Below are 113,755 nucleotides of genomic sequence, written 5' to 3' on the forward strand. Positions count from 1 at the left end.
CGGTTGCTGCAGGTGCGGCCGCTGATGTGGTGGCCGAACCGAGCGCTTCGCCGGTCGTCGACGTCATCGTCGTTGGTGGCGGGCCTATCGGTCTCGCCGCCGCCATCAACGCGCGGATGCACGGCCTCACCGCCCTCGTGATCGAACCCCGCACCGGCACCATCGACAAGGCCTGCGGCGAAGGAGTCATGCCCGGCGCCGTCACCGAACTCGCTGCCCTCGGGGTTCACCCGCGCGGGCGCAGGATCGCAGGCATTAGCTATCAAGACGGCACCCGCATCGCCGAACACCGCTTCGCTTCGGATGCCGCGCTCGGTGTTCGTCGCACCGAACTGCACCGGGCGCTCAGCGAACGTGCGGTCGAGCTCGGCGTCGAGTTCGAGCACGGCAAGGTTGAGGCGATCGAGCAAGAGGATGACGGTGAGTCGGGCGGCGCCAAAGCGAGCGCGGTATCCGCGCACCTCGCTGACGGTCGCACTATCGAGGGACGGTGGATGCTCGGCTGCGATGGTCTGCACTCCACGGTGCGGGAGCTGGTTGGTCTGGCCGCGCGCCCTCGCCGCGTGAGGCGACGTGATTCTCGGCGGTTCGGCATCCGGCAGCACTTTGAGGTTGCTCCGTGGAGTGATCTCGTGGAGGTGCATTGGGCGCCGACCGCTGAGCTGTATGTCACGCCGGTGAGCGACACAGAGGTCGGTGTTGCGGTGCTTGGCCCGCGTGGAACGTCGTTCGAGGAGGCGCTGGCGAGTGTGCCGGCGCTCGCCGAACGACTGCGCGGGGCGACTCCCGCATCGACAGTGCGGGGTGCTGGCCCCCTATTCCAGAACACCACTGGGCAACGTGCGGGCCGAGTGCTGCTCGTCGGCGACGCCGCTGGCTACGTTGATGCGATCACGGGGGAGGGCATCCGCTTAGGGCTGGCGGAAGCGCGCGCCGCGATCGAGTGCATTGTCGCCGGCAAACCCGAACGCTACGAACGCGAGTGGCGGCGAGTGACCCGTGATTTCCGGATGCTCACCACCGGGCTCGTGGCCGCTGCAAACTCACCGCTGCGCCGAGCCATCGTGCCGTTCGCCGCGCGACTGCCGCGCGTTTACGGTCGCGTTGTGGAAAGCCTGGCGCGCTAGCTAGGAAGCAACAGCGGCAGCAGTTCTTCTGCCTTCGACACCACAGCGAGCGATCCCTCGGATTCGCCCGGGTTGCCGTAACCCCAGTCGACATAGATCGTGGGGATGTTGTGCTCGGCTGCGCCCTCGATGTCGTAGAAGCGGTCACCGATCATGACCGGGTTGCTCACGTCGGCACCGATCATCTTCAGGCGCGTAAGCGCTTCGGCCACGATGTCTTTCTTGGCGCTGCGAATCTCATCGATCGAGGCACCGGCCATCACACGGAAGTACTGCGTGAGGTTCGCGTGATCCAGAATCACGGATGCGGGAAACTCGGGCTTCGAGGTCGCCAACGACAGCGGAATTCCTGTTGCGTGCAGAGTCTTCAGGACCTTGGCCATGCCGGGGAAAATGGCGCTGCCATTGGCGCTGTTGCCCTCCATGTAGTGGCGGCGGTAGATGGACATAGCTTGAGTCGATTCCACCGCGGTGAAGCCGGCACGGTCACGGAATGAATCCAGCAGGGGCGGCCCGACGTAGGCGCGCAACTCTTCTGCCGAGGGAACCGGGTAGCCCATTTCCTCAAACATGTAGGTGAGCGACGCCGTGATTCCGGGCGCTGAGTCAGCGATCGTGCCGTCAAGGTCAACGAGAATGCAAGTCCAATTAGTAGCCATCGCTACCAGCCTAGGCCGTGTGCCTGAACACTAGAACAACCGCCGGAAGACTAGAACAATCGCATGTTGGGGTCGTCGAGGCCGCGCATCTCGTCGTAATCCAGCAGCACACAGCGGATGCCGCGGTCCTTCGCGAGCGTGCGTGCCTGCGGCTTGATTTCCTGGGCTGCAAAAATGCCCGTGACGGGAGCCAGCAGCGGGTCGCGGTTCATCAGCTCGAGGTAGCGCGTCAGCTGCTCCACGCCATCGATATCGCCGCGGCGCTTGAGCTCCACGGCAACGCTCGCACCCTTCTCATCGGTCGCGAGAATATCAACCGGCCCAATGGCAGTCATGTATTCGCGGCGCACAAGACGGTAGCCGTCACCCAAAATGTCGATGTGCTCGGCCAGCAACTTCTGCAGGTGAGCCTCGACGCCATCCTTTTGTAGTCCGGGGTCGACGCCTAGTTCGTGGCTGGAGTCGTGCAGGATTTCGTGAATCGAGACGATGAGCATGTCGGCCGATTTCGTGTGGGCGACCTTCCAGATCTCGGTGACTCCGGCATCCGACTGCTCAGCTTGGGGCTCAAGGGTGGAAAGCACACAGGGCGGGCTCATCCAGTTGAGCGGCTTGTACGAGAGCGCATCGGAGTGCACGAGCACACTGCCGTCGGCCTTCAGCAACAGCAGTCGCGTCGCGAGGGGCAGGTGGGCACTGAGACGTCCGGCGTAATCAACGGAGCATTTGGCTATGACAAGTCGCACCGTCCTACGGTAGCTGACCGGAGGCAGGATGATCAGCCGATGAGATCAGCTTCGAGAGAGCATCTGCGGCGCATTCCATCTCGCGGGGCCCGCCGTGGCCTTCGTCTTCGATGACGATGAGTTCGCTGCTCTGCCAGCTCTGGTGAAGACGCCAGGGCGTGCTGGTCGGCCCGCTGATGTCGCGACGGCCGTGGATGAGGGTGGCGGGAATCCCCTTGAGGTCTGCGATGCGATCGTAGATTCGCGAGGCGCCGCCGAGAAAACAGTCGTTTGCCCAATAGTGAGTCACGAGGGTGGCGAAGTTCTCCCGATCACGATCGTTGTCGAACAGGGGGCCGGCAACCCAATTGGGGTCCAACGAGACGTGGGTGCTTTCCCACGCCTCCCACCCTCGGGCAGTGTCAGCTCGAATTGTCGCGTCGGGGTCGCGAAGTAGCCGCGCGTACGCGTCGACGGGTCGCTCCCCATCGATGGCTATTGAAGCGAACCGGGCCCACGCCTCCGGGAAGACCGCGCCAACACCTTCGGTGATCCACTCAACTTCTTCACGCGCCCCGGTGGTCACGGCGACGAGCACAAGGCCGGTCACTCTATTCGGATGCTCGAGCGCGTACGCCAACGCTAACGTGCAGCCCCACGAGACGCCGTGCAGAACCCATGTTTTTATGCCGAGGTGCTCGCGCAAAGCTTCGAGGTCGGCAATGAGTGCTTGAGTTGTATTGGTGTCGAGCGAATCGAGTTCGTCGATGGCGAGTGGGGTGCTTCGTCCGCAGCCGCGCTGATCCAATCCAATGATTCGGTACTGCGAGGGGTCGAAGCGCCGCCGGTATCCTCCGCGTCCGAGCCCGCTTCCGGGTCCGCCGTGGAGGTAGATCGCTGCCTGTCCGTGCGGGTGGCCGGACTCTTCCCAATACAGCCGTGCCCCGTCGGGTCGACTCAACCAGTCGTGGAAATCAGGCGTGATGGGGGCGAACACGTCTCTAGCTTAGGAGCGCAACAGGGAACAGTGGTGTCTTGTTTTCGCAGACACTAATAATGAGAATATGCTCCGTAAAGTTGCCAATTCAGAACGTGTTCGGAATAATTGAGTTATGTCAATCGCCACACCGCATCCTGCGATCACCTCTCAAGTGCAGTCGTCAGAGCTGTCGCGCAACTCTGCCGAGGTTTTTCATGCTGCAGAGCGCGGCCCAGTCTTGGTAACACGGCGCGATGCTGAGCCTTTGGTCCTCACCTCCAAAGCCGCGGCAGACGAGACCGATCAGGTTTTGTCGGCAGCTGCTTCGCTTATCGGGGTAGCAGTCATGGTCGATCCAGAGGTTTTTGCTCAACGACTGACTGATGCGTTCCCCTGGGCAGCAGCGCTTTCAGAGAACGAGCGTGCGCTCTTTGCGGACGAACTCATTGCATCGGCGCGAGCGTGTTTTTCGCTCAAACAGCACAACCTTTTCCTAGGCACGCTGAACGGCTGGCGCGGCACTGCCGAGGCCTACGCTGCTGGGTTGCGAAACGTGTCTAACGACTGGCTCGATGTCGCGGCAGAAGTCACCGACCCGCGCGCGTCTTGAGCCCCAAGAACCAATCGGTGCCGCGACCGATCAAGAGAGCTGAGTTCGCGATCGTTTGTGCGACCGCCTCCGCCGAAAAGGGCTGGCGTGACGTTCGTGCGACCCAACTCAATGCGGTTGTTGACGCGTGGGACCGCCTTACGCGCGATCCGCAGAGCATCGACGGCACTTGTCATCCGCTCAAAGGCGATCTAGCGGTAGTGGTGCGCGCAGGTATAAGTCACGATCAATGGCAGTATGAACTCAAAAATGGCGCGCGCATCTGGTTTTACGTCGAGGGCAAAACCGTAAACCTAGTTGCTGTCCACACAGCGCACCCGAATCAAACGAAGTAGACCCCCGAGAAACATCGAAGAAGCTGCTCCGCGCTATTTGCCGGGGCGCTTGCGCTTGAACTTGCCCAAGCCGCGTCGTTCGTTCTCTCGCTGAGCCTCTTCGATCTGCTCGGGCGTGATCACGAAGTGCATTTCTGTGGTCGCAATACTGACGGCAGCGGATGTTGGACCCGGCGAAGAGAAGTCGATGTAGCTGTAAGCGTGGCGGCCTGCCAGCTCGCGGGCGTACGGCGAAAGTAGCCCAGAAATGATGGCGAGAACAACGATGAGCAGCAGAGCATTCAGCACGCCGACTTGGTCACTGAGTACACCAATCATGGGCGGTCCAATGAGGGTTGACGCGTACGCAATCGTCGCGACGGCGGTGACTCTGGCGGTGGCGCGCTTGGGGTCGTCGGCAGCGGCCGAGATTCCCACGGGGAAACCGAGCGCGGCGCCCGCGCCCCACAGTGCGGTGCCCACAACGGCGAGCCAGACAGCAGGCGAGAAGATGACGAGAAGCAGGCCAGCAGCGGCCAGACCAGCGGATGCGCGCAGCACGGGCACGCGGCCAAAGCGGTCAAGGGCGCGAACTCCGAAGAAGCGGGTTGCGGTCATGGCGGTCACGAAGACACCGAAGATGAGGGTGCCGAAGGCGTTGGAGATTTCGTAGCCATCAACCATGGCGAGCGCGAGCCAGTCAATGGCCGAGCCTTCAGCGAAGGCCATGCCGAGCACGATGATGCCGATCAGGATGGTGCGTGGTTCAAGCCAGACACTCTTGAGCTTCGGTGCGGTCAGCTCTCCGGCGGCGATCTTTATCTCAACCGTGTTCGGCGGGGGATCCGCCAGACGCTCCGGAAGGATGAACGCGGAAACGACCAGTGCGGTGATCAGCACGATTATCGACACCACGATCAGGTGGGTGGCGAGAGGGACGTGCAGAGCTTCCGCCGCCGCTCCAAATCCAGCCCCGGCCATCGTGCCGAGACTGTAAAACCCGTGCAGAGTGGGCATGCTCGAACGGCCGAGCAGCCGTTCATTGGCGGTGCCCGACAGGTTAATAGCGACGTCGTACGTGCTGAAGGCCAAGCCGAACACGGCGAGCGAAATCACGGCGCCAAAGAAGCTTCCGACGAGCCCGATGATGATCGCGGTGGCCGCGAGGGACGCGACAAACAGCAGAACGCACGCCCGCACCACGATCCGAGCGCCGAACCGTTCAACGAGCTTGCCGGCAACGACGAGCCCCAAGAGCGACCCGATGGCGAGCCCAAACAGCAGCACGCCGATTTCGGAGTGACTGGCATCAAAGGTGTCGCGAACGGTCGGAATGCGACCAACCCAACTGGCAAAGGAAAAGCCAGCGAGCGCGAAGAGGGTTGCAATCGCATTGCGCCACGAAAGCACTTGGTGGGTGGTGAGGCCGTGGGGAAGAGATGGTGGTGTGGCGGCCGAGTCAGAGGCTGTCATCAGTTAAGTGTAGGCCTATCCACTGGTCTTCGATTCGCAGCTAATCCTTGTAAAGAACGCTCTAGGCTGGGGTGCATGAGTGCCGAATCGTCATTGCCTTCCGGAATTGCCGTCAACGATCTTGATGAGAAGGTGCGCCCTCAAGACGATCTCTTTCGCCATGTGAATGGCGCCTGGATTGACCGCACCGAGATTCCCTCAGACAAGGCTCGCTACGGCTCCTTCATGGTGCTCGCCGAAGAAGCCGAAGAGGCTGTGCGCGACATCATCATCGAATCGCAGTCCGCTGAGCCTGGCACCGAAGCACGCAAGGTCGGCGACCTCTACGCCAGCTTCCTTGACGAGGCCCGTGCCGACGAACTCGGCGCCACCCCCATCGCACCGCAGCTCGCAGAAGCCGCCGCCGTCGACTCCATCCCCACTTTGCTGAGCACTCTCGGTCGCCTCGAACGCGGCGGCACGAGCGGGTTCTTCCAACTCTTCGTCGACAACGACCCTGGCAACCCCGAGCGCTACCTCGTCTTCCTCGAACAGGGCGGCCTTGGTCTTCCTGATGAGTCGTACTACCGCGAAGAAAAGTTCGCCGAAATCCTCGCCAAGTACGAAACCTTTATTGAGCGGATGCTCACGCTCGCCGGTCTCGATGCCCCCGCTGAGCGTGCCGCCCGCATCGTCGCCCTCGAAACCGAGATCGCGTCGAAGCATTGGGATAACGTCGCCAACCGCGATAGCGAAAAGACGTACAACCCGATGACGTGGCAGGCTGCCAATGACCTCACGGGCGCGATCGACTTGAACGTGTGGCTCGACGCCATCGATGTTCCCGCCCACGCCTTCGACGAGGTTGTTGTGCGTCAACCCAGCTTCGCCGAAGGGCTCGAGGCCGTGCTGAGTGACGACCACCTGCAGGCGTGGCGTGACTGGTTGTCGTGGCAGGTCATCCGCACGAACGCCGCGTATCTTTCTGGCGAATTCGTTGAAGCCAACTTCGACTTCTACGGCCGTACGCTGTCGGGCACGCCCCAACTTCGTGCTCGCTGGAAGCGCGGCGTCTCGCTGGTTGAAGGAGTGCTTGGCGAAGCCGTCGGCAAGATTTACGTTGAGCGCCACTTCCCGCCGACGGCGAAGGCGGCGATGGATGTGCTCGTCGCTAACCTCGTTGAGGCTTACCGTCAGTCGATCACCGAGCTCGAATGGATGAGCCCAACCACGCGTGAGCGTGCTCTCAACAAGCTCGACAAGTTCACTCCCAAGATTGGTTTCCCCGCCAAGTGGCGCGACTACTCCACGCTCGAGATCAGCGCGGATGACCTCGCGGGCAACGTACGGGCAGCCAACGAGTTCGAGTTCCAGCGTGAGCTCGGCAAAATTGGCAAAGAGCTCGACCGCGACGAGTGGTTCATGACTCCCCAAACCATCAACGCGTATTACAACCCCGGCTTCAACGAGATCGTGTTCCCCGCCGCCATCCTGCAGTACCCGTTCTTTGACGAGGGTCGGGATGACGCCGCCAACTACGCGGCCATCGGTGCCGTCATCGGGCACGAGATTGGCCACGGTTTCGACGACCAGGGTTCCAAATACGATGGCGACGGTCGCCTCATCGACTGGTGGACTCCCGAAGACAAGGCCGCGTTCGAAGAGCGCACCAAATCGCTCATCGCTCAGTACGACGCGCTTGCTCCTGCTCAAGTTCCCGAGCACCACGTCAATGGGTCGCTCACGATTGGCGAGAACATCGGCGACCTCGGCGGGCTCGCGATCGCGTGGAAGGCTTACCAACTCTCTCTCGACGGAGCCGAAGCTCCCGTCATCGACGACCTCACCGGCGCGCAGCGATTCTTCATGTCTTGGGCGCAGGCGTGGCAGCAAAAGGGACGCGATGAAGAGGTGATTCGCTTGCTCGCAATCGATCCTCATTCGCCGAACGAGTTCCGATGCAACCAAATTGTTCGCAATCTTGACGCGTTCTATGAGACATTTGGTGTTACGAAATCCGATTCGTTGTGGCTGGACCCGAAAGATCGCGTCACTATTTGGTAGAGATCGAGCAAACCCGAGAACGCCGGAATCGCATTCGCACCCCCCGAGTTGCGAAGCATGCCGGAACTGGAGAAGTACCCAACTTCACCAGTACCTTTGACGCGCTTGGAAAACTGAAGCTTGCCGATCGCAGCGTGCGCGTATCTGCCAGTGCCGTTGACATCAACACTGGCAAGACGATCCTCAGTATCGACGATCGCGTGGAGCTTCCCACGGCCAGCATCGGCAAAATCCTGCTGCTCATCGAAGTAGCGGCGCGATTCGATAGCCGAGACTTTGCGCCCTACGGCATCCTCGACAAAGTGCCCGGCGCATCCGTTGGCTCTGCCGGCCTCTGGCAACACTTGCAAGCACCATCGCTACCTGTTGCCGACTTGGCCGCGCTCGTTGGCGCCACCAATGACAACCTGGCGACCAACATTTTGCTGCGCCAGATCGGTTTGGATGCCGTGCGAGCCCGCACCGAATCCCTCGGTCTCACTAAGACAGCACTCCTCGATCTCGTGCGCGACACTCGCGGACCCGACGACGCACCCCAGCTCTCCGTCGGTTCCGCCGTGGAACTCAGCTGGCTATTTGGTGCGCTCGCCCGCGGGGAAATTGTGAACTCGATCGCCAGTCAGCGCGTGCTCGGCTGGCTCTCGCTCAACGCGGACCTGTCACTCGTGGCGAGCGCGTTTGGGCTTGATCCTCTCGCTCACCGCGGAGCAGACCACAACACTCTGCTCGTGAACAAGACCGGAATCGACCAGGGCGTGCGAGCGGAAGCCGGCGCGCTCAGAGGCAACAAGCGTGCGGTCGCCTACGCGGCATCCATCCAGTTTGATGACAAAGACATTCGGTCACGGTTGCGAGTGATCGAGGCGATGCGCACCTTCGGTTTCGACCTGCTGGAGTACGTGCACTAAGCAGCACCCCGCGGCTAGCGACGGAAGCGTGCTTTAAGCCGCGAGAAAATGCCCTCTTTCGAGGCTTCCGTCTCAGGCAGCCGAATCACGTCTGCGGTCGTATCGACCGTGTGAGTCAGCAGCCCCATCAGTTCAAACGTGGACACCAGCCGGCGCGCTTCATCTTCGGGAACGTGCGCAAGGGAGGCGAGTTCGGTGATGGTCAAGTAGGCGGCGCCGAGCATTGCCGTCATGCTCATCTGGTCTGTGGTGTGGGTGAGCGTGGTGAGGTTCGGCCAGCGACGCAGTTTGAAACGAGCACCGGAGAGGCTGAGCGGATCAAACGACTCGGGCTGAGCTTGCGTGCCGATGAGCCAGATGAGAGGTTCCCAATCGCGGCCGGCCTCACTGTGATGAATGGCGAGCGTGCGCGTGACCGTCTCGACGTCACCGTCGGTGGTCGTTTCGGACAGTTTTTCGAGCGGCTGAGCCCACCAGTAGACGCCACCGCGGGGATCAATGACCAGAGTGGGAGCGTCGGCGAAGCGGAGCTCCACGAGAGGATCCGTCGAAGAGTGGACGGCTTCCGTGATGGCACGGTTGAGTGCATTCCACGTGGCTGCCGGGAGCGCGATGTCGACACTGCCCTTGCGACGCTTGCCAGGCGAGGTCGCCGAAGAGGCGGCATCCGCTCGGTTGTTGTCGTCTTCAATCGGCGTCACGTCGAGGATTTGTGCTGTCGCTCGCCGTGGCGCACTGGGTGCAGCCGTGGCTGTAACGGTGGATGCCGTGCGTGCCATTGCAGGCATGGACGGAGCCGTAGAGGCGCTGGCGTTCGCATGATCACGGGCGCTCTTGCGCGGCGCTGGGTGAATGACGAGTACGTCGGGGTCCGTGGCAGTGGCGGGAGCGCTGACGTTGAACTGTTCTTCATCGATCGTGACGTTCGGTGGTGTTGGCGTGCTGTCGAGAGCCGAAACGTGTTCGGTCCATGCGGTGGAGTCCCACCAGCGAAGCTGCAGACCACCGAGCGGGTCGCGGTACCACCCAGCGGGGATACTGGTTCCGTCGGTCATGATGATTCCTTCTGAGCAGTGAAGCCTGCTGTGGCGGTCATCGGATGACCGCCACAGCGAGTGGATTTTTAGAGGCCGAGGCTGGAGTCGGCGGTCTTGACGTTGATGCGTGCAAGCGCGAGGTTGGACTTCGCCTTGTCGAGCACGAAGTAGATGAAGACCTCGGGGTTCGATGCCAGCGGGCGGATGATGTGGTACTGGCTCGAGAGCGTGATGAGGATGTCATCGATGGAGTCCTTGAGGCCGAGAGCCTTCATGGTCTTGAGCTTCGCGCGCACTACCTCGGTGTTGCCGGCTGCTGCTGCATCGAGGTCGATGCCGCTTCCCGCGCTTCCGAGCAGCATGCCCGAGCCACTGTCGACAACTGCGGCGGCCATGGCGCCGTCGGTCTCGAGAAGCGTTGCGAGGGTTTCGGTGATGTTTGACATTGTGTTCTCCGTTTTTGGTGTCGGGTTGGTGGTACTTCTAGTGGTGCGTGGTTTACGCGATGAGCTCGGCCATGCGACGCGCGGCTATGCGTGCGATCGAGAGGCCCTTGCCCAAAGTTTCGTGAGTGTCGAACAGCGCGGCGAGCACGATGGGGTGCCCTTGTACGCGCAGTTGGATGACGTGGCCGAGTTCGGATGCAATGATCACGTACTCGTTGGTGCCGATTTTCAGTTCGTGGGCGACAGCGTCGCTGAGTGCTTGCACTGAGCTGGACATGCTGGCGAAACGTCCGCCATCAGCGTGGGAGTCGTTGAGGTGAACGATCTCGAAGCCGTCATCGGTGAGCAGCGCGGCGAACGTGAGCGAGCTCGCGAGGTCTTGCATTTCGGCGAGGGTGACATTGCCGGCTTCGATGTGGACGGGGTTCAGGTGCGACGCGATGGCAGCGGTGGGCGCAGGGGTGAGGTTCATTAGATGTTCTCGGAGATCGGTGTCGGGGCAGGTGCAAGGAGTTCACGCATTTCGACACTGGCAACGAGGGTCAGCAGCAGGGTGCGCATCTCTTCGGCATTGCGAGGGTCGACGGTGAACACGGGAATCAGCTGGTCGGGGGACGCAGCGGTGAGCGCGGCCGAATAGTCGGCAACGCTGGGTGTTTCAGAAACGTCAGACTTGGTGACGCCGATGACGACGGCGCCGCGGGCGTGAAGCTCACGGAAGTCGTTGAGGTAGTCGAGAAGCAGCGCGACCGAGTCAGGTGCATCGTTGTTGATGAGAAGAAGGAGACCACGTGCGCGGCCGGCCAAAATTGACCACATGAAATCGAAACGCTTTTGTCCTGGAACGCCGTAGAGGCGAACCTTCGTGACGTCGTCAATGGTGATCTCGCCGTAGTCGAGCGCGACCGTTGTGGTCTCTTTGTCCGCTGTCTCGCGATCAGTGTTGGTAGCCTCAGTGGACACCACGTCGATCTCGCTCAAACTGCGAATAGCGGTCGTCTTGCCGGAGCCCATGGGGCCAGCAAACAAAACGACATGCTCAGACATAGATCTCTTTCGGTTGGTTAGTGGTTCGGAGCGAACGCCCGATCAGATGGGCGTGAAAAATGTGCGAAACGATCGGTCATCGCTTGTGGCGTTAATAGAATCGGCGCTGCTCTAAATCTTCACGAGTCCCCACTTGGGGGACGTGAGAATGGAGCCCGCAGAAAACTGCACCAGAACGTTCTGTCTGTCCCCATCATTGGGTGTAAGTTTTACTCGAAAAACCGGGGGGTTTGCCGACTAGAACGCTGGTGCGAAAGCGCTAGTTGTGCCGGTGTGCGGCCCATTCGCGGTCGAGAATTGCGTAAATTCCGGTGTCGGCCCACGCGGCCTTGAACCACATATCTTCTACGTGATGTGCTTCATGCCGCATGCCAAGGGCGAGACACAAACGAACGGAATCGTCGTTTCGGGGATCCAAGTTGGCGAAAACTCGGTGCAGCTTCAACGTGTCAAAAGCGAGATCGAGCAGAGCGGCTGCTGCCTCCCGGGCATAGCCCTTGCCCTGAAAATCAGGATGCAGAGCCCACCCGATCTCGGCATTCGAATCCTCAGCACTCTCGATCTTGAAATACAGGGTTCCGATCATCACCGGGCGGCGCTCGCGGTAGTGAGCTGAGGGCTCCGCACCCGCAGCAACAGGAGGAACAGCATCCGGCAACTCGATTGCCAGCTGCACATAATCGTCAGTCTCGGCGAGAACTTCGCTCGCTGTCCACTCGGCGATCTTTTTGATTATTGTGGCGCGGTCGCGGGGCTCATAGAGCATGTAGGTGGTGAGCTCGGGGTCTGACTGCTGGGCGTGCAGGTCATCGATATCGTGCTCGCTGGGCGTGAGGCGGCGCAGCACAAGGCGCTCGGTGTGCAGAGGAACTGTTGACTCATACGGTTTCATGCGAGCCCATCATCGTTGTGGGTGGTGCCGAGTTTCGGCGGCGATGCCGTCAGTTAGGCCGTCTGAGGTCGGGCGTGGGCATCGCTTGCCCGCGCTGTGCGCTCGACCGGGATGTTGTAGAGAGCCGAGAGTGCCGCATCAAACTCAGCGACGCGGCCGTCAGCCGCGAACTCGCGGGCCCGCACCGAAGGGCCGTGCAGCAGCACGCCACCGAGGTGACGCAGCGCCGAAATGGTTTCGTCACCGGCTCCGCGGGCAGTGGCGCGAGCGATTTCTGCCTCGAGGAGGGCGAAGTGGTGCTTGCGAAGAGCAACGATGGCTGGCTCCGCCTGGCTTTCGGCAGCGAATTCGTGGGCGGCCGTGCGAACCAGATCGCGAGCATCCGCATGAGCGTTCAGCTCTTCGAGCGGCGCGTGCAGGCTGATGGTTTCGAGGTCAAGCAGGTCAACGCCGTCGAGGTGGCCAACGGCGGGGTCGACGTTGCGGGGGAGGCCGAGGTCAAGCACGAGGCACTTGCTGGCGGCCGAGAAGCGTTCTGTGCCGAGAAGCGCGCTCACGGTACACGTGACGATGACATCGACGTCGAAATCTTCGCTCTGAGTAAGGCCGTGCTTGAGGGCGAAGGCGGCGTCGCGCCCCGAGGGGGAGAAGACGCGCAGGTCGAGGGCTCCCTTGTCGCGCAGAGCATTCACGGTGGTGACGGCGTAGCGACCAGTGCCGACCACAAGCACGCGCGTCGTCGACCAGTCAGCGACGCGGCTTGACGCAAGCTCGAGAGCGAGGCGCACGAGTGACTTGCCCGAACCACCTATGGCGGTGTTGTTCTTGATGCCGCGACTCGTGTGTGTTGCGCGCTGAAAGAGGCGCTCAAGGTCGCGAGTGGTCGTGCCGTCTTTGCGTGCCTGATCGAGCGCGCGGCTGACCTGACCTGAGATCTCGGCTTCGCCGATCACAACGGACTCAAGTCCCGACGTCACCGCAAAGAGGTGAGCTGCGGCATCCGCCCCCTCATGAACAGCGATGGAGGAATGGAGCGTGTCGATGCTGAGGCCGGTGCGCTCGCTCAGTGATTCGAGCAGCGAGCAGACCGTAATGGCCGTGGCGGCAGTGAGTGGTTCCTCGACATCGAGGTAGGCCTCGAAGCGGTTGCAGGTGGCAACCAGAACGGCTCCGGCAACGAAATCATTGTGCGAAACGAGGTCGACGGTGGCCGCCGGGGCGACCTCAGACAGACTTTCGAGTACGTCTAAGCTCGCGTTGCGATGATTCGAGCTAAGACACAGGAGCACAACCTAATGTTAACCCCGTGACTTTGAATTCTGACCACCCACTTCTCGACGGCCGCACAGCTAACTCGCCTATCATCCGGGCCTACCGCGGCGATCGCCCCGAAACCACTCCCGTCTGGTTTATGCGCCAGGCCGGCCGCTCCCTTCCTGAGTACCGCAAACTGCGCGAAGGTAACGAAATGTTGGAGGCGTGCCTCACGCCCGACCTCGCGAGCGAAATCACGATGCAGCCCGTGCGTCGCCACAATGTCGACGCCGCTATTTTCTTCAGCGATATCGTGATCCCCGCCAAGCTTGCCGGCGTTGAGGTCGAGATTGTTCCCGGTCGTGGCCCCGTGTTCGCTAACCCGATTCGTACGGCGGCGGATGTCGCCAAGCTGCACCCGATCGACCCGGCTGCGTTTGCGCCGATCCGCGAGGCTGTCGCGCAAACCGTTGCTCAACTGGGAACCACCCCGCTGATCGGTTTCGCTGGAGCACCATTCACTCTCGCGTCGTACATGGTCGAGGGTGGCCCGAGCAAAGACCAGCAGCGTGCCCGCACGCTCATGTATTCCGACCCGCAGACCTGGGCGAACTTGCTCAATTGGTGTGCCGATGTCGCTGGCGAATTCTTAATCGCCCAGGTTGAGGCTGGTGCCTCTGCCGTTCAACTCTTTGACTCCTGGGTCGGGTCGCTTTCGGAGCAGCAGTACGTGCGCCGGGTTGCCCCGCACTCCAAGCGCGTTCTTTCGCACTTGCGCGGTTACGACGTTCCGAAGGTTCACTTTGGTGTCGGCAGCGGCGAAGTTTTGCAGGCCATGCACGGCGTTGGTGCCGACGTGATGGGCGTTGACTGGCGCATCCCGCTCGATGAGGCTGACCGTCGCCTCGGTGGCGGAGTGCCGTTGCAGGGCAACATCGACCCCGCACTGCTCGGCGCACCGTGGCATGTGCTCGAAGCGCACGTGCGCGACGTCATGAACCGTGGCCGCGTTGCCCCAGCCCACGTCGTGAATCTCGGCCACGGGGTTGGCCCCGACACTGATCCGGATGTGCTCACCAAGATCGTGGAGCTCGTTCACGAGGAAGGTTAGTGAGCGTGAGCACGACAGAATTCACCGTCGTCGGCGGCGGCATCGCAGGGCTCGTCACTGCGCGGCGTCTCGCGATGGCTGGCCGAACCGTGCGCCTCATTGAGGCGAGCGATCATCTCGGCGGCACGGTGGCATCCCACCTGGTTGGCGGTATCAATCTGGATGCCGGAGCCGAAAGCTTTGCCACCCGCGGCGATACTGTTGCCGACCTCGCTCGCGAGCTGGGACTTGTCGATGACATCGTTTCGCCGAGCGACGAAGGTGCCTGGCTGCAGCCCGTGGATGGCGTGGCCCTCCCGTTGCCCAGCACCGGCATTTTGGGCATTCCGGCAACACCGCTCGACGCTCAGACAATCGCCGTAATTGGCTTGGGCGGAGCGATGCGGGCTCAACTCGATTCGCTGATTCCGTGGTTTGGCAAGCGCACCGATATTTCGCTGGGCGCTCTCGTGCGCCGCCGCATGGGTAAAGCGGTCGTGGAGAAACTGGTCGCACCCGTTGTGTACGGCGTGTACTCGCTGCACCCCGACGATCTTCCGCTCGACCGCGTTGTAACGCTCAAGGAACGCCTCGCCCTGCACGGGTCGCTGGCGGCAGCGGTGCGTTCGATGCGCGGCGCGATGCCGGCCGGAACAGCGGTTCAGGGCATCCGGGGTGGCATCAGTCGTCTCGTCACTGAGTTGGCCGCCGACCTGAAGACTTACGGCGTGATTGTCGAGCGCGGGCGCCGCATTGAGAGTGCTGAGGCGCTCGCCGACCTCGACGGCACTGTCATTGTGGCGGCCCCCGGCATCCTTGCCCCGGTTCGTGGCCGCACCGTCACGCTCGCGACTCTTGTGCTTGATACGCCCGCGTTGGATGCCGAACCCCGCGGTTCGGGAGTGCTCGTCGCCCCCGGCTGCACTGCGGTTTCCGCTCGCGCCCTCACCCATGCGACCGCCAAGTGGCAATGGTTGAAAGAGCAAGCGAATGGCCGCCACGTCGTGCGCCTTTCGTACAACGAGGTGCCCGCCGGAGATTTTGCCGACGTCGCTCGTCACGATGCTGAAGTGCTGCTCGGGGTCTCGTTGCCGCCGGAGTCGGTCATTGACTTTGCTCGTCGCGAATGGGTTCGCCCCGCCGCGCTCGCCGCCGCTGAGCGCACGGATGGCGTAGTGGTTGTCGGCGAAACCGTCGGCGGAACCGGGTTGGCTGGCATCGTCACGCACGCCAATGCCACGGCCGATCGCCTGCTGGCGCTCGAGCCCAAGGAGCCTGCTGCGGAACCTGCCGCAGACCCCGCGGACGGCCCCACCACCGAGGCCGACGAAGCATCCACAGAGGTAAGCTAGTTAGGTTCACCTAACTCACGGTATTTTCCCAGTGTGCCCAGAAGGCGCGGGAGAGAATGGAAGACATGACAGACGTCGACGAGTCCACTGAAGTTTTGGGTTACACACTGTGGGCGGTTCTCCGTCGTGATCCGCACCGTCCGGCACTCGCTGGCAACCTCGACAAGGCCGTGGCCGCAGTCGAGGCCCGCGGGGTCACCATCCGTGGTTTCTACGATGTCTCCGGCATGCGCGCCGACGCTGACATCATGATTTGGTTGCACGGCAACAACCCTGAAGACATCCAGTGGGCGTTGCGCGAACTGCGTCGCAGCGACCCGCTCGCCTCACTTCTGCCGACCTGGAACGCGATGGGCGTGCACCGCGACGCCGAGTTCTCGAAGAGCCACATGCCGGCGTTCATGCGCGGCAAAGAGCCCGAAGCGTGGCTCACTGTTTACCCCTTCGTGCGCAGCTACGAGTGGTACTTGCTGCCCGACGCCGAGCGCAGCAAGATGTTGCGCGACCACGGCATGAAGGGCTCCGAAATGCCCCAGGTTCTCGCCAACACTGTCGCGAGCTTTGCGCTCGGAGACTACGAGTGGATGCTCGCGCTCGAAGCTCCCGAACTCGTCGACCTTGTCGACCTCATGCGTCACCTCCGCCAAACGGATGCCCGCCTTCACGTGCGCGAAGAGGTCCCCTTCTACACGGGCCGCCGCATCACTCTCGACGAGATCTCTGAGGTGCTGGCATGACCCACGTTCTTGGTGCAACGGATGCCGCGGCATCCGGTCCCGAACACGTTGAAGAAGCCGTGGCCTACGACGCCATTCTCCTCGCGAGTTTTGGCGGGCCTGAGGGTCAAGACGATGTCATCCCGTTCCTGCGGAATGTCACGCGCGGACGAGGCATTCCCGAAGAGCGCCTCGAAGAGGTCGCGCATCACTACCGCGCGTTCGGTGGCATTAGCCCGATCAACGACCAGAACCGTGAGTTGAAGGCAGCGCTCGAAGCCGAGCTTGCTCGTCGCGGAATCGACCTGCCCGTGCTGTGGGGAAACCGCAACTGGAATCCCTACTTGAGCGATGCGCTCACCGAAGCCAATGAGCGCGGCTACAAGAAGCTCATAGCCGTGGGCACGAGTGCGTACAGCTCGTACTCCAGCTGCCGCCAGTACCGCGAAGACTACGCAATCGCCCTTGAGCAGACCGGCCTCGAAGGCACGATCCAGATTGACAAGGTGCGTCAGTTCTTCGACCACCCCGGTTTCGTTCAGCCGTTCATCGACGGCGTTCGTGACGGTCTCGCTCAGATCGCCGCCAAGGGCATTGCGCCCGAGAAGACGCACGTGCTCTTCACTACCCACTCGATTCCGTCGACGGATGCCGCCAAGAGCGGCCCGGAGTCGCGCGGTTTCGGAGAGGGCGGTGCCTACGCGGCACAGCACCTCGCCGTCTCAGAAGTTGTCATGGCGGCGCAGGCGGAAGACTTTTCCGCCAGCACGCTGCCGGCGCACAGTCTCGTGTACCAGTCGCGCAGTGGCCCGCCCTCGATGCCGTGGCTGGAGCCCGACATCAACGATGCGATTGATGCGCTTGCCGCCGATGGCATCGAAGCGGTTGTCATCGTTCCGGTTGGATTCATTTCTGACCACATGGAAGTGAAATGGGATCTCGACACCGAAGCGCTGGAAACTGCGGGAGGCCACAACATGGTTGCCGTTCGCGTTCCTACGCCCGGCGTACATCCGGCGTTCGTCACGGGTCTTATTGACCTCGTGTTGGAGCGCCGCGACGGAGTGCCGGTGGCAGACCGCCCCGCACTAACAACAATCGGCCCCTGGTACGACGTCTGTCGTCCCGGATGCTGTGAAAACGTGCGGCTCGGCTTCAAGCCGGCAGCCGCGGGGGTAGCACCGTGACCGTAATTCGTATTGGCACCAGAGGCAGCACACTCGCAATGGCGCAGACCACCACGGTGGCACGCCAGCTCGAAAGCAAGACCGGCGTCGAGACGGAAATCATTCCGATCTCCACTCAGGGTGACCGTTCAACAGAATCGCTCTCCACGATCGGCGGGCAGGGTGTGTTCGCGAATGCTCTGCGCGAAGCGCTGCTCGCGGGGGAGTGCGATGTTGTCGTGCACTCGCTCAAAGATCTTCCGACCGCTCCCGTGCCCGGGCTCACGATCGCGGCCATCCCCAAGCGTGCCGACGAGCGCGACGTGGTGTGTGCTCGCGATGAGCTCACGCTCGCGACGCTGCCCGCTGGTTCCACGGTCGGCACCGGTTCGCCGCGTCGCCAAGCTCAGCTGCGTTCGCTCTACCCCGACCTTGAGGTTGTCGACATCCGCGGCAACATCGATTCACGCCTCGACAAAGTCACCAACGGCGAACTGGATGCCGTCATCCTCGCCGCTGCCGGCCTCGCTCGTGCCGGTCGCTCGGCGGCCGTCACCGAGCACCTTGGCATTTCGGGCTGGCCAACGGCTCCCGGCCAGGGCGCCCTCGCGATCGAAACGCGCACGGGTGAAGAGAAGCTCGCGGCAGTGCTCGACCACAAACCCAGCCGCACGAAGACGGATGCCGAACGCTACGTTCTCGCCTTCCTCGACGCCGGATGCTCGGCTCCCCTCGGAGCGCACGCCGTGATCGACGATGGCCTCTTGTTCTTGGATGCGCGGGTCTACGCCCTCGATGGCTCCCGCTACCTCACCAGCTCGCACGCGCTGTACGTCAACGATGTGGACGACCCGGCGCGCGAGGCAGCACAGCGGGTCGCCGACGATCTTCTGGCACAGGGCGCTGGGGAACTCACGGGAGCGCGAGCGTGATCATCCGCCCCCGCCGTTTGCGGTCGAGCCCGGCGATGCGTCGCTTGGTCGCCGAAAACCGCACCCACCCCAACCAGCTCATTCTGCCGATGTTTGTGCGCGAAGGGCTCACGGAGCCTGCCGCGATCAGTTCGATGCCGGGCGTGCAGCAGCATTCGCTCGACTCCATGCGCCGTGCGATTGCCGAAGCCGCCGAGTTGGGCGTCGGTGGCGTAATGCTCTTCGGTGTTCCCGAGAATAAGGATGCCGAGGGCTCGGGGGCGATTGACCCGAACGGAATCCTCAACGTCGCTACGCGCGCGGCTGTCGCCGAGGCTGGTGACGCCCTCGTGGTGCAAACCGACCTCTGCTTGGACGAATTCACTGATCACGGTCACTGCGGTGTGCTGCGCGAGCGCACCAACCTCGCGACCGGTGCGACCGAGCTCATCGTCGACAACGACGCTTCACTCGAGCGTTACCGAGAAATGGGTGTGGCTCAGGCCGAAGCCGGCTCGCAACTGCTCGGGCTCAGCGGCATGATGGACGGCCAAGTTGCCGCCGTGCGCGACGCGCTCGACACCGCTGGCCACTCTGACGCCCCCTTGCTCGGTTACGCCGCCAAATACGCCTCGGCGTTCTATGGACCGTTCCGCGAAGCAGTGCAATCCTCGCTCGTGGGCGATCGCCGCGCCTACCAACAGAGCCCCGCCAATCGCCGCGAAGGCAGCCGCGAAGTCGAACTCGACATCGATGAGGGTGCCGACGTGGTGATGGTCAAGCCCGCCATGAGCTTCCTCGACGTGCTCGCCGACGCCAGCGCCATCAGCAGCGTGCCCGTGTGGGCGTACCAAGTATCCGGCGAATACGCGATGATCGAAGCCGCCGCCGCGAACGGCTGGATCGACCGCCGTCGCGCTATCGAAGAATCAGTACTCAGCATCCAGAGGGCCGGCGCCGAAGCGGTGCTCACCTACTACGCAACAGAACTTGCAGAATGGCTACGCGAATGAGCGACACTACGTCCAACACCCCGTCCGCCCCCGCCACCAACCAACAGTCGTTCGACCGCGCCCGCGGTGTGCTCCCGGGCGGCGTCAACTCGCCCGTGCGTGCGTTCGGCTCCGTCGGCGGAACGCCCCGCTTCTACGTGAAAGCCGCAGGCGCTTACGTGACGGATGTTGAGGGCCGGTCGTACATCGACCTCGTCAACTCCTGGGGCCCCGCCATTCTCGGCCACGCTCATCCCGAAGTGATTGACGCCGTTCAGCAGGCTGCGTCGCGCGGCCTCGGCTTTGGAGCATCCACTCCCGCCGAGACCGAACTCGCCGAACTCGTGCGCTCGCGCATCAGCGTCGGGGGAGTGAGCCCGATCGAACGCTTGCGTCTCGTCTCGACCGGCACCGAAGCGACCATGACGGCCATCCGTCTGGCTCGCGGTGCCACCGGTCGCCGCCTGCTCGTGAAGTTCGCCGGGCACTACCACGGCCACTCCGACGGGCTTCTGGCTGAAGCCGGTTCTGGTCTTGCGACGCTCTCGATGCCCGGCTCTGCCGGAGTCACCGCCGAGACCGCAGCCCAAACTCTCGTGATTGAGTACAACAACGTCGCGGCCCTTGAGCAGGTCTTCGCCGAACACGGCCACGACATCGCTGGCGTCATCTTCGAGGCCGCCGCTGCCAACATGGGTGTTCTTGCCCCGCAGCCCGGCTTCAACGAAACCATCGTGCGCATTGCCCACGAACACGGTGCTCTCGCCATCAGTGACGAAGTTCTCACGGGCTTCCGTGTTGACCCCGCCGGTTACTGGGGCTTGGATGCTCGTGCCGCAGCGGCCGCGAACCCCGACGCCCCTGAGGCGCGCTGGGTTCCCGACCTCTTCACCTTTGGCAAAGTCATTGGCGGAGGGATGCCGTTGGCGGCTTTGGGCGGTTCGGCTCGCATCATGGAGTTGCTGGCTCCGCTCGGTCCGGTCTACCAAGCAGGCACCCTGAGCGGAAACCCCGTCGCCGTCGCTGCGGGCCTCGCTACGCTTCGGCTCGCCGACGACGACGTGTATTCGCGGCTCAACCAGGTCGCCGAAACGCTCTCTGCCGAAACGTCGGCCGCACTCTCCGCCGAGGGTGTTGAGCACGTTGTGCAGCACGCGGGCAACCTCTTCTCATTCGTGTTTAGCCCGACCGAGCCCATGAACTTTGCTGACGTGAAAGCGCAGCAGGGCTACCGCTACGCACCCTTCTTCCACTCGATGCTGGAGTCGGGGGTGTCTCTGCCTCCGAGTGTGTTCGAGGCGTGGTTCGTTTCGGCAGCCCACGACGATGGCGTGGTCTCGAAGATTGTCGATGCACTGCCCGCCGCCGCGAAGGCTGCCGCAGCGGCATCCGCCCCGCAGTAGCCGGGATTGCTAGCGGCGACCTCGCCGTGGGCCTCGAAAGCGATGATGGCTCGACTGTAAACTCTGTGTGAGTTCTTGGGGAAGCACTATGCCAATCTGAGAATATGCTCCAGAATAGCTACCTGCGTTACCAGCAAACCCTGACCGCGGGCTGCAGTTAACGCGAGTATGTTGGAAGAACCAACCGGCAACGAAATGGAGTTCACCATGAAGGGCAAAATCCTCCTAGTAGTAGGACTCGGCATCGGCTACGTGCTCGGAACCCGCGCTGGCCGCGAGAAGTACGAAAAGATCAAGGCAACAGCGGGCAAGCTGTGGAACGATCCTCGAATCACGCAGCAGCGACACAATGCTGAAGATTTTGTAAAAGACAAGGCTCCGGATGTTGCGGAATTCCTTGCAGACGGCGTCAAGCAGGTCGTCAAGCAGGTCGCGTCAAGCAAGAGCGACAAGACGGCGTCAGAAAAAGTGACGACCACCAGCAGCGCACCTAAAAAGAAGCCTGCCGCCAAGAAGTCTTCGTCATCGGCATCCACGACGAAGTCCACCAACTCGAAGTAGGGCTGCCATGTACGGTGAATCACCGAATACAGAACCGCAGCGCGACCCCAAGCGGTCACTCGCTGCACTAATCGCCGACGTCCCTCGCCTTCTCGGCGACCTCGTCCGCGGAGAGATCGAATCGCTCAAGAGCGAGATGATCGGCAAACTCAAGAACGCTGGTATCGGCGTTGGACTGTTTGCGGGAGCCGCGTTCTTCGCGCTCTTCGCTCTCATGGTCCTCATCGCGGCCGCCGTTCTGGGATTCGCCGAAATAGTGCCAGCGTGGGCCGCCGCACTGATCGTGGCCGGCATCCTGCTGCTGATCGTGGCAATCCTTGTTCTGGTGGGCCTAGCGCTCGTCAAAAAGGGAACCCCACCGGCACCCACCGAAACGATTGAAAGTATTAAGAGCGACGTTCGTGCCATCAAAGGCACCCGAAAGCGGAGGTCATAATGTCTGAAGAAACCAGCAAAGACACCAGCAAGACGATCGAGCAGGCTCGTGCCGAACTCGAAAAAACGCTCGACGCCATCGAAGATAAGTTCAACGTCGGCAAGCGCGTCGACGAAGTTGCCGCCAACGTGCGCACTTCCTACGAGAGCAACCCGCTGCCGTGGATTATTGGTGCAGCTGCCGCCGCAGTGTCCGTTGTTGCCGTCGTCGCATGGGCAATTCTCAGCGACGACGACTAGCTCGATTAGCGTCTGACTCCCCAACAGGGGGAGTATAGAGAACATGGCAAGAAAAGCACTCGATGGTTTGCGCGTGCTCGTCCCGCGCGGAGGCAATTGGGGCGACAGCGTTGCGGCACTTTTGAGAGCGCACTCGGGCATTCCCGTGATCGCTCCTCTCATTAATTTCGCGCCCTCAGAAAACGTTGCCGCGCTCGCCAATGCCTTTCATGAACTCAATGATGGGCAGTTTGACTGGATCGCTGTTACGAGCGCGACCACGGTCGATGTGTTGATCGCCAGCGGCGTCAAGATCCCCGAAAGCACCAAGATCGCTGCGGTGGGTGAAACGACCGCCAGCGCACTCACTCTCGCCGGACACCGAGTCGATTTTGTCCCAGAGTTCGACAACTCGGGTCGCGGGCTTGTGAAGGAATGGCCAGACGCTACGCCGAGCCTCCGCGTTCTCGCGCCACAATCCAATCTTGCCGACACGACTCTCGTCGACGGTCTCGGGGCGCTAGGCCACGAGGTTCTGAGCGTATCGGCGTACAGCACCGTGGGCGTGCCCGTTGCCGACAAGGTGCGTGAGGATGTTGCATCCGGCCGCATCTCTGCCGTGCTGATCAGCTCTGGTTCTGTCGCGCGGCAAGTGGCTGAGCAGCTCTCGCCGCTTCCCGAAGGGACAATTGTGGCGTGCATCGGTCCGCGCACTGCGTTCGATGCTCGCGCAGCAGGCCTCACCGTGCACGTGATCGCCGAAGTCCGATCAAGCGAATCGCTTGTCGAGACGCTCGTGGAGTATCTGCGCCGCTAGCGGGCGGTGCGGCCCGCCAGCGGGCGAAGGCGGACGTTAACGCGGGTGTGGAGGTGGCCGCCCGTTCGTGCCCTGTTAGCCGACGTTGAGCGCCAGCACGAGGAAGATGATTCCGAGCAGCGGCGGCGTTCCCTGAACTATCGCGGGACGCATCATCGTCTTGGGCTGCGAAGTGACCAGCACAATCGCGGCGAGCACCATGCTCAGCGCACCAAACATGGCGAGGGCGATGCCGGCTGGCCACAGGTTGGTGGTGCCCATGAGTACGAGTCCCGTTCCGGCGCCGAGGGCGAGGAAGACGTTGTAGAAGCCTTGGTTGTAGGCCCAGGGCTTGACGGCATCCACCTCGTGAGGCTTCACGCCGAAGATTTGCTGCACGCGAGGCGTGTGAAAGAGCACGCTCTCCATGAAGAAAATCATGAGGTGAACGAGGGCGGCGAGAAAGATGAAGGTTGATCCGAAAATGGCCAAGACAATGTTCATGCTCAAAAGTGTGGCACAGTCGCCCTGCTTAACCGTGCACGTCGATGACCGTTCTGCCGCGGATGCGGCCAGCGATAATGTCTTCTCCGGCAGCGATGGCGTCGCTGAGTCCAATCGTAGAGGTGGTGCTTTCGAGCAGGCTGAGGTCGAGATCGCGGGCCAGGCGTTCCCAAGCCTCGAGTCGGTGTGCGCGTGGAGTGAAGACCGAGTTGATGCCAATGAGGCTCACTCCGCGCAAAATAAACGGCATCACGCTCGTGTGCAGCTCGCTCGATTGGGCGTTGCCACACGCGGTGACTGTTCCGCCGTATTCGGTCGCGGCGATCGCCGAGGCGAGCGTCGTGCCGCCGACGGCGTCGATGGCTCCAGCCCAGCGCTGCTTCATGAGGGCTTTGGGTTCGGCGCTGAGTTCGGCCCGGTCAATGATCGTGGTGGCGCCGAGCTGGCGCAGATAGTCGTGTTCGCTTTCGCGACCAGTGGATGCCGTCACGCTGTAGCCGAGCTTGGCGAGCAGTGCGATGGCCACAGACCCCACTCCGCCGGCAGCACCGGTGACGAGTACCTCGCCGGAGACTCCGCCGCGCTCAATCGCGAGCACCGAGAGCATGGCGGTGAAGCCTGCCGTGCCGATTGCGGCAGCCTGATGATTGCTGATGCCGGCGGGCACCGGAACAACCCAATCGCCAGGAACGCGCGCCCGTTCAGCGTAACCACCATGATGGGTTTCACTGAGACCACAACCATTCACCAACACACGCTGACCAGCACTAAAGCGGTCATCCGTCGACTCGGCGACGACCCCGACGAGGTCGATACCGGCGATCAGGCGGGGCGCGCGAACGATGCCAGGTCTGCCCGTGAGTGCGATGCCGTCTTTGTAGTTGAGGCTTGAGAACTCGACATCGATCGTGACATCTCCGGGCATCAGGATGCTGTCATCCAGTTGCTCAGAGAGCTCGACGTGCGCCGGAGCTTGTCGGTCGGACTCGTTCTTGATTACTTCGATTCCACGCCACATACCGCCAGCCTAGAACCGCAGGCTGGGTTGTGGTTCAGCAAATTGAGTTAGCCGAAGAGAATCGCAGCTTCGTCGTAGCGCGACTGCGGCACCGTGTTGAGCTTGCCGAGGGCATCCTCGAATGCGACGTTGGTGATCTCGGTGCCCTGCAGTGACACCATGCGACCCCAGCGACCGTGGATGACCGCGTCGACGGCGGCGAGGCCGTAGCGAGTGGCGAGCACGCGGTCGTAGGCGCTTGGCGTTCCACCGCGCTGGATGTGACCCAGGGTGGTTGAGCGAGTTTCGAGGCCGGTGAGAGCTTCGATTTCGGGCGCAAGCATGTCGCCGATACCGCCGAGCCGGGGGCGACCGAAGGCGTCGAGGCCGCGCTCGGAGTGAGCATCGTCCATGGTGTCGAGGGTGAAGCCTTCGGCGACAACAACGAGAGGGGCGCGGCCGCGGTCGCGAGCTGATGTAACCCACTCCACGATCTGCGCCATGGACGTCTTTTGCTCGGGGATGAGAATCGCGTGGGCGCCGGCAGCCATTCCTGAGTGCAGCGCGATCCAGCCAACGTGGCGGCCCATGACCTCGGCGACCATGCAGCGGCCGTGCGAGTCGCCGGTGGTGCGCAGGCGGTCCATGGCGTCGGTCGCGATCTGCGTGGCAGTGTCGAAGCCGAACGTGTAGTCGGTGGCCGAAAGGTCGTTGTCTACCGTCTTGGGGACTCCGACGATCTTGATGCCGGCATCCGTCAACCGCTTGGCAGCAGCGAGAGTGCCTTCGCCGCCGATGGCGATGAGGGAGTCAACGCCGAGGCGTTCCATGTTTTCGCGCACAGTATCTGCGCCGTCGGTGCCCTCGAAGGGGTTGGTGCGGGAGGTGCCCAGAATGGTGCCACCCTGCTTGGAGATGCCCTGAATGTCTTTGCGGGTGAGGGGCATGGCGTCGCCTTCAACGACTCCACGCCAACCGTCGCGGAAACCGACGAACTCTTTGTTGTAGACCTGCGTGCCCTTGAGCACGATGCCGCGAATAACAGCGTTCAACCCGGGGCAGTCGCCACCGCTGGTCAGGATTCCAATCTTCATGAACCCATCATGGCGCATTTTTGTGCGCTAACGAGCCACGATCTGGTTCGCAGCGCCTCGGCGCTTTAGCGGCTTATTGCTGCTTCGGTGATCGGATGCGCGGCACACGCCACCGAATCTGCGTGCTCATCGCACACCACGAACTGCTCACGGCAGGCCTTGTTGTGGCAATTCTCGACCCGCTTAGTTGCGGCACCGCACTGATAGCAGCGGCCGATCGCTTCGGTGTCTGCCGTGAAGTCGATGGCCATGCGCTTGTCGAAAACGTAGAGCGAACCGTTCCACAAACCAGAGTCGCCGTACTTCTCGCCGTAGCGAACGATGCCGCCCTCGAGCTGGTAGACCTCACCGAATCCGCGGCTGCGCATAAGAGAGGAGAGCACTTCACAGCGGATGCCGCCCGTGCAGTACGTGACGACGGGCTTGTCTTTGAGGTGGTCGTATTTGCCGCTGTCGAGTTCGGCGACGAAGTCACGAGTGGTGGCGACATCCGGAACTATTGCATCGGTGAATTTGCCGATCGCGGCCTCGATGGGATTGCGACCGTCGAAGAAGGTGACCTCTTTGCGAGCCACGAGCTCGTGTAGTTCTTCGGGGCTGAGCTTCGTGCCGCCGCCAACCACGCCGTTCTCGTCAACCTGTAGCTCGCCGGGGGCTCCGAAGCTGACAATCTCGTCGCGCACCTTCACGCTGAGCTTCGGAAAGTCGTCTCCCTGGCCCTCGCTCCACTTGAAGTCGATGTTCTTGAACGCCGGATACTCCCGCGTCTTGCGCACGTAACGCTTAATGTCCTTGAGCTCGCCGCCGACGGTGCCATTCATGCCGTCTTTGGAGAGGATGATGCGACCGCCGAGCCCGAGGGACTCACAGAGGTCGCGCTGCCACAACCGCACAGCCTCCGGATCGGCCAGCGGCGTGAACACGTAGAAGAGAAGGATCTTAGGAACAGCCACAGGGCAAGTTTACGGCTGTTAGGTGGGGAATCCGCGCGGGGCGGGTGGCGGCGGTGGGCTGGCATCCGGATCATCCGTGTCTGGATCGTCCGTGTGCGGATCGTTGGTTGTGTCGCTCGGATCGCCCTCTGCTTCGACGGGTGATTCGGCGTCTGCCGCGAGGGGATCGCCTTTGCGCTCGACGAGCAGTTGCGCATAGGCGATCCGTATCCGGTTCGGCGCGACGAGTTCGTCGAGCAGGACCTGGTGAAAACGCAGCCCGGACTCGGGGAAGATGCGCCCCCAGGTTCTCGCCGTCCACGCCATCTCGGCAAGAGCGAGAGAGCTGGCATAAACAAAGGTGTGCTCTGCCGATGCCGTCGAGTTGAACAAAATGAGTAGAGCGAGGCTGGTGCTGACGGCAGTGACACCGAGGATGCGCGGCAGACTGATGACGGGCGTTCGCGCGCCACTCAGGGCTACACCGGTCGCGATGCCGATTGCGAGAAAGCCCCAAAACCAGAACATGGATCGCTACTGCCGTGGGGAGTTCTTGGCGGTCTTGAGCGTGTCGTTGTCAACGGCGTTGAACTCACCAGCGAGGAAGAGCATCCATTCGTCGTAGATGGCGTCGGTGTGCAAGAAGCTGCGGCCGATTGTCTGCACGGCGGTGCGCCCGGAGTCGGGGAGCAAGCGGTGCCAGAGGAGCCCCGCGACGATCGCGCCCAGAAAGAGAAGCATGAGCGAAGCTTAGCCAGCGGCCGTATTCTGCTCTGCGCGCTCTCCGAGCATCGCCGCGTACTCCTTGCGCAGGTCGCGCGGGTTGGTGAATTGGCGCGCAACAAGCTGCCAGTAGCTGAAGCCGGACTCGGGGAAGACCCGTAGCCAGATTCGTGGGGCGTAGGCGACTTGAGTGATGATGAGGCCGCCGAGGAAGGCGTAGCCCATCATCCCGTGGCCTCCAGTTGTTGCGGTGATGACGATTACGGCGCCCATGCCCATCATGAGAATGACGAGGTTGGGCAGGGGCTTGTAGGTCGGGGTGCGTGCTTCGCACGACAGCACACCCGTGATCAATCCGATCACCGCTGCAACGACCAACCACATCATGAGGCAAACTCTACGTCAGGGGTGGCGCGTAATCTAGGGCTCATGACTTTCGCGCTCGCCGCCGACGAGCCCGTGCGCACCCGGTTCGCGCCCGGGCGGCCCGTCGATGTGCGCGCAACCTTGGCGCCGCTGAAACGCGGTGCTGGTGACCCCACCATGCGAGTGGATGACGCGGGCACCTGGCGCACGATGCTCACGCCTGACGGTCCCGCAACTCTGCGTCTCGTGCAGCACCAATCGCATGTGGACTGTACCGCGTGGGGCGCCGGAGCAGAGTGGGCAATCGCCAGCGTTCCCGAGCTGCTGGGGGAGGGCGACGACTGGAGCGACTTCGATATTTCGGCGCTTCCGTTCGCCGCTGAAGCTCAGCGTCAGAACCCCGGCTTGCGGTTGCCGCGCACCAAGCTTGTGTTCGAGGCGCTAGTGATGGCCATTCTTGAGCAGAAAGTCACGGGCATCGAAGCGAAGCGGGGGTGGCGCATCCTCGTCACCAAGCATGGTTCGCCGGCGCCCGGGCCAGCCCCGACCGGGATGCGGGTGGTGCCGACACCTCAAGGGTGGGCACGAATTCCGTCGTGGGAGTGGCACCGCGCGGGAGTCGGGCCCCAGCGTTCGGCGACCGTGATGCGCGCGACTCAAGTGGCGGCATCCCTCGAGCGCACCGCCGACTGGGGGCGTGGCGGGCCGCGCATTGAGGCCGCGCTGCGATCAGTCGTGGGCGTTGGCGTGTGGACGGCCGCCGAAACCATGCAGCGCTCGCACGCCGACCCCGACAGCCCCAGCGTTGGCGATTACCACCTCGCCGCCGTTGTGGGCTGGGCGCTGATTGGTGAACCCGTCGACGATGAGCGGATGCTCGAACTGCTCGAGCCCTGGCGCGGCCATCGTCAGCGGGTTGTGCGACTCATCACGGTATCCGGGTTTCGCAAGCCAGCCTTTGGGGCGCGGATGACGATCCAGGATCATCGCGGGCACTAGCCGCGAACGTAGACAGCGAGCCGTTCGCCGGTAGTATTTTGCTGCAAGGCAGTCCATCGCCCGTCGGGCCATCTACTGCGTCAGTCACTTCGGCCGAGAGCCGGGATTCGGGAGCGCATGGCTAACGAGCGCGAGTCGGCCGTCACCACTGCACCGGCACCGGCGGCGAAGGTTCGCATCGACGCGCTCGACTGGGCGCGAGGATGGATGCTCGTCGCGAGCTTGGGCGTCAACAGCGCCATCATCTCGATCCCGCTGCTCGGTCATGCGTCGTGGGCAAGCGTCATGCCCATCGACCTCATTTTCCCGCTATTCGTGACCCTCGCAGGGTGCGGAATGGCCTTCGCGTTCCATCGCCGGGTTGAACCGTGGGGTGTGGTGCGGCGCGCACTCGTGCTGCTCGCCCTCGGGCTCGGCTACAACGCGGTCGTCGATGCCACCACGTCTCTTTCAGAGTTGCGGTTCACGGGGGTGCTTCAGCTTTATGCGGTGGTGATCATGGTGATGGCTGTGCTGCATCTGGTCACGCGCAGTTGGCGCGGGTGGGCTGTGCTGACCATCCTGCTCGCCGTCGCGCACACCGCATTGTTGTCACTCTTTGCCCGTTCATGCGTTGCGACATTGCTCACGCCCGAGTGCAACCCATCTGGTCCCCTCGATTCGCTCCTCTTTGGCGCCTCGCACATCTATACGAACGGTGTCGCCGGGCACGACCCCGAGGGCATCATCGCGATCATGGGTGCTCTCGTGTCGACGGCTGCCGGTGCCACTCTTGGCCACCTGATTCTGCATTTCCGCACGAGTGAAGCGACGAGCTCAACGCGCATCCCGATCACGACCGTGCCGATCGCCCTCGCGATCACGGCTCTACTGGGACTCGCAGCGGCGCTGTGGCTCGGCTCCGACCTGCTGGCCGGCGGCCCGGTTCCCCCGATGAAGCGACTATGGACAGCGCCTTTCGCTCTGAGCATCGCGGCAATCGCTGCCTTGCTTCTTTGGTTGGGACAACTGGCTCTGCCATCGAGCAAATTCCGAACCGAACGGCAAAGCAGGGTGTGGATGCCGTGGGTCGCGTTGGGGCGAAACAGCCTGTTGGCCTACTTCGGTTCGCACCTTCTGATGGCGCTGCTCAACCGTCCGCTCTCTAACGGAACGTCGATCACGGGCGCGTTCGCCAGCATGTTTCCGTCGGCACTTCTTGCGCAACTGGTGTGGACGACAGTGTGGGTCGGGCTGTGGGTAGTGCTCGCTGTCGTGCTTCACCGTCGCGGTTGGTACGTGAAACCATGAGCGGTCAGCGCGTGGTGAAGTGGCTGGTGGCTGTCGCGTCGATCGTGGCGGTCACTGTTGGGCTGGGGGCGATTGCGCAGGCGCGGAACGCTATCGAGCCGAGCGCTGTGATCTATGTCGGGCCGCATCCGGATGACGAATTTCAGTACTGGTCGCTGTTCGAGGACCGCGCCGATGTTTACAGCGTGGTCGTGCTCTTGACCCGCGGCGAACAAACCGGTTTCTGCGTACCCGAGGGTCTTGAAGCTGGCTGGCAGGCCGACCTTGAGCCCGCACCCGAGCCTCTTCCCGAAGCGCAGTTCAGCGAATCTTGCGCCGAGGCGCGAGTGAATTCGTTCGTGAATTATTTTGTCGACATGGCTCAAGAGGATGAGACCGTGCCTGGCCGGTTCGCCGCCCCCACGACCTCTGCACCAATGCCCGACCCGGAGGGCGTCGTCTGTCGGCTCGACGACAACGATGACTGCGCGGGCACCACCGCGGTCGACGTCTATCGAGACCTCAACGATCGCGGAGCCCTGCTGGTCTTCGACCTCGGCGATGGCGACCTGAGCGAAGCAGAAGTCGAGTGGGCGCTGCGAGCCACTATCGACACCTTCGTTCCCGAGCTGGTCGGAGACGACGGGCGAATTGCCGGGATCGTCGGCTCGTACTCAACGCCAGAAGGCGGCTACACCGGATGCTTCGCCTACCCGCATCCCGACCACATCGCGATCGACAGCACGCTGTGGGCCACCGACTTCGGTGCCGGATTCCAAGCCAGCGCCACCTGCGCCACCGACCCGCGACGCCAACTCTTTGACCGAGTATCGGATGCCGCCACCGACGCCGCCTTCGCCGTCGAACCGATCGAGGGCTCAGCCGACGTGCGCCGCACCGGCGCCCACACCGCGCACTACGGCTGGCTGCACGGCACGTACTACCCCGTCGCGCGCCATGGCGAGAGCGAGCTGTTCCATCAGGATCAGACCTTCTGGGTTCGGTACTGGTGATGGTTGGCGGCGTCGGCGAGTCGGCAAAGTTCCGGTACTAGCGCGGACTCACGCTGCCGCTCAAGTGGGGATCCGAAAGCGCGCTTTTGAAGGCGCGATTGGGGCGCGCATTCGGTAGCGCTGCCGAGACTTCTGACAGGGCCCGTTCGATCGGGATGTCGAGGTGCCGTGCCGCATAGAGCGCAGCGACGGTAGGAGTGCGGCTCTGCGCCTGCACGCAGTGGAGCAGCACGGTGTGGCCTTCGGCGCGGAGAGTGGCGACGGCATCCGCAGCATCCGCCAGTACGAAGCTGAGGTTGGGGTTCTCGGCGGGGTCGACCTTGTCGATCAGACGGATCTCGAGGCGCTCGCGGATGCGGGCCGGCACCTGCTTCGAGCCGATGCGGCACAGGGACACCACGGCATCCACCTCGGGCGGAAGGTTATCGAGAGCCCCGACTGCGCCGAGCCACACGCCGTCGTCGTGCGGATGCTGCACGAGCGTCGAGATGTCGCCGTACCCGGCGTAGTCGACGCGTTCGTCCGCCGGCTTGCCCCGCAGCACTTCGGTGGAGAAGCGCACGAGGTCGAGGCTGCGCAGCCCGGGCCAGCCGTGCACGATGCGTTGCCAGGCGGCCGGGATCGCGGAGAGTCCCCACTGGGCGCCGACGAGGCCGCCAGCAATCGCGGCGACGGTGTCAGCGTCGCGACCGCCGCGCACCGCCCGCTCGAGGGTATCGACGAGACCCTCGCCGTTCACGATCGCCGACCAAGCCGCCTGCAGCGCTTCGACGACCCAGCCGTTCTTGGTGAAGTCGCGCGGCTGCTTGGTCTCGGCATCGTCGATGCGGTCGGACCAAAGTGCAGCGCGGTCGGGGGCAAGGGTCGAGAGCCCGACCCGAACATCCGTTTCGCCGGTGAGGATCGCGTGACGGATGGCGAGGCACCAGAGCACGCAGGCGTCGCCAGCATCCTCGTCGAAGTGGGTGAGATCGCTGATCGCACGAGCGGCTTCGGCCAGCCCGGCCGGGTCGTTGAGGTAGGCGAGCGCGACCGGCGCAGTGCGCATGAGCGAACCGTTGCCGCCGCTGCGGCCGCGCGCTTCGTGGGTACGTTTGGCTGATGCGTGAGCGGCGGATGCCGTGGGCTCGATACCGCGGAGCACTCCGCTGGTCTGCACCCCGACATCCGGCGCCGTTGTCGCCCAGTCGATCCACGCGGCGACGATCTCGTTGAGAACCGTTTCGTCGCGCAGGTCACGACCGGACGCCGCAGCACGCAGGATCGGGATGGCCATGGACGTGTCATCCGTCCACTCGCCGGGAGCCCAGTTGAAGCCGTTGCCGCCCTTCATGAGCACCTTGCCCTCGAAGGGCGGGCCGAATTCGTAGCCGGCGCCGAGCGCATCGCCACAGGCCATCGCGAGCATGACGCCACTGGCGCGGTCGTTTTGTGCAGAGGTGGGTTTCATGAGTTCTCCGTTTCGTCCGTCGCGGGCTGCAGAAGCTGCCGCGCGTGAAAGTACTTGTTCGACAACCGCACCTGGGTGTCGTAGTCGAGTTTGCGAAAGCGCCAATCGGCGAGGTTGTCGTTGATATCCGCGAGCTTCACCGCGAGAGCGGCAGGGTTCTGGCGGATGCGGTCGTAGTAGTCAGCGTCAGCGACATCTGCCCGTCGGGTCATCAGCCCGACTGCCGTCACGATCTCGGGCAGCATCCCCGCCTTCAGCAGGTCGGCGGCGCTCACGTCGGTGTCTTCAATCACATCGTGCAACCAGGCCGTGCAATGCTCGACTGGCTCGTTAAGCCAATCGAAGCTCTCGGCAACTCGCGCCGGGTGATCGATGTAGTCGTAGCCGAGCTTGTCGAGCTGCCCGCGGTGGGCGATCGTCGCAATGCCGACTGCGATGCCGTGCTGCACCATGGCATCCACTTCGGTCATGAGCATGTCGTCCTCTTCTGCGCCGTCGTCAGTCTCGCTGTCTTGAGCGTCTTTCGCGACGTGGAGGTGTCGCGGGATGCTGTCGACGGCGCCAGGGTGAAGCTGCTCGATGTCGCTGCGGGTGCTTTCGGCGAAGTGGGTATCGTCGTCATCCCGATAGTGCTCGAAGAGGTCGAGGTCGATCTCACCCCACGCGCCGGATTGCCACATGAAGTAGCGGCGCTCGCCGTTGAGGGTGATGCCGGTGAAGGTGCCGACGTGCAGAAAGCCGGTGTCGGTGAAGCGGGTGTAGAAACGTTGCGGCTCGATGGTGGGGCGTTCTGGGGTGGTGTTCAGCTCGTTCATGCGTTCTCCAATAGCGGGTGCGCGTCGTCAAACGCAGTCAGGTGGATGATGCTCGGTGCTGCTGTGCGTGCGTTTGCGTGCACGATTCCGGATGTCCGCAGTCGGCCCTCTTGTGAACGTACCGCTCGGGCCATCCCCGCGTCGCCTCCGTCTTCGAGGGTCACGGACTGCAGGTGGCGGGCGAAGACTCGGGCATCGTGGGCGCTGGTGCGACGGTGTGGTGCGAGCCTGGCGTCGAGGCCGGCTGCCTCGAGGATGCCCTGCCACCGGGTTTTCAGGCCGGTGCTGCTGCCGAAGATTTCTGCGCCAACCACGCGGCCACCGATGCCGATGATCACGCCGCGTTGCCCTTCGAGCAGGTGGGCATCGATCGAGCCGGAGCGGTCGAGGTGGTCGAGCATCGACGAACTGGCGGTAGCGCCGAGGGTGTTCTCGTAGCGGCCGATGCGCCGCCACACCTCGCCCTGCTGGTCGATGCCGCGCACGTTTCCGTGGCGCACGCTGAGGGCGCTGCGGCGTCCGCTGGTCTCGTGGATGCCTTGGGTCTCCGACGTGCGTGAGCCCCACCGTCCGTGCTCGACGCAAAGCGCTGCGACGACTCGCGCCTCGAACGGTTCGAGGAGGAGGCTGGCGGCGAGCATCCGATCTTGCCAACCGCCTTTCAGGAGATCGCCTTCGAGGGCGACGACCGGGCGGGCGGTGCTGTTGTGCAGCACGAGCTCGCCCACGACGGGGGAGCCTTCGCGTTCGGCGGTGTGGATGCTGGTGGCCTTCCAGTCGAGGCCGGTGACTTTGGGCGAGTCGACCCAGACGGGGAAGATACTGAGGCTGCCGTGGTGGCTGCCGTGCCCCACGTGGAGCTGGGGCAATTGTGTGTTGGGGTGCCTGTTCGTGTGTCCGTTCATGGTGCCTCCGATGGTTAGCGCACTGTTGCGCAAATTCAGAGTATGACACCCCACTGACATTTAGCGCGGATCTGCGATAATTGCGTCATGGAGATCTACCGCGACTCGCACGACCGAGCCCTCACCGACTACCCGAGGCCCTCCGTCGCCGTCGACACCGCCGTGCTGACCGTCCCGCCGGGCGCCGCTCTCAGCGTGCTGCTTGTGCGCACCGGCGACGACTGGCGCCTCCCCGGCACCTTCCTCCACGAGGGGGAGAGGCTCGCGGATGCCGTGCTGCGCTCGCTGCAGATCAAGGCCGGCGTCTCAGGGTTGTCGCCCCGCCAACTCCACGTCTTCGACGACCCCACTCGCGACAATCGCGGCTGGGTGCTCTCTGTCGCGCACCTCGATGTGGTGCCGTGGTCGCGCCTCAGCGTCGACGCGGCCTTGGCGCGAGTGGTGCCGGTGACGGATGTTGGCACCCTGCCTTACGGGCACAACGAGATCCTCGACCGCGCGGTGGCCACGCTGCGCTCAAGCTATGCGTCGGCGCCCGATCCGCTCCACCTCTTGGACGGCGCTTTCACGCTCCGCCAGCTCCAGGACCTGCACGAGGCGGTCGCCGGTGAGCCGCTCATGCGCGACAGCTTCCGTCGCGCGATGGAACCCCGGCTCGCGGCGACGGGCGAGGTCGCCGCTGGCACTGTGGGGAAGCCTGCGCGGTTGTTTGTGCGAGCGTCACCGGCCTAGCCCAGACGTTAGAGATTCCAGTTCTCGGGTGCTGAGCGGTCGTAGTCCTCAATTCCAATCGCGGCAAAGTGCTTCTTTGCGGACTTGATCTTGGCAAGCTCGCTCGGCCGCAACTTCGAGTCGTCAAGTGTGCTCTTGGTTTCGCGGATCATGTAGACGCGATCTTCGCCGTCTTCGTGCTTAATAATTGCCCAGTCTGGGTTGTATGGCCCGACTGGCGTATCGATCTTGAACTTACCTGGCAACTTCATAAACATTTTGACGTCCTCCCGAGAATCGAGCTTCTCGGCGAATTGACGTTCGATATCGGAGTCGTAAACGACGTAGTCGAAGTCAGTCTTTTGCGTGTTCTTTACCTGATACATCTGATCAAGGAAGCGTTCCTTCTCCTCAAGGCCATCCGCTTGCAAATCACGCAACTCGTAAACGGAGCCGGCGATCCTCTCGTATTTAATTCCTTCGACGATGATCTTGCCGAGTTCAGCTTTAAGGGCACGTTTGACCATCGCGATGAAGTCATTCGGGTTGTTGATGAACTCCGCTAGACGTCCCGATCCAGCCAGAATGTCAACAATGGTCTTGCGAGTGAGGGAAGTCGCGTCCTGCAGTTCGGTGATGATATCCGGGAGTTCGTAGCTCCCCTTCAGCTCCGCTGACCGAGTACCAAACTCTTCGCCCTTCGCGCCGCCACGGAGCACTTTCACGCCGGCGCGTGTGATCTGAACACGTAGGGCGTCGATCTTCGGTGACTCCTCAATTGCTTTCAACGAGTTCGCGATAATCTCTTCTCGCTTGACACTGACCCGGTAGCTCGTCTTGCGGCTGATGGCATGCCAGAATTCTTCAAAGTCCGTGCTTGCGTAGAGCTGCTTATTGAGCGCGCGCGGGTGACGATTGTTCTTCGGCTTGACGTACCGTTCGATGCTCGTCCGGCGGATGAGGTCGATGATCTGGTTCTCGTAGTCTTCGAGGTACACCGGTAGATCGAGCGAGAACTGGAAAGTATTTGGCAGAAACTTGGACGTCACCTGGCCATCGGCTAGGAAACCGTTCTGGGTGAGGTGGTCGAAGACTTCCTTCGACCGCGTATACCCGAACAATTCGTCGGTGACTGAGCCATCTTGAGCGTGCCGAGGAATCTTAGAGAATTCGCTCACTCGCACGCGCCCGATTTCCACTCCGGCTATCTTGTACTCGTTCTGCAGGCTTTTGGCGAACGCGCGGTACGATTCGTTTGCGATTACGGTGAGCGTTGCGATCCCCTGGTCCGCTACGCGGGTGAAGCCCTCGGTGGTCTTGGCGACTGGCAGCCGGAGTCCACGACCGATGGTCTGTCGCCGCTCAGTTTCGGCACCCATCTCTCGAAGTGTGCAGATCTGGAAGACGTTCGGATTGTCCCAACCTTCACGAAGTGCGGAGTGGCTGAAGATGAAACGCACTGGCTCGGCCTCGTCAAGCAATCGTTCCTTGGCCTGCATGATCAGTTCGTAGGTATCGTCATCTGCCCGGCTAAGGCCGCTGCTGTCCTGAAATCTGGTGGTCTTGCCTCGCTTGATCTGCGAGAAGTACGCCCGTCGAAGTTCGCTTGGTGATTGAGGTAGCAGCTCCTGGTAACGAGCAGATTTGGCCCGTTCCTCGACGAACACCTCATCGAACCATTTAACAAAGTCGCCGTTGGCGTCTTCATTGCTTGCACCGTCGCCGAGAAAACTGGCCACCTTATCGACGAAGAATAGGCTTAGCACCTTGATGCCCTTGTCCCGCAGCATCGATTCCTTTCGCAGATGCTCGCGAACTGTCTCGCGTATCATCTCCTTGTAGATTGCGCCGCTGGAGCCGCCGATGCTTTCGCCTTCATGAAGAAAGCCGTGCGCCGTTAGGTCGACGTAAGCAGGTTCGAGACTTATCTCATTGACACGCCACCCCTCATAAATAGAGTTGTTGGTAAGGCGCTCGTCGGATAGCTCCTGATGCGGTTTCACATTGAGAACGCGACGTTCCAGCGAGCCGTCGGCTTTCCGAGACGACAACTCCAATCGCGCAGTCCACGTCGGCTCCCGCTTGACTTCGATCAGTTTGATGTACGGAGTGGCGTCCGAGCCCTGCTGCTGAACTTCAGCGACCACAATCTGTTTGACTAGCCCGAGGTCGTGAGCGTCTACCGGGTCGAGCCGATAGACAACGTTCCGCTGCGTTTTGTGGGTGGCGCTATAGCGTAGCGTGAAGGCAGGATCGAGATCACCGATAGCCGACTGAGAGAGTTGCGACTCCATGTTCTGTGGCTCATCCATGATCACCACCGGGTGAGTTGCCTTCAGGTAGTCGAGCGGCCGTAGGCCATTCAGTTTGTCGCGAGTCTGGTGAATTATCCGAGTGTTCGCGTTGCCGCGGATCGAGTCGATCGTCATGATCATGATCTGCACATTCGTCGACGTAGCGAAGGGCTGGACTTCTTCCGCGCTCTTCCCGCTGTACACTGACGCATCGAAAGGGTGGCTGGGGTAGAGGCCGTTGAAGTGCTCCCTCATCATTCGAATGCTGGTAAGGACGCCTTCGCGAATGGCGACGCTCGGTACAAGAATTACAAACTTCGTAAAGTTGTACTTCTCTGCCAACTCGAAGATGGTGCGGAGGTAGACATAGGTTTTGCCAGTTCCAGTCTCCATTTCAACATCGAAGTCGAGTGCCTCTCCGAAAAGATCTCCCGAAACCTCTAGGCCGTTGAGATCCTGCACCCGCTGAAGATTCGCGAGTAGCAGGTCGCGATCAAGCACTAATTTATTGCCTACAGCGCCAACCTCCTGTGTTAGATCAATATCGAGCGCCATCTGATCTGACTTCGGTAGCATTGCAGCACCGCGCAAGGTCGTGACGAGCTTCTCTACATCTTTTGGCTGCCCATCGAAGAGATCGACGACCGATAGGATCGCATCGAGCTGGTACGGCTGACTGGCATCGAATTGGAATCCCGGCCGACTCATCACGCTGTCCATAGCTCAATGCCGTTGGTCTTAGCGAGCTGAGCCAAGTTGACCTTTAGTTCGTCGTCACCTTGGAGAGCATTTTCGAGCACGACTATCCGTGTCGGGGATTCCTCGACGAAGGCCTGCAGCTGCTCGAGTCGCGGTTTCGTGTGTTCGTTCAAATAGGCAAGCACGGCGACGTCACCGTCACGGTCTCGAACGATTCGAACATCGAGACCATCGACCTCAGCTGCTGAGATGTTTTCGGTTAAGGAGTACCCCTGCTTTAGCAAAATCTCGGTCAGTAATTCGTCGGCCGTAGCGCTTTCGTTCGCGCTCTGGCGGAGGCTGAACAGATGCTGCTCCAGCTTGCTGGCGTCTATTTCGCTCGAAATCTGCCACTTTTTGAAGTTTGTATCAATGAGACTGTACGCGCGAAATCCGATATCAAGTGCGTGAGAGCCCTCGCCCTGAAGTTGGTTTCTTCGCGTCCCCGTGAGCGCCTCTCCAGCCCGCTCGATGCGAAGACGGGCAAGGTCAGCGATCGTTGTTCCGCTCTTGTCGCTCACAGGCTCAGGCAGCTGCACTTGAATGTGGCGGCGCCTACCGGAGTCGCGCAGGTTCGCCGCCATTACTGCGTGCGCAGTGGTGGCTGAGCCGGAAAAGAAGTCGAGAATCAAGGCGTCCTCATCAGGGCGGGTAAACGCCGTAACGAGGTACTCGATCAGGCCGACTGGCTTTGGATAGGAGAATGCAAGCCCCCAGGAAGCAAGCTGTGCGCTGTTCTGCTTAGTCGTACCCAAGTTGCGGAGTACCGACACCACATGGCCCTGGTCGTCTGCGCGACGCTTCATCATGTAGATGGCACCGGTACCTCTAAGTTCGAACCACGTTTTTCGGCCATCCGAGTCGTCAATGGGAGAACACCCGTTACGAATGAAAAGGTCGAGCAGATTCCGAGAACTCCATCCACTCCGTACGCGTGCAGGCGCCACAACTTTTCCGTCGCCCACGAAAATGTCGTCCAGAACGTGAGGAAACGAGTCATCCCGGGAACTGATTTGGCCAGAGGCGAAGTTCGCGGGGAAGCCGACGGGCAGTTCCACCTCAGACGGCGGATTCGCGGGTCCGTTTTTTGTGATCGAGTTCTCGATCTGAGCGCGGTACAGTTTGCTGTCTTCGCCAATATTTGGGTCAATCACCGACGGACGCACGAACTTGTTGGCGTTCCGAGCGTATGCCATTACGTACTCGTGAACGCCCTTAATCTTGCTCTGTTGGTCGACGTTACCATCGTTAAGCCACACAAATTGAGCGATAAAGTTGCTCTCGCCAAAGACTTCATCGCAAAGCCGACGAAGCTGTGCTTGTTCGACGTCGTTGATGGAAATCAGAATCACCCCGTCGTCCTTGAGGAGATTCCGCGCGAGCTTTAGGCGTGGGTACATCATGTTCAACCAAGCGGAGTGATAGTGCGGATTGTCTGAGGTATTGCTCGCGTTTGTGCTCTTCGGCTTGCCATCCGCATCCACCAGACCCGTGTATTCCAGATAAGTCTTGAGTCCCTCGCGGTAGTTGTCTGGATAAACAAAGTCTTTACCGGTGTTATACGGGGGATCGATGTAGATCAATTTGATTTTTGAGTGATAGTGCTTCTGCAGGATCTTAAGGACCTCCAGATTATCGCCCTCAATGAAAACGTTCTCGGTAGTTCCCCAGTCCTTCGAGTTCGCGAAATCGGGCTTCAAAGTCGCTGAAGTCGACTCCTGTGCTGCGCGAAGAGCTTGCCTCTTGCCCGGCCAAAAGAGGCCGAACCGCTCGCTTGCATCAGCAATGTCAGAACCGAGCAACTCTTTGAGTTTCTCGATATCGATTTTGCCGTCAGTAATGGCTTCAGGCACAAGCTCTGCAAGATCTGTTGCGAGCTTATTTCTGAAATGGGGCGTCGAAGCGGGCGTCGGAGAGTAATCCATAGTCACAGCCTCAGTATTCCACGCACGTATGACTAGCTGTTGCTGTGATCGGCAGCTTAAAGGTCCGTCAAGCTCCAGATAATTTGTCGGGTGTCGCTAGGATCTGAGAATGGCAGTGAATACGCAACCTTGGGCTCCGCAGAGCTATTTCCGCGCTTGGGAACGAACCATTGATAGTTGGGATTCCCTAGTCAGTGAAATTGACCACGGTAAAGCTATTTCAGGTAACCGAAAGCTTGTGTGGCGCGGGGTCCACAATGACTCTTATGGCCTATTGAGCTCTGCGTACCGACGGTTGAAGGATCTGGACCGCGAGGTTCCTCCGGAGCCACGAATGCGACAACTGGAGACAGAGCTCATAGGAGCTGCTCGAAGCCTTTGGCCTGATCGTGGAGGAAGCGCTCTCGAGACGTTGGCCCATATCCAACATTATGGCGGGCCAACAAGGCTCATCGATGTCAGCCACGACCCCATGGTGGCGGTTTTCTTCGCTACAGAGAAGAAGTTCGACAGTAGAACTCATCTCCCGCTAAAAGATAGAGATGGGCGGCTGTTCGCGTTCCAGGCCGACGATAGAATGATCGAACTCGACAACATGTGGGGAACGCGCCAACTGCCCTGGTTGCAGGGCGAGGAGAGCATTCCCGGCTGGGAGACAGACCTTCCATTTGTCTGGGACCCACCGCGCGCCCTCAACGAGAGAATCTCAGCGCAAAGTGGCGCTTTTCTGGTCGGCGGGGTGCCTGCATTCCCCCACGGGCAAAACTCTCGTTATCGAATGCCGGGTGCATGGCAGACGGGTGCTATGAAAACCATGCCTGTCGGCGAGGTAAGGCAGGTATCATCCGTCTCAGTGTTTCTAAAGAGCCTGAACCGGGTGACCCAAGCGGGGTCCCAAGCGGCTTACACGTGGCGGATTGCGGCGGGTGCTAAAGAGGAAATCCGCCAGAAGCTCCATTCGGAATATGAGCTGAATCACGGCTCAATATACCCAGACCTGTTTGGGTTGGCGACTTACGCAGCCGACTTTGCCGCGCTTACGTAGCGCTAGCTTGCTTGGGTCAGTTCCCACGTTGCGCGGCTAACTTAGATTCTGTTGGATAGAGGGCGTAACTCTTGGACCCCTGTATCGGACGCGCGAAGGAATGGTCATTTTACCAAGCGTTTCTCGCGTTGTCTGCTCAGTGACAACCTGTTTTATCGAGCACTAATCGCTCACCTTCCAACGAATCGTAAACAGCTGCTCGGTGTGCTGGGTGCCCTTCAATGACTGCTCAATAAGGTCCAAGTATTTGTCGGCCTCAGCGCGAAGCTTCCTGCGCGTCTCTCGGAAGTCTTCATCTGCATCCTCGACACGCTGCTCCCATCTGCGCGCTTCCTTCTTCAAACGCAACTGTTCCATCGGGTCGTGAGCCTGGCGAGCAAGCCTGCGCGACTCTTTCTCTTTCGCCCGATACTCTCGGATCGAGCTTTCAAGCTCGGCTTTCCGGTCCTGCTGGTTGCGATAAATCAGTTCCTCTTGTTGATCGTAATAGCGAGAGTTGCGTCCCTGGACTTCCTTCTCCAGCTCTGCTCGGCGAGCATCCAAGTGCGGTACAAACTTTGATTCGTCTACCGCAACTGGTGTCTCGCTCAATCCCATGCAAGCGAGATCAAGGATGTCGGCGACATACTCGTGGTCGAGCCAATCCCCATCATCGGTGATGGCTCCCGACAGCATGTACGACTCGGACACGTCGTCGTGTTTGGCCTTCATGCTGAACGTCACCAGCCCGACAGTCAACTCACCGCTTCGACCTTCGAGTGTCTTGACCGCTGCGCTCGCACGGGTTGAAGCACTGAGGCTGAAGACGAGTTCGCGGCCAGGGGTGTCCCGCCCCTTTGCTTCTTCCAGTAGATACTGGGCAAGGGGGCTTGCGTATCGGTACTGGTGAGCGTTGTCGAGGGGCTGTGACTTGAAGTAGTAGCGGCCAGTTGGGGCCTCGCCGACAGGTGAGTTATGCAGTAAGAAATTGCGGCCATCGCCTTCAAAAGTGGCAAGCCCGTCCAGCTCGTGCCGGGTGACAGCTAGAAGTAGTCGTTCGAACTTGTTGAGTACCTCACCGGACTCGGTATCGTACGCTTTCAACCGGTCTTGAACGTGTGGGTCGAGATTGTCGAAAACCTTCGCCTTGGCCTGTGCCATCTCGCCGGAAATCTCGCCGGCATATTCGGTCTCTAGCTGCTTGAATGCTTCGTTGAGTTCACCGGCTGTCCGACAGCTTGTCAGGATGTTGCTGATCGTCTTCTCGAAGTCGAGGCCGTCCTCGATCGCACCGAGGACTTCATCGCTGGCGCCGAACACACTCTCGAAGAGGTGGAACTTATTCGCCAAGAGTTCCAAGATCCGCTGCTCGGCAATGTTGCCCTTGTTCGAGAAGTTCACAACCACAACGTTGTGCTTCTGTCCGAATCGATGTGCGCGACCGATGCGTTGCTCAACTCGTTGCGGGTTCCACGGCAAGTCATAATTGACGACCATCGAGCAGAACTGCAGGTTGATGCCTTCTGCCGCAGCCTCGGTGGCAATCATGATCGTGCCCTCGGTGCGGAAGTAATCGACCAGTGCCTTCCGTCTGTCAGCGGCAGGGATCCCAGTGATCAAGTCCCCGTCTTTATTGGCCTTCAACCACGCCTGATAGATCGCGGTCGACTCTGGCGAATTGTTTGACCCGTTGAACAACACAAGCCCATCGCCACGACCAATATTCTGGAGATGGGCTGCGATGTATTCTTGCGTCTTAGTAGAATCAGTGAAGATGATCGCTTTCTGCGGTGCACCTATTTCTTTAAGTCGGGCGAAGCCCTGATCGAGTGCCTCACCAAGCTTCGCGGCCTTTCGGTTGACCGTGATGGAACGTGCCAAGCGAGCGAATTCACGAAGCTCGGCCACTTCGGCTTCTATTCGCTGCCGCAGAGTGGGGTCGGGTGCAACATCAGAGCCGGGGCCGAATGCGTCCTCGTGGATCTCCTCGGCTTCCTCGATCTCGTCGCTCGTCAGATCATCGTCAAGGAACAGTCCGCCACGCGCGTCGCGTCGCTGTCCAGCCTCAAGCTCACCAGCAAGCCTGTTGGCGATGTTCTCCAAGGTGCTTGCCACCGCGAAGGTCGATGAGCCGAGCCGTTTGCGGATGATTAGGGCAGAGAGGTGACGCTGCGAGCCGGCGAATGCCAATAGCTCCTCGCGCTGCAAGTAGTCGCTGACAAGATCGTACAACCGCACCTCGTCGGGCGACGGCTCAAACTCGACCGTCAGCGGCAGGCGCTTGGTGAAATGGATGTACTTGTCTGCATCCCGACGCAAGGTGCGTTTTGAGATCGTCGCCACGCGGTCAGCCAGATCGTCGCCCGAATGATCTCGGTTCTTTATATATCGCTCACGAAAAGCATCTAGCGAATAGAAGTAGTCCGGGCTGAACACCGAAACCAAGCCATACAACTCTTCGAGCCGATTCTGCAGCGGAGTCGCCGTTAGCAGGACTGTCTTTGACGCGCCTGAGATGAGATGTGCGACTGCTTCCGACACTTTGGCTTTGCCATTCCAGTGGTTTCGTAATCTGTGAGCCTCATCAGCAACGACCAAGTCCCACGACTTCAGAAGCGACTGCTCGTGGCGCAGCACAAACTCATACGAGCAAATCAGCACCACAGGTGAGTGAGTTCCTGCGGGCGAGAGCAGCTTGCCCTTCGACTTGGCATCTAAGAGCGCGGAAGGGATTAGGAACTTCTCGTGAAGCTCTTGTTGCCACTGCTGCCTCAAGCTCGACGGAGCAATGATCAGAATGTCGCGCTTGCGTTCGGCCCAGTACTGCGAAATGACGATGCCTGCTTCGATCGTCTTACCTAGGCCGACTTCATCGGCGAGAATAACGCCCGGTAGGAAAGGGGTCTGCAGCGCAAATAATGCTGCATCGATCTGGTGTGGCTTCGGTTCCACCTGAGCATCGAACAAGAGGCCGGCAAGTTTGCCCACGTGGTCGTTTGCGTAGCTGCGTTGGAGTTCGTGGGCGAAGTACTTTGCCTGGTATTCGTTGAGCGGAACGGTCACAGCGTGCGCTCCGCAACTGTCACAAGCAATCGCCCGGGACTCAACAAAGGAACTTCGCTGAAGTGCGGAAATTTGAGTTGAGATCGCTCGTCCATCGATCCCTCCTCCCCATTGTTGTGACCCGCTGAGAGGCCACAGATATCCTCTCAGGTTATCGGTGCCTGCCGAAGCTGACCTGTCCCACTTCGGGTGGTTTCCGACGATCAACCAGATCAACGCGACGTTGTGAACTGTGCCGGATAAGGTGAATCGAATCACGCGCCTTGCATAGGTCACAGCAGACAACGTTCGGATCCCGAGGAGAGCTCCATGGCAGACAAGATACTTCAAGGTCGACGGATCCAGGCCACGCTGGAACTTCTAGCAGATGCTCAGACGCCGTTGAACCGAAGCACAGTGTGGGCAGCCGTTAGCGAGCGATTCCCGCTCGAGGGCGACGAGTTCGAGCTCAACACCAGCGGCACTCCACGCGGTGAGACGAATTGGGCGTTCGCGACAAGCTACCTCCCAATCGCAGGCTGGATAGATAAGGGGCACAATGCATGGACAATCACAGACGAAGGGCGAGAAGCGCTCTCGAAGTACGCCAATCCGACTGACTTCATCGACGTCCCGCGCCGACTCCACGCGCAATGGCGACGTGGTAACAAACAACAACTTGAGCGCGATCTGTCTGAACGTGTGATGCCCCAAGATGAGGCACAAGAGAAGGTAATTGAAGGTGCGCGCCTCTACGTCGATCGCGCGCTGACCCGCGGAGAGTCAGTTTTCGTGCCAGGGCGTCAGTTGTGGACCGAAGCGGTCACCGGGGAACTTGAGGCCCACTTCGTAGCTGCCGAAGCTATTCCAGGGAAAACCTTCATGGAGCAAGTCGCTATACAGCTCGCAGAAGTGAGTGATGATGCGAAACTTTTGATGGCCGAACTAGTCGCGTTCCAGCTGCTCCCGGCGAGCACGGACTCGATCGGGGAGCAGGCAAAGCGAGCTCGAGTCAACGGCATCCTGCAACTGATGGAGCACCCTGTGCTGATCCCTGCGGAAGTTGACTCCGTATTCCCCTTTGGCTCGTTCAACCCTGGTATGCGCATGGCCAACAACCTCGGTGCTGCAATGACGATTATCGTCAACTTTGCGATTGCTTGGGTCCGAATTCCGGAAGAGGAAAGGGATGAACTGCTGACAGATCCGTGGACTTTCCGGGACTGGATTCTCACAATTCCCGGTGAGCGGTTTCCGTCTCAGCGGCACGCACTTGAGTACCTCATCCACCCTGCGTTTTTCGTCTCGATCGTGTCAAACGACCACAAAGAACTCATTCGTGAGGCATTCATCGGAGAAATCGCGACTAGCACGAACGATCTTGATCGCGACCTACTAGCGATCACAGTTGCTCTCCAGGTGAAGTCCGGAGCGCCGATTAGCTACTACAGCAGCGAACTCCGGCTGATTTGGGACAAGGCCCATGATTCGCAGACCGCGGACTTCAACAATCCAAACGAATCCGCGCCGGATGACGACAGTGCAGACGAACCCCTCGTCGACCCAAAGCAACGAACTCCGTTCGCCGTCGCCGACGAGAAACTTGCAGCCGCAGTCCTGACCGAGCCCAAGTGGCTCCAAAGCGTTCTGGATCTTCTTTGGCGTCAACGCCAAGTGATTTTTTACGGACCTCCCGGTACAGGTAAGACGTTTCTTGCTCGAGCCATCGCAGGGCACATCTCCGACGGCGCTGATCCTGTCATCGTCCAGTTTCATCCCAGCTATTCATATGAAGACTTCGTCGAGGGGTATAGGCCAGTTGTCAAGGAAGACGGACTTGTTTATGAGCTGGTCCCTGGTCCTTTCCTCGAGATTGCGAAAAGTGCAGCCAAGAACCCCGAACTCAACTATGTACTCGTTATAGACGAGATTAATCGAGGCAACATTGCCAAGGTTTTTGGCGAACTCTACTTTCTTCTTGAGTACCGAGACGAGAAAATGAAGCTTCTCTATCGGTCAGAACACTTCGCGCTACCGGAAAACGTTTACATCATCGGCACGATGAACACCGCAGATCGTTCCATTGCCCTACTAGACGCCGCAATGCGACGTCGATTTGCCTTTGTCGAGCTGCACCCTGATGAGAAGCCCACAGCTGGACTTCTCGATCGATGGCTCGATGCGAGGGGGCTTGATCGTAAGGTGGGTCAACTATTGACCTCTCTTAACGCGAGCATTAATCACCGCGACGCAAGGATTGGTCCTAGCTACTTCATGCCTGGAGACGGAGATCTCTCAGAGGATCGGCTTCGCGAGATATGGCGCTACCAACTTTTGCCACTGCTCGAAGAGGCGCACTACGGCGACGGCTTAGATATCGTGGCGCGTTTTGGGTACGACGCCATCAACCGCAAAGCTCAGTCGAGTTCTGTGTCAGTGACTCTTCCCGTTGTCGAAGAGGTGCCGGATGCTATTGCAGGGCCCTGAAGGGCTGCCGTTCGTTCTCAAAGAGGCGCACACAGAGGATGACGTTGACCTCGACAGCGCTACCGCGGCTGCGATCAGCAACCTAGGCATAGCTGCGGTGATGCCGGTGGGCCCAGAGTCGTGGAGAATCACCAACATTCGCAGGGTTGGGACAGTCCGCCTCGGCTCACGCGAAGTCCGCATCGCGTCGAAAGTACCCGTTGCACAGCTTTTCCACCTTCTTGCAGTCGGACAACAGTGGGGGGAGTGGCACCAAGACATAGTTAAACTCGACCAAGCGACGGACCTCTACCCCGCAGTTTCTGAGGCTTTTTCCGCTGTCGCCGCGCAGGCGCTAAGCGGAGGGGTGTTGCGCGACTACTGCGAAGTGCAATCGGCAGAGCCTACTATTCGTGGACGTTGGCTGGTCGGCGAACAGATTAGACGCCGTCACGGCTTGCCGCTGCCCGCCGAACTCCAATACGACGAGTACACGGCGAATATTCCGGCAAACCGTTTGATTAGATCGGCGGCTCGACGTCTTTTGGGCCTCGGTGGTATTTCACTGGCGGCGCGGGCTCGCGTCATGCAAATTGATCGGATGCTCGGCGAAGCGGACCTGCTTATTCGCGGCGACCAGATCCCTGTCGTGCAACACAACCGGAACACCGAACGGTATCGGGCGGTTCTGGGCTTGGCGCGCCTAATTCTTACCGGCGGTTCACTAGACCACCGAGTCGGTGGATTTGCCTCCGCAGGCTTTTTGCTCGATTTGGCGGCAGTCTTCGAGAGCTTTGTGGAGCACGAGATGCGACGCTCCGCTGCACGCTTCGGCGGATCCATCGTGGGCCAAGATGTTACAGGGCTCGATGTCGACGGCAAGGTCGAGATCAGGCCCGACATAGTCTGGAAAATAGACGGACAGGTGCGTGCTGTTTTTGACGCTAAATACAAAGCCGAAAAGCCAGCTGGGTTTCCCAACGCAGATATCTACCAGATGTTGGCCTACTGCATTCGACACAACGTGCAGACTGGCCACCTCGTATACGCGGCGGGCAACGAAATGCCAGCGCGGTACACGATCGCACAGGCAGGAATTACAGTCGTCTGCCACGCGTTAGATCTCGACCGTTCGCCAGACGAATTATCGGCGCAGATTGATCGGATCGTGGAGGCTGCGCTGCCGGCGGGCAACGGAGTAGCTTGATCTTGGTAGCTCTGGATTTCCGGGCCGTGATCGTTCCAAGAGTTCTCGGGCACGCTTGCCCAACGCGCTCGCCCAATTAGTTCCCGACGCTGTGGAATCGATGTTGCCCCGAGAACCAAAGGCCGGTTTCTCGAGAACGCCGGTAACTCCCAAGGAACCCAATCGGCTTGACGAACACCTCGATGTTCCAACTCCGCCCACCGGCGAGCTCGGGCAGTCCAGCTCCTAGCTCGGCAAGTCGCGCGTACCAACCGTTGATCGAATCGGCCACAAAGACTGTTTTGCGATTTTTCTGATCGACGCCAAAGAGTTGGGCTCGGGTCAACGGTTCATTCAGATCGCCAAAGGAGCCGCCAACCGATGGAGCGCCAGCGTGGTGGCCACCCCAAAGGTGCATTGGGTCGCTCCCGCCTGTCCAAGGACTTGATCTAAGCGCTTCGCGGAACTTGTTGGCCCATTCTTCTGGAACCGGCAACGGTTGAAGATCGGGCGCTTTTGCCCAAGAGCGTAAGGGCAGGATTGATTGTTCGGCCAAGTGCTCCATCTGTTGGAAAGACCACGCTAGGTATCCGGTGAGCGTCTCGTCAAAAAACCAAATGTCTTTGATCAGGGCGAAGCGCGGGTCGTCGGTCGGCAACCCCTGCTGAAACCACCACAGCAAACCTTTGTCATGGCGGGTCCACCCGAAGGAGTACGTAAGAAATGACTGGAGTGCGGTGTAGTAGGCCAAATTCTGACGAAAACGTCGATCGTAATTCTGATGGTCGTCCGAGATGGTGTCCGGGGACGCGGGCATGACCAGACCATGCTCAGGGTCCGCCAAACAACGGTAGGGCATTGCAATCGCCCACTCCCAAGGAAAGTCACCCGCTCCGATCGGGACTTCGGCCCGGTTAGTCTGACGTCTCCAGTCAACAGTCACTTCGTTCTCCTCTATTTAACGGGCTGAAATTGAAACGCCGCGTGTTCACGCTTGTATTGACGTTGGGGCAGAAGACCCCTCAACCAACGAGATGAACCGACTCAACGTCGCTACTCCCTCCGCAGACTGCGGCAGCGAGTCGAGCAGCGCTGGCGAGGAGACGAGGTACGCCGCCCACTGGGCGCGCGAGATCGACACGTTGAGGCGGTTGCGGGAGAGCAGGAAGTCGAGGCCGCGGGGCACATCGTCGGCGCTCGAAGCGGCGAGGCTGACGATCGAGATGACCGCTTCTCGGCCCTGGAACTTGTCTACCGTGCCCACGACGACTCGGGTATAGCCGGCAGCGTCGAGACGACCACGGAGCAATTCCACCTGCGCGTTGTAGGGCGTCACCACGATGATGCCGTCTTCAGCGAGCGGCTTTGCCTCGCCGTCGGCTTCGGAAGTCCATTGTGCGCCCAAGTGCTCACGCACCAGCTCAACCACCCGGTCGGCTTCCTCGGCGGAGTACGTGGAGTTGTCGACGTGAGTGGTCGGCACCGAGTGCAGGCCGGGGGCAAAGCCCTCGAGCATCCGCCCCGCCGTCGACGCGTGCGATCGCAGCAAGCCGTCGTAGGAGAGCAGCGAGACGGGGCGCGTGACGGCCTCATCCATGCGGCGACTCTCTTCGAGGAAGTAGCCGAAGTCATCCGGCAGCACCGCCAGCTCGCCGATCACATGACCGAGCGCCGAACCATCAACCGGCGCTGGGTGGATGCCCTGGCTCACCTGGGGGAGCTGCTGCGGGTCGCCGAGCAGCAGAATGCGTTTCGCGCTCGCCGCAACACCGATCGTGTTCGCGAGGGAGAACTGCCCGGCCTCATCGATGACGAGCAGATCGAGCTGGTTGGCCTGCACCCGCTTGCGATTGGTCATGTCCCAGGCGGTGCCGCCGATCACGTAGCCCTCCGAGTCATGCTCGCGCGCAAAGCCCGCGTGACCATTCGCCGGCAACTCGCTAAAAGGACCATCGGCGTAATAGCCAACGCCGAACTCTCCCGGCACCGCCTTCGCCACAAGGTCCCGGTCAAGGCTCGCGTCAAGCACGACAGCATCGAGAACGTTCTCGACCACCTTGTGCGACTGCGCCGTGATGCCGACCTTCCAGTGATGCTTCTCGACCAGCCGCTGAATAACGTGCGCAGCGAGGTACGTCTTGCCTGTGCCGGGTGGGCCCTGCACCGCGAGGTAGCCACTCTCCCGCGAAAGCAGCGAGGCGATCACGGCGCGCACCCCATCATCCGCGCTCTTCATGGGCTCAAGGGCTGCAACCTCAGCGGGAGCCTTGCGCAGCAGCAGGTCAGACATCGCGTCGTCGGGCCACTCCGGTGCGGCGGCCACGACGGTCTCGCCCCACTCCTCGATTGCGGCAACAATGCTGTCCGCGCGCGGTGGCGGTCCCGGCGTGAGGTGCGTGGGGATTTCATCCCACGCCGGAATGTCATCGGGCCGGGTTTCGATGACGAAAATGCCGCCCTCATCCTCGGCGGGGTCAGAGAAACGAACCCCGCGGGCGAGGCGCGCGCCGGCACGATGGCCCGGCGGAGAATAGGGCAGCGGGTCGCCGTAGACGAGAAAAACATCGCCGCCCGGGCGTGGGGCACTGCTGCCCGGCGCCCACTGACCGCGAAGGTAGAGGTGCCGACGCTCGGTGCGCTGCCGCCCCTCCTTGTGCCAATCGCGATCGAGCGAGCCGCTGTCAACGATGAAGATGCCACGAGTGTCTTCCCACAACTCCGACGGCTGCTCGAGGCGGTCGTAGTGCTCCCACCAAAAGCTCTTGACCTCGCGCCGGTGATAATCGATGGCGGCTGCAGCCATGCGGTAGGCGCTCGCAGCGGTGTCATCGCCCACCTCTTCGGCAGAGTCGCCCAGCGCCTGGAGCTGGAGATCGAGCGCACTGGGTTCGAAGGTCTTGCCCTCGAATTCCTCATCCACCGGCTCAACCGTCACGCCTTGCACCTCGGGCAGCGCCCGCAGCCAATCGCGCAGCTTGAGCGTCGAAACGCAGTCGTACTCGTTGTAGCGGGCGATCGCGTCGCGAATTTCGGTCGCGCGCTGCACGTTGCCGTTTGCGGCTGCCACACTCGACTCGACGTACTCACCGATGGAGTCGGCAGCGTTGGTCACGCCGGCGCGCTCGGCCTCGCCCATGTAGAGCGGCTCAAGTTTCTTGATCGAATACGACGGCGTTCCGATGCGCAGCGCGCCCCGCACGATCGGATACAGGTCGACCAGCACGCCATCACGCAGCAACTGGTCGACGACATCCTCACCCTCGCCGTGCCGGGCGGCGATGCTCAGCAGGTGCGTCTTTTCGTAGCTGGCGTAGTGATAAATATGGAGGCCCGGATGCTGCTGCCGCCGCTCCGTGACGAAGTCCAGGAACGAACGCAGCGCGATCCGTTCCTCGGCATGGGAGTGAGCCCACAGACAATCGAACTCGCCCGCGGCATCGACCCAGCCGAAGAGGTAGTCGAGGCCCCAGCGTGGCACCCCGCCGATTCCCGGCTCGGAGTACATCGGGTCGCCCTCGAAGTCGAAGAAGAGGTCGCCGGCGTTGGGCGCGGGCAGGTTCGCGATCGGCCGCGGGTCAACGACAACGACGGGCGGGATGGCGTGGGTGTCGGCCGGATCGACCGTGTGCTGCAGCTTGGCCTGCAGGTGAAGCTTGGCAAAACTCGCTTTCGGGATGGCGAGGTCGTCGGGACGTTCCGAGGTTTCGGCCAGGTCGGAGAGGGTGCGGATGCCCGCCGCCAGAAACTTCGTGCGTTGACCGGCGCGCAGCCCCGCGACGGTAAAGAGGTCATCGGCTTTCTTGGCGGGTTCCGTGCAGAACTTGCACCGGCCATCCCGCGCATACCGCTCATCGTGCCAGTCGACCGGTTTAGCTTCGGCGCGGTGCTCAGTGATGATCGCGTGCATGCGGGCTCGGCGGCGCCGAAAGACGGGGGCGATGTCGGCCACCGCAGCGAGCTCGGAGGCGTCATTGCCGAGAATGAGTTCGACGGTGCCGTCTGCCGGAACGCCGAGCTTCTGAAGTTGCTCGTGATACGCCGCCAGTTGCAGCAGCGCGGTGACCCGCACGTGGCGCGAGAGCTTCGAGTCAACCACCCGATAGCTGCCGTCGGGCTGCTTGACCAGAAAGTCGGCGTAGCCAATGAACGGCGACTCGGGGTCGGTTTCGTCAAAGAAGACGCCCTGAAAAACGACGGGTGCGCCCGCCAGAAGCGCGTCGCGCGTGCGCGCGGCGTAGTCACGCAGAACAGCGGCATCCCGCCCCGGAGGTTTATCGAACTCGACCATCGCATCACCGAACTCGGCGCGATAGCGATCCCGCAGTCGGGCCTCATGAACGTTTCCCAGCTCGGCTGCCCGCTCCAACATCGCATCGTCAGCGGGCAGCGGATCAGTAGAGAACCCCAACCGCTTGTCGAGCACGCGCAAGAACCCAAACTCGCAGTTCGACGCTTGGGTCAGATCGCTGGCGCTCGTCACGAGAGCGGTATCGGTGAGTAGGTACATGTCTCGATCAGAATATGGCCGGGGAGCGACATCGTCGTTGACCCGTGCCGCTGCCGCGCACATCGGTCACGCAGGAACGCAGATCGAGCGTGCAGATCGACCAGTCACTTCGACCAGTCACTTCGACCAGTCACTTCGACGAGACATTTCACGCGCCCGACCCCACCGAAACGCCAGCCCACGCCCTAGGCTTGAACTATGACGGGAATCACCACCCCACGGTCGAAGCACTTTTCTGCGCTCGCCCCGGAGCGTGAGCCCCAGCTGGCGTTCCCGCCCCGCGGTAGCTCGATGATCGGCCCCGTCGATGCCCCCGGCCTGCATGTGATGACCTACAACATCCGTCGTCGCGGTCCAGAACTTTTGCCGCGAAGCCCTGACCTGTGGAGACGCCGCAAGCCGTTGATGGCACGTCTCCTCGCTGCCGAACAACCGGCGTTGGTCGGCGTGCAAGAGGCACTCTTCACTCAGGCGCGGTTTGTCGGCCAATCGTTAGGGGAGCGCTATCGTTCGCTCGGCCACGGTCGCGAGAGGAACACGGGTGGCGAAGGCTGCCCCATTTTTTACGACTCCACTCGTCTGGAGGTGGTCGAATGGCGACAGTCCGCGCTCTCCGATACCCCGAATATTTCGGGTTCGGTCTCGTGGGGCAATCGCACGCCTCGCGTCGTGGTCGAAGCGATTTTCCGCGACCTCGACACCGGCATCCACTTTCAGGCCGTGAACACCCACCTCGATCACCGGTCCCGCACGTCTCGCCTTCACTCCGCTGACGCGTTGAGAAACATCGTGCAGTCGACTCCGTATCCCAGCATCATGACCGGCGATTTCAATACGGATGCTGACACTCACCCTTATGACCAACTCACCGGTCACGGACTGCTCGTAGACACCTGGAACACCGCCGAAGAGCGACTCACCCAAGTGTGGGGAACGTTCCCCAACTACGGCCCGCCGAAGCACAATCGCAAACGAATTGACTGGGTTCTTGCAACGCCCGATGTGACTGTCCTGAAGACAGGCATCAATGTCACGAGGTATTCGGGCGGCTGGCCATCCGATCACGCGCCAGTGCAGGCCGTTGTGCGTTTTGCCGGCGCGTAATAGGTCAACGCGCTAGAGCATCCCTACAAACGATTTAGGGAGCCGATCACGATTCACCTAATCTGGGCGAGTGAATCTGATCTTCCGCACCATCTTGCACCGCATCCTCAGCACGCGACGATCGGCCCTCGGCATCACCGATGTGGGCAGCATGACGATGAAGGTTTTGCCGACCGATGTTGACCTGCTGCGCCACATGAATAACGGCCGCTACTTCTCCATCATGGACATCGGTCGCATGGACCTCCTGATCCGTGCCGGCGGCTGGCAGAAGCTTCGAGCCAAGGGTTTCTACCCGGTGATGGCCAACGAGACCATCAGCTTTCGCAAGTCGCTCGATCTCTGGAAGAAGTTCCAGCTCGAATCGCGCGTCGTCGGCTACGACGACAAGGCTGTCTTTGTCGAGCAACGTTTTGTGGTCGACGGCCAGATTTACGCCCAGGCGATGACCCGCGCCCGCTTCCTGCGGAGCTCTGGCGGCACCGTGAGCGTTGCCGAACTTCTCGAAACCATTGGCTGGGATGACGAACAACCCGTCATGCCCGACTGGGTCCAAGAGTGGGCTGATCATGTTGCGCTGCCCGTCAGTCGCGCCGATGCGCCAAGCACCTGGGAGTAAGCGCCTCCAGCAAGCGTTTGCAGTGACTTGTATGACTTTCAGCTTTGTGAGAGCGCTCTCTTGACAATCGAGAGAGCGCTCTCATAAGATCAGTCTGCAATCGTGAGAGCGCTCTCATTTCTGATGGGGGTCTCTTTCGGACACCAATAACCCTCATTCACAAGGAAGTGACCGTGAAATCTCAACGACGCACCAAGATGGTTGCAGCCGTCGCCGGCGCAGCATCTCTCGCTCTTCTCGCCACCGGTTGCTCGGCAACTGACGGTGGAGACAGCGATGGCCCCATCACCCTCACCGTGACCACCTTCGGCACGATGGGACTCGACGGACTGTACGAAGCGTACGAAGCCGAGAACCCCAACATCACGATCAACGCGACCAACATCGACACCGGTGGAAACGCATTGACCGACTGGAAGACCAAGCAGGCAGCAGGCGCCGGTCTCGCTGACGTTCAGGCCGTTGAAGAAGGATGGCTCGGCCAGGTCATGCAAGTCTCCGACACCTTCGTTGACCTCAGCGAATACGGCGCAGACGACATCAAGGACCGCTGGGTCGACTGGAAGCTCGCTCAGGGCACCGACGCGGACGGCCGCATCATCGGTTACGGAACCGACATCGGCCCCGAGGGCCTCTGCTACAACGGCGCCCTTCTCGAAGAAGCTGGCATGCCGTCTGACCGCGACGCCGTAGCCGAACTCTTCGGTGGCGACAGCGCAACGTGGGAAGACTTCTTCCAGGTTGGCAAGGACTACAACGCCGCAACCGGCGCAGCCTTCTACGACCACTCCGGCTTCGTCTGGAACGCCATGGTCAACCAGCTTGACGAGGGCTACTACACCGCTGACGGTGAGATCGACATCGAAGGCAATGCCGACCTCAAGTCGCAGTGGGACCTCCTCGCCGACGGTGCAGCATCCGGCCTCTCGGCTGAGCAGAGCGCGTGGGACTGGGGCGGGGGAAAGGCCTTCACTGATGGCTCTTTCGCTACGTTCATGTGCCCCGGCTGGATGCTCGGTGTTGTCAAGGGACAGGTTGAAGCAGCAGGCGGAGACGCTAGCACTGGCTGGGACTTCGCAGACGTCTTCCCCGGTGGAGCAGCAAACTGGGGCGGCGCCTTCCTGACCGTTCCGACCCAGTCGGAGCACCCTGCTGAGGCAGCAAAGCTCGCCGCTTACTTGACCTCGGCTGAGTCCGAAGTTGCCGCCTTCCAGGCTGCAGGAACCTTCCCCAGCGTGATCGAAGCTCAGACGGATGACGGAGTAACCGGCACCAGCGAGCTCAGCACCTTCTTCAACGATGCTCCCATCGGCACGATCCTCGGATCGCGTGCAGAAGGCGTGACCTCGCAGTTCAAGGGCCCGAACGACTCAGTTATCCAGGAGCAGGTCTTCGGCCCCGCTACCAAGGAACTCGACTCGGGCGTTGATGGTGACACCGCGTGGAACAACGCGCTTGAGGTTCTGAAGAACCTCGACCTCAACTAGTCCACAGCAGCAATTGAGGCCCCCGGTCATCCCCTGGCCGGGGGCCTCACTTCTTGAAAGCGATATCTCATGACGACGATGACGAGCCCGCCCCGACCTGATTCAGGGGAGGCGAAGAAGCGCTCCGAGCGCAACGCAACACAGCTCACCCGGCGGCAGCGTCTGAGTCGCCTCGACGTGAAAGCGTCCCCCTACCTCTACATCGCCCCCTTCTTTGTGCTCTTCGCACTCATCGGGCTCTTCCCCCTCGTCTACACGTTCGTTGTCTCGCTCAACGACTGGGACATCCTGAGTGGCGCAGGGGAGTGGATCGGCTTCGAGAACTACGTCGCTGAACTGAACGACCCCTACTTCTGGAACTCGCTCTTCAACACCATGAGCATCTTCCTACTCAGTGCGATTCCGCAGCTTGTCGCCGCCGTCTTCATTGCGGCCCTTCTCGACCAGAACCTGCGCGCCAAAACCTTCTGGCGCATGAGCATCCTGATCCCGTACATCGTGACCCCGGTCGCAGTCGCCATCATCTTCTCGAGCGCGTTCGGCGAAAAGTACGGGCTCATCAACAACATCCTGACCTCGTTCAACATTGAGCCCGTGATGTGGAAGAGCGAAGTCTTCGCAAGCCACTTCGCGATTGCAACGATGGTCAACTGGCGCTGGACCGGCTACAACGCGCTCATCCTGCTCGCCGCGATGCAGGCAGTTCCCCGCGACATTTACGAATCGGCATCCCTGGACGGAGCGGGCGCCGTGCGTCGCTTCTTCTCGATGACGCTGCCGAGCATCCGCCCGACCATGATCTTCGTGATCATCACCGCCACGATCGGTGGGCTGCAGATCTTCACCGAACCGAAGCTCTTCAACCCCACCAGCGCGAACCTCGGCGGTGCCCATCGCGAGTACCAGACGACCGTGCTGTACCTGTGGGATATGGCCTTCAACCGCGGAGACTTTGGCAAGGCTTCGGCGATTGCCTGGCTGCTGTTTTTGATCATCGTCGGCATTGGACTGCTGAACTTCATGATCTCGCGCAAGATTGCCTCCACAGAAGTGAAGGTCATCTCCAAGCGTCGAGCGAAGAAACTTGCGCGCTACCGCGCCACCACCGCGGCCAACCCCACCGGCGTGCCAGCGGCATCCGTCGTAGACGAGGAGAAGAGCTCATGAGCACCACGAGCCCCACACGAACCCCCGATCGCGCCGCCGACAAGCAGGCCGTAGCCGACGAGAAGCGTCGCGGTCGTGCCCGCGCCCGCGGTCTCGCTGAGCGCCCCGGTTTCTTGGTTTATGGCCTGCTTATGGCACTCTTCCTCGGTGGTTCTTACCCGCTCTGGTGGTCATACATTGTTGGCTCGAGCGACAACACCGCCATCACCGAGACCTGGCCGCCGCTGCTGCCCGGTGGCCGCTTCTGGATCAACGTTGGTGAAGTTCTCTCCACCGTGCCCTTCTGGCAGTCACTGCTGAACAGCATCATCGTCTCCACGATCATCACCACCTCGGTGATCTTCTTCTCGACTCTGGCCGGTTATGCGTTCGCGAAGCTGCGCTTCAAGGGCCGCGAAGGGCTCATGATCTTCGTGATCGCGACGCTCGCAGTGCCCACCCAGCTCGGCATCATCCCGCAGTTCATGCTCATGAAAGAGCTCGGCTGGACAGGAACCCTCGGCGCCGTTGTCGTGCCAACGCTCGTGACAGCATTCGGGGTGTTCTTCATGCGTCAATATTTGGTGGATGTCATTCCCGACGAACTCATCGAAGCGGCCCGTGTCGACGGGGCCAATATGTTCCGCACCTTCTGGAACGTCGGAATCCCCGCCGCCCGCCCCGCCATGGCCATCCTTGGACTCTTCACCTTCATGACGGCCTGGACCGATTATCTCTGGCCTCTGCTGGTTGCTCCGCAAAACCCGACCCTGCAGGTTGCGCTGAGTCAACTGCAGAGCGCAAAATACGTGGACTACTCGGTCGTGCTTTCGGGAGCAGTGCTGGCGACGCTACCGCTGCTCATCATCTTCATTCTCGCGGGACGGCAACTCGTCTCGGGCATCATGGCAGGAGCAGTAAAAGGCTAATGAACACTCTCACCACTACCTGGCCGGAAGGCTTCCTCTGGGGCTCCGCCACCGCGGCTGCCCAAATCGAGGGAGCAGCTCACGAAGGCGGCAAAGAGGATTCCATTTGGGATTACTATGCCCGCCAGCCCCTCGCCGTCGCCAACGGAGACACCCCCGAAATTGCGGTCGACCACTACTACCGCATGAACGATGACGTGCAGTTGATGAAGAAGCTGGGGCTCGATTCCTACCGCTTCTCCACCAGCTGGGCCCGTGTTGTTCCCGGCGACCGCGAGCCCAACGCCGAGGGCCTCGACTTCTACAGTCGTCTTGTTGACTCGCTGCTGGAGGCCGGCATCCTTCCGTGGCTCACGCTCTACCACTGGGACCTGCCGCAGGCGCTTCAGGAGAAGGGTGGATGGGCCAACCGCGAAACCGCGTACCGTTTCGCTGACTATGCCGAAGCTGTCTACACCGCGCTTGGCGATCGCGTCAGCCACTGGACAACCTTCAACGAGCCGCTCTGCTCTTCGCTGATTGGCTACATTGCGGGGGAGCACGCTCCCGGGCTCACTGACCCGAATCAGGGTCTCGCTGCGTTGCACCACCAGCACCTCGCGCACGGTTTGGCTGCCGAGCGCCTGCGCAAGCTGGCCGCCGAGAAGGGCCGCGAAATTGAGCTCGGCATCACGTTGAACCTCACGAACGCCGTGCCCAACGACCCGAACGATCCTGTTGATCTCGACGCTGCGCGCCGTATCGATGGCATTTGGAACCGCATGTTTCTCGAGCCGCTCGTGCTGGGGGCCTACCCGGCTGACGTGCTTGACGACATGCGCGGCTACAACTTCGAGCAGTATGTGCGGGAGGGCGACCTTGAGATCATCTCCGCCCCCATCGATTTCTTGGGAGTGAATCACTACCACGACGACAACGTGAGTGGGCATCCCGCTCCCGCTGATGCAGCACCCGGACTTCGGCCCACCACAAAGCCCGGGCGTTCCATGTTTGTCGGCAGCGAGTTCGTGACGATGCCCCCTCGCGACCTTCCGCGCACGGCCATGGACTGGGAGGTCAACCCGAGCGGGCTGCACCACCTTCTGGTGCGCCTCGGCAAGGAATATCCCACTCTGCCGCCGCTGTATGTCACCGAGAACGGTGCCTCCTACGACGACACCCGCGTTGGCGACACCATCGATGACCCGAAGCGTGCCCTCTACATCGCCGAGCACATTCAGGCGGTCGCGGATGCCATTGCTGACGGTGCTGATGTGCGTGGCTACTTCGTGTGGTCGCTCCTCGACAACTTCGAATGGGCGTGGGGCTACAACAAGCGTTTCGGTATTGTCTATGTCGATTACGACACTCAGGAGCGCATCCCGAAGCGCAGCGCCACGGAATATGCAGCCCACATCGCTGCCACGAAGAAGGCTTCCTGATCGTTAGGGTTAGGCAAGACCTTCTAATAGAGAGCGAGCTCGTGGCGGAGAAACTACGCAGCGGGGCCATGCCGACACTCGAAATGGTGGCGGCCCAGGCGGGCGTTTCGCGCGCCACCGTATCGCGCGTGGTGAACGGTTCTCCTAAGGTGAGCCCGGATGTCACCGCTGTCGTTCAGGCCGCAATCGACGAGCTCAACTACGTGCCCAATCGCGCTGCCCGTTCGCTCGTGAGTCGCAAGACGCAGGCCATCGCGATGGTGGTTCCGGAATCGGCAGCCAAGGTCTTCGATGACCCCTTCTTCGCGGCGGTCGTGCAGGGCGTTGCGCTCTATCTCGAAGACACCGATTACACGCTCAACATGATCATCGAGTCAGGGGCCGCATCACACAAGACGCGGCGCTACTTGCTCGGCGGCAACGTCGATGGTGCTCTCGTGGTGTCGCACCACACGGGCGACCACTCCTACTCTGAGCTCAGCCGCACCCTGCCTGTCGTGTTCGGTGGGCGCCCGCTCAGCGACGTTGGCGGCGATAACTACTACGTGGATGTCGACAACTTCGCTGGGGCCTGCACTGCCGTTGAGCATTTGATCGCTTCCGGCCGCACCAAGCTGGCTACGATCGCCGGCCCGCAAGATATGCCCCCGGGCGTAGACCGCCTTTCTGCCTTCCACGCCACTCTCGGCAAGCACGGACTCACGAGCGATCTGGTGGAAGTCGGCGACTTCTCTCCGCCCTCCGGAGCAGAAGCAATGCGTCGACTGCTTGCCCGCGGCGAGCCGATCGACGGAATCTTCGCCGCCAACGACCAAATGGCTATCGGCGCCTATTCGGCCATCCGCGAAGCCGGGCTCTCTGTGCCCGACGATATCGCCGTGGTCGGTTTCGACGACGACAACTACGGGAGCACCGCGACTCCACCACTGACGACAGTGCGTCAACCCTCCGTCGAGATGGGCCGCCGCATGGCCGAAATGATTGTCGGCCTGATTGAAAATCGACCAGTCGACACCGTGACGACCCTCGATACTGAGCTCGTCATCCGCGATTCTGCGTAGCTAGGTTTCGCCACTGCAGCAGCCGCGGCTACTCCGGCGCGAGCGCGAGCACGACCCGCTCAAGCACTTCTCGGCACGCCACAATCGATGGCCGGCTGACGCTCGAGTCGCGCACCGACGTAAAGACAGTGCGTCGGGGCAGGCCGGGCATTGGCCGCAACGCGACGGTCGGCGTGCGTGTTCCCCAGACCAGGCCGGGCAAGATTGCGGTCGCGTGACCTGATTCAACGAGCCGGATGTGGGCCTGAAGGTCGGCGGTTTCGAAGCGTACGTCGGGCTCGATCCCTGCGCGCCGGCACTGCTGTTCTGCCCAGTGACGTGATGCGGTGCCTCGGGGTTCCATTACCCACGCGCTCTGGGTGGTGTCGGCGAGGCTCATGATTCCGCTTTCGTGGGGAACGGCGAGCGAGAGTTCGTCGGCATAGAGGGGGAGCATGTCGAGGTCGGGATGCCGGGGTGCGGCATGACCGGGATACTGTTCGGCGATCACGAGGTCGAATTCGCGCGTCCAGGTTTCGAAGAGGGCGCTTTCGGGTTCGCGCTGGGTCATCTCGATGCGCAGTTGGGGATGTTCGTTGGCGATGATGCTGAGCGCTTGCGGAATGATGCCGAGCGCTGCCGATTGGAAGACAGCGAGACGCACCTTTCCCCGCACTTCGGTGAGGGAGGAGTGGATCTCCGCTTCCATGAGTTCGAGGCGTTCGAGGAGGGCGACGGTGTGCTCAACGAGGAGCTCGGCTTCGGGGGTGAGCTGCACGCGGCGACCCGCTTTAACGAGCAGCGGAACCCGCGCTTCTTCTTCGAGAAGAGCGAGCTGTTGGGAGACCGCAGACGGCGTGTAACTGAGGGCATTGGCCACTGCGGCGATGGTGCCGCGAAGCTTGAGTTCTCGCAAAAGTCGCAGCCGTCGTACGTCGAGCATTTCTCCGCCAATCGTTAACTAATTCTAACTGAAACCATGCGCTTTCCGTCGCTTTTGCTAAAGGCACTCCCGGGCGCACACTGAGAGTTCCAGCCACAACCCCGTTCGGAGGCCTATTCTCGTGAGCATGTCAACTCATACCGACAACCTCGATGCTTCACACCAGCAGATTGCCGACCAAACGGTAGCCACCGTTCGTCGCTGGCTGGCTGAGAGTGAAGAGTTTCCCACCGATGCGAGTGCCACGCGCCTCGCCGGTGTACTGAAAGATCCGAACGGTCTCGAGTTCACTCTCGGGTTCATCGACACCGTCGTTCGGCCCGAAGATTTGCGGGTCGCCGGCCGCAACCTCGAGCGCCTCACCCACATCATCCCGGCGTTCCTGCCGTGGTACCTCCGCTTCGCCATCCTCGTCGGCGGCGGCTTCGCGCCTCTGCTGCCGTGGATCATCGTTCCTATTGCTCGGCGGGTACTTCGCGGCATGGTCGGCCATCTCATCATCGACGCAACCCCGGCCAAGCTCGACAAGGCTCTCGTGCACTTGCGTCGTGAGGGCGTCAACCTGAACCTCAACCTGCTCGGTGAAGCAGTGCTCGGTGATGACGAGGCAGACAACCGCCTCGCCGGCACCCGTGCGCTCCTGAACCGGGATGACGTTGACTACGTCTCCATCAAGGTGTCGTCGGTTGTTTCCCAACTTTCCATGTGGGCCTTCGACGAGACCGTCGACCGTGTTGTCGACCGCCTCACTCCGCTCTACTTGGTTGCCCTGCGCTCGCCGCAGAAGAAGTTCATCAACCTCGACATGGAAGAGTTCAAAGACCTCGACCTCACGATCGCGGTTTTCGAGAAGCTTCTCGACCAGCCAGAGTTGCTCGAACTCGAAGCTGGCATCGTGCTTCAGGCCTACCTGCCCGATGCCCTCGACGCAATCAAGGAACTCACCGCGTGGTCGATGGCTCGTCGCGCTCGCGGCGGTGCCAACATCAAGGTGCGCGTTGTTAAGGGTGCCAACCTCGCCATGGAGCACGTTGACGCGGTAACCCACCATTGGCCAATGGCTACGTGGGGAACCAAGCAAGACACCGACACTCACTACAAGCGTGTGCTCGACTGGGCATTCACCCCAGAGCACGTCGACGCTGTGCGCATCGGTGTTGCCGGCCACAATCTCTTCGACATCGCATTCGCGTGGCACCTCGCTCAAGAGCGCGGCGTCACCGAGGGAATCGAATTTGAAATGCTCCTCGGAATGGCTACCGGCCAGGCCGAAGCGGTCAGAAAGGATGTCGGCAGCCTGCTGCTGTACACGCCCGTCGTTCAGCCGAGCGAGTTTGACTCCGCTATCAGCTACCTCGTGCGTCGCCTCGAAGAGAACGCCAGTACCGAGAACTTCATGTCGGGCCTCTTCGAGCTCTCCAGCAACGAACACATCTTCGTGCGCGAGCAAGACCGCTTCTTGGCGTCGCTCGCCAACCTCGACCTGCCGGCGCAGACATCCAACCGTGTTCAAGATCGCACCCAGCCTGCAGCACTCATCGGTGCTCGCCCATTCAACAACGTCGCAGACACTGACCCCGCCATCGGTGAAAACCGCACCTGGGGCCGTGCGATCTTGGCACGCAGCGGTAACTCTTTGCTCGGCGTAGACACCGTCAAGGCTGGCGCTGTCACGACCCCTGAGCAGATGGAGGGCATCCTCGATTCCGTCACGGCCGCCGGAGCGAACTGGGGTGGCATGCCCGCCGCAGAACGCGCCGCGATCTTGCACCGCGCCGGCGACGCGATCGAAGCCTCACGTGCCCGCCTCATCGAGGTTATGGCTACCGAAGCCGGTAAGACGATCGCCGAAGGTGACGTAGAGGTCAGCGAAGCGATCGACTTCGCGCACTACTACGCCGAGCGCTCTCTCGACCTTGAAGCGATCGACGACGCTACGTTCGTGCCGTCAAAGCTCATCATTGTTACTCCGCCGTGGAACTTCCCGGTTGCCATTCCCGCGGGCAGCGTGCTTTCGGCACTCGCCTCGGGCAGTGGCGTCATCATCAAGCCAGCGAAGCTTTCGCAGCGCAGCGCCGCCGTAATGGTCGAAGCGCTCTGGGAAGCGGGCGTGCCGCGTGAAGTGCTCGCGTTCGTTGACCTAAAGGATCGTGAACTCGGTCGCATCATGATTGCCGACCCCGCTGTTGACCGCGTCATCCTGACGGGGGCGTGGGAGACTGCCGCGCTGTTCCGTTCCTGGCGCAATGACCTGCCGATTCTGGCGGAGACCAGTGGCAAGAACGCGATCATCGTCACGCCAAGCGCAGACCTCGACCTCGCCGTCGCCGACGTCACCAAGAGCGCCTTTGGGCACGCAGGGCAAAAATGCTCGGCCGCATCCCTTGTGATTCTGGTCGGCTCGGTCGGGAGGAGCGAACGCTTTGAGCGTCAGCTCGTTGACTCGGTACGCACTCTGCGCGTTGGCCTCCCTCAGGACCCTCTCACCATGATGGGCCCGATTGTTGAGCCTGCTCAGGGCAAGTTGCTTAACGCCCTCACGACTCTCGCTCCCGGCGAGAGCTGGCTCGTGAAGCCACGTCAGCTTGATGACGAAGGCAAGCAGTGGACCCCCGGAGTTCGCACCGGTGTCGCGCCGGGCAGCGAATTCCACATGACCGAATACTTCGGCCCCGTTCTTGGCGTCATGCGGGCCAAGAACCTCACCGAAGCGATCGAGATGCAGAACGCCGTGGACTACGGACTGACAGCGGGCATCCACTCGCTCGATCCAACCGAGGTTGCTCGCTGGCTCGATGAAGTTCAGGCCGGAAACGCCTACGTCAACCGGGGAATCACGGGCGCCATTGTTCGCCGCCAACCCTTCGGCGGCTGGAAGCGTTCAGCCGTCGGCTGCCACGCCAAGGCTGGCGGACCCAACTACCTGATGACACTCGGGCAGTGGAAAGCCGTTGAACAGCCCGCCGCTCGCGACATTCAGGTCCGCGGTCTCAGCGACCAGGTCTCTTCGGTTATCAAGAAGGCACAGTCGGGCATGGAGTTCGACGAGTTCGACCGTGTACGTCGTGCTGCCGAAAGCGACCAGCGTGCGTGGGAGACAGAATTCGGCATCAGCCGTGACGTGTCAGATCTCGGCGTCGAGCGCAACGTCTTCCGCTATCGCCCGGTGCCCGTCACCATTCGCCTCTCCGAGGGCGAACCAATGGGTCACCTGGTGCGAATGATCGCCGGCGCCGCTCGTGTTGGCGCAACTATTCACATCAGCTCCGCTACGCCATTGCCGTCGCTGCTCACCGAATCGTTCGAGTCGGGAAATGTAGGCGTCTCAGTTGCTGAAGTTTTTGTTGAATCGGATGCTCGTTGGAACGAACGCGCAGCCAAGGGTGAGCTCAACACCAATCGGGTGCGCCTCATCGGCGGTTCCTCTGTCGATCTCGCAGAAGCCGTTGGCGGAAACCCTGACGTCGCGGTGTGGTCGGGCGAGGTCACGACATCCGGTCGCGTTGAATTGCTGATCTTCGTGCAAGAGCAGTCGCTGTCGATCACGGCACACCGCTTCGGAAACCCCGATCCGGCCATGGCTGCGCTCGAGGTCTAAAGAACTCACAGGGTGTGTGGGGATTCGCTACAGCGAGTCCCCACACACTGCTCTGAGCGTCGTTTAGCCTAAGAGGATGATCCCCTCGATTCCCCTCAATGATGGCCACAGCATCCCCCAGCTTGGTCTTGGCACGTGGCCGCTCAGCGATGCAGAAGCTGCGGTCATTGTTCCGACTGCCATCGAGCTCGGGTACCGCCACATTGATACGGCTTTCAAATACGGCAATGAAGTTGGCGTTGGCGAGGGCATCCGGCGAAGCGGAATTGACCGCGATGAACTCTTCGTCACAACGAAGCTCAACGGCGAATCTCAAGGCAATGACCGAGCGATCGATGGGCTGAGGGAGAGTCTGGAACGCCTCGACCTCGACTACGTTGACCTGTTGCTGATCCATTGGCCACTGCCCGCCCGCGGCGAATTCCTCTCGACGTGGCGCACGTTTGAGAAGCTGAAGGCCGACGGCTTTGTTCGCTCGATCGGTGTCTCCAACTTCAAGCCGGCCCACCTTGAAGTGCTGGCGGATGCTGGCACAACAGTTCCGGCAGTGAACCAGATTGACCTTTCGCCGACCAATGCTCGCCTAGCGGAGCGGGCTTATCACGACTCCCGCGGAATCGTCACGGAAGCGTGGAGCCCGATCAAGAGCGTTCTTGAGCAGCCGGTATTGCAGGAGATTGCGGCCAAGCACGAGCGCTCAGCGGCTCAGATTGCGCTGCGTTGGCACCTGCAGAACGGGCTCGTCGCCATTCCGAAGTCGGCCAACCCCGAGAGACTGGCCGACAACATTGCGATCTTCGATTTCGAGCTCGACTCCCGTGATCTGGAAGCGATCGCGGCAATCGATGTGCCGGGGTCTGGCGTTGACTCCGACGAGATCGGGCACTAGCTCGCGCTAGTTGGCGGCAACGAGCGCTTCGGCGCGCACCGTGTCGAGCTGGCCATCGACCATGTTCATGACGGCGTGCATCCGCGGCAAGTGAACGAGGTCATGGGTCACCAGCAGCGTCGACGTGTTGCGTTCGTCTGTAAGGCGCAGGATGAGCTCGATAATGCTCGCACCGCGCTCCTGGTCGAGTGCACTCGTGGGTTCGTCAACGAGCAGCACCTTCGGGTCGTTCATGAGCGCCCGCGCGATGTTGATGCGCTGACGCTGACCGCCCGAAAGCTGGTGGGGGCGCTTGTGCATCTGATCGCCAAGACCCACCGAGGCGAGCAATTCGGCGGCGTGCGTGCGCACGGCGGCACGACGGCCGCGGCTGTGCGGCGCACCCAATTCGTTCATGACGGCGAGTTGTTCGAGCGCGGTCAGCGACGGCAACAGATTGGCCTGCTGAAAGACGATACCGATTGCGTCGCGACGCAACGCTGTCGCCTCGGTGGCCGACAGCTGGGCGGCATCCACCTCATCGATCATGACCTGACCGGAGTCGGGGTGGATGAGGGTCGCGGCCACCGCGAGCAGGCTCGACTTGCCAGATCCGCTCGGCCCGGTGATGCCGGTGACCGTGCCGGGGCGGGCACTGAGCGTGACGTGGTCGACCGCAGTGACGCGGCCATCGCCGTCGGGGAAGGTGAGCGTGACGTTGTTGAGCTGAATCATCGGGTGCTCCCAAGGGCGGTGAGGGGGTCGGCGGTGGTGACAGAACGCAGCGCGAACGCAGCGCCGGCAAGGCCTAGGGCAATCATGATGAACCCTGGCAGCAGGGTCGTGTACGGGCTCAGGATGAACGGCAAAGCGTCGCCCAGGAGGGCCCCGAGAATGGCGGTGATGCCGATCCCGATGCCAACACCAATCAGCAGCACGATGAGAGCTTGACCCAGCGCGTCGCGAACGAGGGACGAGGTGGATGCTCCGAGCGCCTTGAGCACGGCGATGTCAGCCTTGCGCTGCATCGTCCACACCGTGAAGAACGCGCCGATCACGAGAGCAGAAATTCCGAAAAGCATCGCGACCATGAGCAGCAGCGAACCGATCTCTGAGCGGAACGAGCTGACGGCAGTGAGAGACAACAGCACCGAATTGCTGAGGGTGTCTGCTTCAGTGTTGATGGCATCCCAGTCAGCGTCACCGGTGACCGCAATGGCGGTCGCATACGCGTCGGGGCTTCCGGTCGTGGCCGAGTAGCCCTGCCAGTCTTCGAGAGTCATCTGCACGACGGGTGTGTGGTTGTACCACCAGTTTCCGCTGATCTTCTCGACCGTGTAGTCGGTGCCGGCGATGGTGATGGTGTCACCGGTGGTGACGTCGAGGCCGGTGGCGGCATCCTCAGACAGGCCCACCTTGCCGTCGGCGCTCGGGGCCGTCTCATCGAAGTCGGAGACAACGCCGAAGATAGCGATGGCGGTGCTGGACTCTGGCGATTCTGCCTTCGTCTGCGAGACACCGATCGGGTAGGCCGATTCGACACCGTCAGCCGCAGCCCAGATGGTCGCCTGCGTCTCGGTAACGTCGGAGTCAGAGAAGCTCGCCTCATCGGCGCCCTTGCTGCTGGGGGTCGCGAACACGAGCTGGTCGGCGGGGAGCGAGAGCACTCCCGAAATGTTCTGGGCAGCGAGGCCCCCAGTGAGGCCGCTCAGGAACCCCACGAGCAAAGTGATGAGAGCGACGACAGTGCCAATGAGCACAAATCGTCCGCGGGCGAAGCGCAGATCGCGCCAAGCAACAAACATGGGGAGTCCTTTCGGCGTCGACGAATGCGACAGTAACTAGCCTCCTCTCGTGAGGGCCTTCGGGCATCGGCCGGGAGAGTACCTTTCGTGGCGCGTAGTACGGAGGGCACAATCATCCTTTCGATGGATAGAAGCAGTCGTGCACGGCAGTAGGGTCGAATTATGAGCCACACTGCGTTGACCCCCGTTTTTGTGGGGTTGCGCACCAGTTTGCACATCCTCTTTGTCGCTTTGACTGTGCTCGTTGTCGTGCGGGCGTTCGTCGACGGCAACCCGAACACGGTGGCGGTGATTTCGCTCGCGGCGCTGCTGCTCGTCACCTACGGCTTCGGCGGTTATTTGGCGCGCCACGCGATGAGCTCGGGGGCGAGCGCGCAGTCGGTGACGGCCTACCTGTGGGCGCTGGTCTTGTCGGCCGAATGGCTCGTGCTGGTGTGGTTGAGTTCGGATGCCGCCTACCTCGTGTTCCCCCTGTTCTTTCTTTATCTGCACCTGTTGCCGCGCGGCTGGCGCACCCTCGCGGTGCTGGGGTCGACGTTGCTGGCCATCGCGGCGCTCGGTTTGCACAGTGAGTGGACCGTGGGTGGCGTTGTCGGGCCACTCGTCGGAGCGGGCGTCGCGATCGTGATTGGTCTTGGCTACAAGTCACTCGCCGCTGAGGCTGCAGACCGCGAACTGTTGGTGAAGCAACTCCTTGAGACGCGCGACCAGCTGGCGCAGACCGAGCGCGAATCCGGGGTGCTAGCGGAGCGAGCGCGACTTGCGCGCGAGATTCACGACACCGTCGCGCAGGGGCTGTCGAGCATCCAACTGCTGCTTCATGCTGCGGAACGTGCCGACCCTCATGCTGCGGGCCTTGAGCACGTGCGCCTTGCCCGCGAGACAGCGGCCGCCAATCTCGCCGACACTCGTAATTTCATTCGCGAGCTTGCCCCGGCGGCACTCGTAGAGCAGGGGATGGGCGCGGCTTTGCGTCGTCTCGCTGAAACCCAGTGGCAGACGCCCGAGCGTGAGATCCGGGTGCGGGTTGCGGATGCTCTTGACCTGCCGATGCCCGTGCAGACCGCCCTGCTGCGCATTGCTCAGGGGGCGATGGCGAACGTCGTGCAGCACTCGGACGCAACGCAGGCCACGATCTCGATCGAGCGCAATGATTCGGATGTGCGGCTCACGATCGCCGACAACGGCCGAGGGTTCGATCCCGAACGCGCGGAGGCAGCATCGGCTCGAGGGTTCACTGATTCTTTCGGACTGACGGCAACCCGCGAACGTGTCGAACAGCTGGGTGGCAGGTTGACGGTTGAATCGAGCCCCGGCGCTGGTACCACGGTGACGGTCGAGCTGCTGCTAAGACCAACGGCGGGGGAGACGGCATGATCCGCGTGGCGATTGCTGACGATCATCCGGTCGTCCGCGCCGGCTTGCGTGCCTTGCTCGAACACGAAACTGACCTCACGGTTGTGGGGGAGGCGGCCACGCCGGATGAGGCTTTTGCGCTCGTGCAGTCGGCGAACCCGAGCGTGATATTGATGGATTTGCAGTTCGGCGAGCTGGAGTCGGGCGCGGATGTCACGCGTCGCATCCGCACGCTCGATGCTGCCCCGTACGTGCTGGTTCTCACCAACTACGACACCGATGGCGACATCCTGGGTGCCGTAGAGGCCGGCGCTAGTGGCTACCTGCTCAAGGACGCCCCGCCGCATGAGTTGATCGCGGCCGTTCGTGCTGCGGCTGCGGGCGAGAGCGCTTTGGCTCCCGTGATCGCTGGCCGATTGCTGGACCGGATGCGGGCTCCGCAAGTGAGCCTGAGCAAGCGCGAGATTGAAGTGCTGGAGCGCGTCGCCGCCGGAATGTCGAACGCGGTGATTGCCGGAGAAATCTTTGTCTCGCAAACGACAGTGAAGTCGCACCTGGTGCACATTTTTTCGAAGCTGAACGTGTCATCGCGAACCGCTGCAGTCTCGAAAGCGCGCGAACTTGGAGTGCTGCGATAGTTCGAGCTGCTGCGTCAGTTCGGCGCGCTGCGGTTGGTCTGGCCGACTAGCCCTTGAGGGCGATAGCGACGAAGCGCTGTGCTTCGTCGGTGCTGATGCCGAGCTCGGCTGCGCGGTTGGCGTAGGCCCTGGCCTCAAGTTGGAGAAGCGCTGCGGCATCGCCGGGTTGAGCCTTTACGACGGTGCCGTTGCGGCCGCGCGAGTGCAGAAAACCGTCGGCCTCGAGTTCGCGGTACGCCCGCGCCACAGTGTTGGGGGCGATGCCGAGGTCGGTGGCAAGCTGACGCACCGTCGCAAGTTTGGTGCCCGCGAGAAGCTCGCCGCTCGTGATCTGGGCGATCGCCTGAGCTTTGATCTGCTCAAACGGAGGAATGGATGCTGCGGTGTCGATCTCAAAAGTGACAGGACTTTCGGTCGGTGTGCGACGCCACGATTCAGCCATGGTTGATTCTCTCACACGGGGTTTGGCGGCATCCGAAGCTCTTCACAGCACCCCATCAATCGCTTTACCGCTCAGTCTGTGGACGTCGTCAGATCAACGGGAAATGGTTCGGCTGCGACACCGTTCGCATCGGCGCTGAACTCGGCGACCAAGTCCCACGACGCGGGAGGCGGTCCAAGAATAGTTTTAGCCGCCTTAATATTCAGGTGGCCAAATACATTGTTCCCGCCGGCCCCGATAGCGACGCCAATGGCTAAGGGCACTTGTTTCCCGAGTACCAGAATTCCCTGTCGTGTGCCGTACTTTGTGATGAACCTCGGCCCGAGGATCTTGTTCGCAGCATCGATTGTCGCCATAGGAATTGACGACACAATTTTTTTCCCCCAGAAGGGGACTGTGCGACCGAGCAAGGACTCAAGGGTTGCAGAGACGGCTGTGTTGCCTACGAGTACGGCTGTCACTAAAAGCCTGCGGCGTTCGATGTCTTCTAGATGTAACCCGTGAATCTCGGCGACGGTAAGCGTATATAAAACGGAGGCTTCCAGGAACGTGCCTAGCTCGACTATCGCGACCGGAACTTGCACCGCGAGGTTCGGCGTGATTGCCGCTGCGCCAGCGCCTGCACCGGTTGCCGTTACAGCGCCAAGATAGTATTTGTTGACTACTTTGATTAGCTCAGCGGGTGATTTGTCAGGATGAACTCGCCGCAGCCGTTCGACAGTCGCGATTGCAAATGGTTGTTGAGACTCGAGAGCCTTATCAAAGGTCGCGTTGACCACAGCTCTGAGATTGAATTTCTTAACTTCTGACACAAAATCATCATACGGACGCTTATTCGCGCCGTGGCGTCTATCGCTGTCCCAGTTAGGGGGTGGACAATTCGGGATCCTCTGGGTACTCCTATTTCCATTTTGATGATCCCGTCCGGCGATTATCATTTCTGCTGAGAATTCGAACTGCGCGCTTACCGTGCGAGGAAGCGGTGAAGTTCGCGCTCCTTATTGCCCGTCCGTGAGTGTCAGTTTCTTGTTTTCCAGAATCCGCCCATTTCAGGATCTCTCGTGCTTACGCCGAACCGATCCGGTGCCTTCGGTAGTGCCAGATTTGCACAACTGTCAGCCGGCCCCTCATCGCAGAAATCACAGCTAGAAGCGAGTCGCAACCGGCAGCAGTTTTTCGAGCGTTTCCACTTCGGCGAGGGCACACATCTCGGTCGCCGGCTTAGCTGCGGTTGCGCTTCCCGCAGCGACCGCAGAGCGGAACGCGGTCTCAGGATCTTGCCCCTGTGACAGTCGCCACACAAACGCTCCCAGGAATGCATCGCCAGCACCGACAGCACTCTGCACCCGCACCGTGGGCACTGGCAGCCGGATGACGCCGGAGGCGGAGGCGAGCACGGCGCCGGCCTCGCCAAGAGTCAAAGCAACGAGTTGGGCAGAGCCGCGAGCGACAAGCTCGGCGGCGGCATCCACTTCACTCTGTTCGGTGGTGAGTTCTCGGCCGACAAGTTCGCTCAGTTCGCGCAAGCTCGGTTTCACGAGGTAGACGCCCTCGGCAAGGGCATCCTTGAGCGCTTCGCCAGAGGTGTCGATGATCGAGCGTGCACCCTTCTGGTGCGCCAATCGTGCCACTTGAGCGTAGAAATCTGTCGGCACTCCGGGCGGCAGACTGCCGCTGGCCACAACATAGCCACCGGGAATGATCGCTGCTTCTAGCGTTGCAAGGCAGCGTTGCCACTCGGCTTCGCGAAACTCTGGGCCCTGCAGCACGAACCGAAACTGTTGGCCCGAATCGTTTTCGTCAACGGTGAAGCTCTCCCGAGTCGTGCCAGCAATGGGCACCGCGAGGCTGGGAACGCCTTCTGTCTCGAGCAACTGTTGATAGGTGGCTCCCGTGAGGCCACCGGCCGCGTAGATGGCAAGGGCGTCCCCGCCGAGTTTGTGGATGGTGCGCGCCACATTCACGCCGCCTCCGCCAGGGTCGATGCGGCTGGGGCCACAGCGCAGCTTGTGATCCTTAATCACCCGTGGAGTCGACGTGCTGATGTCGAGCGCAGGGTTGATCGTCAGGGTCACGATGGGCCGCCCTGTCGTGGACAGCGGGGGAGTAACGGATGCCATAATCCCCACTTTATGGCGTTGTTACCGCCCCATCGAGCGGTTTAGCTCTCGGTGGAGGGGATATCCATCCCGAGTTCATTCAGCGGTGAGTTATCCACCGGCTCCGGTTTGTGCGCAATAGGGCAATTGAGAATTGTGTTCGGTGTGGAATGGTCGATGAAGTGTTCAGATATGGGCCTTCCACACACGGGACAGACTGCATCAGCCACCTTTTCGACGACGGCCTCGTAGGGACCCAGATCGGGTGTGCCCAAAATTGGGAACAGTTTTTCGTTCAGCCATTCGATGAATCCGACGTAGCCTCCAGGGGCAGACGTCTCGTCTTCGCCTTTCGTGTGCTCGTGTTCGCTCATAACTTCAGCGTAGCCACGGGTCTCAACCAGCGTAAGGGGGTAGGAAGGGTCCAGTATTGCCGGGCATCCGCACAGGATCGCACTCCTCTGCAGGGGCAGCAGCAGCCCGCTCGCCGGGCGTTGGGTGGTGCCGGTGCCTCCGGGTGCCTATGCTGTGGAACAGTTGCCCGCTTTAGGTCAGCGATAAGGCTGGGGCTCCATGGAGATCGCACTTTTCATCACACAATTGCTCGTAGTGCTCGGCTGCATCATCATGGGTACACGATCGAGCGGGGTCGGGCTCGGCCTTTGGGGCGGAGCAGGTGTTGCTATTCTTGTCTTTGGTTTCCGTCTAGCTCCTGGCTCGCCGCCCGTCGACGCCCTCCTCATCGTTCTCGCCATCGTGCTCGCATCCTCAGTGATGCAGGTTGCCGGTGGAATCGATTGGATGGTGTCAATCGCCGCTACTCTCATCAAGAAAAATCCGAAACAGATCACTCTTGTTGCCCCGCTTGTCTCCTTCGTATTTGCGGCCGGCGCCGGCACCTCGAACATCCTCTACCCGCTGCTGCCAATCATCCAAGACCTCTCCTACCGCAACGGCATCCGTCCTTCTCGACCGCTTTCGCTTTCCGTTGTCGCGACAGGAATCGCACTCGCTTGCAGCCCGGTCTCGGCAGCCATGGCAGCGATGATTACGCTCACCGACGTATCGCCCTTCAACTATGAGCTCATCGACATCGTCAAGGTCACCTTCCCGGCTGCGGTGGTCGGCATTGTTGCGACGAGCTTCTTCGTGCAGCGCCTCGGCAAGGACATTGCTGATGACCCCGAGATCCAGGCAAAGATCGCCGCCGGAACGATTCCTGCACCGGACGGGGTGCAGGCTAGTGGCGCAAAAAAGACGAAGCGTGGCACCCAGCTGGCACCCACCCCGGTTCAGACCGCTGTGACGACGTCCGGGAGAAATGCCGCGATTATTTTCCTTCTTGGCGTCGTGGCGATTGTCGTGTTTGGTCTTTTCAAGGCCATTCGGCCGTTGGATGCGGCTGGCGACCCCGTTGGGATGACGCCAATCATTGAGATCGTCATGTTTGTCACCGGCACGGTAATCCTGCTAGTTTCGCGTCCCACGATCGCCGCTGTACCCAAGACGACTGTTTTCCGGGCCGGGATGGTCTCCGCCATTGCTCTGTTCGGCTTGGCCTGGCTCACGGATACTTTCCTTGGCGCCCATTCCGAGGACATCGCCTTGACTGTTGGCAACGCCGTACAGGCGGCACCGTGGATCTTCGCGCTTGGCGTATTCGTGGTCTGCGTTCTCACCACGAGTCAGTCGACCGCGACTAGGACGATCGTGCCGATTGGTCTGGTTTCCGGGATCCCGCTCGGGCTACTCTCTGGCATGTGGGCGGGCGCCTTCGCTGGAATCTACTTGCTTCCTACCAACGGATCTCAGATCGCCGCGGCCAACTTTGATGCAACGGGGAGCACCAAGCTGGGCACCAAGCTTTATGATCACTCCTTCTTTGTGCCTTCGCTGCTGCTGGCAGGCACGACGATCGCTGCCGGAGCGCTGTTCGGCGTGCTCTGGGGATAATTGAGGCCGACAGCGGCGGGCTACCTGGCGTGGAAGGAATCCCACGCTGCCTTGCACGCCCGGGCAACCCGGTCGACGTGCTCCGGGGCGGGGGCAACCCAGCCCGTCCCCGGCTGCGACAAGATCGCCGTGTTGTTCTCGCCGAGCAGGTATTCGCGCAAAAACTCCGCCTGCACGGCGCTGAGCGAAAGGCCGGCTGTCTCCGCATCCTCCCTAACGCGCTCGAAGTGCGCCGCGGCGTCGATGATTTCTTGACCGCCGAGGTAGGGGATGTTGAGCCCGACATCGCTGGGTGAGTGTGCGCCAAAGGCTGTGCGGTGCGCATCTGCCAGCCGCCGAAGAGTGACCGGCGCCATCGTGACGGGCTCGTCGCCGCGAGGGTCGCCTTCGTTATCACCTCGGTTGGAGAGCGCCACTATCTGCGGCAACCGATCCTTGGGCGCACGCGCGACGCACACGGCACCATCCCTAGCGGCGGTGTGGTTCATCGTGTCGTGAAAGGACAGCGCCGTAAAGTGATGGGGTTGGGCGGAGGTGCGCGCTTGCTCAAGTTTGATCGCTATGAAACGAGCCCGGAGCTCGTCGCGGGTGCGTTCGTAGACGCCAAGTCCGCGTTCGGCGACAGCCGCAAAGGTGTCAGTGAGGTGGCGTAGCTGCGCCTCATCCTGCGGAACGAGAAGCAGCGGATAGAACGCGAAGGTCACGGGGCGCACGGCATCCACACCGCTGAGATCGACGGGTTGATACGGTCCGGCTGCTCGCACCCGCTCCAGTGCGGCGGCGAGGCTGCCGGCGAGATCGCTCGGTTTGGCGCGATTGGGGTCGCGGATCATGCGCGGATGCGGGTTCTCCACATAGACGATGCGAGGATCGATTTCTGCCCAGCGGCGCACAACGGCGCTCGTCGAGACGTCACTGAAGTCAAACTGGAGCCTGCGAGTGAACTCAGGTGCAAGGAATTCGGAAAGTTCCTCCGGGATCGCCGCGCCCGAGTGGGGGCAGCTCACCAGCAGATCAGCTTCGCTCAATGCCTCATTGAGCGTTCGGTTCTCAGGGTCTGCGTAAAACGTAATATCTGCTGCGGTGAAGTGTGTTCCCGCCGGGATTAACGTGGGGGAGGCGCCGTCGCTCATGTTCCCATCATGGCGAACTAGCTGAGCAAGCCCTAATGGGCAGAGCTGCAGAACCGGTCCAGTGGGCGCTAACTGCGCAGGCGAGCCCGCACGTATTTTGAGGCCGAACGAAAATGGCTGGGGCCAGCGGCTTCGCCCCAACGCCCCGGGGTCCAGTTGTTGTTCCCGCCGACCATCGGCCGACCATACAGTTCGGCATCCGATTTGCTGTCGATCCAAGCCACAAACTCGTCATAGCGACGGTGCAGAAGCTGGGTTGCTTCCTCCCACCCCAGCTGCATCTGTTGGGCACGCAGGTGTGCGTTGTACTGCTTTAGCTCGTTCCACTTCACGCCCTCGGCGGGGATGTGGACGGCCCTGCCGTCTTGTCCGGCGGCGTACCAACCGAAGAACAACTCAAGCCAGTGTGCTCGATGACCGATCACATCCTTGATAGAGGTATCGTCGGCATCCTTGGCGAGCGCAACCTCGGCATCCACCTGCTCGAGTAGGCGAATTAGTTTGTCGAACTCCTTAGCGGAGACCGCGACGAGTTCTTCTTTTGTCGATGCAGCCATGATCTAACGTGCTCCTTCTTCTCGTTTCGCTCCTACTTGTTGGCGCGGGCGCTGAGGCACGTCGCCCAGTGACTTGGACATCCGAAAGTTGTTCAGCTGAACGCCGTTCAGCACGGGATGCTGTTCGGCCTCCACTTGGAAGCCCCGCTTCTCGAAGAACGGCCGGGCGGTGACGCTCACGTTGGCGGAAAGTGACGGGCACGCTCGCTCGCGGGCGATGACCTCGATGAAGTCGAGTAGCGCAGCGGCGACGCCCTGGCGCGAGTGCTGGGGAGAAACGAACATCATGTCGATGTAGCCATCCGAGCTCACATCCGAGAAGCCCGCTATCTCACCGTCGACCAGGGCGACGAAACTGTTGCGGGCGCTCATCGACTGATCCCAGACAGGTATCTCGCGTTCCTCTGCTCGCGCCCATGCCGCAATCTGCTGCGGCGAGTAGTCAGCGGATGCCGTGATGGTGACCGCAGAAAGGAACACTGCCAGCGTCGGCGCCGCATCCGCTGGCCGATAGGGGCGCACGTCGACGCGAGTCGAACGCCGGCGTGGGTTCATCTCCTCATTATGCAAGGCAAACGCCCGCCTCCTTCAGCCGAGGTAGCGGTGTGGCTGAAGGAGACGGGCGAACTTCTGCTCCGTCGAAACGTCTAGGCGTCGCGACGCTTAATGAGCGCGGATGCGGCGATGAGCAGTACAACAACCCAGGCGAGCAGCACCAGGAAGCCCTGGGTCGGATCGAGGGTGAGTACTTCGTCGGCGATCCCTCCGAGGGGCGGACCGCCCGCGGCGGAGTCGCTGCCGATGGCATACATTTGGCTGCCAGCGGATGACGGCAGTAGCGCCGAAAGGTTGTAGAGCCACGCCACTTGCGCCACGCTCGCGAGGATGGAGAGCACGGTGGGCACCACCAGGAGTAGTCCCAACACAGTCGCAATGCCACCAGCGCTGTTACGTAGAATCGCACCGAAACCGAAAGCCAGAAGCGCAATGAGGGTCAGGTAACCGGCGCCGCCTACGAGAGCACGCATCACGTCGCCATCCAGAAGCTGCCCTTCAACGCCCTTGCTCGCAAGTATCGGCGCGGTGACCAGTGCTGTGAGGGCGATTGAGAGGAGACCGACCACGAACGTGGCTACCGCCAGCACTAGCGCTTTCGCAAAGAGGGCCGGCAATCTTTTGGGCACCGCCGCGAACGTTGAACGGATCATGCCCGTCGTGTATTCACCGCTAATGATGAGCACACCAAGCACGGCGGCGACAAGCTGCGTGAAGTTCACGCCAAGCGTTGCCACCATCACTGTGAATGATTTCTGCGTTTCGACGTCAAGGGCAGGGCCTGCCGAGGTGTCGATGGTGGCTGTCATGAGGAGGCCAAATCCGACAGTGAGCAGCACGATGATCGCAAACGACCACACGGTCGAGCGAAGCGTGCGCAGCTTGATCCATTCGGAGCGCACAACGCGCAGGAAGCTCAAATGGGTGGAGCGTTGACCTGCTGCGGCCGGGGAAGCCTCGAGGGTGGAGTTGGTCATCGGGAAACCTCCGAGTGGTATTCGACGTCGTCTTGCGTGAGCTCTAGGTAGGCGTCTTCTAGCGAGGCGGACAGTGGGGTTAGTTCGTGAAGCACGATGCCCGCTTGTGCTGCGACCTCACCAATCTGGGCGGATGCCAGACCGGCGATGGTCAGAAGGTCACCCTCCACTCTGGTGACGGTGACGTCGCCGCTAGCGAGGCGGTTGGCGAGGTCAGCGGCCTGCGGCGTGCGAACCCGCACTGCGGTTCCGGTTGCTAGTGCCAAAATCTCGCCGACGGGGGCATCCGCAATGATGCGACCGCGCCCGAGCACGATGAGATGGTCGGCCGTCTGTGCCATCTCGCTCATGAGGTGAGAGGAGAGGAAGATTGTGCGGCCCTCTGAGGCGAGTTGTCTCGTGAGCTTGCGCACCCACATGACGCCTTCGGGGTCGAGGCCGTTTACTGGCTCATCGAGGATCAGGGTTTGGGGATCACCGAGGAGCGCTGCGGCGATCCCGAGGCGCTGGCCCATGCCGAGCGAGAAGCCGCCGACGCGCTTCTTGGCAACAGACTCGAGGCCGGTCATCGCAATGACTTCGTGCACGCGTGCTTTGCCGATGCCGTGGGTGGCGGCCATGGCGAGAAGGTGGTTGTAGGCGGTGCGCCCGGTGTGGATTGCTTTGGCGTCGAGCAATGCACCCACTTCGTGCATGGGGTTGTGGTGTTGGGCGTACCTTTTGCCGTTCACGGTAACCGAGCCAGAATCGGGGCGGTCGAGGCCGATGATGGTGCGCATGGTGGTGGACTTGCCGGCACCATTCGGGCCGAGGAAGCCGGTGACGAGACCGGGACGGATGGTCGCGGTGATGTTATCGACGGCGGTTTTGGCGCCATACCTCTTGGTCAATCCTTGAATTTCAATCATGTCTTAAGTGTACGAGCGCGCTCGCGTGGCGGGGTCCGCCGTAAGGATGACTTTGCGGACCTCGCGAGGGAGATTCCGATGCACCTGCCGTTGTTATATTCCAGTTGCAAGAGTATCTTGGAGCAATGGCAACTGAAATGCGAGAGCCGACGTTCTGGGTGTTAACCGTTCTGATGGGTGGGCGCCGACACGGCTACGCGCTGATCGAGGAGGCGCGCATCCTGTCTGAGGGCAGGGTCAACCTGAAGGTCGCGACTCTGTATGCCTCGCTTGATCGACTGGGGCATCAGGGCTGGGTGATTCTCGACGGAGACGAAGTTGTTGACGGGCGGTTGCGTCGGTACTTCCGGATCACCGATGAAGGTGCGGCGCGGCTCGAAAGTGAAGTGAATCGACTTGAGGCCAATGCGCGTCAAGCCCGCGCCCGTTTGGACAAGCACCGCGCCGCGAGGCCAGCCACCGCGCGTCTCCAGAGCGCGACCTAAAGCACCGCCGCCCCTCTCATCCGCGAAGGACATCTCATGAACGACGAAAGAACCTCCCGATACCGCAAACTCATCCGCTGGTATCCCGCAGTGTGGCGCGCCAGAAACGGCGAAGCTGTTGTCGCCACGCTGCTGGATGCCGACGATGCTGCGGGCCGAACGTCACCGAACACCGCAGATCGAAGCGCGCTAGTGGTTGGCGGTCTCTACGAGCGCTTGATCGCGCCGGAACGACTCAACCGCTTCAACCTCACAGCCCTTATCGCAGCCGTAGTATTCGCGCTCTGGTACGCCGCTGTGATCACATGGTCGCCTGGCCTTGACTATGTAGGCACGTTTGGCCCGTTCTCTAACCCGATGGTTATTGTCAGCGTTTTGCTGTTCAGTGCGCTTGTTCTCGCTCTGTGCGGGCGAGTCAAGAGCGCGCGCTTGGTGGCATTGCTCAGCGTTGTTTCAGTGATCGTCATTGGGGTGTTGTCAGCCACGTTTTCGTGGCTTGGTCCGAGTCTTCTGGCCATCGCCATTTTCGCGGGATTCGGCTTGATCGCGGCATCACCCTTAGGTTCGAAGGCTGACCTCGTTCGAGCGGGCGGTGCACTCTTCCTGGTCGCTATCGGCTTCTTTGCGTTGGCAGTACTGCGCCTGCTTCCCCTGGAATACCTGCTCTACGACTGGTCGAGCTATCTAAAAATACAAGTTGCGGGCGCGGCTTTTGTCGGCGCTCTCATTCTCATGTGGCCGAGAATTCGCCCTGTGCGCGCACGGCCATGACCTGAGCGAGCCGCGCAACGGAACGAGTGCCGCGCGGGCGCTCTCACTGCCGAAAGCACGAATTTCGTTCCCGAGTAAAGCTTCATTCTGCGGGCTTCGAGATTTAGGCTGACGTCATGCCTTTGGATGCTCGCACGCTTCTGTCTGGACCGCGAGGCCGTCGTCTTTGCGTTGCCGTGGCTCAGCACGACCCTCATCAGTCAATCCCGGCAGCGGCATCGCTCGGATACCTTCTTGTCTATGCCGCCCATCATCGAGAGAAGGCGCGAGGGCAAGGGGGAGCTATCTTCGGCTGGGGCCTTCCCAATCCGCTTCCCGAGCCCAGTGTCGAGGACATTGCCGAGGCCCTCGACAGGATCCCTCTGACGTCGATCGGTATCCCTGATGCTCTTGAAGCCTGCGCCGCTTCTGTGGATAGCGCACGCTATTGGCAAGAACCCGATGGCAGAGACGAACTTTTAGCGGATGCCCGCCTCGAGCATTCGCTGATGCGCGTCGCGGAGCACATCGTGAGGTCGCCGACGACCGAGTGGTGGAGTGACCCCGTGGCGCCGCAGCAGTGGGCGGTCAATTTTCGAGATCGCCCGGCAGATCCCACCGCTGATGATTCGGGCGGCTGGTGGTCGCGGCCACCGTTCGGGCTTACCGCGACAACGCGGGCGCTGCCCGATCTAGGCCCGGTCGGGCTCTGGCTGGTCGAAGACCGCTCTGACGAAGAACCGGCGGACATACACTCGGTGGCCTACGAAGGCACTCCGCGTGTGTTCGAAATTGTTGCTGCAGAGTCGTGGGCCGAACTTTGCCGGCGGTACCCGCTCGAGATCACCGCTACCCGGCGCCACGACTGGTACCGCACCACAGGCCGTAGCGGCAAATGGATGATGCCTGACTGGTCGCGGGTCGCCCACGATTTCGATGCGGTGCACCTTACTCTCGCGGCTTATCTCTCTGCCGCCGGAGTCGTTATCCCGCTCGACGACGGCTTCGCGAGTGTCATTGCCGGGTGGAATCCCGACGAAACCTACTGGTTCACCGATGTTGTGACGCATCCCGTTGCTGATGCCACGTGGATGCGAGACGAACAAACGGGCCGGTGGCGGCAGCTCGGGTTCGCGGGTTGATTGAGGTAGCCGTCCGTCGTGCTCCCTGACTTCGGGTATCGCCGTCCCGTGACAGCGAATAACCTGAGCACATGTCTGATTTCACAGGAAAACAAATAGTTGTTGTCAAAGTTCCCGGCAGGGACATGGAGCGAGCGGCAGTCGCTCTGCGCGAAAAGCTCGCTGAGTTCCCCAACGCTCGCGTTACCGCTGTCACGCAACGTTCGGCCGGCTGGAGGGACTGGTCGGACACGATCCAACTGCTCGCAGCCATCGAATACACCGCCGAGTAAAGTAACCGCGCTGTGATTGTGGTGCCGCGCTCTGCACAAGCAAAAGGAGTGTGACCCGCACTGGTGCGGACCACACTCCCTCTACTGGTTGTGCGGTGTTAGCTGCAGACCTTCAGGCTTGCCACTGACGAGGTGAGCACTCCCGTGCCACCGAGCAGTACTACCTTCGGGTTGTCGAGATTGGTGATCGCTGTCAGGACTGACTGCGGCACGCAATTTGATGGAGTGATGAAGAGCGGAGCCTTTTGCGATCCTGCGAGAGCGGCACCGGCGAGAGCATCCGCAAACCCGGAGCCTGTAGCGAGATAGACGGTGCTCGCTGATGAGAACTCGTTCGCATTGATCGCAACTGCGGTCGCATAGCGGTCGGAACCACTGTTGCGCTTGACGGTCGAGAAGTTCGTCTTCAGGTTGGTCAGGATGGCGCTAGAGACCGCACCACTGCCGCCGGCGATCTTCACCGAGGTCACTCCCAGAGACTTCAACAGCGTTACCGTTGCCGCGTCAACCTTGCTCGCGTTGCCAGGAATCAGCACGACTGGGCCGCCGAAGTTGGCGGCAGCAGGGGTTGCTGTGAGCGCATCGGGGAAGTCGCTACCGTTGGCAACATAAGCGGTGGTCACGGCTGAGGCCGGGAACGTTGCTTTTACCAACAGTCGCGATGTCTCGTAACGGTCACTGCCGCCGATGCGACTCACCGACGGATTGAACGACAGCGCCTGAAGGCTCGACTTCACACTGTTCGAGACGGCCCCGCTTCCTCCGACGATAATGATCTTGCTCGGCTTCAATCGCTGTAGTTCTGCTTTAGTCGCGGCCGACAGAGACTTCGGGTCAGTCAGCAGCAGCGGTGCATCCTTGTAGGCGGCAGCAGAGCTTGCGCTCAGAGCATCCGCAAAACCGGTGCCTGTCGCAATGTAGACAACGGAAGCGCTGTCCCACTCTTGAGCAATCTCAGCAGCAGTCGCGTAGCGGTCGGAGCCGGAGAGGCGTGAAACGACAATGCGGTCGTTGACTACGGAGCTCGTTGTCGGCGACGTCGCGGCTGCGCTGGTGTAGCCCGCGAGGGAGCCAGTGACAGTGACCGAGATCTTCTTGCCAAGCTCAGCTGCCGCGACGTTGTATGTCGAGCCGGTTGCTCCCGAAATTGCGGTGCCGTTTGCTTTCCACTGGTACGTGAACGTCACGCCAGTGGATGGCAACCAGGTAGTAGCTTTCGGCTGCGCCGTGAGCGTCTCACCAACCTTCGCGGTTCCGGAGATCGCAGGGGCGGCGGCAACTACCTTGAGGCTGAAGCTGTACTCAGCGGTTCCCCACGTCAGGCTCGATACCTGTGCAGCGTGATCGGCCTGAATGCCGAAGGCCGTGCCCATCGCATTGCCTTGATCGTTCAGAGCATCGAGGATGTCGCCGAGCGCGTACTCAGTGTTCGCCACAATTGCAGTGCCGATGTTTTTGCTCGACTTCCACGGATCACTGAGGTTGAACGTGTGTTCTCCGGCGGGCAGGCTTGCGGAACGCATGGTTCCCCAGCCGATAGTTCCGTGCGTGAAAGCAACCTGGTAGGTGACGAGGCCACTATCCACGGTCACCGCAGCGTGGCGGGTGAGTTGCGCGTAGAGGTCGCTGCCGTCAACCGGAGTCTCTAGACCCTTAAGAATCTGAGAGTGTGACGGGCTGCCGAACGAAAGCACGTCAGTCGCAACGGAGAAGGACTTAGTCGCATTGGCATAGCCCTCATGCCAAGTGGTGTAGTTCGCTGGGGTCTCATTGAGCGCAATCTCGTCGTACGCGACCACAACGTGATCAGTGGTCGCCACCGCAGAGGTAGGTACGAAGCTGTAGTTCGTGTCGTTGAAGACCAAGTCCTGAACGACAGCCGAACTATCTGCCTGCACGCCGAAGCCCAGCAGGGTGATGTTCCCTTGAGCGCCAAGGAAGGCGACGAGGTCCGCGATGGTGAAAGGGTTCTCGGGGGTGAACGTCGAGCCGTTAGCCAGCTTGAGTGGTCGAGAGGTAACCCACTTGTCAGTCACATCAAAGTGATATTCGTTGCTGGACACCAACGAGGTTGAGCGAAGCGTCGTGAAGTTCGCGGCGGTGCCATACGTAATGGGAATCTGGAAAGTCACCTTCCCCTCAAGAACGTCAATGCTTGCACTCGTGATCAGTGCTTCGAGCTCTGTGGCGGTAACAGCGCCAGGGGTTCCCAGCATCACCTGCGACGGAGTGCCATCACCCAGGTGCAGTCCATCAGTCTCGGTCGAGTAGGCCCGCACAATGTTGCTGTTGTAGCCCTCATGCCAGGTCTCGTAGTTGTAGCTGGCGGATGCGGGATCGGAATCCTCGAACGGTGCAATCTCGGAGTCGTCAACGGTAATGGTGCTGGAAGTCGAATACACATCATCGGAAGTGAAGCCGTAGCTCACGCACCCGACTTCGATCGATTCGATTACGGCATCGCCCAGAACGCCCGAACCGAGGCTGTAGCCGATCTGCAGTACGCGAGCATCGGGGAATTCAACGAGCCACTCATCGAGTGTGCCGTGGTAGGCGCTCCCGTGACCGCCCGAAGTGTCGGGGGCGTTGTCTTTAACGAAAGCTGCCGCGCTGTTCGGCACCCAGAAATCGCTGCCGTAAAACGATGGTTCGCCGACCAAGATTCCATCCGCAGTGCCATCGTTGTCGAAGTCCGTGATGAGCTGGAGGCTAGGAACGCCACCCGAGTTCGACACAAAGTTGACCACCGGCACTCCGGCATTCTTCAGTGCAAGATCAACCGCCTTGTAGCCGGCAGCTTTGTCAGCGGAGGTCGTACCTTCAGTCCACACATGGAGGCCACTGGTTGTGAACTCGGCGTGGCCCTTAGCGCGAGTGTCGGTAAAGGTCCAACCCTGAGCGTTCTGGTTGGTAGCAATAGGGCTCTGGGTTACCGCAGCGCACGCCTCCGTGACGGGCGCGACTGCTGCGGTGGCTGGCAGCGCACCCGTTACAGAAACTCCGATCGCCAACAGCGCTGTGGAAGTGACGGCAAGGAGCTTCTTCGCGCTCGCCGTCGTGAGGGCTAGCCGTTTTTCGGCAGGCGGATTTTTTTGGGTCAACAACATGAAACTCTCCAATTCGGGTTAGGAGGGTGAATGGGTAAAACGGCTCGTGCAGGTAGGCCGGGTAAGGCTGGTGAATCGGGTAAGGCTGGTCAATCTGATGAAGCCGGGTAAATCGGGTAAGAACATCGCAGCGCAGTGATCAGCCAGGCACGATACGGCGAAACACTATCGGCACGGTGTCTGGGGGGATAGGGGCACACAAAGTGGTATCGAGGGAAACTCCGGAAAACCAGGGGCGTTTTCGAAGTGGTATTTTCTCAGGAGACTCAAAGGTCAGCACAAGTGGTCTAGCAGTCGTCATACGTGGACAAACTGGTCTACCTCGATTTTTCCACTCCCCTTACGGGGGTAGACAAAATGGTTCCATGTGGTCTACAGCGGTCACGAAGAATTTGCCGCGCGAACTGAGCTGGTTGTTTGCGAGCTTCGAGGCCAGTGCCGCGTATCCGCAGCCTTCACTACCGGCAGTGAGCGCTTTTGTCGGCTCCTAGCGAACGCTAATCACACCGATGACCACGCCGTAGAGGCCTAGCGCGCGTCTTCACAAGTCGAACGGATGAGTGGTTCAGCGAAGCTGTTGCAGGGGTAGACAATGTGGTTGAATCATTCTCAAAGCTCAAGGTTCCCTCGCGGGCGCGCACTCACCAGGCCGCCGCAGCGGGAGACAAAGTGCCGGGCGTAACCACCTCGGCACAGTGCAAATCGCACAGGGGTGAAGCAGATCGGGGCAACTTCATGGACGAAAAAATCAGCGACACTGTCGCAACGAGTCAAACTCGTAGCCAACGCAGTCGCAAAATTCGGGCAATCCTTGCCGGGGGACTCGTGCTCGGTGTCGGGGCAGCAATCACCTTGGCAGCGTGGAACGACTCCGAGTTTGCGCAGGGAACATTCTCTGCCGGTACCTTCAACTTGGTTGGCAGTACCGACGGCACAACGTATACCGAGCACGCTACGGCGGGCGCTGCGGCAACGCTCCCGTTTACGGTAAATCCCACTGAGCTATCGCCCGGTGATGTCGTGTACGCACCTTTTGCTGTTCAACTGGCTGCAGCGACGACGGATGATGCGGTCGTGACGATCTCGAACGAAGCCACTACCGGCGTCGTCACCAATCTCACTTATACATTGATCCAGCCGACGACCTTTGGTTGCACAAGTGCAACGACCGGCACCGAATTGGTTGCTGCCGGAACAGCAGTGAGCTCAGTGCCGGCCGCCACAACGTTCAGCCTGACCAAGGGCGCTACCGCTGCCGTCGCTGGTGCTCCCGTGTTCTTGTGCTTCAAAGTGACGGCGGGCGCTCTTATTGCGCAGGGCCAAAGTGGCACTGCAACGTGGGAATTCGCCGCCGTCTCGCAATAAGACCGTGTCGAGCGATACCCCGCTTGAGAATTCGCTCGAGGCGAAGAGGAAGTCGACTCTTCGCCTCCGAGCGGTCTTAGCAGGCGGGCTTGTGCTCGGAATTGGGGCAACCGTGACTCTCGCGAGTTGGCAAGATTCCGAATATGCATCGCACCAGTTCGAAGCGAGCACTTTTGGTACCGAGTCGAGCACCGTGACCGGTGGGTGGGCGAGCAACGATTCTGCGCCGGGCGCCGCGCTGGTCTTCACAGGCGGAGCAGCGTTGCCGATGGTCTCTCAGTACGCGTGGATCAACATCCGCACCACGGCGAACTCGACCACCAACGGAACGGTGACACTTGCCAGCTCAAGTGCTTCGGGCACCCTCGCGCCCGAACTCGAGTACCGAGCTGTGCGCACTCCCTCTAGCGGAACTGCCTGCGACGCCACCGTATTTGTCGGCAGCCCGACGTTTATCGCAGGCGGCGCAGCCACGTACCTTCCGGTGACTAGCGTGCCGGCATCCGCTGTGGCATCGGCGATTACCTCCCCGAGCGGTCAGTTGCGGTACTGCTTCGATATTCGAGTTCGCGCCGCCGCCAACAACAACAAACAGGGAACCACAGGCCAAGTCACCTGGCTGTTCTCTGCGATCTCGAACTAGGGGGGGTGAGCGGATGAGCGCGCCAACAACCACCCTGCGTAGTGTTCGCGGTCGTGTCGGGGATGCCCTGCTCACGGTTGCTGCCGTTGGTGGCGCGCTGTGCATCCTCCTCGTCGTAATTGCAGCGGTCTTCAACATCACGCTCATCATGTTCGCGACAGGCTCGATGAGTCCAACGATTCCTGCCGGGTCGCTCGCCGTCGTGAAGCAGATTCCGGCCTCCGAGGTGCAGGTGGGTGACATTGTCACTGTCGACCGAGTGGATGCTCTGCCGATAACTCACCGCGTGACCTCCGTCTCCGCGGCCGCCGACAACGATGCACGAAGCATCACGATGCGCGGGGACGCCAACGAGCTCGCCGACCCCGCGCCGTACATCGTGACCAGCGCGCGGATTGTGCTCTTCTCCGTGCCGCAACTTGCCTATGCGGTGACGGCGATCTCAAGCCCGCTCGTGCTTGGGTTGATTACACTCGCCGCGACCACGCTCGTGACCTGGGCGTTCTGGCCCAGAGACGAGGTGCCACCGCGCCGCCGACAGGGGAAGTCGCACGAAGACCGGTCGCCGCAAGATGACTCCGGCCAGCACTGGCCGCGCCACGACACCGACGGCCAAAGGGCAGGGCGGCATCGCGTTCCCGCCGGACCTCTCGCGCTGCTCGCGCTCGCTGCCGTCGCCAACCCGCTGTGGGGTGTGGTGCCGTCTGCGCAGGCCGCGGAGACGGAGTCCGTGATCGAAGGAACTGCGCTCAGCCTGACGTCGATCGGCGATGGAGCGCTCATGGCGCAGCTGCGACCGACCGTGCCCGTGCCGTGGCAGGTTGGCGTGGTTCCGCACGCCGCAGAGCCCGGCATCGTTCACCTCTCACTCGCAAGCGAGGGCGGCCTCGCGATGGATCCGAACGGTGTGCAGGTGACTGTAAGTAGTTGTGCTGTGCGATGGATCGACGGAGTCTGTGCGCAGGGTGGTGCAGTGATATTGGGGCCGGGGCCCGTGTCAACCTTGGTGGCTGATTCCGTCGAGCTGGGATCGATGCCCACCGATCGCGAGCTCTGGATTCTCATCGATGTCAGCGTGCCCGCGAACCCCGCGAACGTGCGGGGCGAGTCGGCAACGCTGACCTTCACCGCTGACGGTGTTGGTGACGCGGTCTCAACCGGTGGCACGGTTGGGGCTATTGCGATGACCGGCACTGACCTGCGCACGCCGTTCGTGGCGGCGCTGATCGCCGTGTTGACCGGGCTCGGGCTTGCCGGCGTGGCGCGACTGCTGAAGGCTCGGCAGCGCGCAAGCAGAAAGTTGCAGGGTTCAGACGGCGGTGATGACGCACTGCGGGTTCGCGCCGCCGAATCCCATTGATGCTGTCGCGGACGCCGGGGCCGAGGTCCAGCCTGATGGATCTTTCGTTTGCACGAACACACCGTAGGAACCGCTGAGCAGTCCGCCGAGGATCCCGGACTTGAATTGGGTTGTGTAGGTTCCAGAAACAGGGCCGGAGGTGCTGAGGCTTGTGCCTAAGACCGCAGAGGTGAGCGAGCCAAGAAGTCCGCCTGAAGCGACAAAGTATTCGACGTTGCTGGGGGCGGTGTAGTTGCTGCCCGCGGGAAATCCCCACTTCATAGTGACAACGGGATTGAGGCCTGCGAAGCCGGGGGAGAGCGAGCAGGTATCGATGACGGGAGGCGCAATGGTGGCGGCAGTAATGCTGGCCTGAGCGTATTCACCGTCGACCCAGGCGGCTTCGGTTACGTCGGCACGGGTCTGGGTAACAAGAACGACCGCGGTAATGGCTAGAGTTGCGACTGCCACTAGCGTTCGACGTCGCGCTGGGTTCGAGATTGTCGCTGTGTTGCTGACCACGTCACGACCCCCTCCCTGCGAATGGAAAAGGCACCCCCTGCGATCCCCACGTAGGAAACATAATAGCGTGAGCGCGACTGAAGCAAGAAGAAACGGTTTTTGATGACCACGAGTCACCCAGACAGCAGCCAACAACTCAGGGTCGCACTCACGGCAACCGTGATCGTGTTTGGAATCAACGGCGTGGTGTTCGCCAGCTGGGCTGCTCGCATCCCCGCCGTCACGGACATTCTCGATCTCACGCCCGGGCAGATGGGCAGCTTGCTGCTCTGTCTGGCGGTCGGCTCACTCATTGCATTACCCACTGCCGGGTTTGTGACGAGCAAGATTGGCACAGCGCACTCGGTACGGCTCGCGGGAATGATTTCTACGTTCGCCTGCCTGGGCGTCGCGCTGTCGCTCTCCGCGGCATCCACGGTCGGCACTGCGCTCTCGTTGTTCGTCTTTGGCATCGGTATTGGGCTCTGGGATGTCGCCATCAACATCGAGGGTGCCGACGTCGAGCACAAACTGGGCCGCACTGTCATGCCGCAACTTCATGCGGCCTTCAGCGGAGGGGCGTTCGTCGGGGCGATCATCGGCGCGGGGCTCGCAAACATTGGGGTGGGGCTTCCGGCTCACCTCTTTGTGATTGCTGGTGTCGTGGTCGCGGCAACGCTGTGGCTTCCGAAGTACTTTTTGCCGCACATCCCGGAGCCAACTCAACTAGCGAACGAGCCTGCTCCGCCGAAAGTGCGCAGCGCCTGGAAGGACAGCCGTACTCTGCTGATCGGAGTCGTTGTGCTCGGCGCGACTCTGACCGAAGGTGCCGGCAACGACTGGATCGCGAAAGCCGCCGTCGATGGGCTCGGCGTCACCAATGCCAACGGTGCGTTCATGTTCGCCACCTTCGTGCTGGCAATGACCGCGATGCGATTCTTCGGCGGCAAAGCGATCGATGCGTTTGGTCGAGTTCCTGTGCTGCGCGGCAGTATGGCCGCCGCCGCGATCGGTCTCACCGTGTTCGTCTTCGCGCCCACCCTGTGGCTAGCGCTGATCGGTGTCGCCCTGTGGGGGATTGGTGCAGCGCTCGCGTTCCCGATGGGGATGTCGGCAGCAGCCGATGACCCCAAGCGGGCTGCGGCCCGAGTTTCCGTGGTTGCCACCATCGGCTACGTCGCATTTCTTGCCGGACCGCCACTGCTGGGGTTCCTTGGCGATGCTGTCGGAATCCGGTTTGCGTTGCTCGCCATCGGAGTGCCGATTGTGGTGGCGCTCGTGCTCGCGGGGGCAGCGAAGCCGCTACGCGACCGCTAGCCGAGCAGGTAAGAGGCTCGATAAGTGTGGGTTAAATCCACTCATACCAACACTTAACTCCGTAAGTGTTGGTACGGTGTAGTTATGACCACAGTTAGTGAGCGCACACCTCACGTAATCGTTCCGGTACCACCGGTCGCTTACGAGGCTCACGAGTGGGTTCCGAGATTCCCGCAGATGTACTCACGCGCTGAAAATGAACGGCAGACTGGAACCTACGAATCGACCGTCGTTCCCCCCATCGCCGGCTGGTCGCCTCTACTGGACAGCGAGACGAGTGCGAACGTGGAGGAGGCGGCACTCGCGCTCCGGGAGTTCGACCTGCACTCCCGCGCCGCGTTAGGCACCACCGACCCTGCGTTGGCGCCGATGTCAGCGATCCTGCTGCGCACGGAGTCCGCATCCAGTAGCCAGATTGAGAACCTCACTACCTCAGCAAAACAACTCGCTCTTGCTGAGATCAACGAAGGGCAGAAGCATAACGCTCTGACCGTTGTCGGCAACGTGCGTGCGATGGAAGCGGCACTTCAGTTATCAGACAGTCTCGACGCGGCGAGCATCCTCGCGATGCATCGCGAACTTCTTAGTCGTCAATCAGGGCTCGAACATGAGGCAGGCAGGTTTCGCACAGAACTGGTGTGGATCGGGAACAGAGATAGCGCTGGGCCGCGGCAAGCCTCATTCATTGCACCCCAGCATCCGCTCATTCCTGACGCCATCGACGATGTTGTTGCTTTCGCGCGGCGTCACGATGTGCCGACCCTCGTGCAGGTAGCCGTTGCGCACGCACAATTCGAAACCATTCACCCTTTCGTCGACGGAAACGGCCGAACCGGTCGCGCCATCGCGCAAGCAATGCTGCGCAATAAGGGACTTTCTACCCACACCACCGTGCCCCTCTCCGCCGGCCTACTGGTAAACATCAACTCCTACTTTGACGCGCTAACGCAGTACCGGGCCGGCGACGCCGGCCCCATTGTGCGCCGCTTCGCGGATGCTGCACGGTATGCCGCTGTGACTGGGCGCGAGCTCGTCGACAACCTCGCGAATGAACTAGCGGCATCGAGGCGTGCCCTCGCCGGCATCCGCTCGGACTCTGCCGCGTGGAAGATTCTGCCGCGGCTCATCGGGCAACCGGTGGTCAACACTCGCTACCTTGTGAGCGCGCTCGGGCTGAACGATATGACGGTAGTGCGCGCTTTAGACGTACTAACCGCTCGTGGGATACTCACCGAGCGCACGGGCTTTTCCCGCAACCGGGTGTGGGAACAGCGAGAGATTCTTGGCGTGCTCGACGCCTATGCGGCGCAGATCCGTCGGGCGAGCTGAGCCGCAGATCGCGCTGAGTGAGCAGCCGAACTGGTCCGCAGGCTACCCCGGAAGTTGCCTCGTTAAACCTTTTCGTCGACGATGCCCACAAAGCGACTACCAATGCCGTCGACCTCGGAGCGGAACACGCCCTCAGCGGGAGCGGGAAGCTCATCCGCGTCATGCCAGTCGCACGTCAGGTACATGAATGCTGGCCACCACTTCTTGGGGCGGGCCGCCTCCGTGAAGCCGCAGACCGTGCAGGTGAGCTGCATCCAGACGGGGCGCTTGCCGGTGCGGTTGGCGAGCGACTGGACCAGCCACGCTGGCGGGTTGGCTTGTAGTTCTTCGAACTCGGCATCCGACATGCGACTCGGGAGGTCATGCCGTCTCGCCATCTCCAAAGGAATGTCGAGGCGGAGTGCAGCTTCCCGTCGTGTAATCATGCTCCTACGGTACGCGACGCTGACGGCCCCACGAATCTGCAGGAGTGATTGCCCGCGCTAAGGCAGCCCGCTAGCTGATGTAGATCTTGCGCAGCGTTTCGGTGATCGTCCAGCGGGTCTGCATGCCCGCGGTGAGCCGCACAACATCGCCGGGGCCTACAACGACGGTGCGATCATCCGCAGCGAAGTGGATGCTGGCGCGCCCGCTAATGACCACAAAGACCTCATCGACCTCGGTGTCTGTTGCGGTGCCCACGGTCATCTCCCAGATGCCGATCTCGCTGTCGCCGAGGGTGTCGAGCACGGCGTAGCCCGCGGTCGGAGTGCCCTCCACCACCTCGTCTGCCTCAAGGGCTTCGTGGGCGACGGGAACGGCGCTCGCCGCGAGGGGCGTGCCGGGGCTGAGGAGTGCTGCGGGTTCGGTCATGGGCTCAGCCTATGAGACTGGGCTGCAGATCGCGCAGGGTGCGGCGGTGGGTCATGCGGGTCACGCCGATGGCGGAAAGGATGAGCGCGCCACCGAGCCAGGCGCCGAGCACGAGAGCGTCGGTGCCGACTCGGGCGATGTCGCCGCCGTACATGAACTGGCGCATGGCATCCACAACGTAGCCCATCGGCAGCACGTGGTGCAGGGCAGCCAGTGGTGCGGGCAGGGTTTGCCACGGGAAGGTGCCGCCGGCGGTCACGAGTTGCAGCACCATGAGTACGAGCCCCAAGAATTGGCCGACTGACCCGAACCAAATGTTGAGGGCCAGAATGATGGCAGCGTAGGTGAAGCTTGCCGCGATCATCACCCCGAGGGTGCCGACGGGATGCGTGAAGTTGAAGCCGAGAGCGATGGCGAGAATGCCGAACAGCGCCACCATCTGCAGCGCGCCGAGCACCGCGGGGGTGAGCCAGCCGGCCAGGGTTACCCGAATCGGTGATCGCAGGGCGGTCACGGCACGCTTGGAAACGGGCTTCACGATGAGGAAGAGGGCGTAGATGCCGATCCAGCCCGCCAGCGCTGTGAAGAATGGGGCAAGGCCGGCACCATAGTTGCCGGCGGTCGTCACAGCGCTGGTCTCGACCGCGACCGGGTCAGCAATCGTTTCGGCCTGAAGAGCGCGTAGTGTCTCGCTCGAATCGGGCAGTTCCTCGACGCCGCTCGCAAGGCCGTCGCGCAATTCGGCGGTTCCGTCGGCGAGAGTGCCGAGGCCGTCTTTGAGGGTGCTCACTCCATCGCTGAGTGTTGATGCTCCGGATGTTGCGGAGCCGGTCGCTGTGGCGATCTGCTGCGCCCCCGAGGCGAGCTCAGCTGCACTACTCGCGAGCGTGTTTGCGCCGGCGGCAAGTTCATCGACCTGCGACACCGCGGACTGCACGGTGCCGTTTCCCTCCGCGATGCGATCACTGAGCGGGTCGAGTGCCGTGAGCACGTCGTCAATCTCGGTCGCGTCGAGTCCCTGCTCGGTGAGCGCGGTGATGAGGTCGGCGCGAGCGGTGGGCAGAGCATCCGCAATGGTTTGGGCAGCGGTTCCCGCTTCATCGGCGTAACCAGCAAGCTCGGTGTTGCCGGCAGCGACCTGCGCTGCGCCGGCGGAGAGCTGGTCGGCTCCGCTCGCGAGAGTGTCGGTGGCGGTGCTGAGCTCGTTCAGCCCCGAAGTCAGAGTGCTCGCGCCATCCGACAGTTCACCGGCACCAGAGACGGCATCCTGTGAGCCGTCGAGAAGTTGGGAGGCGCCATCGGCGGCATCCGCCAGCTCAGAGCGGATGGCAGAGATCGCCGTCAGCAGAGTGCCGGCCGCTTCTTCTCCCACGAGTTCCGCTACCGACCGCCGGATCTGTTCGACGGCCTGTTTGCCGATCGTGGACGCCAAGTAGTTGTTGGCATCGTTGGTTTCGAGGTCGATCTCAGCCTGATGGGGATCGGTGTCTGCGATGGAGGTGAGGGCATCCGAGAAATCGTGCGGGATGGTCACCGTGAAGTCGACATCGCCGTCGGCCAGCGCCGTCTCAGCGTCAGCGGCGGAGAGCACGTGCCACTCGAAGTCGTTGCCCTCGAGTAGATCGTCGGCGACTTGCTGGCCGTAGTTCACAGCCTCGTCGTCGCCGTCTGCGGGCACGCCATCGTCGTTGACGACCAACCCGACCGGCACTTCGGCAAAGCTGCCGTAGGGGTCCTGGTTGGCCCACAGGTACACGCCGCCGTAGAGCACGGGCACGAGCATGAGCGCGAGCAAAGCGAGCATCGCCATGCGTGACGAAGTGAGTCGCCGCAGTTCAGCGGCGATCATTGCGGGAACCTTCATACGTTGTCTACTCCTACGCCGCCGCCACTTTGGGCCCAGGCAGCGCTACGTTCGTCAAAAGCGCCCTGGCTGTTGCGCAGGGATGCTTCGGCAGATTCGGCACGCTCGATCACATCGGCGTGGGTAATGGCCCATTCGGAGGCACGGCCGGCGACCGCGAGAACGGCGAGACCACGATCAGCAAATTCGCCGAAGAGGGTCCACCAGTCCAGGGGCTGGCCACCGTGGCGGTCGGGCGCGGTCACGACGAGGGCTTCGACGTGGGGGCGGAGAACGGCGAGTTCACACAGCACGCGCAGTCTGGTGATCGGCTCGATATCGGCGATCGCGGTCGAGGCAAGCGAACGAAAGCCTGCCGCGTCGAGCCAGCGCCGGGCCGAGATGGGGTCGGCGCGACGGCCAGCGAACATCAGCTCTTCGGCGACGACCCCGACGAGCGGCACTCCGGCATCCGGGTCAGAAACTCCGGGCGCATCAACGAGAGCGACGCTGCGGCGGAGAGCACGGGCATCCGCTCGACCATCGATCGTGACGGTGCCCGAGTCTGGCCGCATGCGACCCGAGGCAATGAGCCCAAGCACGGTCGGGCGCTGTTCGGTCTCGGCAACAGCCAGCGTGACTGTTCCGCTTTCAAAAGTGGTGGATGTCGCGGGCAAGTCTTCGGCGTCGTGACCCTTCGTCACTCCGCTCAACTCGACGCGCATCAGCGTTTGGCCCCGGCAGTCGCAGTGTCGCCGGTTACGGGAGCGGCGTCAGCAGTCGCAACATCGCCAGCCGCCGGAGCGCCGAGAATATCGGGATGCGCTTCGAGCAGCGCGACCGTCTCGCGCCACGAGAGCCCAGCCATGCTGAGCGTGGTGCGCACGGCGAGGGAACGGGCTTCGGGCAGTGTCGCATCGACGCGAGTGATCGCGGCGCGCGCAGCTTCTTCAACGAGGCGGGCGAGGGTGGTGACATCCACATCGGTGCGGAGCGTGCCGTCGTTCTGGCCGCGCTGGAGGATAGCGGCAACAGCGGCACGGAGAGGTGCGAGAGCTTTGCCGGTGGATTCGAGGTGAGCGTCATCGAGGGCGATGGAGGCGGCAACCTGCACGTGGGCGGCCTGTTGCCACAGCAGTGAGGTGAGGCGGGCAAGTGCGACTTGAGCATCGGTGTCGGTGACGTCGCTGGCGATGCGGTTGAAACGTTCGGCGCCTGCATCGATGATTTCGGCGAGAAGCGCGTTGCGGTCGGCGAAGTGGCCGTACAGGGCGCGGCGAGAGAGCCCGGCACTGCGGGCGATGGTGTTGATCGACGCCTGGGGGTCGTGGGCAATAGCGGCGGTGGCGGCACTGAGAATGCCGGCGCGGTTATCGACTGCGTCCTGTCGCGGGCGACGGGGAGCGGAAGTGGTCATGCAGCCACTGTAATAACTTGCACAGTGATGTGCAAGTTATTACAGGCGACTGACAGGTGCGGTCCAGCGGCGCGGGTTGTTGCGCGACCGGAGCCGCGAAAGCTCCGGCCGCGCGCCCAGTGCTAGGAGTCGAAACCGAGCCCCAGCGCATCCAACGTTTTGAGAATCAGGTTGCGACGACCCTGGTTGTGGTCGGCACGATTGAGCGACCAGCGCGTGGCCTGAATGCCCACGGAGGCAATCGGCTCGGGCGGGAACGGGAGCGGCATCTTCTTCACCATCTCCAGCTCGGTGCGCTCGGTCGTGAGACCGTCGAGCTTGTCGAGCATCACCTGCGCGGCGAAGCGAGTCGCTCCGACACCCAGCCCCGTGAAGCCAGCCGAGTACGCCACGCGACCGTTGCGAGCCAGACCGAAGAACGCACTGAACTGAGTCGACGCATCGATGGCGCCCGCCCAGCGGTGGCTGAACTTGAGACCCTCCAACTGCGGGAAGGTGGTGAAGAAGTGACTCGCGAGCTTCTCGAAGCTTTCGGGACGGTTCTCGTACTCATCGCGAACCTTGCGGCCGTAGTGGTAAATCGCGTCGTAGCCACCGAACAGAATGCGGTTGTCAGCGCTGAGGCGGTAGTAGTGGAACTGGTTCGCCATATCGGCGAGACCCTGACGGTTCGACCAGCCGATCGAGGCGAGTTGCTCGGGGCTCAAGGGTTCCGTCATGAGCACATAGTCATAAACGGGAACCGTGTGCAGGCGCGCACGCTTCAGCAACGACGGAAAAGCGTTAGTCGCGAGCGCAACTCTGGCCGCTCGAACGCGACCCTTCTTGGTGTGCACGACTGCGGCATCCGTTGGCCCGCCGGATGTCTCGACCTCGCGCACCGGAGAGTGTTCAAAGATCTCGACGCCGAGTTCGCTCGCGACTCGGGCGAGTTCACGCACGAGCTTGGCGGGGTGGATGATCGCATTGATGCGCTTATTCCAGACGCCGGCGAGGTAGGTGGGCGAGTTGACCTGGGCGCGAATGGCAGCCTCGTCAAGAAAGACAGTGTCGTCGTTGGTCTCGGCCTCTTTCAACCACGCGATCTCGTGCTCTTCAATAGCAAGGTCGAGAGAGCCGGTGCGTTCGAAGTCGCAGTCGAGCTTCAGCGACTTAACTGTCGCTTCAATCTCGTCAAGGTTCTGCAGGCCAAGGCGGTCAAGCTGGTCGTACTCTTTCGGCCAGCGGCTGAGCCCGTTTTCTTCACCGTGGGTGAGGCTCGCTTCGCAGAATCCACCGTTGCGGCCCGATGCTGCCCAGCCCAGTTCGCGGGCTTCGAGCAGCACAACACGAGCATCGGGGTTGCGTTGCTTCGCGAGCACCGCGGTCCAGAGGCCGAGATATCCTCCTCCCACAATGGCGAGGTCGGCAGTCACGTCGCCAGCCAGCGCGGGGAAGGTGCGGGCATCCTTCACGTCATCAATCCAGAACGGCTTGTGCATCGAGCCCTCAAGGGAGTGGCTGATTACGGATGCCGCTGGCACATTTCTTTCGAACACTATCTTGCCCATGGGGCACTTTCCTCTCTCGCCGTAGCGGCGAGTTTTATGGTTGGGCGGGCGCGCGGTACACGCGTTCGCCTTCGACGAAGGTCTGTTCGGTGCGGGTGCGGCCGATGTCGGCGGAGCGGCCCGCGAAGGGATTGCGATCGAGAACGACCAGATCGGCAAGCTTGCCGACCTCGATCGTTCCTGTCTCATCCAAGTGGTTGGTGAAGGCCGAGCCCGCGGTGTACGCGGTCATCGCGGTCAGCAAGTCGATGCTCTGCTCTGGCAAGAACGCGTCGTAATCGCCTTCTTCGTGGCCGGGAGCCGCCTTGCGGTTGACAGCAACGTGGATGGCCGCCATCGGGTCAGGGCTCGACACCGACCAGTCGCTGCCGGAAGCCAAGTGCGTTCCGGCGCGGTGCAGGTCAGCCCACGGATACTGCCACGAGCTGCGCGGGTCGCCCAAGAATGGCAGCGTAAGGTCGACCATCTGCGGCTCGAGCGCAGCCCAGTAGGACTGCAGATTGGCGGTCACGCCCAACTCAGCGAAGCGGTGAACGTCATCCGGATGCACGACCTGCAGGTGCGCAATGTGGTGACGATTGTCGTTGGGGCCGTTGATCGCTCGCGCTGCTTCGACCGCGTCGAGGCACTCGCGAACGGCGCGGTCGCCGATCGCGTGAAAGTGCACTTGGAAGCCGAGCGCGTCGAGTTCGGTGACGTTCGAGATCAGCTGGGCGGCATCCACAAAGGAGATGCCCGAGTTGTCGGTGTGGTGGCCGCAACCATCGAGATAGGGCTCCAGCATCGCGGCCGTGAAGTTCTCGGCAACGCCGTCTTGCATGATCTTCACACTCGTCGCGGCAAAGCGGCCAGCGGCGTTCTTCTCCCGGCGCATCACGAGCTCAGGAATCTGCTCGGGGCCGCGCGTGCGATCCCACCAGAGGGCTCCGACCACGCGAGCGGTCAAGTCGCCAGACTCGGCCGCGGCCATGTACGCGGGAGTGGCATCGCCGGCATCCCCGTAACCGCCCAAGATGGCGTCTTGCCACGAGGTCACGCCGAGCGAGTGCAAATACTCTTGGCCGATCAGAAGCGCGCGAGCGTAATCTTCGGGCGAGGTCTCGGGCAGCAGCGCATTCACGAGTGACATCGCGCCCTCGTGCAGCGTGCCCGTCGGGTTGCCGTCGGCGTCGCGTTCGATGCGGCCATCGGCGGGGTCGGGTGTCTCGGCGGTGATGCCGGCAAGTTCAAGCGCGCGCGAGTTCACCCAGGCACCGTGACCGTCGCGGTTCGGAATGAACGCGGGCCGGTCAGCAACAGCCAGGTCGAGATCGGATGCTGTGGGCGTGCCCCCGGGGAAGGCCGCCATGTTCCAGCCACCGCCCAAAATCCACTCCAACTCAGGGTTCGCCGCTGCATAGTTCTTCAACCGCGCTACATACTCATCGCGCGTCGAGTCCCCAGAGAGATCGCAGCGGATGAGGTCGAGCCCACCCCACACGGCGTGCACGTGAGCATCCTGAAATCCGGGAATCAGCAGTTTGTTCGCGAGATCGACGACCTCGGTATCGGGCCCAATGAGTTCGCGCACAGCAGCGTAGCCCTCAGCGTCATTGCTGACGGCGACGATGAGACCGTCTGTGACGGCGACACCACCCAGAACTGGTTCGTTTCCGGTCGCCGTGAAGACAGCGCCGCCAGTGAATACGAGGTCGGCAAACGTCATAATTTCAAGCACTTTCTGGTTCGTTCGGTGGTTCGTTCGAAACGAGGCAGGGAGGAGAGAGCGGGGCGGAGAGGTTTAGCCGCCACCCACGGTCTTAGCGATGTCGGTGGCAGAATCGCCAGCTCGACGCAAGACATAGGCCACGAGACCGAGAGCCACCAGCGTCAGCAGCAGCATGATCGTCGAGACGGCCGCGATTTCGGGGCGCAGCCCGGTGCGCACGGCGCTCAGCACGTAGACAGGCCACGGAGTGGAACCCGAGACCTGAACGAAAGCCGAAACGATCGTGTTGTCGAGGCTCAACGTGAACGAGAGCAAGCCACCCGCGAGAACGGCGGGCATCACCAGCGGAAGAGTGATCTGCGTGAAGCGCTTGAACGGGGGAGCGTAGAGGTCGGCCGCGGCCTCCTCCAAGCTCTCATCGATACCAACCAGGCGCGAGCGCACAATGTAGGCCACAACGGCGGTCGCGAACAGAGAGTGACCAACGACGAGGCGCACGATTCCGTTGTCGAACATGCTGAGGCCGACATCCTGACCGAGGAAGACCATCCACGGCAAGAGCGAAACGGCATCCACAATTTCAGGGGTGACGGTGACAAGCACGAGCAGAATCAGGAACGCGGGTGCCCACTTGCCGGCCCGGCGAGCGAGCGCAACACCAGCCATAGTGCCGAGAGCGGTCGCGATGAGTGCCGCAATGAAGCCGGTCTGGATCGACACGAGCACGGCATCCGTGATGGCTGGCTTGGTGACGATTGCCGCAAAGGAACCGAAACCGAACTGGTCCCACGAGACCAGAAGGCGACCCTCGTTGAACGAGTAGATGATGATGACGGCGATGGGCGCAAAGAGGAACACGAAAACGATCACGGCCCACACCTTGAGCGACACGTCAGTAAGTGTCAGGCGGTTCATGATTTGTCTCCCAACACGAGGCGCTGGTTGGCGCGAAGCGGCCACGCCGCAAGCCACGCCACAAGCGCCGCAATGCCGACGGTGGTCAGAATGGTGAGCACGAGCACGACAGCCATGGCAGAACCGAGTGCCCAGTTCTGGGCGGTCTGGAACTGGTTAGCGACCATCTGGCCAGCCATGTTTCCCTTTGCTCCACCAAGAACGGTTGCGGTGATGTAGTCACCCATGAGCGGGATGTAGACGAGCAGGATGCCGACGACGATGCCCGGCTTTGCCAGCGGCAACGTGACATTGAAGAAGGTCGAGAAGCGCCCGGCGCCGAGGTCTTTGCTCGCTTCACGCATCGGCAGCGATACGCGGTCGAAGGCCACGAACATCGGCAGGATCATGAGCGGCAAGTAGTTGTACACGACACCGATGAGCACGGCGGTGCGCGTGTAAAGGATTTCGAGGGGCTCGTTCAGCATGCCAATTGACTGGAGAGCTTCGGAGAGAATGCCGCTCGGCGCGAGGATGATCTGCCAACCGATGGTGCGAACCAAGAAGTTCGTCCAGAACGGAATCATGACCATCGCGAGCAGAATTCCGCGGCGAGCGATGGGGGCCTTGAACGCGAGCCAGTAAGCGAATGGGATGGAGATGGCCAGGCATATCAGGGTGCCGACCACCCCCACCCACAGTGTGTTTTGGAACGTTGTAAAGAACGTCGGAGACAATGCCTCGGCGTAGCGGTCAAAAGACAGCACGTCATTGGCGTGGGTTCCGAAGATGCCCGGCTTGTATCCGAAACTAAACCAGACCACGAGCGCGACGGGCGCTACGAAGAAGGCGAACAGCCAGGCCCACGCCGGGATGGCGAGGGCAAAGCTGGGCAGCTTCAACCAGCGAGGGCGCTTCGATGGCGCCTTTCGCGGTGGGGCCGTTTGGCCTTCAACGGTAGTGGTCATAGTAAAATCCGGATGGTCGCGGGTTAGGCGCCGGCCGACGCCTTCGTCTTGTCCCAAATTTCAACGATGCGCTGCTGCGCCTCGCCGATGGCCTGGGTGTGCATCGTGCTGATCTGATCTTCATCGAAGAAGACGAGGTCGAGCATTTCGAGGCCCTCGGCACGCGCTGTGTCCTCGATGCCCGTTCCACCGGTGTGGTAGCCGATGTAGTCGAGTTCGCGCAGCGATGCCTCGGGGGTGAGCACGTAGTTAATGAAGGCGTGAGCCGCTTCAGGGTTGGGTGCACCCTCGGCGATAGCCCAGTTATCCATCCAGAGTTCGGTGTCGGGCGAACCGAGCACCCACTGCCAGCGGTCGGGGTCTTCGCTCTCCATGATGCCGATGCGAGCGTCACCGTTCCACGACTGCATGAGCATGTGCTGCGCCTGCGGAATAGCGGCTCCACCGGGGTAGGAGTCGAAAGCGGAGATGTGCGGCGCGAGCTGCGTGGTGAGGAACTCTTCCGCGGCAGCAAGGTCGGCTTCGTCGGTGGTGTTCCAGTCGATGCCGTTAGCCCAGTAGTAGATGCCGAGCAGGGGAGCGGGATCGTCGAGCACCGAAGTCTTGCCGCTGGCCTCATTCTGGGCCGCGTCGATGAAGTCGGACCACGTGGTGAGTTCGCGGGTGATCTTGGTCTTGTCGTAGACGAAACCAGTCGTGCCCCACGCCTTGCAGATGGAGTACTCGTTGTTCGGGTCCCAGTCGCGACCAAGGAAGTCGGGATCCATGTCGGCGATATTCGGGATGAGGTCGAGGTTGAGCTTGCTGAGCAAACCGTTCTCGATCATCTGCGGGATGAACGGGCCGGTCGGAACGACGATGTCGTAGCCACTGGTGCCGCGCGCAGCAACAAGCTTCGAGATGAGTTCTTCGTTGGAGTTGAAGGCATCGAACGTGACAGTCGGGCCCAGCTCGTCAGTGAATTCACTGACCAGATCGGGGTCGTCATAGTCGCCCCAGCTGTAGACCGAGAGTGAACTTTCAAGATCACCGCCGGTCGCCTGGGTCGCCGAGCCAGTGTCGGAATCTGTGCTGCACGCGGCTAGAGCGGCAGCGCTGGCTGCTGCACCCGACAGCGCGAGAAAGCGACGACGGTTCAGTTCGCTCTTCATGATCTTCGTTGCCGAGGTAGAGGCAAGAATGCGAATGGGCTGTTCGTGGGACATCGGGCTGCTCCTTCTAGAGAGAAATTGAACTGGTTGGTGGGGCTGGGTTGGAGACCGCGCGAGCAATATCGGCCTGAGCCTGACTCGCCTGATCGCTCGGGAAAAGATGAACGGATGCGGTATCCCAGGTGCACAGCACCGAGTCGCCGACAGCCAGACGTGGCGCGTTCGGGCGCGGAACCCGAGAGAGCAGCGTCTGGTCGTTTCCGATCGACACCAAGAACTGAAGCGTCTCTCCCTGATGGGACACCCCAATAACCTCGCCGCGAATCTGGTTCGCAGTAGTGCTCGTTGATTCTCCGGTGGCGAGCGCAACAGCAACAGCTTCGGGGCGCACAGCGGCCTGAGCATTCATGCCGGCCTCGAGTTCTTCATGGGGACCCGAAGCGTTAATGATTCCGAACGGCGACTCCATGACCGACAGATCGTTAGTCATCGTGCCAGCGATAAAGTTCTGCTGGCCAATGAAGCCAGCAACATAGGCGCTCGCCGGCGAATCGTAGATCGAGTCGGCGTCATCCAGCTGCTCGATGCGTCCCTTGCGCATGATCGCGATGCGGTCACTCATCGAGAGTGCCTCACCCTGGTCGTGCGTGACAAAGATGAAGGTGATACCGAGGCGCGACTGCAGAAGCTTGAGCTCGATCTGCATTTCTTCGCGCAGCTGGCGGTCGAGAGCACCCAGCGGCTCATCGAGGAGGAGAACGGCAGGGCGGTTGATGAGGGCCCGCGCCAGCGCGATGCGCTGCTGCTGGCCGCCTGAAAGTTGAGTGGGCTTGCGGTCGGCGAATGAGCGCATCTGCACGAGATCGAGTGACTCAGTGACGCGCTCGCGAATCTCCGACTTGGGCGTGCCCTTTTGGCGAAGCCCGTAGGCCACGTTCTCGGCGACACTCATGTGAGGGAAGAGAGCGTAAGCCTGGAAAACTGTGTTGACGTTGCGCTTGTGGGGCGGAATGCCCACGACATCCTGACCAGAAATGCGGATGCTGCCCGAGGTTGGCTCTTCGAAGCCGGCGAGCATGCGCAACGTTGTTGTCTTGCCGCAGCCCGAGGGGCCGAGCAAGGAGAGGAACTCGCCGGGGCGCACGTGCAGGCTGATGTTGTCGACAGCGACAGCGCCACCAAACTTCTTAGTCACGCCCTCAAGGACAACCGAACCCTCTGGCTCGCTAGCGCTGGTCATTTCTGCACTGGACCTTCCCGCGGCTGAACCTGCGGGAGCTGTGTTCTGGGCTGACTCTGTCACGACGCTACGTACCTCCAAGATCGCGAAAAGTTATTCGCAACTGTTGGTGTAGTCAACCGGAAAAACCGGCGAGACGCAACGGTATACATGGTTAAGTTCGTGTTACAGAACGGATTTCGTTGTTATCGGGCACTTTTAGTGCGTAAATCTATGAGATTCCCCCGAACCACGACAGGGCAAATCGTTACTCGTAGCGTCGGTGAATCAACCGCGACAAAACGATGGAGCTGCGAGTGTTGTCGATGTTCGTGGCAGTGCGCAGTCGCTCGAGGGCGATCTCAAGCGAGTGGATGTCGCGCGAGCGCATATGAACGACTGCGTCGGCAGACCCACTGACTGTTCCGGCATCCACCACTTCGGGAATGGCGCTGAGGATGCGTTTGAGTTCTTGCGGAGCCACGTTTCCGCGGCAAAAGAGCTCGACGTACGCTTCGGTTCCCATGCCGTCAACGGCGGGATCGACCTGCACGGTGAAGCCGCGGATGGTGCCGTTGGCAACCAAGCGGTCGACGCGCCGTTTAACTGCGGAGGCTGAAAGCCCCACGGCTTCTCCTATATCTCCATAGCCTGCGCGGGCGTTGAGGCGGAGCATGTCGATGATTCCTGCGTCCAGCTTGTCCATGCCCTCAGGGTACGGCGAATTATTGTGCCTTGGCTAGGGATTGCGCCGAATTAGTGCGCACATTACCGAGACATTGCGGATAGGTGCGTGAAACACTGGGGCTATGACGATCACTGACACCGAATCGACCACGCCTGCCCGCCAGGCCACCGCGAAGACTGTGCTGATGTGCCGTCCCGACTTCTTTACAGTCACCTACAGCATCAACCCGTGGATGAATCCCAACGATCCCACAGACACCAGCCTCGCCGTGAAGCAGTGGCAGACGCTCTACGACACCTATATTGACCTCGGCTTCACCGTTGAACTCATCGACCCCATCGATGGCCTGCCCGACATGGTCTACGCCGCAAACGGCGGCTTCGTGATCGACGGCAAAGCCTACGGCGCCCTCTTCACCTATGACGAGCGCAAAGCAGAAGGCCCCGCCTACATGGACTGGTTCGGCGCCAACGGCCTCGACGTTGCTTCCCCCGAGAACGTTAATGAGGGTGAGGGCGACTTCCTCCTTGTCGGCGACAACATCCTTGCAGGCATGGGCTTCCGCACCTCGGTCGAAAGCCACCGAGAGCTAGCAGAGCTTTCGGGCCGCAATGTTGTCTCCCTCAACCTCATTAACCCCAGCTTCTACCACGTCGATACCGCCATCGCGAAGCTCGACGAAACCAACATCGCCTACCTCGAGAGCGCGTTTGACGAGCCCTCGCTTGAGAAACTCCGTGCGCTGTATCCCGACGCCATCCTCGCTACTGAAGAGGATGCGGCAGTGCTCGGACTCAACTCCTACAGCGACGGCTACAACGTCGTCATCGCTGCCCGTGCCAAAGACTTCGAGCGCCAGCTCAAAGAACGCGGCTACAACCCCATCGGCGTCGACCTCTCCGAGCTGCTGCTCGGTGGCGGTGGCGTGAAGTGCTGCACCCTGGAACTTCGCCGCTAGCGCTCTTCGCAGATCACGACCGGGATGTCACGGGTCGTCTTGGTCTGGTACTCGGCGTAGCGCGAGTTGGCGGCCACGATCTGCGGCCACAACTCGGCCTTCTCGGCGGCATCCGCGGTGTGAGTGTGCACGGGCACGGTGCGTCCGCGCACGGTGAGTTCGGCATCCGGATTCGCCTGCAGGTTGCGGTACCAGAGGGGGTCGCGATCGTCGCCGCCCTTCGACGCCACGATCACCCAGCGGCCCTTGCTGTGCACGGGAGCAGTCAGCATCGTTGACCGCCGGATGCCTGACACCCGGCCCGTCGTGTGGAGCTCGAGTGAGGGCATGCCCCCGAGAGTCCAACCCAGGCGACCGCCCGAAACGGCAAGGATCGCGCGGTGCACGCCGTTCATGAGTTTCATGCCGAGGTCGCTGAGGCGGTTACTGGTGCTCATAGGTCTATTCTCGCGCGTCTGGTGGGATGCGGCTGGCTCGCGTCAGGCGTCTGCCGGAGCCGAGCGCGTTCAGACGTTCAGACAGCCGCGCGGCGCTGCGGCGGGCGCACGAAGAGTGCGAGCACGGCGACGGCTATCGGAAGGCTCGCGAACCAGAAGGCCGGCTCGGTGAAGTTGCCGCTGACGTCGACGGCAAGGGCGAGGGCGATCGGGCCGAGAGCCGTGGAGCCCAGGGCGATCGCGGTCGTGACGCCACGAATGGAGCCGATATGGGCGGTGCCGTAGTAGCGCACGTAGGCGGCGGCTTCCATCCCGCGCAGGCTTCCGCCGGCAGCGCCGAGCACGAGACCGTAGAGAATGGCGGTGCCGTCGGGGCCGACGGCGGAGAGCAACAGCAGCGAGCCGGCGAGCGTGAGCATCGAAAAGATGACGAACAGCTTGGGGCTCACGCGGTCGACGAACGCTCCAACAATCAGGGTTGCCGCGATGCCGGTGACGGTTTGCGGCAGAAAGTTGGCGGCCGCTTCGAACGGGGTGAGGCCGCGCTCGCCGAGAATCGCGATCTGGTGGAAGGCGAGGCCGGTGCTCAGCATGCCCGAGACGGCGAGGGAGGAGGCGATGACCCAGAACATGCCGGTGCGGGCTGCTTCGCCGAGCATCCACGATTCTTTCTGGATGACGATCTGCGCCGTCGAGAGATCTTCGGTCTGGGCGGCAACCTGGCTGCGCTTCGGCAGGATGAACGCGAGCGGTACGACGACGGCGAGCACAATCGCGGCTTCCCAGCGCCAGGCGGCGTGGATGCCGACAGCTGAGATGAGTCGTTCGAGGCCGACGGGGGCGAGGGAGATTCCGGCGGATCCGATGGCGGCCGTGATGCCGAGCGCCAGACCGCGGCGGTGGGTGATGGCGCGGGCTACAGCCGTGGTGGCGGCGAGGCTGAGGGCACCCTGGCCGAGCATCCGCACGCCAACGAAACCGGCGGTGAGACCAGCGATGCCGTCGACGAAACTCAGGGCAAGCAGCACGCTTGCGAACAGGGCGCCGATGACGATGGTGACGTAGCGGGCGCCGAAGCGGTCGAGGGCGCGGCCGACGAACGGTTGCGCGGCGGCACCAACGATCGTGCCGAAGAAGTAGCTGATCGAGATGCCGGTGCGCGAGACGTCGAGTTCAGCGATGAGCGGGTCGGTGAAGACGGAGATTCCGGCGGTCTGGCCCGGAGCGGTCATCACCGAGAGGACGCCCGCGGCGGCGACCAGGCTCACCCACGGCAACCACCGCGCGGGCGACCGCTGTGCCGGAGAACGTCGGCCCGTCTGCACCACGTTCATGTCAGAGGAAACCACAACCACTCAACCCTTCGAACCCACCGTCGGGCCAGCGCTTGGCTCCGCGACTCCTGCCGCAACGCATAGCCAAAATCGTACTCGCCTCTGGCCTGCCGGGATTCAGGCGCGTTGCGGAGCAGTTGCGTAAAGTTGGGACATGAACGCACTGCGCTCGCGGGTGGTGGCTCGCGACATCGACGAGCCGCACCGCAAAACGACTCCGCTCGAGCTGCTCTTTGATCTGACCTTCGTGGTCGCGGTCGCCTCGGTCGTGCGGCAACTGACGCACGCCGTCGAGGTGGGGCACGCTTTCGAAGCCATCGCGCCGTTCCTGATGGTCTTCTTCTCCATCTGGTGGGCGTGGAACCAGTTCACCTGGCTAGCCTCGGCGTACGACACGGATGACGTTCCCTATCGTCTGTTCACCATGCTGCAGATGGGCGGCATCCTCGTTCTCGCCGCCGGAATTCCCTTGGCCTTCGACGACGGTAACTTTGCAGCCGTCACCGCTGGATACCTGATTTTGCGAATTGGGCTTATCGCTACCCTGCTGCGCGCCGTGAAAGACGACCCCAAAACGCGCGCCACCGCCGGCCGTTACGCGCTCGGTATCGGGGTCGTGCAGGTTGGCTGGTTGTTGCGGCTGTTGCTGCCCGCCGAGCTGGCCATGGTGTCGTTCGTCATCATCGTGCTCGCCGAACTGGCCGTGCCTCTCTGGGCTGATCGTGCACAGCGACTGTCCTGGCATCCGCACCACATCGCGGAGCGCTACGGAAAGTTCACGATTTTGGTGCTCGGCGAAAGCGTGCTCGCCTCGACGTTCGCGGTGCAGGAGGCGCTCGAAGAGGGGCTGTCACCGTCGCTCATTGTGGCGTCGGCTGCTGGCCTCGTGCTGCTGTTCGCACTGTGGTGGCTGTACTTCTCTGAACCCGCCGCCGAGGGCCTAGAAAACAGGCGCGATCGCTACCTGTTTTGGAACTACGGCCACTACTTCTTGTTTGCGGCGCTCGCCGCCGTCGGAACCGGCATTGAAGTGGCGGTGCGATCCGTCACGACAGACCTCGAGTCGAGCGAGCTTGTGGTCGGCTACTCTCTGGCGCTGCCCGTCGCGCTCTTCATTCTGCTGCTGTGGCTGCTGCACGCGCCCATGGTGGAGCGGGTGTCGATTCCGCGATCGGCAACAATCGTTGCGGTGCTCGTCATGCTTGCGCTGCCGCTGACGGCATCCGCCATCGGCACTATCGGCGTAGCCGTGGCTATTGCGGTGGTCTCGGTAACTCTGCTGGGGGTCGCACTATTGACGGGACGGATGCGCGCCGCGAAGCTTGAGGCCAAGCAGGACTAGCGAAGAAAGAGTGGTGCACGATGTTTGCTCCGAAGAACGCATTCTCTGGATTCAGCGTCAACGATCTGGAAGCCGCTGCAGCCTTCTACCGTGACACCCTCGGCCTCGCGGTCGCTGATGGCGGCATGGGCACGCTGCGGCTCACGCTGCCCGGCGGCGCCGAAGTGACCATCTACCCGAAGGAGAACCACGAACCGGCGAGCTTCACCATCTTGAACTTTGCGGTCGAGGATGTCGAAGCTGCCGTCGACGCGCTCAACGAGCGTGGCGTGGTCACCAAGATTTACGACGACTCGAGGCCGATGGGTGCCCTCGGCACTGATGCGAAAGGCATCATGCGCGGGCACGGCTCCGAGATCGCGTGGTTCACGGACCCTGCGGGAAACGTGTTGTCGATCATTAAGGCTTGAGGCCACAAGTATCCGAATGCCGAAATGCCAAAACTATACCAATTTTGGTATAGTTTTGGCGCGGAGGAAATATGACATTGCGAACAGAGCTGTGGCCAATCGCTGCTAGCCAGTACGGATTCGTAACTACTCGGGATGCACGAGACTTGGGCTATTCGGCGGTGGAGCTAGCGAAGCTTGCTTCCAGGGAGAAGCTGGAACGGATCTCTCAGGGCCTCTACCGGTTTCCAGAATTACCTCAAACAGAGCGCGACGACTACATGCGCGCAGTGTTGGCAACCGGGGCACCCGACGCGATCCTCTCCCACGACACGGCGTTGCTCGTGCACGACCTTTGCGACATCAATCCAGAGATCATCCATGTGAATGTGGGAAAGCATCGCGTCCGTAGAGCCATCTCTGGCGTACAGCTGCATAGCGATCACATTTCGCCCCGCGAGCGAAGCTGGTGGGAAGGAATTCCTGTGGTCACAGTTCTCGCAGCGATTGAGCAAGGCATCGCTACAAAAGTGCCCAGACATCTTTTGCAACAGGCGATCGAAGCGGCGCGCGCGAGGGGGCAATTGACTGCTCTGGAGCTGAGCGAGCTGGAGAGCAACCTGTGACGCATGCTTTCGACGGTCTGCCGCCGCGGGAGGCGCCGCCCAAGAACACAACAGCTCTCAATTCCTTTCTCAACGCAGCCGCAAAGAAAACGGACCAAGCGGTCGACCGTCTTGGCTGGCTAACTGGTTCGGTCATTGTGATGGCGGTACTGCAACGAGCCTTGGGCCCTGACGGTCGGCCAGAATTTTTGATCAAAGGTGGCGCCTACCTTGAGCATCGCTTAGAAGCCGGAGCGCGAGCAACAAAAGATGTGGACACCGTTTACAGGGGCGCCATTGCAGGATTTGAGACTGCGCTGGATTCGGCCCTCGCGCAACCATGGGAACCGTTCGAGCTAGCGCGAACGGAGATCGAGGTTGTCGAGAACGCACGCACCACCAACAAGCCGCGGCGTTTATACATCCAGCTCAAAATTCGCGGTCAGGTTTTTCGCAAAATCAAAGTGGAGGTGTCTTTCTCCGAAGGAAGGATCGGCGAGGAGGATGAGCGCTTCGCTGCGCCTGACCTGAGCGCGCTCGGGCTTGGTGCGCCTGATGAAATTGCTGGAATCACCATGGCCTACCAGGTCGCACAAAAACTTCATGCCTGCACTGACCCGGATGCCCCCGCTCCGGAAGGCGACGGCAAACCATTCTTTAACGACCGCGTGCGTGACGTCGTCGATTTGCTGTTGCTGCGCGGAGCTTTCTTCCCAGAGGGCAGTGAGCTAGGCGCTGTGAGGGTGGCCGCAGAAGACGTGTTTCGGGCCCGCGCGCTGGAAGCCGAAGCGCTAGGGCTCGTGCCCCGAACTTGGCCACCGGAACTAACTGCCTGGCAAAGTTGGGCTGACGGCTGGCGAAAACCGGCCGATCAAGCCGGGATCGAAATCGGCCTTGATGAAGCGCTGGGCGAGCTCAACGAGTGGGTCGCAGAGATAGCACGAAGCGCGGCGCAGTAGCGTTGACCCATGACGGTACTCACCCCAGCCCTGCTCGATCGCATCCGGTCGCGGGCCGCGCGCTACGACCGCGAGAACATCTTCTTCACCGAAGACCTGCAAGAGTTGCGTGCCGTTGGCTACTTGAAGCCGCGCAGTTTGCGTGAGCTGTCGGATGATCAGCGCCTGCTCGCCGCGTACGCTCCGGCCACGGCGCTCGCCATCAACATGCACCTCGTGTGGATCGGCGTCGCTTGGGCTTTGCGTGAACGCGGCGACTCGAGCCTCGACTGGCTGTTGGCGGATGCCGAAGCTGGCGAAGTCTTCGCCTTCGGCCTGAGCGAACCCGGCAACGATCTCGTCATGTGGGACTCCCTCACGACCGCCGAAACCGTCGAGGGCGGTTACGCCTTTACGGGTACCAAGATCTTCACCTCGCTGTCTCCCGCGTGGACCCAGCTCGGCCTCTTCGGCAAGCACACCGCAGACGACGGCACCGAAACCCTCGTGCATGGTTTCATCTCTCGGGATGAGCCCGGATGGCGTTCGCTCGGCGACTGGGACACCCTCGGCATGCGCGCCACCCAAAGTCACACCACGGTGCTGGATGGCGCTTTCGTTCCCGCAAACCGGGTCGCCCGTGTGCTGCCCGTCGGCCCCAACGCCGATCCGTTCATCTTCGCGGTGTTCGCCAACTTCTTGCCGCTCATCGCCTCCGTCTATGCGGGCCTCGCCGATCGCGCCCTCGAACTCGGGGTCGAAGCACTGCAGCAGCGCAGCTCGGCCATCAGCGGTGAGGCGTACTCCGAGCATCCGGATCTGCGCTGGCGCATGGCAGATGCCGCCCTCGCGCTCGATGCGATCGAACCCCAGCTGCACAGCATCGTCGATGACGTTGATGGACGTGTGGATCACGGGGCTGGCTGGTTCCGCAAACTGACCGGGGTGAAGCACCGCAGTATCGAAACCGCACGCCACGTCGTCGACCAGGTGATGCGTTCAGCCGGGGGAGGAGCGTTCCGCAGCACGAGCGAACTCTCGCGCCTGCAACGCGATGTGCTCGCCGGCATCTACCACCCCTCGAACCCGGAATCGGTGTACAAGACAGTCGCGAGCGACCTGTTCGGGAGTTAGGCGCGCGAGCTCAGGGAATGTAGTTGTCGGCTGCGTAGGCCGCGGTGATGACGAGAAGCTGACCCTGAGTTTCGGCACTCAGCTCGGTGGTGAACGGGGTCCAGAATGAGCCGGCGATGTATTCTCGCGGCGTTGTGCCCAGCTCGCTGGAGAGCTCGTCAGGTGTCATCCCATCCGGTGGACGCACCGAGACTAGAGACCAACATCCGCCCGAGGCGCACTTTTCGTCGACCGCAACGATCTCGCTTCCCTGAGGGAGGGGGATTGAGGAGGCCGGGGGAACGGCCCACTCTGAGACAGCAACGGTCAGATAGGCGAGACGCAGCAAATACACGATGACGAATGCGGTGACGACGACGCTCGCGCCTATCCACACCCATTGTTTACGAGTTATCCTCATAAGGATCGACGGTACCATGACCGGCGGATGCAACGTCAGCGTCGAGCACGAGGCCGAAGATCCCCGAAGTAATGATGAGCCAGGCCGCGAGGATAATGATCGCCAGAACGGCCACGAGAAATACGAGCGGTTGGGTGCTGCGTTTCATTCTGGCCCCGATCTCGCGTTTGTCGTGATGGCTGCAACTCGTAGATGGAACCCACTGTGACACCTGCAAGCGAACTGCTCACCGCTGTTGAGGCGCTTTTCGTCCAGCGCGCCATCGGCGATGCTATGGCGTCGATGGAGACGCGATTCGTGGCGGGGCGCACCCTCAGCCAAACACGCCTCGTCTTACTTTTCCGCTGGCGGGAGAGCGCAACGGTCTTCGGCGCTGTGTTCGACACCGAAGAACTCGCCGCACTGTTCGAGCCGCACGATCTCGAGAGTATCGCGGATGCCATCGTGAGCAACGATCTAGCTGGCCCGCCCGGTGCAGGCATCCGGCTGGATGTCGACTGGGCAGTCGGGCTGGTCTCCGCACCGCACGACGTGCAGTGGGTACTCGGAAGCGAACGCTAGACCGCCGCGACCTCGCGCACCCCGAGCCGCAAGCTCACATCGCCGTCGCGACGCTCGTCGTCGTGGTGGCTGACGAGCACCACGATCTTGTCGACGAGAGCCGTGCGCAGGTCGGTGATGAGTTGCTCGGCACTCGCGGCATCCAAGTGGGCGGTCGGTTCGTCGAGCAGTACGACATCCGCGCGCGTTAGCAGGGTGCGGGCAACGGCCAAGCGCTGACGCTCGCCGCCCGAGAGGCTTTCGCCCGCCGAGCCGACGCGAGTGTCGAGGCCGCGCTCGAGCGAACCGAAGAGCGGGCCAAGACCTACCTGGCGCAGCACCGCGACGAGCTCCTGCTCGGTCGGCTGATCATCGTGGGCGCGGCCCAACAGCAGGTTCGCGCGGATCGTCGAATCGAAGAGGTGCGACTCCTGTGGGCACCACGTGACCGCCGTGCGCAATTGCTCGGGCGAGAGCTCGCGAGCATCCACGCCATTGAGGCTCCACGAGCCAGTGGCCGCCGGAAGATACCCGAGCAGCGCCGCCAACAACGTCGACTTGCCCGCGCCCGACGGACCTTCCACGACAAGCCACTCGCCACGCTCAACCCGAGCGGTCGCGCCCGAAAACGCCAGCATCGGGCTCGAAGGCCAGCGGATGCCGAGCTCGCTCAGTTCGAGAACAGTCACGTCACCGAGTGGCTGGTCTGCGCTCGCGGCTGCGGTGTCAGCGCGGTTAGCGTCATGGCGCGCGCCGCGGCGGCCAGCCGGTGAGCCAGTGTTGTCACGCACGCTCGCAGCCGAACCGCCAGCATCCGCCCCAGCATCCGCCCCAGCAGTAACCTCACGCACCTTCGCAAGCGCAGCACTGAGCGCCGGCCACTGCTGCACGGAGTCGACGAAGGCGATCAACGAGTCAACGAGCCCGATAGGGATGAGTACGAGCACCGCGACGATGGCGATTGGGAGGGTGCCAGCGATGACGGCGGGCGCGGCGACGGGCAGCATCGCGACGGCGGTCACCGAGCAGGCGAGTACGACGACGGCGTTGCCGATTCCGAGGGCGCGAGCGCTGCGGCGGGAGAGTGCGCCGGCTTCGGCGTCGATGTGATCGAGGCGGGCGAGCATCCGCCCACCAACACCGTTGGCACGAAGGTCGGTGGCTGCACCGGTCATGGCGGCAAAGGCGCGCACGACGCGGGACTGCACTTCGGCGATGCCGTTGGCGGCCGAGCGGTCGATGATCACGGCGATGATGGGCGCCGCAATAAGCCCGACGGCGAGACCGGCGAGCAACACGGGAACAGCGGGCGCGTGCAGCAGGCCGACAGCGATGAGGGCGGCAAGAGAGGTGCCGAGAGCAACGGCGGGAGGCAGCACGACGCGGGGAACGAGATCGCGCACCCGGTCAGAGGCGGCAACGAGGTAGTCGAGGGCGACCCCGCCATTGGCGAGAGCGCGCGAACCGAGCGCCCGAGCGCCCAGACCATTCCACAGGGCCACCCGCAGTTCGATGACCGAGCCCAAAACAGCGCGGTGCGTCGCGAGCCGCTCGGCGTAGCGCAGGGCGGCACGGCCAATGCCGAAGAACCGCACGCCGACGATCGCGACGAGCAAGAACATGATCGGTGGATGCTCGCTCGCCCGCACAATCAGCCACCCCGAAAGGGCGGTGAGGGAGAGCGCGAAGAGGCTCGCGCCCACACCGAGAGCGATCGCTCCGACGAGAGTTCCGAGGGTGGGGCGCACAAACTCGAGCAGACTGGCGATCGTCGCGCGGGTTGTGCTGCGCTCGGCGAGAGCGTCAACATCCATGTCGCCTGCAACCGTCAGCGGATCAACCCGAGACTCGACCGCACGAGTCCCGCCCGAGGCGCCAACGACGACCACTTGATCGGCCAGCGCCGCAATGCCCGCTTCGTGCGAGGCGACCAGCACGGTGACGGGGCGACCGCGCAGCTCAGCAATCGCGGCTTCAACGCGGGCAGCGGATGCCGGGTCGAGGTGGGCGGTCGGCTCATCAAGCAGCAACAGGGTGGCGCCCGCTTCGACGCGCAGCAGTCCGCGCGCAACGGCAATGCGGCGCAGTTCGCCGGGGCTAACCTGGCGCGGATCGGCCTCGGCAACCCCGGTGAGCCCGAGGTCGAGCAGCACAGACTTGATGGCCTTTTCGTCGTTGCTGTAGAGGCGCAGTTCGTCGAGCACGGTGTCAGCAACGGTGTGCGGATGCTGCGGAACCCAGGCCACCCGGGAAACGTCGATGCCCCACACGCTGCCGCCGCTGGGCTCGCGATTGCCCGCCAGCACCTCAAGAACACTGGATTTTCCGCTGCCGCTTGGCCCATCCAGGGCAGTAATGGTGCCGGGGGTTGCCCGGAAGTTCAGACCGTCGACCGCGGGCAAAGCGCGGCCGTCGTAGGCGATTGTGAGGTTCACGACACGGAACGCGCCAGCACTCTGGCGGTGTTCCCGTGCCCGCGGCACATCGATGATCGCGCGAGCGCGGCGTAGAGCGGTGAGCCCATTCTCGGAGGAGTGGAACGCGGCGCCCAGCTCGCGAAAGGGTGCGAAACACTCCGGGGCGAGTACGAGCGCGATAAGGCCGACGGTGAGGGAGAGCTGATCATCCACCAGCCGTACGCCCACAAAGACAGCAACGACCGCGACCGAAATGGTGGCGATGAGTTCGAGCACGAGCGCCGAAAGAAACGCGGTGCGCAAGGTTTCCATCGTCTTCGTGCGGTTCTCGGCAGAAATCGCGCGCAACGCTTTCGACTGCTCGCCAACTCGACCAAGCCCGACAAGCACGGGCAGACCGCGGGCCAACTCGACCAAATGATCGGAGAGGCGTTCGAGGCTCGCGCTTGCCGCATCGGCCCGCTCGCGCGTGTGGCCGCCGACCAGAATCATGAACACCGGAACAAGCGGGACCGTCAACACAACGATGAGCGCGCTCACCCAGTCGACCGAGAGGATGCGCAGGCCGACCAGCAACGGAACTGTCGCCGTCATCACGATCGTCGGCAACACCACACGGAAGTAGTTGTCGAGCTCATCGAGCCCCACCGTTGCAATCGCGGTGCTTGCGCCCGGGCGAGCATCGGAACCGGTGAGCACTCGCTCCGCGAGTTCGTGGCGCAGAGACTCCTTGGCGCCTAACGCGGCGCGGGTCGCGAAACTCTCCGTTGCCCAAGCGGTGGCCGCGCGGAGGAGGCCAGCCGCAATGCCAAGGCCGATCGCGAACTGCCACGCCGCGGCATCCCCGTCAATGACGCCAACGACACCGCGCGCGACCGCCTCGGCCATGAGCACGAGCGCCAATCCCTTGAGAGAAGCAAGCAACCCCAACCCGAACAGTGTGTGAACACCGCCCGGGCCGAAGCCTGCTGCGAGTCGTTCGTGGAGTTTGGCTCTCATGCCCTCCATCGTGCCCTAGCTCGCTGAAG

The 113,755-nt window shown here is 61.8% G+C and carries 108 protein-coding genes (2 of these 108 only partly in view); 51 read left to right on the top strand and 57 right to left on the bottom strand.

Annotated elements, in window-relative coordinates:
* Positions 1-1,127: the 3' portion of an NAD(P)/FAD-dependent oxidoreductase gene (locus tag I6E56_RS09110; protein ID WP_231606295.1), read on the top strand. 22 nt of this gene lie to the left of the window's left edge; only the last 1,127 of its 1,149 coding nucleotides appear in the window; its start codon lies off the left edge, out of view; it ends in the stop codon at positions 1,125-1,127.
* Here I6E56_RS09110 and I6E56_RS09115 read toward each other — a convergent pair.
* The 3 genes from I6E56_RS09115 to I6E56_RS09125 are packed head-to-tail and all read right to left on the bottom strand — an operon-like array spanning position 1,124 to position 3,508.
* Positions 1,124-1,786, bottom strand: a complete 663-nt coding sequence (locus tag I6E56_RS09115) for an HAD hydrolase-like protein (RefSeq protein WP_197137497.1) — start codon at positions 1,784-1,786, stop codon at positions 1,124-1,126. The two genes, I6E56_RS09110 and I6E56_RS09115, sit on opposite strands and share 4 nt — an antisense overlap.
* 50 nt (positions 1,787-1,836) lie before the next feature.
* Positions 1,837-2,532 (bottom strand): endonuclease NucS, encoded by a 696-nt coding sequence (gene nucS / locus I6E56_RS09120; RefSeq protein ID WP_197137499.1) that lies wholly within the window; start codon positions 2,530-2,532, stop codon positions 1,837-1,839.
* Between the two features lie 4 nt (positions 2,533-2,536).
* Complete coding sequence (locus I6E56_RS09125; RefSeq protein WP_197137502.1) at positions 2,537-3,508, bottom strand: alpha/beta fold hydrolase; 972 nt, start codon at positions 3,506-3,508, stop codon at positions 2,537-2,539.
* Between the two features lie 115 nt (positions 3,509-3,623).
* On the opposite strand from I6E56_RS09125, the gene I6E56_RS09130 reads away from it, so the two are divergent.
* A complete protein-coding gene (locus I6E56_RS09130; protein ID WP_197137504.1) occupies positions 3,624-4,100 on the top strand; it encodes a hypothetical protein in 477 nt (158 codons plus the stop codon).
* Positions 4,101-4,117: 17 nt separating this feature from the next.
* Entirely contained in the window at positions 4,118-4,435 is a 318-nt protein-coding gene (locus tag I6E56_RS09135; RefSeq protein WP_197137506.1) for a hypothetical protein, read from the top strand.
* Between the two features lie 33 nt (positions 4,436-4,468).
* Here the strand turns inward: I6E56_RS09135 and I6E56_RS09140 are convergent, their stop codons facing one another.
* Positions 4,469-5,887, bottom strand: coding sequence for an MFS transporter (locus tag I6E56_RS09140; RefSeq protein WP_197137508.1), 1,419 nt, complete (start codon positions 5,885-5,887; stop codon positions 4,469-4,471).
* A 75-nt stretch (positions 5,888-5,962) separates the two neighbouring features.
* Between I6E56_RS09140 and I6E56_RS09145 the strand changes: the two genes are divergently transcribed.
* Positions 5,963-7,930, top strand: coding sequence for a M13 family metallopeptidase (locus I6E56_RS09145; RefSeq protein ID WP_197137510.1), 1,968 nt, complete (start codon positions 5,963-5,965; stop codon positions 7,928-7,930).
* Complete coding sequence (locus tag I6E56_RS09150; RefSeq protein WP_197138278.1) at positions 7,924-8,838, top strand: serine hydrolase; 915 nt, start codon at positions 7,924-7,926, stop codon at positions 8,836-8,838. Before I6E56_RS09145 ends, I6E56_RS09150 begins: the two co-directional genes overlap by 7 nt.
* A 14-nt stretch (positions 8,839-8,852) precedes the next feature.
* Here the strand turns inward: I6E56_RS09150 and I6E56_RS09155 are convergent, their stop codons facing one another.
* From I6E56_RS09155 to I6E56_RS09180, 6 genes are all read right to left on the bottom strand, one after another.
* The gene (locus I6E56_RS09155) at positions 8,853-9,893 is read right to left on the bottom strand and encodes a DUF2510 domain-containing protein (protein WP_197137512.1); all 1,041 of its coding nucleotides are present in this window, start codon (positions 9,891-9,893) and stop codon (positions 8,853-8,855) included.
* Between the two features lie 68 nt (positions 9,894-9,961).
* Positions 9,962-10,321 carry a hypothetical protein gene (locus tag I6E56_RS09160; RefSeq protein WP_197137514.1) on the bottom strand — a complete coding sequence of 120 codons (360 nt, stop codon included), beginning with the start codon at positions 10,319-10,321 and terminating at the stop codon, positions 9,962-9,964.
* 52 nt (positions 10,322-10,373) lie between these two features.
* On the bottom strand, positions 10,374-10,793 hold the full coding sequence (locus I6E56_RS09165; protein ID WP_197137516.1) for a roadblock/LC7 domain-containing protein: 420 nt from the start codon (positions 10,791-10,793) through the stop codon (positions 10,374-10,376).
* Complete coding sequence (locus I6E56_RS09170; RefSeq protein WP_197137518.1) at positions 10,793-11,368, bottom strand: ATP/GTP-binding protein; 576 nt, start codon at positions 11,366-11,368, stop codon at positions 10,793-10,795. The genes I6E56_RS09165 and I6E56_RS09170 overlap by 1 nt, the downstream gene beginning before the upstream one ends.
* A 259-nt stretch (positions 11,369-11,627) precedes the next feature.
* Entirely contained in the window at positions 11,628-12,260 is a 633-nt protein-coding gene (locus I6E56_RS09175; RefSeq protein WP_197137520.1) for a GNAT family N-acetyltransferase, read from the bottom strand.
* Between the two features lie 53 nt (positions 12,261-12,313).
* Entirely contained in the window at positions 12,314-13,549 is a 1,236-nt protein-coding gene (locus I6E56_RS09180) for a glutamyl-tRNA reductase (protein WP_197137522.1), read from the bottom strand.
* A gap of 17 nt (positions 13,550-13,566) precedes the next feature.
* Here I6E56_RS09180 and hemE point away from each other — a divergent pair, with 17 nt between their 5' ends.
* From hemE to I6E56_RS09235, 11 genes are all read left to right on the top strand, one after another.
* Positions 13,567-14,625: a uroporphyrinogen decarboxylase gene (hemE, locus tag I6E56_RS09185; protein WP_197137524.1), complete on the top strand. Its 1,059-nt coding sequence runs from the start codon at positions 13,567-13,569 to the stop codon at positions 14,623-14,625.
* A gap of 5 nt (positions 14,626-14,630) precedes the next feature.
* Positions 14,631-15,956, top strand: coding sequence for an NAD(P)/FAD-dependent oxidoreductase (locus tag I6E56_RS09190; RefSeq protein WP_197137526.1), 1,326 nt, complete (start codon positions 14,631-14,633; stop codon positions 15,954-15,956).
* A 56-nt stretch (positions 15,957-16,012) separates the two neighbouring features.
* A complete protein-coding gene (gene hemQ / locus I6E56_RS09195) occupies positions 16,013-16,693 on the top strand; it encodes a hydrogen peroxide-dependent heme synthase (protein WP_197137528.1) in 681 nt (226 codons plus the stop codon).
* A complete protein-coding gene (locus tag I6E56_RS09200) occupies positions 16,690-17,859 on the top strand; it encodes a ferrochelatase (protein ID WP_197137530.1) in 1,170 nt (389 codons plus the stop codon). The genes hemQ and I6E56_RS09200 overlap by 4 nt, the downstream gene beginning before the upstream one ends.
* Positions 17,856-18,770 (top strand): hydroxymethylbilane synthase, encoded by a 915-nt coding sequence (hemC, locus tag I6E56_RS09205; RefSeq protein ID WP_197106940.1) that lies wholly within the window; start codon positions 17,856-17,858, stop codon positions 18,768-18,770. Before I6E56_RS09200 ends, hemC begins: the two co-directional genes overlap by 4 nt.
* Complete coding sequence (hemB, locus tag I6E56_RS09210) at positions 18,767-19,762, top strand: porphobilinogen synthase (protein WP_197137532.1); 996 nt, start codon at positions 18,767-18,769, stop codon at positions 19,760-19,762. The genes hemC and hemB overlap by 4 nt, the downstream gene beginning before the upstream one ends.
* Positions 19,759-21,144 (top strand): glutamate-1-semialdehyde 2,1-aminomutase, encoded by a 1,386-nt coding sequence (locus I6E56_RS09215; protein WP_197137534.1) that lies wholly within the window; start codon positions 19,759-19,761, stop codon positions 21,142-21,144. The genes hemB and I6E56_RS09215 overlap by 4 nt, the downstream gene beginning before the upstream one ends.
* 207 nt (positions 21,145-21,351) lie before the next feature.
* Positions 21,352-21,705, top strand: a complete 354-nt coding sequence (locus I6E56_RS09220) for a YtxH domain-containing protein (protein WP_231606297.1) — start codon at positions 21,352-21,354, stop codon at positions 21,703-21,705.
* 7 nt (positions 21,706-21,712) lie between these two features.
* The gene (locus I6E56_RS09225; protein ID WP_197137538.1) at positions 21,713-22,141 is read left to right on the top strand and encodes a phage holin family protein; all 429 of its coding nucleotides are present in this window, start codon (positions 21,713-21,715) and stop codon (positions 22,139-22,141) included.
* Positions 22,141-22,380: a DUF3618 domain-containing protein gene (locus tag I6E56_RS09230; protein WP_197137540.1), complete on the top strand. Its 240-nt coding sequence runs from the start codon at positions 22,141-22,143 to the stop codon at positions 22,378-22,380. The genes I6E56_RS09225 and I6E56_RS09230 overlap by 1 nt, the downstream gene beginning before the upstream one ends.
* A 43-nt stretch (positions 22,381-22,423) precedes the next feature.
* Positions 22,424-23,176 carry a uroporphyrinogen-III synthase gene (locus tag I6E56_RS09235; protein WP_197137542.1) on the top strand — a complete coding sequence of 251 codons (753 nt, stop codon included), beginning with the start codon at positions 22,424-22,426 and terminating at the stop codon, positions 23,174-23,176.
* A gap of 75 nt (positions 23,177-23,251) precedes the next feature.
* On the opposite strand, the gene I6E56_RS09240 is transcribed toward I6E56_RS09235, so the two are convergent.
* From I6E56_RS09240 to I6E56_RS09270, 7 genes are all read right to left on the bottom strand, one after another.
* Positions 23,252-23,659 carry a DUF1304 domain-containing protein gene (locus I6E56_RS09240; RefSeq protein WP_197137544.1) on the bottom strand — a complete coding sequence of 136 codons (408 nt, stop codon included), beginning with the start codon at positions 23,657-23,659 and terminating at the stop codon, positions 23,252-23,254.
* Between the two features lie 28 nt (positions 23,660-23,687).
* On the bottom strand, positions 23,688-24,677 hold the full coding sequence (locus tag I6E56_RS09245) for an MDR family oxidoreductase (protein ID WP_197137546.1): 990 nt from the start codon (positions 24,675-24,677) through the stop codon (positions 23,688-23,690).
* A 47-nt stretch (positions 24,678-24,724) separates the two neighbouring features.
* Positions 24,725-25,750 (bottom strand): 6-phosphofructokinase, encoded by a 1,026-nt coding sequence (locus tag I6E56_RS09250; RefSeq protein WP_197137548.1) that lies wholly within the window; start codon positions 25,748-25,750, stop codon positions 24,725-24,727.
* Positions 25,751-25,815: 65 nt separating this feature from the next.
* Entirely contained in the window at positions 25,816-26,703 is an 888-nt protein-coding gene (locus I6E56_RS09255; protein ID WP_197137549.1) for a rhodanese-related sulfurtransferase, read from the bottom strand.
* Positions 26,704-26,721: 18 nt separating this feature from the next.
* Positions 26,722-27,210 carry a hypothetical protein gene (locus I6E56_RS09260; RefSeq protein WP_197137550.1) on the bottom strand — a complete coding sequence of 163 codons (489 nt, stop codon included), beginning with the start codon at positions 27,208-27,210 and terminating at the stop codon, positions 26,722-26,724.
* A gap of 6 nt (positions 27,211-27,216) precedes the next feature.
* Positions 27,217-27,423, bottom strand: a complete 207-nt coding sequence (locus tag I6E56_RS09265; RefSeq protein WP_197137551.1) for a hypothetical protein — start codon at positions 27,421-27,423, stop codon at positions 27,217-27,219.
* Positions 27,424-27,432: 9 nt separating this feature from the next.
* Positions 27,433-27,792, bottom strand: a complete 360-nt coding sequence (locus I6E56_RS09270; RefSeq protein ID WP_197137552.1) for a hypothetical protein — start codon at positions 27,790-27,792, stop codon at positions 27,433-27,435.
* A gap of 42 nt (positions 27,793-27,834) precedes the next feature.
* Here I6E56_RS09270 and I6E56_RS09275 point away from each other — a divergent pair, with 42 nt between their 5' ends.
* The 3 genes from I6E56_RS09275 to I6E56_RS09285 all read left to right on the top strand — a co-directional run bounded on the left by I6E56_RS09275 (position 27,835) and on the right by I6E56_RS09285 (position 31,052).
* Positions 27,835-28,770 (top strand): DNA-3-methyladenine glycosylase, encoded by a 936-nt coding sequence (locus tag I6E56_RS09275; protein WP_197137553.1) that lies wholly within the window; start codon positions 27,835-27,837, stop codon positions 28,768-28,770.
* A 117-nt stretch (positions 28,771-28,887) separates the two neighbouring features.
* Positions 28,888-30,060, top strand: a complete 1,173-nt coding sequence (locus I6E56_RS09280; protein ID WP_197137554.1) for a heparan-alpha-glucosaminide N-acetyltransferase domain-containing protein — start codon at positions 28,888-28,890, stop codon at positions 30,058-30,060.
* Entirely contained in the window at positions 30,057-31,052 is a 996-nt protein-coding gene (locus I6E56_RS09285) for a hypothetical protein (protein ID WP_197137556.1), read from the top strand. Before I6E56_RS09280 ends, I6E56_RS09285 begins: the two co-directional genes overlap by 4 nt.
* A 37-nt stretch (positions 31,053-31,089) precedes the next feature.
* Here I6E56_RS09285 and I6E56_RS09290 read toward each other — a convergent pair whose 3' ends face one another.
* From I6E56_RS09290 to I6E56_RS09300, 3 genes are read right to left on the bottom strand one after another with little or no spacing between them, the layout of a single operon-like run.
* Positions 31,090-32,502: an ADP-ribosylglycohydrolase family protein gene (locus I6E56_RS09290; RefSeq protein WP_197137557.1), complete on the bottom strand. Its 1,413-nt coding sequence runs from the start codon at positions 32,500-32,502 to the stop codon at positions 31,090-31,092.
* On the bottom strand, positions 32,499-33,317 hold the full coding sequence (locus tag I6E56_RS09295) for a hypothetical protein (protein WP_197137558.1): 819 nt from the start codon (positions 33,315-33,317) through the stop codon (positions 32,499-32,501). The genes I6E56_RS09290 and I6E56_RS09295 overlap by 4 nt, the downstream gene beginning before the upstream one ends.
* A complete protein-coding gene (locus I6E56_RS09300; protein WP_197137559.1) occupies positions 33,314-34,222 on the bottom strand; it encodes an ARPP-1 family domain-containing protein in 909 nt (302 codons plus the stop codon). The genes I6E56_RS09295 and I6E56_RS09300 overlap by 4 nt, the downstream gene beginning before the upstream one ends.
* Positions 34,223-34,309: 87 nt before the next feature.
* Here I6E56_RS09300 and I6E56_RS09305 point away from each other — a divergent pair, with 87 nt between their 5' ends.
* Entirely contained in the window at positions 34,310-34,954 is a 645-nt protein-coding gene (locus tag I6E56_RS09305; protein ID WP_197137560.1) for an NUDIX hydrolase, read from the top strand.
* A gap of 8 nt (positions 34,955-34,962) precedes the next feature.
* Here the strand turns inward: I6E56_RS09305 and I6E56_RS09310 are convergent, their stop codons facing one another.
* Both I6E56_RS09310 and I6E56_RS09315 read right to left on the bottom strand, forming a co-directional pair.
* Positions 34,963-37,947 (bottom strand): DEAD/DEAH box helicase family protein, encoded by a 2,985-nt coding sequence (locus I6E56_RS09310; RefSeq protein ID WP_231606298.1) that lies wholly within the window; start codon positions 37,945-37,947, stop codon positions 34,963-34,965.
* Complete coding sequence (locus I6E56_RS09315; RefSeq protein WP_197137568.1) at positions 37,935-39,890, bottom strand: site-specific DNA-methyltransferase; 1,956 nt, start codon at positions 39,888-39,890, stop codon at positions 37,935-37,937. Before I6E56_RS09315 ends, I6E56_RS09310 begins: the two co-directional genes overlap by 13 nt.
* A gap of 109 nt (positions 39,891-39,999) precedes the next feature.
* Between I6E56_RS09315 and I6E56_RS09320 the strand changes: the two genes are divergently transcribed.
* On the top strand, positions 40,000-40,935 hold the full coding sequence (locus I6E56_RS09320; protein ID WP_197137570.1) for an FRG domain-containing protein: 936 nt from the start codon (positions 40,000-40,002) through the stop codon (positions 40,933-40,935).
* 162 nt (positions 40,936-41,097) lie between these two features.
* Here I6E56_RS09320 and I6E56_RS09325 read toward each other — a convergent pair whose 3' ends face one another.
* A complete protein-coding gene (locus tag I6E56_RS09325; RefSeq protein ID WP_197137572.1) occupies positions 41,098-43,977 on the bottom strand; it encodes an SNF2-related protein in 2,880 nt (959 codons plus the stop codon).
* 309 nt (positions 43,978-44,286) lie between these two features.
* On the opposite strand from I6E56_RS09325, the gene I6E56_RS09330 reads away from it, so the two are divergent.
* Positions 44,287-46,443, top strand: coding sequence for an AAA family ATPase (locus tag I6E56_RS09330; RefSeq protein ID WP_197137579.1), 2,157 nt, complete (start codon positions 44,287-44,289; stop codon positions 46,441-46,443).
* The gene (locus I6E56_RS09335; RefSeq protein ID WP_197137580.1) at positions 46,424-47,629 is read left to right on the top strand and encodes an McrC family protein; all 1,206 of its coding nucleotides are present in this window, start codon (positions 46,424-46,426) and stop codon (positions 47,627-47,629) included. The genes I6E56_RS09330 and I6E56_RS09335 overlap by 20 nt, the downstream gene beginning before the upstream one ends.
* A gap of 76 nt (positions 47,630-47,705) precedes the next feature.
* Here I6E56_RS09335 and I6E56_RS09340 read toward each other — a convergent pair whose 3' ends face one another.
* Both I6E56_RS09340 and I6E56_RS09345 read right to left on the bottom strand, forming a co-directional pair.
* Positions 47,706-48,551, bottom strand: a complete 846-nt coding sequence (locus tag I6E56_RS09340; RefSeq protein ID WP_197137582.1) for a hypothetical protein — start codon at positions 48,549-48,551, stop codon at positions 47,706-47,708.
* A gap of 45 nt (positions 48,552-48,596) precedes the next feature.
* Positions 48,597-52,115, bottom strand: a complete 3,519-nt coding sequence (locus tag I6E56_RS09345) for a bifunctional RecB family nuclease/DEAD/DEAH box helicase (RefSeq protein WP_197137584.1) — start codon at positions 52,113-52,115, stop codon at positions 48,597-48,599.
* Positions 52,116-52,313: 198 nt separating this feature from the next.
* Here I6E56_RS09345 and I6E56_RS09350 point away from each other — a divergent pair, with 198 nt between their 5' ends.
* The 7 genes from I6E56_RS09350 (at position 52,314) to I6E56_RS09380 (ending at position 59,882) form a co-directional block, all read left to right on the top strand.
* Positions 52,314-53,219, top strand: coding sequence for an endonuclease/exonuclease/phosphatase family protein (locus I6E56_RS09350; RefSeq protein ID WP_197137586.1), 906 nt, complete (start codon positions 52,314-52,316; stop codon positions 53,217-53,219).
* Between the two features lie 70 nt (positions 53,220-53,289).
* Positions 53,290-53,838, top strand: coding sequence for a thioesterase family protein (locus I6E56_RS09355; protein ID WP_197106961.1), 549 nt, complete (start codon positions 53,290-53,292; stop codon positions 53,836-53,838).
* Positions 53,839-54,011: 173 nt separating this feature from the next.
* Complete coding sequence (locus tag I6E56_RS09360; protein ID WP_197137588.1) at positions 54,012-55,325, top strand: extracellular solute-binding protein; 1,314 nt, start codon at positions 54,012-54,014, stop codon at positions 55,323-55,325.
* A gap of 69 nt (positions 55,326-55,394) precedes the next feature.
* A complete protein-coding gene (locus I6E56_RS09365; protein WP_197137590.1) occupies positions 55,395-56,492 on the top strand; it encodes a carbohydrate ABC transporter permease in 1,098 nt (365 codons plus the stop codon).
* On the top strand, positions 56,489-57,400 hold the full coding sequence (locus I6E56_RS09370; protein WP_197137591.1) for a carbohydrate ABC transporter permease: 912 nt from the start codon (positions 56,489-56,491) through the stop codon (positions 57,398-57,400). Before I6E56_RS09365 ends, I6E56_RS09370 begins: the two co-directional genes overlap by 4 nt.
* Positions 57,400-58,821, top strand: a complete 1,422-nt coding sequence (locus tag I6E56_RS09375; protein WP_197137593.1) for a GH1 family beta-glucosidase — start codon at positions 57,400-57,402, stop codon at positions 58,819-58,821. Before I6E56_RS09370 ends, I6E56_RS09375 begins: the two co-directional genes overlap by 1 nt.
* Before the next feature lie 68 nt (positions 58,822-58,889).
* A complete protein-coding gene (locus I6E56_RS09380; RefSeq protein ID WP_197137595.1) occupies positions 58,890-59,882 on the top strand; it encodes a LacI family DNA-binding transcriptional regulator in 993 nt (330 codons plus the stop codon).
* Positions 59,883-59,910: 28 nt separating this feature from the next.
* On the opposite strand, the gene I6E56_RS09385 is transcribed toward I6E56_RS09380, so the two are convergent.
* The gene (locus I6E56_RS09385; RefSeq protein ID WP_197137597.1) at positions 59,911-60,804 is read right to left on the bottom strand and encodes a LysR family transcriptional regulator; all 894 of its coding nucleotides are present in this window, start codon (positions 60,802-60,804) and stop codon (positions 59,911-59,913) included.
* Between the two features lie 127 nt (positions 60,805-60,931).
* On the opposite strand from I6E56_RS09385, the gene I6E56_RS09390 reads away from it, so the two are divergent.
* Positions 60,932-64,402, top strand: a complete 3,471-nt coding sequence (locus tag I6E56_RS09390; RefSeq protein ID WP_197137598.1) for a bifunctional proline dehydrogenase/L-glutamate gamma-semialdehyde dehydrogenase — start codon at positions 60,932-60,934, stop codon at positions 64,400-64,402.
* Positions 64,403-64,478: 76 nt separating this feature from the next.
* Positions 64,479-65,291, top strand: coding sequence for an aldo/keto reductase (locus I6E56_RS09395; protein WP_197137599.1), 813 nt, complete (start codon positions 64,479-64,481; stop codon positions 65,289-65,291).
* 6 nt (positions 65,292-65,297) lie between these two features.
* Here I6E56_RS09395 and I6E56_RS09400 read toward each other — a convergent pair whose 3' ends face one another.
* Together I6E56_RS09400 and I6E56_RS09405 are read right to left on the bottom strand one after the other, a co-directional pair.
* Positions 65,298-66,005 (bottom strand): ABC transporter ATP-binding protein, encoded by a 708-nt coding sequence (locus I6E56_RS09400; protein ID WP_197137600.1) that lies wholly within the window; start codon positions 66,003-66,005, stop codon positions 65,298-65,300.
* Positions 66,002-67,075, bottom strand: coding sequence for an FtsX-like permease family protein (locus tag I6E56_RS09405; protein ID WP_197137601.1), 1,074 nt, complete (start codon positions 67,073-67,075; stop codon positions 66,002-66,004). Before I6E56_RS09405 ends, I6E56_RS09400 begins: the two co-directional genes overlap by 4 nt.
* Before the next feature lie 162 nt (positions 67,076-67,237).
* Here I6E56_RS09405 and I6E56_RS09410 point away from each other — a divergent pair, with 162 nt between their 5' ends.
* On the top strand, positions 67,238-68,452 hold the full coding sequence (locus I6E56_RS09410) for a sensor histidine kinase (protein WP_197137602.1): 1,215 nt from the start codon (positions 67,238-67,240) through the stop codon (positions 68,450-68,452).
* Entirely contained in the window at positions 68,449-69,069 is a 621-nt protein-coding gene (locus tag I6E56_RS09415; RefSeq protein WP_197137603.1) for a response regulator transcription factor, read from the top strand. Before I6E56_RS09410 ends, I6E56_RS09415 begins: the two co-directional genes overlap by 4 nt.
* 46 nt (positions 69,070-69,115) lie before the next feature.
* On the opposite strand, the gene I6E56_RS09420 is transcribed toward I6E56_RS09415, so the two are convergent.
* From I6E56_RS09420 to I6E56_RS09435, 4 genes are all read right to left on the bottom strand, one after another.
* Entirely contained in the window at positions 69,116-69,511 is a 396-nt protein-coding gene (locus I6E56_RS09420; RefSeq protein ID WP_197137604.1) for a GntR family transcriptional regulator, read from the bottom strand.
* Positions 69,512-69,582: 71 nt separating this feature from the next.
* Entirely contained in the window at positions 69,583-70,323 is a 741-nt protein-coding gene (locus I6E56_RS09425) for a hypothetical protein (RefSeq protein ID WP_197137606.1), read from the bottom strand.
* Positions 70,324-70,656: 333 nt separating this feature from the next.
* Positions 70,657-71,631: a 1-phosphofructokinase family hexose kinase gene (locus tag I6E56_RS09430; RefSeq protein ID WP_197137608.1), complete on the bottom strand. Its 975-nt coding sequence runs from the start codon at positions 71,629-71,631 to the stop codon at positions 70,657-70,659.
* A 41-nt stretch (positions 71,632-71,672) separates the two neighbouring features.
* Entirely contained in the window at positions 71,673-71,984 is a 312-nt protein-coding gene (locus I6E56_RS09435) for a hypothetical protein (protein WP_231606299.1), read from the bottom strand.
* Between the two features lie 199 nt (positions 71,985-72,183).
* Here I6E56_RS09435 and I6E56_RS09440 point away from each other — a divergent pair, with 199 nt between their 5' ends.
* The gene (locus I6E56_RS09440) at positions 72,184-73,563 is read left to right on the top strand and encodes an anaerobic C4-dicarboxylate transporter (RefSeq protein ID WP_197137609.1); all 1,380 of its coding nucleotides are present in this window, start codon (positions 72,184-72,186) and stop codon (positions 73,561-73,563) included.
* Between the two features lie 20 nt (positions 73,564-73,583).
* On the opposite strand, the gene I6E56_RS09445 is transcribed toward I6E56_RS09440, so the two are convergent.
* From I6E56_RS09445 to I6E56_RS09465, 5 genes are all read right to left on the bottom strand, one after another.
* On the bottom strand, positions 73,584-74,696 hold the full coding sequence (locus I6E56_RS09445) for an N-formylglutamate amidohydrolase (RefSeq protein WP_197137610.1): 1,113 nt from the start codon (positions 74,694-74,696) through the stop codon (positions 73,584-73,586).
* Positions 74,697-74,764: 68 nt separating this feature from the next.
* Positions 74,765-75,253: a ClbS/DfsB family four-helix bundle protein gene (locus I6E56_RS09450; RefSeq protein ID WP_197137611.1), complete on the bottom strand. Its 489-nt coding sequence runs from the start codon at positions 75,251-75,253 to the stop codon at positions 74,765-74,767.
* Between the two features lie 3 nt (positions 75,254-75,256).
* A complete protein-coding gene (locus I6E56_RS09455) occupies positions 75,257-75,808 on the bottom strand; it encodes a GNAT family N-acetyltransferase (protein WP_197137612.1) in 552 nt (183 codons plus the stop codon).
* Positions 75,809-75,900: 92 nt separating this feature from the next.
* Positions 75,901-76,785: an ABC transporter permease subunit gene (locus tag I6E56_RS09460; RefSeq protein WP_197137613.1), complete on the bottom strand. Its 885-nt coding sequence runs from the start codon at positions 76,783-76,785 to the stop codon at positions 75,901-75,903.
* Complete coding sequence (locus tag I6E56_RS09465; RefSeq protein WP_197137619.1) at positions 76,782-77,693, bottom strand: ABC transporter ATP-binding protein; 912 nt, start codon at positions 77,691-77,693, stop codon at positions 76,782-76,784. The genes I6E56_RS09460 and I6E56_RS09465 overlap by 4 nt, the downstream gene beginning before the upstream one ends.
* 125 nt (positions 77,694-77,818) lie before the next feature.
* Here I6E56_RS09465 and I6E56_RS09470 point away from each other — a divergent pair, with 125 nt between their 5' ends.
* From I6E56_RS09470 to I6E56_RS09485, 4 genes are all read left to right on the top strand, one after another.
* Entirely contained in the window at positions 77,819-78,178 is a 360-nt protein-coding gene (locus I6E56_RS09470) for a PadR family transcriptional regulator (protein WP_197137621.1), read from the top strand.
* 36 nt (positions 78,179-78,214) lie between these two features.
* Positions 78,215-78,949, top strand: a complete 735-nt coding sequence (locus I6E56_RS09475; protein ID WP_197137623.1) for a hypothetical protein — start codon at positions 78,215-78,217, stop codon at positions 78,947-78,949.
* Positions 78,950-79,065: 116 nt separating this feature from the next.
* Positions 79,066-80,070, top strand: coding sequence for a hypothetical protein (locus I6E56_RS09480; protein ID WP_197137625.1), 1,005 nt, complete (start codon positions 79,066-79,068; stop codon positions 80,068-80,070).
* Positions 80,071-80,141: 71 nt separating this feature from the next.
* Positions 80,142-80,342 (top strand): hypothetical protein, encoded by a 201-nt coding sequence (locus I6E56_RS09485; RefSeq protein ID WP_197137627.1) that lies wholly within the window; start codon positions 80,142-80,144, stop codon positions 80,340-80,342.
* A 98-nt stretch (positions 80,343-80,440) separates the two neighbouring features.
* Here I6E56_RS09485 and I6E56_RS09490 read toward each other — a convergent pair whose 3' ends face one another.
* The gene (locus I6E56_RS09490; protein WP_197137631.1) at positions 80,441-83,449 is read right to left on the bottom strand and encodes a cell wall-binding repeat-containing protein; all 3,009 of its coding nucleotides are present in this window, start codon (positions 83,447-83,449) and stop codon (positions 80,441-80,443) included.
* 735 nt (positions 83,450-84,184) lie between these two features.
* Between I6E56_RS09490 and I6E56_RS09495 the strand changes: the two genes are divergently transcribed.
* Genes I6E56_RS09495 through I6E56_RS09505 form a run of 3 tightly spaced genes read left to right on the top strand, consistent with a single transcriptional unit; the run spans position 84,185 to position 86,817 of the window.
* Positions 84,185-84,814, top strand: a complete 630-nt coding sequence (locus I6E56_RS09495) for a SipW-dependent-type signal peptide-containing protein (protein WP_197137632.1) — start codon at positions 84,185-84,187, stop codon at positions 84,812-84,814.
* Between the two features lie 4 nt (positions 84,815-84,818).
* Entirely contained in the window at positions 84,819-85,457 is a 639-nt protein-coding gene (locus I6E56_RS09500; RefSeq protein ID WP_197137633.1) for a SipW-dependent-type signal peptide-containing protein, read from the top strand.
* 13 nt (positions 85,458-85,470) lie between these two features.
* On the top strand, positions 85,471-86,817 hold the full coding sequence (locus I6E56_RS09505; RefSeq protein WP_197137634.1) for a signal peptidase I: 1,347 nt from the start codon (positions 85,471-85,473) through the stop codon (positions 86,815-86,817).
* Here I6E56_RS09505 and I6E56_RS09510 read toward each other — a convergent pair.
* A complete protein-coding gene (locus I6E56_RS09510; RefSeq protein WP_197137636.1) occupies positions 86,767-87,267 on the bottom strand; it encodes a hypothetical protein in 501 nt (166 codons plus the stop codon). The two genes, I6E56_RS09505 and I6E56_RS09510, sit on opposite strands and share 51 nt — an antisense overlap.
* Before the next feature lie 153 nt (positions 87,268-87,420).
* Here I6E56_RS09510 and I6E56_RS09515 point away from each other — a divergent pair, with 153 nt between their 5' ends.
* Together I6E56_RS09515 and I6E56_RS09520 are read left to right on the top strand one after the other, a co-directional pair.
* The gene (locus I6E56_RS09515; RefSeq protein ID WP_197137638.1) at positions 87,421-88,614 is read left to right on the top strand and encodes an MFS transporter; all 1,194 of its coding nucleotides are present in this window, start codon (positions 87,421-87,423) and stop codon (positions 88,612-88,614) included.
* 84 nt (positions 88,615-88,698) lie between these two features.
* Positions 88,699-89,943 (top strand): Fic family protein, encoded by a 1,245-nt coding sequence (locus I6E56_RS09520; protein ID WP_231606301.1) that lies wholly within the window; start codon positions 88,699-88,701, stop codon positions 89,941-89,943.
* 62 nt (positions 89,944-90,005) lie between these two features.
* Here I6E56_RS09520 and I6E56_RS09525 read toward each other — a convergent pair whose 3' ends face one another.
* The 12 genes from I6E56_RS09525 to I6E56_RS09580 form a co-directional block, all read right to left on the bottom strand.
* Positions 90,006-90,368: a hypothetical protein gene (locus tag I6E56_RS09525; RefSeq protein WP_197137640.1), complete on the bottom strand. Its 363-nt coding sequence runs from the start codon at positions 90,366-90,368 to the stop codon at positions 90,006-90,008.
* Between the two features lie 70 nt (positions 90,369-90,438).
* Complete coding sequence (locus tag I6E56_RS09530; RefSeq protein WP_197137641.1) at positions 90,439-90,795, bottom strand: cupin domain-containing protein; 357 nt, start codon at positions 90,793-90,795, stop codon at positions 90,439-90,441.
* Positions 90,796-90,799: 4 nt separating this feature from the next.
* Positions 90,800-92,659, bottom strand: coding sequence for a YhgE/Pip domain-containing protein (locus I6E56_RS09535; RefSeq protein WP_197137643.1), 1,860 nt, complete (start codon positions 92,657-92,659; stop codon positions 90,800-90,802).
* The gene (locus I6E56_RS09540; protein ID WP_307842817.1) at positions 92,656-93,342 is read right to left on the bottom strand and encodes a hypothetical protein; all 687 of its coding nucleotides are present in this window, start codon (positions 93,340-93,342) and stop codon (positions 92,656-92,658) included. The genes I6E56_RS09535 and I6E56_RS09540 overlap by 4 nt, the downstream gene beginning before the upstream one ends.
* A gap of 20 nt (positions 93,343-93,362) precedes the next feature.
* Complete coding sequence (locus tag I6E56_RS09545) at positions 93,363-94,055, bottom strand: TetR/AcrR family transcriptional regulator (protein WP_197137647.1); 693 nt, start codon at positions 94,053-94,055, stop codon at positions 93,363-93,365.
* Between the two features lie 122 nt (positions 94,056-94,177).
* Entirely contained in the window at positions 94,178-95,605 is a 1,428-nt protein-coding gene (locus tag I6E56_RS09550) for an FAD-binding oxidoreductase (RefSeq protein WP_197137648.1), read from the bottom strand.
* 34 nt (positions 95,606-95,639) lie between these two features.
* Entirely contained in the window at positions 95,640-97,310 is a 1,671-nt protein-coding gene (locus I6E56_RS09555) for an amidohydrolase (RefSeq protein WP_197138285.1), read from the bottom strand.
* Positions 97,311-97,385: 75 nt separating this feature from the next.
* Positions 97,386-98,228: an ABC transporter permease gene (locus I6E56_RS09560; protein ID WP_197137649.1), complete on the bottom strand. Its 843-nt coding sequence runs from the start codon at positions 98,226-98,228 to the stop codon at positions 97,386-97,388.
* Entirely contained in the window at positions 98,225-99,175 is a 951-nt protein-coding gene (locus I6E56_RS09565) for an ABC transporter permease (RefSeq protein WP_231606302.1), read from the bottom strand. Before I6E56_RS09565 ends, I6E56_RS09560 begins: the two co-directional genes overlap by 4 nt.
* Before the next feature lie 23 nt (positions 99,176-99,198).
* Positions 99,199-100,380 carry a spermidine/putrescine ABC transporter substrate-binding protein gene (locus I6E56_RS09570; RefSeq protein WP_197137650.1) on the bottom strand — a complete coding sequence of 394 codons (1,182 nt, stop codon included), beginning with the start codon at positions 100,378-100,380 and terminating at the stop codon, positions 99,199-99,201.
* Positions 100,381-100,393: 13 nt separating this feature from the next.
* The gene (locus I6E56_RS09575) at positions 100,394-101,566 is read right to left on the bottom strand and encodes an ABC transporter ATP-binding protein (protein ID WP_197137651.1); all 1,173 of its coding nucleotides are present in this window, start codon (positions 101,564-101,566) and stop codon (positions 100,394-100,396) included.
* 247 nt (positions 101,567-101,813) lie between these two features.
* Positions 101,814-102,251, bottom strand: coding sequence for an Lrp/AsnC family transcriptional regulator (locus I6E56_RS09580; protein ID WP_197137652.1), 438 nt, complete (start codon positions 102,249-102,251; stop codon positions 101,814-101,816).
* Positions 102,252-102,354: 103 nt separating this feature from the next.
* Here I6E56_RS09580 and ddaH point away from each other — a divergent pair, with 103 nt between their 5' ends.
* Complete coding sequence (ddaH, locus tag I6E56_RS09585; protein WP_197137653.1) at positions 102,355-103,191, top strand: dimethylargininase; 837 nt, start codon at positions 102,355-102,357, stop codon at positions 103,189-103,191.
* Here the strand turns inward: ddaH and I6E56_RS09590 are convergent.
* Entirely contained in the window at positions 103,188-103,628 is a 441-nt protein-coding gene (locus I6E56_RS09590) for a nitroreductase family deazaflavin-dependent oxidoreductase (protein WP_197137655.1), read from the bottom strand. The two genes, ddaH and I6E56_RS09590, sit on opposite strands and share 4 nt — an antisense overlap.
* A gap of 77 nt (positions 103,629-103,705) precedes the next feature.
* Positions 103,706-104,977, bottom strand: coding sequence for an MFS transporter (locus tag I6E56_RS09595; protein ID WP_307842818.1), 1,272 nt, complete (start codon positions 104,975-104,977; stop codon positions 103,706-103,708).
* Positions 104,978-105,116: 139 nt separating this feature from the next.
* Here I6E56_RS09595 and I6E56_RS09600 point away from each other — a divergent pair, with 139 nt between their 5' ends.
* From I6E56_RS09600 to I6E56_RS09620, 5 genes are all read left to right on the top strand, one after another.
* Positions 105,117-106,304, top strand: coding sequence for a low temperature requirement protein A (locus I6E56_RS09600; RefSeq protein ID WP_197137657.1), 1,188 nt, complete (start codon positions 105,117-105,119; stop codon positions 106,302-106,304).
* A gap of 20 nt (positions 106,305-106,324) precedes the next feature.
* The gene (locus I6E56_RS09605; RefSeq protein WP_197137658.1) at positions 106,325-106,714 is read left to right on the top strand and encodes a VOC family protein; all 390 of its coding nucleotides are present in this window, start codon (positions 106,325-106,327) and stop codon (positions 106,712-106,714) included.
* A gap of 71 nt (positions 106,715-106,785) precedes the next feature.
* Positions 106,786-107,319: a type IV toxin-antitoxin system AbiEi family antitoxin domain-containing protein gene (locus I6E56_RS09610; RefSeq protein ID WP_197137659.1), complete on the top strand. Its 534-nt coding sequence runs from the start codon at positions 106,786-106,788 to the stop codon at positions 107,317-107,319.
* Positions 107,316-108,257, top strand: coding sequence for a nucleotidyl transferase AbiEii/AbiGii toxin family protein (locus tag I6E56_RS09615; RefSeq protein ID WP_197137660.1), 942 nt, complete (start codon positions 107,316-107,318; stop codon positions 108,255-108,257). The genes I6E56_RS09610 and I6E56_RS09615 overlap by 4 nt, the downstream gene beginning before the upstream one ends.
* Before the next feature lie 9 nt (positions 108,258-108,266).
* Positions 108,267-109,370 (top strand): acyl-CoA dehydrogenase family protein, encoded by a 1,104-nt coding sequence (locus I6E56_RS09620; protein ID WP_197137661.1) that lies wholly within the window; start codon positions 108,267-108,269, stop codon positions 109,368-109,370.
* A gap of 10 nt (positions 109,371-109,380) precedes the next feature.
* Here I6E56_RS09620 and I6E56_RS09625 read toward each other — a convergent pair whose 3' ends face one another.
* The gene (locus tag I6E56_RS09625; RefSeq protein WP_197137663.1) at positions 109,381-109,746 is read right to left on the bottom strand and encodes a hypothetical protein; all 366 of its coding nucleotides are present in this window, start codon (positions 109,744-109,746) and stop codon (positions 109,381-109,383) included.
* Between the two features lie 7 nt (positions 109,747-109,753).
* Positions 109,754-109,918, bottom strand: coding sequence for a hypothetical protein (locus I6E56_RS09630; protein ID WP_197137664.1), 165 nt, complete (start codon positions 109,916-109,918; stop codon positions 109,754-109,756).
* A gap of 56 nt (positions 109,919-109,974) precedes the next feature.
* Here I6E56_RS09630 and I6E56_RS09635 point away from each other — a divergent pair, with 56 nt between their 5' ends.
* Positions 109,975-110,331 carry a hypothetical protein gene (locus I6E56_RS09635; protein ID WP_197137665.1) on the top strand — a complete coding sequence of 119 codons (357 nt, stop codon included), beginning with the start codon at positions 109,975-109,977 and terminating at the stop codon, positions 110,329-110,331.
* Here the strand turns inward: I6E56_RS09635 and cydC are convergent.
* Together cydC and cydB are read right to left on the bottom strand one after the other, a co-directional pair.
* Positions 110,328-113,726, bottom strand: coding sequence for a thiol reductant ABC exporter subunit CydC (cydC, locus tag I6E56_RS09640; RefSeq protein ID WP_197137670.1), 3,399 nt, complete (start codon positions 113,724-113,726; stop codon positions 110,328-110,330). The two genes, I6E56_RS09635 and cydC, sit on opposite strands and share 4 nt — an antisense overlap.
* Before the next feature lie 15 nt (positions 113,727-113,741).
* A protein-coding gene (gene cydB, locus I6E56_RS09645; RefSeq protein ID WP_197137672.1) for a cytochrome d ubiquinol oxidase subunit II crosses the window boundary here: on the bottom strand, positions 113,742-113,755 show its end. The gene runs 1,051 nt beyond the window's last position; the window shows 14 of its 1,065 coding nt (coding positions 1,052-1,065); the start codon falls outside the window, past its right edge; it ends in the stop codon at positions 113,742-113,744.

The sequence above is a fragment of the Salinibacterium sp. NK8237 genome (assembly GCF_015864955.1).
GTDB lineage: Bacteria > Actinomycetota > Actinomycetes > Actinomycetales > Microbacteriaceae > Rhodoglobus.

Excerpts from the sequence above, each read along its gene's own strand:
- I6E56_RS09115 (WP_197137497.1), bottom strand. The coding sequence starts at position 1,786 with ATGGCTACTAATTGGACTTGCATTCTCGTTGACCTTGACGGCACGATC.
- I6E56_RS09130 (WP_197137504.1), top strand. The coding sequence starts at position 3,624 with ATGTCAATCGCCACACCGCATCCTGCGATCACCTCTCAAGTGCAGTCG.
- I6E56_RS09140 (WP_197137508.1), bottom strand. The coding sequence starts at position 5,887 with ATGACAGCCTCTGACTCGGCCGCCACACCACCATCTCTTCCCCACGGC.
- I6E56_RS09145 (WP_197137510.1), top strand. The coding sequence starts at position 5,963 with ATGAGTGCCGAATCGTCATTGCCTTCCGGAATTGCCGTCAACGATCTT.
- I6E56_RS09155 (WP_197137512.1), bottom strand. The coding sequence starts at position 9,893 with ATGACCGACGGAACCAGTATCCCCGCTGGGTGGTACCGCGACCCGCTC.
- I6E56_RS09160 (WP_197137514.1), bottom strand. The coding sequence starts at position 10,321 with ATGTCAAACATCACCGAAACCCTCGCAACGCTTCTCGAGACCGACGGC.
- I6E56_RS09165 (WP_197137516.1), bottom strand. The coding sequence starts at position 10,793 with ATGAACCTCACCCCTGCGCCCACCGCTGCCATCGCGTCGCACCTGAAC.
- I6E56_RS09170 (WP_197137518.1), bottom strand. The coding sequence starts at position 11,368 with ATGTCTGAGCATGTCGTTTTGTTTGCTGGCCCCATGGGCTCCGGCAAG.
- I6E56_RS09175 (WP_197137520.1), bottom strand. The coding sequence starts at position 12,260 with ATGAAACCGTATGAGTCAACAGTTCCTCTGCACACCGAGCGCCTTGTG.
- hemQ (WP_197137528.1), top strand. The coding sequence starts at position 16,013 with ATGGAAGACATGACAGACGTCGACGAGTCCACTGAAGTTTTGGGTTAC.
- I6E56_RS09200 (WP_197137530.1), top strand. The coding sequence starts at position 16,690 with ATGACCCACGTTCTTGGTGCAACGGATGCCGCGGCATCCGGTCCCGAA.
- I6E56_RS09215 (WP_197137534.1), top strand. The coding sequence starts at position 19,759 with ATGAGCGACACTACGTCCAACACCCCGTCCGCCCCCGCCACCAACCAA.
- I6E56_RS09220 (WP_231606297.1), top strand. The coding sequence starts at position 21,352 with ATGAAGGGCAAAATCCTCCTAGTAGTAGGACTCGGCATCGGCTACGTG.
- I6E56_RS09225 (WP_197137538.1), top strand. The coding sequence starts at position 21,713 with ATGTACGGTGAATCACCGAATACAGAACCGCAGCGCGACCCCAAGCGG.
- I6E56_RS09230 (WP_197137540.1), top strand. The coding sequence starts at position 22,141 with ATGTCTGAAGAAACCAGCAAAGACACCAGCAAGACGATCGAGCAGGCT.
- I6E56_RS09235 (WP_197137542.1), top strand. The coding sequence starts at position 22,424 with ATGGCAAGAAAAGCACTCGATGGTTTGCGCGTGCTCGTCCCGCGCGGA.
- I6E56_RS09240 (WP_197137544.1), bottom strand. The coding sequence starts at position 23,659 with ATGAACATTGTCTTGGCCATTTTCGGATCAACCTTCATCTTTCTCGCC.
- I6E56_RS09245 (WP_197137546.1), bottom strand. The coding sequence starts at position 24,677 with ATGTGGCGTGGAATCGAAGTAATCAAGAACGAGTCCGACCGACAAGCT.
- I6E56_RS09250 (WP_197137548.1), bottom strand. The coding sequence starts at position 25,750 with ATGAAGATTGGAATCCTGACCAGCGGTGGCGACTGCCCCGGGTTGAAC.
- I6E56_RS09260 (WP_197137550.1), bottom strand. The coding sequence starts at position 27,210 with ATGTTCTGGTTTTGGGGCTTTCTCGCAATCGGCATCGCGACCGGTGTA.
- I6E56_RS09265 (WP_197137551.1), bottom strand. The coding sequence starts at position 27,423 with ATGCTTCTCTTTCTGGGCGCGATCGTCGCGGGGCTCCTCTGGCACCGC.
- I6E56_RS09270 (WP_197137552.1), bottom strand. The coding sequence starts at position 27,792 with ATGATGTGGTTGGTCGTTGCAGCGGTGATCGGATTGATCACGGGTGTG.
- I6E56_RS09275 (WP_197137553.1), top strand. The coding sequence starts at position 27,835 with ATGACTTTCGCGCTCGCCGCCGACGAGCCCGTGCGCACCCGGTTCGCG.
- I6E56_RS09280 (WP_197137554.1), top strand. The coding sequence starts at position 28,888 with ATGGCTAACGAGCGCGAGTCGGCCGTCACCACTGCACCGGCACCGGCG.
- I6E56_RS09285 (WP_197137556.1), top strand. The coding sequence starts at position 30,057 with ATGAGCGGTCAGCGCGTGGTGAAGTGGCTGGTGGCTGTCGCGTCGATC.
- I6E56_RS09290 (WP_197137557.1), bottom strand. The coding sequence starts at position 32,502 with ATGAAACCCACCTCTGCACAAAACGACCGCGCCAGTGGCGTCATGCTC.
- I6E56_RS09295 (WP_197137558.1), bottom strand. The coding sequence starts at position 33,317 with ATGAACGAGCTGAACACCACCCCAGAACGCCCCACCATCGAGCCGCAA.
- I6E56_RS09300 (WP_197137559.1), bottom strand. The coding sequence starts at position 34,222 with ATGAACGGACACACGAACAGGCACCCCAACACACAATTGCCCCAGCTC.
- I6E56_RS09305 (WP_197137560.1), top strand. The coding sequence starts at position 34,310 with ATGGAGATCTACCGCGACTCGCACGACCGAGCCCTCACCGACTACCCG.
- I6E56_RS09310 (WP_231606298.1), bottom strand. The coding sequence starts at position 37,947 with ATGGACAGCGTGATGAGTCGGCCGGGATTCCAATTCGATGCCAGTCAG.
- I6E56_RS09315 (WP_197137568.1), bottom strand. The coding sequence starts at position 39,890 with ATGGATTACTCTCCGACGCCCGCTTCGACGCCCCATTTCAGAAATAAG.
- I6E56_RS09320 (WP_197137570.1), top strand. The coding sequence starts at position 40,000 with ATGGCAGTGAATACGCAACCTTGGGCTCCGCAGAGCTATTTCCGCGCT.
- I6E56_RS09330 (WP_197137579.1), top strand. The coding sequence starts at position 44,287 with ATGGCAGACAAGATACTTCAAGGTCGACGGATCCAGGCCACGCTGGAA.
- I6E56_RS09335 (WP_197137580.1), top strand. The coding sequence starts at position 46,424 with ATGCTATTGCAGGGCCCTGAAGGGCTGCCGTTCGTTCTCAAAGAGGCG.
- I6E56_RS09345 (WP_197137584.1), bottom strand. The coding sequence starts at position 52,115 with ATGTACCTACTCACCGATACCGCTCTCGTGACGAGCGCCAGCGATCTG.
- I6E56_RS09350 (WP_197137586.1), top strand. The coding sequence starts at position 52,314 with ATGACGGGAATCACCACCCCACGGTCGAAGCACTTTTCTGCGCTCGCC.
- I6E56_RS09365 (WP_197137590.1), top strand. The coding sequence starts at position 55,395 with ATGACGACGATGACGAGCCCGCCCCGACCTGATTCAGGGGAGGCGAAG.
- I6E56_RS09370 (WP_197137591.1), top strand. The coding sequence starts at position 56,489 with ATGAGCACCACGAGCCCCACACGAACCCCCGATCGCGCCGCCGACAAG.
- I6E56_RS09375 (WP_197137593.1), top strand. The coding sequence starts at position 57,400 with ATGAACACTCTCACCACTACCTGGCCGGAAGGCTTCCTCTGGGGCTCC.
- I6E56_RS09380 (WP_197137595.1), top strand. The coding sequence starts at position 58,890 with ATGCCGACACTCGAAATGGTGGCGGCCCAGGCGGGCGTTTCGCGCGCC.
- I6E56_RS09385 (WP_197137597.1), bottom strand. The coding sequence starts at position 60,804 with ATGCTCGACGTACGACGGCTGCGACTTTTGCGAGAACTCAAGCTTCGC.
- I6E56_RS09390 (WP_197137598.1), top strand. The coding sequence starts at position 60,932 with ATGTCAACTCATACCGACAACCTCGATGCTTCACACCAGCAGATTGCC.
- I6E56_RS09395 (WP_197137599.1), top strand. The coding sequence starts at position 64,479 with ATGATCCCCTCGATTCCCCTCAATGATGGCCACAGCATCCCCCAGCTT.
- I6E56_RS09400 (WP_197137600.1), bottom strand. The coding sequence starts at position 66,005 with ATGATTCAGCTCAACAACGTCACGCTCACCTTCCCCGACGGCGATGGC.
- I6E56_RS09405 (WP_197137601.1), bottom strand. The coding sequence starts at position 67,075 with ATGTTTGTTGCTTGGCGCGATCTGCGCTTCGCCCGCGGACGATTTGTG.
- I6E56_RS09410 (WP_197137602.1), top strand. The coding sequence starts at position 67,238 with ATGAGCCACACTGCGTTGACCCCCGTTTTTGTGGGGTTGCGCACCAGT.
- I6E56_RS09415 (WP_197137603.1), top strand. The coding sequence starts at position 68,449 with ATGATCCGCGTGGCGATTGCTGACGATCATCCGGTCGTCCGCGCCGGC.
- I6E56_RS09420 (WP_197137604.1), bottom strand. The coding sequence starts at position 69,511 with ATGGCTGAATCGTGGCGTCGCACACCGACCGAAAGTCCTGTCACTTTT.
- I6E56_RS09430 (WP_197137608.1), bottom strand. The coding sequence starts at position 71,631 with ATGGCATCCGTTACTCCCCCGCTGTCCACGACAGGGCGGCCCATCGTG.
- I6E56_RS09435 (WP_231606299.1), bottom strand. The coding sequence starts at position 71,984 with ATGAGCGAACACGAGCACACGAAAGGCGAAGACGAGACGTCTGCCCCT.
- I6E56_RS09440 (WP_197137609.1), top strand. The coding sequence starts at position 72,184 with ATGGAGATCGCACTTTTCATCACACAATTGCTCGTAGTGCTCGGCTGC.
- I6E56_RS09445 (WP_197137610.1), bottom strand. The coding sequence starts at position 74,696 with ATGAGCGACGGCGCCTCCCCCACGTTAATCCCGGCGGGAACACACTTC.
- I6E56_RS09450 (WP_197137611.1), bottom strand. The coding sequence starts at position 75,253 with ATGGCTGCATCGACAAAAGAAGAACTCGTCGCGGTCTCCGCTAAGGAG.
- I6E56_RS09455 (WP_197137612.1), bottom strand. The coding sequence starts at position 75,808 with ATGAACCCACGCCGGCGTTCGACTCGCGTCGACGTGCGCCCCTATCGG.
- I6E56_RS09460 (WP_197137613.1), bottom strand. The coding sequence starts at position 76,785 with ATGACCAACTCCACCCTCGAGGCTTCCCCGGCCGCAGCAGGTCAACGC.
- I6E56_RS09465 (WP_197137619.1), bottom strand. The coding sequence starts at position 77,693 with ATGATTGAAATTCAAGGATTGACCAAGAGGTATGGCGCCAAAACCGCC.
- I6E56_RS09470 (WP_197137621.1), top strand. The coding sequence starts at position 77,819 with ATGGCAACTGAAATGCGAGAGCCGACGTTCTGGGTGTTAACCGTTCTG.
- I6E56_RS09475 (WP_197137623.1), top strand. The coding sequence starts at position 78,215 with ATGAACGACGAAAGAACCTCCCGATACCGCAAACTCATCCGCTGGTAT.
- I6E56_RS09480 (WP_197137625.1), top strand. The coding sequence starts at position 79,066 with ATGCCTTTGGATGCTCGCACGCTTCTGTCTGGACCGCGAGGCCGTCGT.
- I6E56_RS09485 (WP_197137627.1), top strand. The coding sequence starts at position 80,142 with ATGTCTGATTTCACAGGAAAACAAATAGTTGTTGTCAAAGTTCCCGGC.
- I6E56_RS09490 (WP_197137631.1), bottom strand. The coding sequence starts at position 83,449 with ATGTTGTTGACCCAAAAAAATCCGCCTGCCGAAAAACGGCTAGCCCTC.
- I6E56_RS09495 (WP_197137632.1), top strand. The coding sequence starts at position 84,185 with ATGGACGAAAAAATCAGCGACACTGTCGCAACGAGTCAAACTCGTAGC.
- I6E56_RS09505 (WP_197137634.1), top strand. The coding sequence starts at position 85,471 with ATGAGCGCGCCAACAACCACCCTGCGTAGTGTTCGCGGTCGTGTCGGG.
- I6E56_RS09515 (WP_197137638.1), top strand. The coding sequence starts at position 87,421 with ATGACCACGAGTCACCCAGACAGCAGCCAACAACTCAGGGTCGCACTC.
- I6E56_RS09520 (WP_231606301.1), top strand. The coding sequence starts at position 88,699 with ATGACCACAGTTAGTGAGCGCACACCTCACGTAATCGTTCCGGTACCA.
- I6E56_RS09525 (WP_197137640.1), bottom strand. The coding sequence starts at position 90,368 with ATGATTACACGACGGGAAGCTGCACTCCGCCTCGACATTCCTTTGGAG.
- I6E56_RS09530 (WP_197137641.1), bottom strand. The coding sequence starts at position 90,795 with ATGACCGAACCCGCAGCACTCCTCAGCCCCGGCACGCCCCTCGCGGCG.
- I6E56_RS09535 (WP_197137643.1), bottom strand. The coding sequence starts at position 92,659 with ATGAAGGTTCCCGCAATGATCGCCGCTGAACTGCGGCGACTCACTTCG.
- I6E56_RS09545 (WP_197137647.1), bottom strand. The coding sequence starts at position 94,055 with ATGACCACTTCCGCTCCCCGTCGCCCGCGACAGGACGCAGTCGATAAC.
- I6E56_RS09550 (WP_197137648.1), bottom strand. The coding sequence starts at position 95,605 with ATGGGCAAGATAGTGTTCGAAAGAAATGTGCCAGCGGCATCCGTAATC.
- I6E56_RS09555 (WP_197138285.1), bottom strand. The coding sequence starts at position 97,310 with ATGACGTTTGCCGACCTCGTATTCACTGGCGGCGCTGTCTTCACGGCG.
- I6E56_RS09560 (WP_197137649.1), bottom strand. The coding sequence starts at position 98,228 with ATGAACCGCCTGACACTTACTGACGTGTCGCTCAAGGTGTGGGCCGTG.
- I6E56_RS09565 (WP_231606302.1), bottom strand. The coding sequence starts at position 99,175 with ATGACCACTACCGTTGAAGGCCAAACGGCCCCACCGCGAAAGGCGCCA.
- I6E56_RS09570 (WP_197137650.1), bottom strand. The coding sequence starts at position 100,380 with ATGTCCCACGAACAGCCCATTCGCATTCTTGCCTCTACCTCGGCAACG.
- I6E56_RS09575 (WP_197137651.1), bottom strand. The coding sequence starts at position 101,566 with ATGACCAGCGCTAGCGAGCCAGAGGGTTCGGTTGTCCTTGAGGGCGTG.
- I6E56_RS09580 (WP_197137652.1), bottom strand. The coding sequence starts at position 102,251 with ATGGACAAGCTGGACGCAGGAATCATCGACATGCTCCGCCTCAACGCC.
- ddaH (WP_197137653.1), top strand. The coding sequence starts at position 102,355 with ATGACGATCACTGACACCGAATCGACCACGCCTGCCCGCCAGGCCACC.
- I6E56_RS09590 (WP_197137655.1), bottom strand. The coding sequence starts at position 103,628 with ATGAGCACCAGTAACCGCCTCAGCGACCTCGGCATGAAACTCATGAAC.
- I6E56_RS09600 (WP_197137657.1), top strand. The coding sequence starts at position 105,117 with ATGAACGCACTGCGCTCGCGGGTGGTGGCTCGCGACATCGACGAGCCG.
- I6E56_RS09605 (WP_197137658.1), top strand. The coding sequence starts at position 106,325 with ATGTTTGCTCCGAAGAACGCATTCTCTGGATTCAGCGTCAACGATCTG.
- I6E56_RS09610 (WP_197137659.1), top strand. The coding sequence starts at position 106,786 with ATGACATTGCGAACAGAGCTGTGGCCAATCGCTGCTAGCCAGTACGGA.
- I6E56_RS09620 (WP_197137661.1), top strand. The coding sequence starts at position 108,267 with ATGACGGTACTCACCCCAGCCCTGCTCGATCGCATCCGGTCGCGGGCC.
- I6E56_RS09630 (WP_197137664.1), bottom strand. The coding sequence starts at position 109,918 with ATGAAACGCAGCACCCAACCGCTCGTATTTCTCGTGGCCGTTCTGGCG.
- cydC (WP_197137670.1), bottom strand. The coding sequence starts at position 113,726 with ATGAGAGCCAAACTCCACGAACGACTCGCAGCAGGCTTCGGCCCGGGC.